At 70.4% G+C, this 115,343-nt stretch carries 101 protein-coding genes and 1 pseudogene; 57 read left to right on the top strand and 45 right to left on the bottom strand.

The window, feature by feature from the left end; genetic code table 11:
- Positions 1-127: 127 nt before the first annotated feature.
- From ACZ573_RS23965 to ACZ573_RS23950, 4 genes are all read right to left on the bottom strand, one after another.
- Positions 128-1,174 carry a YeiH family protein gene (locus tag ACZ573_RS23965; protein ID WP_471307303.1) on the bottom strand — a complete coding sequence of 349 codons (1,047 nt, stop codon included), beginning with the start codon at positions 1,172-1,174 and terminating at the stop codon, positions 128-130.
- Positions 1,174-1,722 (bottom strand): cysteine dioxygenase family protein, encoded by a 549-nt coding sequence (locus tag ACZ573_RS23960; protein ID WP_471307299.1) that lies wholly within the window; start codon positions 1,720-1,722, stop codon positions 1,174-1,176. Before ACZ573_RS23960 ends, ACZ573_RS23965 begins: the two co-directional genes overlap by 1 nt.
- Before the next feature lie 79 nt (positions 1,723-1,801).
- Complete coding sequence (locus tag ACZ573_RS23955; RefSeq protein ID WP_471307298.1) at positions 1,802-2,707, bottom strand: LysR family transcriptional regulator; 906 nt, start codon at positions 2,705-2,707, stop codon at positions 1,802-1,804.
- A 100-nt stretch (positions 2,708-2,807) separates the two neighbouring features.
- Complete coding sequence (locus ACZ573_RS23950; protein ID WP_471307295.1) at positions 2,808-4,301, bottom strand: S1C family serine protease; 1,494 nt, start codon at positions 4,299-4,301, stop codon at positions 2,808-2,810.
- Between the two features lie 241 nt (positions 4,302-4,542).
- On the opposite strand from ACZ573_RS23950, the gene ACZ573_RS23945 reads away from it, so the two are divergent.
- From ACZ573_RS23945 to ACZ573_RS23935, 3 genes and pseudogenes are all read left to right on the top strand, one after another.
- The gene (locus ACZ573_RS23945; protein WP_471307490.1) at positions 4,543-5,331 is read left to right on the top strand and encodes a glycerophosphodiester phosphodiesterase; all 789 of its coding nucleotides are present in this window, start codon (positions 4,543-4,545) and stop codon (positions 5,329-5,331) included.
- Positions 5,332-5,390: 59 nt separating this feature from the next.
- Positions 5,391-6,028, top strand: a pseudogene (locus tag ACZ573_RS23940) (ATP-binding protein).
- A 185-nt stretch (positions 6,029-6,213) separates the two neighbouring features.
- Complete coding sequence (locus ACZ573_RS23935) at positions 6,214-7,188, top strand: DUF5926 family protein (protein WP_189737791.1); 975 nt, start codon at positions 6,214-6,216, stop codon at positions 7,186-7,188.
- A gap of 180 nt (positions 7,189-7,368) precedes the next feature.
- Here the strand turns inward: ACZ573_RS23935 and ACZ573_RS23930 are convergent, their stop codons facing one another.
- Together ACZ573_RS23930 and ACZ573_RS23925 are read right to left on the bottom strand one after the other, a co-directional pair.
- Positions 7,369-7,941: a hypothetical protein gene (locus ACZ573_RS23930; RefSeq protein ID WP_471307293.1), complete on the bottom strand. Its 573-nt coding sequence runs from the start codon at positions 7,939-7,941 to the stop codon at positions 7,369-7,371.
- 109 nt (positions 7,942-8,050) lie between these two features.
- Positions 8,051-8,827, bottom strand: coding sequence for a bifunctional DNA primase/polymerase (locus tag ACZ573_RS23925; RefSeq protein WP_471307291.1), 777 nt, complete (start codon positions 8,825-8,827; stop codon positions 8,051-8,053).
- Positions 8,828-9,224: 397 nt separating this feature from the next.
- Here ACZ573_RS23925 and ACZ573_RS23920 point away from each other — a divergent pair, with 397 nt between their 5' ends.
- Together ACZ573_RS23920 and ACZ573_RS23915 are read left to right on the top strand one after the other, a co-directional pair.
- Positions 9,225-10,781, top strand: coding sequence for a PP2C family protein-serine/threonine phosphatase (locus tag ACZ573_RS23920; RefSeq protein WP_471307290.1), 1,557 nt, complete (start codon positions 9,225-9,227; stop codon positions 10,779-10,781).
- Between the two features lie 119 nt (positions 10,782-10,900).
- Positions 10,901-12,376 carry an aminopeptidase P family protein gene (locus ACZ573_RS23915; protein WP_471307289.1) on the top strand — a complete coding sequence of 492 codons (1,476 nt, stop codon included), beginning with the start codon at positions 10,901-10,903 and terminating at the stop codon, positions 12,374-12,376.
- A 112-nt stretch (positions 12,377-12,488) separates the two neighbouring features.
- On the opposite strand, the gene ACZ573_RS23910 is transcribed toward ACZ573_RS23915, so the two are convergent.
- Entirely contained in the window at positions 12,489-12,932 is a 444-nt protein-coding gene (locus tag ACZ573_RS23910; protein ID WP_471307286.1) for an ATP-binding protein, read from the bottom strand.
- 210 nt (positions 12,933-13,142) lie between these two features.
- Here ACZ573_RS23910 and ACZ573_RS23905 point away from each other — a divergent pair, with 210 nt between their 5' ends.
- The 9 genes from ACZ573_RS23905 (at position 13,143) to ACZ573_RS23865 (ending at position 22,963) form a co-directional block, all read left to right on the top strand.
- Positions 13,143-13,976: a hypothetical protein gene (locus ACZ573_RS23905; RefSeq protein ID WP_471307285.1), complete on the top strand. Its 834-nt coding sequence runs from the start codon at positions 13,143-13,145 to the stop codon at positions 13,974-13,976.
- Positions 13,977-14,084: 108 nt separating this feature from the next.
- Positions 14,085-14,810 carry a YcnI family copper-binding membrane protein gene (locus tag ACZ573_RS23900; protein WP_471307283.1) on the top strand — a complete coding sequence of 242 codons (726 nt, stop codon included), beginning with the start codon at positions 14,085-14,087 and terminating at the stop codon, positions 14,808-14,810.
- 69 nt (positions 14,811-14,879) lie between these two features.
- Positions 14,880-15,536 carry an SCO family protein gene (locus ACZ573_RS23895; protein ID WP_471307281.1) on the top strand — a complete coding sequence of 219 codons (657 nt, stop codon included), beginning with the start codon at positions 14,880-14,882 and terminating at the stop codon, positions 15,534-15,536.
- Complete coding sequence (locus tag ACZ573_RS23890) at positions 15,533-15,994, top strand: copper chaperone PCu(A)C (RefSeq protein ID WP_471307279.1); 462 nt, start codon at positions 15,533-15,535, stop codon at positions 15,992-15,994. The genes ACZ573_RS23895 and ACZ573_RS23890 overlap by 4 nt, the downstream gene beginning before the upstream one ends.
- Positions 15,995-16,016: 22 nt before the next feature.
- Positions 16,017-18,089 (top strand): copper resistance CopC/CopD family protein, encoded by a 2,073-nt coding sequence (locus ACZ573_RS23885; protein WP_471307277.1) that lies wholly within the window; start codon positions 16,017-16,019, stop codon positions 18,087-18,089.
- On the top strand, positions 18,014-19,372 hold the full coding sequence (gene efeB, locus ACZ573_RS23880) for an iron uptake transporter deferrochelatase/peroxidase subunit (RefSeq protein ID WP_471307275.1): 1,359 nt from the start codon (positions 18,014-18,016) through the stop codon (positions 19,370-19,372). Before ACZ573_RS23885 ends, efeB begins: the two co-directional genes overlap by 76 nt.
- A 42-nt stretch (positions 19,373-19,414) precedes the next feature.
- Complete coding sequence (pheA, locus tag ACZ573_RS23875; RefSeq protein WP_030713748.1) at positions 19,415-20,350, top strand: prephenate dehydratase; 936 nt, start codon at positions 19,415-19,417, stop codon at positions 20,348-20,350.
- Positions 20,351-20,876: 526 nt separating this feature from the next.
- A complete protein-coding gene (gene serS, locus ACZ573_RS23870) occupies positions 20,877-22,154 on the top strand; it encodes a serine--tRNA ligase (protein WP_471307272.1) in 1,278 nt (425 codons plus the stop codon).
- A complete protein-coding gene (locus tag ACZ573_RS23865; protein ID WP_471307270.1) occupies positions 22,151-22,963 on the top strand; it encodes an HAD family hydrolase in 813 nt (270 codons plus the stop codon). Before serS ends, ACZ573_RS23865 begins: the two co-directional genes overlap by 4 nt.
- A 138-nt stretch (positions 22,964-23,101) precedes the next feature.
- Here ACZ573_RS23865 and ACZ573_RS23860 read toward each other — a convergent pair whose 3' ends face one another.
- Complete coding sequence (locus tag ACZ573_RS23860) at positions 23,102-23,644, bottom strand: hypothetical protein (RefSeq protein WP_471307268.1); 543 nt, start codon at positions 23,642-23,644, stop codon at positions 23,102-23,104.
- Positions 23,645-23,808: 164 nt separating this feature from the next.
- On the opposite strand from ACZ573_RS23860, the gene ACZ573_RS23855 reads away from it, so the two are divergent.
- Together ACZ573_RS23855 and ACZ573_RS23850 are read left to right on the top strand one after the other, a co-directional pair.
- Positions 23,809-24,804 carry a sensor histidine kinase gene (locus ACZ573_RS23855; RefSeq protein ID WP_471307267.1) on the top strand — a complete coding sequence of 332 codons (996 nt, stop codon included), beginning with the start codon at positions 23,809-23,811 and terminating at the stop codon, positions 24,802-24,804.
- A 10-nt stretch (positions 24,805-24,814) separates the two neighbouring features.
- Positions 24,815-25,471: a response regulator gene (locus ACZ573_RS23850; RefSeq protein WP_471307265.1), complete on the top strand. Its 657-nt coding sequence runs from the start codon at positions 24,815-24,817 to the stop codon at positions 25,469-25,471.
- Positions 25,472-25,522: 51 nt separating this feature from the next.
- On the opposite strand, the gene ACZ573_RS23845 is transcribed toward ACZ573_RS23850, so the two are convergent.
- From ACZ573_RS23845 to ACZ573_RS23825, 5 genes are all read right to left on the bottom strand, one after another.
- Positions 25,523-26,158 (bottom strand): rhomboid-like protein, encoded by a 636-nt coding sequence (locus tag ACZ573_RS23845; RefSeq protein WP_471307263.1) that lies wholly within the window; start codon positions 26,156-26,158, stop codon positions 25,523-25,525.
- Positions 26,159-26,240: 82 nt separating this feature from the next.
- The gene (locus ACZ573_RS23840) at positions 26,241-26,960 is read right to left on the bottom strand and encodes an ABC transporter permease (RefSeq protein WP_301369137.1); all 720 of its coding nucleotides are present in this window, start codon (positions 26,958-26,960) and stop codon (positions 26,241-26,243) included.
- Positions 26,961-26,975: 15 nt separating this feature from the next.
- A complete protein-coding gene (locus tag ACZ573_RS23835) occupies positions 26,976-27,887 on the bottom strand; it encodes an ABC transporter ATP-binding protein (protein WP_471307261.1) in 912 nt (303 codons plus the stop codon).
- Positions 27,884-28,771, bottom strand: coding sequence for an ABC transporter permease (locus tag ACZ573_RS23830; protein ID WP_471307259.1), 888 nt, complete (start codon positions 28,769-28,771; stop codon positions 27,884-27,886). The genes ACZ573_RS23835 and ACZ573_RS23830 overlap by 4 nt, the downstream gene beginning before the upstream one ends.
- On the bottom strand, positions 28,761-29,750 hold the full coding sequence (locus ACZ573_RS23825; RefSeq protein ID WP_471307257.1) for an ABC transporter ATP-binding protein: 990 nt from the start codon (positions 29,748-29,750) through the stop codon (positions 28,761-28,763). Before ACZ573_RS23825 ends, ACZ573_RS23830 begins: the two co-directional genes overlap by 11 nt.
- Before the next feature lie 217 nt (positions 29,751-29,967).
- Here ACZ573_RS23825 and ACZ573_RS23820 point away from each other — a divergent pair, with 217 nt between their 5' ends.
- From ACZ573_RS23820 to ACZ573_RS23805, 4 genes are read left to right on the top strand one after another with little or no spacing between them, the layout of a single operon-like run.
- Positions 29,968-30,837 carry a M24 family metallopeptidase gene (locus ACZ573_RS23820; protein WP_471307254.1) on the top strand — a complete coding sequence of 290 codons (870 nt, stop codon included), beginning with the start codon at positions 29,968-29,970 and terminating at the stop codon, positions 30,835-30,837.
- A 5-nt stretch (positions 30,838-30,842) separates the two neighbouring features.
- Entirely contained in the window at positions 30,843-32,624 is a 1,782-nt protein-coding gene (locus ACZ573_RS23815; protein WP_471307488.1) for an SDR family oxidoreductase, read from the top strand.
- Positions 32,621-33,541, top strand: coding sequence for a metal-dependent hydrolase (locus ACZ573_RS23810; protein ID WP_471307253.1), 921 nt, complete (start codon positions 32,621-32,623; stop codon positions 33,539-33,541). The genes ACZ573_RS23815 and ACZ573_RS23810 overlap by 4 nt, the downstream gene beginning before the upstream one ends.
- A gap of 10 nt (positions 33,542-33,551) precedes the next feature.
- Complete coding sequence (locus ACZ573_RS23805) at positions 33,552-34,466, top strand: MerR family transcriptional regulator (RefSeq protein ID WP_468119529.1); 915 nt, start codon at positions 33,552-33,554, stop codon at positions 34,464-34,466.
- Between the two features lie 238 nt (positions 34,467-34,704).
- On the opposite strand, the gene ACZ573_RS23800 is transcribed toward ACZ573_RS23805, so the two are convergent.
- Positions 34,705-35,484 (bottom strand): aquaporin, encoded by a 780-nt coding sequence (locus ACZ573_RS23800; protein WP_471307250.1) that lies wholly within the window; start codon positions 35,482-35,484, stop codon positions 34,705-34,707.
- A gap of 143 nt (positions 35,485-35,627) precedes the next feature.
- On the opposite strand from ACZ573_RS23800, the gene ACZ573_RS23795 reads away from it, so the two are divergent.
- From ACZ573_RS23795 to ACZ573_RS23785, 3 genes are all read left to right on the top strand, one after another.
- Complete coding sequence (locus ACZ573_RS23795) at positions 35,628-36,167, top strand: RNA 2'-phosphotransferase (RefSeq protein WP_471307249.1); 540 nt, start codon at positions 35,628-35,630, stop codon at positions 36,165-36,167.
- 155 nt (positions 36,168-36,322) lie between these two features.
- Positions 36,323-38,212 (top strand): HSP90 family protein, encoded by a 1,890-nt coding sequence (locus ACZ573_RS23790; protein ID WP_471307248.1) that lies wholly within the window; start codon positions 36,323-36,325, stop codon positions 38,210-38,212.
- Complete coding sequence (locus ACZ573_RS23785) at positions 38,209-41,250, top strand: tetratricopeptide repeat protein (protein WP_471307246.1); 3,042 nt, start codon at positions 38,209-38,211, stop codon at positions 41,248-41,250. Before ACZ573_RS23790 ends, ACZ573_RS23785 begins: the two co-directional genes overlap by 4 nt.
- A 57-nt stretch (positions 41,251-41,307) precedes the next feature.
- On the opposite strand, the gene ACZ573_RS23780 is transcribed toward ACZ573_RS23785, so the two are convergent.
- Positions 41,308-42,213 carry an LLM class flavin-dependent oxidoreductase gene (locus ACZ573_RS23780; protein WP_471307244.1) on the bottom strand — a complete coding sequence of 302 codons (906 nt, stop codon included), beginning with the start codon at positions 42,211-42,213 and terminating at the stop codon, positions 41,308-41,310.
- A 106-nt stretch (positions 42,214-42,319) separates the two neighbouring features.
- On the opposite strand from ACZ573_RS23780, the gene ACZ573_RS23775 reads away from it, so the two are divergent.
- The gene (locus tag ACZ573_RS23775) at positions 42,320-43,210 is read left to right on the top strand and encodes a Cof-type HAD-IIB family hydrolase (RefSeq protein WP_471307241.1); all 891 of its coding nucleotides are present in this window, start codon (positions 42,320-42,322) and stop codon (positions 43,208-43,210) included.
- Here the strand turns inward: ACZ573_RS23775 and ACZ573_RS23770 are convergent.
- From ACZ573_RS23770 to ACZ573_RS23755, 4 genes are all read right to left on the bottom strand, one after another.
- Positions 43,207-45,015 carry a GAF domain-containing sensor histidine kinase gene (locus ACZ573_RS23770; protein WP_471307239.1) on the bottom strand — a complete coding sequence of 603 codons (1,809 nt, stop codon included), beginning with the start codon at positions 45,013-45,015 and terminating at the stop codon, positions 43,207-43,209. The two genes, ACZ573_RS23775 and ACZ573_RS23770, sit on opposite strands and share 4 nt — an antisense overlap.
- A gap of 21 nt (positions 45,016-45,036) precedes the next feature.
- Positions 45,037-48,693 (bottom strand): thiol reductant ABC exporter subunit CydD, encoded by a 3,657-nt coding sequence (gene cydD, locus ACZ573_RS23765; RefSeq protein WP_471307238.1) that lies wholly within the window; start codon positions 48,691-48,693, stop codon positions 45,037-45,039.
- A gap of 116 nt (positions 48,694-48,809) precedes the next feature.
- Positions 48,810-49,811 (bottom strand): cytochrome d ubiquinol oxidase subunit II, encoded by a 1,002-nt coding sequence (cydB, locus tag ACZ573_RS23760; RefSeq protein ID WP_471307236.1) that lies wholly within the window; start codon positions 49,809-49,811, stop codon positions 48,810-48,812.
- 18 nt (positions 49,812-49,829) lie between these two features.
- Positions 49,830-51,335: a cytochrome ubiquinol oxidase subunit I gene (locus ACZ573_RS23755; protein ID WP_373044213.1), complete on the bottom strand. Its 1,506-nt coding sequence runs from the start codon at positions 51,333-51,335 to the stop codon at positions 49,830-49,832.
- A 191-nt stretch (positions 51,336-51,526) separates the two neighbouring features.
- On the opposite strand from ACZ573_RS23755, the gene ACZ573_RS23750 reads away from it, so the two are divergent.
- The gene (locus tag ACZ573_RS23750; RefSeq protein WP_030010169.1) at positions 51,527-51,895 is read left to right on the top strand and encodes a cyclophilin-like fold protein; all 369 of its coding nucleotides are present in this window, start codon (positions 51,527-51,529) and stop codon (positions 51,893-51,895) included.
- Between the two features lie 52 nt (positions 51,896-51,947).
- Here the strand turns inward: ACZ573_RS23750 and hisC are convergent, their stop codons facing one another.
- Positions 51,948-53,027, bottom strand: coding sequence for a histidinol-phosphate transaminase (hisC, locus tag ACZ573_RS23745; protein ID WP_471307234.1), 1,080 nt, complete (start codon positions 53,025-53,027; stop codon positions 51,948-51,950).
- Between the two features lie 361 nt (positions 53,028-53,388).
- On the opposite strand from hisC, the gene ACZ573_RS23740 reads away from it, so the two are divergent.
- The 3 genes from ACZ573_RS23740 to ACZ573_RS23730 all read left to right on the top strand — a co-directional run bounded on the left by ACZ573_RS23740 (position 53,389) and on the right by ACZ573_RS23730 (position 57,015).
- Positions 53,389-54,504, top strand: coding sequence for a LacI family DNA-binding transcriptional regulator (locus ACZ573_RS23740; RefSeq protein WP_403635573.1), 1,116 nt, complete (start codon positions 53,389-53,391; stop codon positions 54,502-54,504).
- Positions 54,505-54,752: 248 nt separating this feature from the next.
- Positions 54,753-56,048, top strand: coding sequence for a metallophosphoesterase (locus ACZ573_RS23735; RefSeq protein WP_471307486.1), 1,296 nt, complete (start codon positions 54,753-54,755; stop codon positions 56,046-56,048).
- 148 nt (positions 56,049-56,196) lie between these two features.
- Positions 56,197-57,015 (top strand): hypothetical protein, encoded by an 819-nt coding sequence (locus tag ACZ573_RS23730; RefSeq protein WP_471307231.1) that lies wholly within the window; start codon positions 56,197-56,199, stop codon positions 57,013-57,015.
- Between the two features lie 133 nt (positions 57,016-57,148).
- On the opposite strand, the gene thiC is transcribed toward ACZ573_RS23730, so the two are convergent.
- On the bottom strand, positions 57,149-58,936 hold the full coding sequence (gene thiC, locus ACZ573_RS23725; RefSeq protein WP_471307229.1) for a phosphomethylpyrimidine synthase ThiC: 1,788 nt from the start codon (positions 58,934-58,936) through the stop codon (positions 57,149-57,151).
- A 179-nt stretch (positions 58,937-59,115) separates the two neighbouring features.
- Between thiC and ACZ573_RS23720 the strand changes: the two genes are divergently transcribed.
- Positions 59,116-60,603 carry a YibE/F family protein gene (locus ACZ573_RS23720; protein WP_471307227.1) on the top strand — a complete coding sequence of 496 codons (1,488 nt, stop codon included), beginning with the start codon at positions 59,116-59,118 and terminating at the stop codon, positions 60,601-60,603.
- 142 nt (positions 60,604-60,745) lie between these two features.
- On the opposite strand, the gene ACZ573_RS23715 is transcribed toward ACZ573_RS23720, so the two are convergent.
- The 4 genes from ACZ573_RS23715 to ACZ573_RS23700 all read right to left on the bottom strand — a co-directional run bounded on the left by ACZ573_RS23715 (position 60,746) and on the right by ACZ573_RS23700 (position 63,036).
- A complete protein-coding gene (locus ACZ573_RS23715; RefSeq protein ID WP_030008369.1) occupies positions 60,746-61,195 on the bottom strand; it encodes an SsgA family sporulation/cell division regulator in 450 nt (149 codons plus the stop codon).
- 97 nt (positions 61,196-61,292) lie between these two features.
- On the bottom strand, positions 61,293-62,039 hold the full coding sequence (locus ACZ573_RS23710; RefSeq protein ID WP_471307225.1) for an IclR family transcriptional regulator: 747 nt from the start codon (positions 62,037-62,039) through the stop codon (positions 61,293-61,295).
- 296 nt (positions 62,040-62,335) lie between these two features.
- On the bottom strand, positions 62,336-62,563 hold the full coding sequence (locus ACZ573_RS23705) for a DUF5326 family protein (protein WP_471307223.1): 228 nt from the start codon (positions 62,561-62,563) through the stop codon (positions 62,336-62,338).
- Positions 62,564-62,718: 155 nt separating this feature from the next.
- On the bottom strand, positions 62,719-63,036 hold the full coding sequence (locus ACZ573_RS23700) for a cupin domain-containing protein (RefSeq protein ID WP_471307220.1): 318 nt from the start codon (positions 63,034-63,036) through the stop codon (positions 62,719-62,721).
- 89 nt (positions 63,037-63,125) lie between these two features.
- On the opposite strand from ACZ573_RS23700, the gene ACZ573_RS23695 reads away from it, so the two are divergent.
- From ACZ573_RS23695 to ACZ573_RS23675, 5 genes are all read left to right on the top strand, one after another.
- Positions 63,126-63,506 (top strand): phage holin family protein, encoded by a 381-nt coding sequence (locus ACZ573_RS23695; protein WP_301369091.1) that lies wholly within the window; start codon positions 63,126-63,128, stop codon positions 63,504-63,506.
- 11 nt (positions 63,507-63,517) lie between these two features.
- Complete coding sequence (locus ACZ573_RS23690; protein ID WP_471307218.1) at positions 63,518-64,009, top strand: low molecular weight protein-tyrosine-phosphatase; 492 nt, start codon at positions 63,518-63,520, stop codon at positions 64,007-64,009.
- Entirely contained in the window at positions 64,006-65,193 is a 1,188-nt protein-coding gene (locus ACZ573_RS23685) for a cystathionine gamma-lyase (protein WP_471307216.1), read from the top strand. The genes ACZ573_RS23690 and ACZ573_RS23685 overlap by 4 nt, the downstream gene beginning before the upstream one ends.
- A 187-nt stretch (positions 65,194-65,380) precedes the next feature.
- On the top strand, positions 65,381-66,286 hold the full coding sequence (locus ACZ573_RS23680) for a LysR family transcriptional regulator (RefSeq protein ID WP_471307214.1): 906 nt from the start codon (positions 65,381-65,383) through the stop codon (positions 66,284-66,286).
- Between the two features lie 61 nt (positions 66,287-66,347).
- Positions 66,348-66,827, top strand: a complete 480-nt coding sequence (locus ACZ573_RS23675) for an NUDIX domain-containing protein (protein WP_030008377.1) — start codon at positions 66,348-66,350, stop codon at positions 66,825-66,827.
- A 33-nt stretch (positions 66,828-66,860) separates the two neighbouring features.
- On the opposite strand, the gene ACZ573_RS23670 is transcribed toward ACZ573_RS23675, so the two are convergent.
- On the bottom strand, positions 66,861-68,069 hold the full coding sequence (locus tag ACZ573_RS23670) for a globin domain-containing protein (protein ID WP_471307212.1): 1,209 nt from the start codon (positions 68,067-68,069) through the stop codon (positions 66,861-66,863).
- A 121-nt stretch (positions 68,070-68,190) separates the two neighbouring features.
- The gene (locus tag ACZ573_RS23665; RefSeq protein ID WP_471307210.1) at positions 68,191-68,841 is read right to left on the bottom strand and encodes an HAD family hydrolase; all 651 of its coding nucleotides are present in this window, start codon (positions 68,839-68,841) and stop codon (positions 68,191-68,193) included.
- A 156-nt stretch (positions 68,842-68,997) separates the two neighbouring features.
- Between ACZ573_RS23665 and ACZ573_RS23660 the strand changes: the two genes are divergently transcribed.
- Genes ACZ573_RS23660 through ACZ573_RS23650 form a run of 3 tightly spaced genes read left to right on the top strand, consistent with a single transcriptional unit; the run spans position 68,998 to position 71,594 of the window.
- Positions 68,998-69,891 (top strand): GNAT family N-acetyltransferase, encoded by an 894-nt coding sequence (locus tag ACZ573_RS23660; RefSeq protein WP_471307208.1) that lies wholly within the window; start codon positions 68,998-69,000, stop codon positions 69,889-69,891.
- Positions 69,892-69,905: 14 nt separating this feature from the next.
- The gene (locus tag ACZ573_RS23655; RefSeq protein WP_471307207.1) at positions 69,906-70,367 is read left to right on the top strand and encodes a GNAT family N-acetyltransferase; all 462 of its coding nucleotides are present in this window, start codon (positions 69,906-69,908) and stop codon (positions 70,365-70,367) included.
- A gap of 57 nt (positions 70,368-70,424) precedes the next feature.
- A complete protein-coding gene (locus ACZ573_RS23650) occupies positions 70,425-71,594 on the top strand; it encodes a winged helix DNA-binding domain-containing protein (RefSeq protein ID WP_471307205.1) in 1,170 nt (389 codons plus the stop codon).
- 20 nt (positions 71,595-71,614) lie between these two features.
- On the opposite strand, the gene ACZ573_RS23645 is transcribed toward ACZ573_RS23650, so the two are convergent.
- The gene (locus ACZ573_RS23645) at positions 71,615-73,000 is read right to left on the bottom strand and encodes a serine hydrolase domain-containing protein (RefSeq protein WP_471307203.1); all 1,386 of its coding nucleotides are present in this window, start codon (positions 72,998-73,000) and stop codon (positions 71,615-71,617) included.
- 9 nt (positions 73,001-73,009) lie between these two features.
- The gene (gene dnaB / locus ACZ573_RS23640) at positions 73,010-74,476 is read right to left on the bottom strand and encodes a replicative DNA helicase (RefSeq protein WP_471307484.1); all 1,467 of its coding nucleotides are present in this window, start codon (positions 74,474-74,476) and stop codon (positions 73,010-73,012) included.
- Positions 74,477-74,928: 452 nt separating this feature from the next.
- On the opposite strand from dnaB, the gene ACZ573_RS23635 reads away from it, so the two are divergent.
- Entirely contained in the window at positions 74,929-76,269 is a 1,341-nt protein-coding gene (locus ACZ573_RS23635; RefSeq protein WP_471307201.1) for an MATE family efflux transporter, read from the top strand.
- Positions 76,270-76,400: 131 nt separating this feature from the next.
- On the opposite strand, the gene rplI is transcribed toward ACZ573_RS23635, so the two are convergent.
- The 4 genes from rplI to rpsF form a co-directional block, all read right to left on the bottom strand.
- Complete coding sequence (gene rplI / locus ACZ573_RS23630; RefSeq protein ID WP_030008386.1) at positions 76,401-76,847, bottom strand: 50S ribosomal protein L9; 447 nt, start codon at positions 76,845-76,847, stop codon at positions 76,401-76,403.
- An 18-nt stretch (positions 76,848-76,865) separates the two neighbouring features.
- Complete coding sequence (gene rpsR / locus ACZ573_RS23625; protein WP_005315025.1) at positions 76,866-77,102, bottom strand: 30S ribosomal protein S18; 237 nt, start codon at positions 77,100-77,102, stop codon at positions 76,866-76,868.
- A 43-nt stretch (positions 77,103-77,145) separates the two neighbouring features.
- On the bottom strand, positions 77,146-77,742 hold the full coding sequence (locus tag ACZ573_RS23620) for a single-stranded DNA-binding protein (RefSeq protein ID WP_052870565.1): 597 nt from the start codon (positions 77,740-77,742) through the stop codon (positions 77,146-77,148).
- 72 nt (positions 77,743-77,814) lie between these two features.
- Positions 77,815-78,105, bottom strand: a complete 291-nt coding sequence (gene rpsF / locus ACZ573_RS23615) for a 30S ribosomal protein S6 (protein ID WP_004950685.1) — start codon at positions 78,103-78,105, stop codon at positions 77,815-77,817.
- A gap of 251 nt (positions 78,106-78,356) precedes the next feature.
- On the opposite strand from rpsF, the gene ACZ573_RS23610 reads away from it, so the two are divergent.
- From ACZ573_RS23610 to ACZ573_RS23600, 3 genes are all read left to right on the top strand, one after another.
- Positions 78,357-78,659 carry a hypothetical protein gene (locus ACZ573_RS23610; RefSeq protein ID WP_301369015.1) on the top strand — a complete coding sequence of 101 codons (303 nt, stop codon included), beginning with the start codon at positions 78,357-78,359 and terminating at the stop codon, positions 78,657-78,659.
- A gap of 142 nt (positions 78,660-78,801) precedes the next feature.
- Positions 78,802-79,920 (top strand): lipid II:glycine glycyltransferase FemX, encoded by a 1,119-nt coding sequence (locus tag ACZ573_RS23605; RefSeq protein WP_030383942.1) that lies wholly within the window; start codon positions 78,802-78,804, stop codon positions 79,918-79,920.
- Between the two features lie 76 nt (positions 79,921-79,996).
- Entirely contained in the window at positions 79,997-81,028 is a 1,032-nt protein-coding gene (locus tag ACZ573_RS23600) for an alanine racemase (protein ID WP_150258236.1), read from the top strand.
- A 10-nt stretch (positions 81,029-81,038) separates the two neighbouring features.
- Here ACZ573_RS23600 and ACZ573_RS23595 read toward each other — a convergent pair whose 3' ends face one another.
- Both ACZ573_RS23595 and ACZ573_RS23590 read right to left on the bottom strand, forming a co-directional pair.
- Complete coding sequence (locus ACZ573_RS23595; RefSeq protein ID WP_471307200.1) at positions 81,039-82,499, bottom strand: glycosyltransferase family 87 protein; 1,461 nt, start codon at positions 82,497-82,499, stop codon at positions 81,039-81,041.
- Positions 82,500-82,592: 93 nt separating this feature from the next.
- Positions 82,593-85,217: a transglycosylase domain-containing protein gene (locus tag ACZ573_RS23590; RefSeq protein ID WP_471307198.1), complete on the bottom strand. Its 2,625-nt coding sequence runs from the start codon at positions 85,215-85,217 to the stop codon at positions 82,593-82,595.
- 275 nt (positions 85,218-85,492) lie between these two features.
- Here ACZ573_RS23590 and ACZ573_RS23585 point away from each other — a divergent pair, with 275 nt between their 5' ends.
- The 3 genes from ACZ573_RS23585 (at position 85,493) to ACZ573_RS23575 (ending at position 88,600) form a co-directional block, all read left to right on the top strand.
- Positions 85,493-86,095 carry a PadR family transcriptional regulator gene (locus tag ACZ573_RS23585; protein WP_030008393.1) on the top strand — a complete coding sequence of 201 codons (603 nt, stop codon included), beginning with the start codon at positions 85,493-85,495 and terminating at the stop codon, positions 86,093-86,095.
- A 49-nt stretch (positions 86,096-86,144) separates the two neighbouring features.
- A complete protein-coding gene (locus tag ACZ573_RS23580) occupies positions 86,145-87,227 on the top strand; it encodes an inositol-3-phosphate synthase (RefSeq protein WP_189737960.1) in 1,083 nt (360 codons plus the stop codon).
- A 104-nt stretch (positions 87,228-87,331) separates the two neighbouring features.
- Positions 87,332-88,600, top strand: a complete 1,269-nt coding sequence (locus ACZ573_RS23575; RefSeq protein WP_471307196.1) for an MFS transporter — start codon at positions 87,332-87,334, stop codon at positions 88,598-88,600.
- A gap of 68 nt (positions 88,601-88,668) precedes the next feature.
- Here ACZ573_RS23575 and ACZ573_RS23570 read toward each other — a convergent pair whose 3' ends face one another.
- Entirely contained in the window at positions 88,669-90,135 is a 1,467-nt protein-coding gene (locus ACZ573_RS23570; protein WP_471307194.1) for a CCA tRNA nucleotidyltransferase, read from the bottom strand.
- A 186-nt stretch (positions 90,136-90,321) separates the two neighbouring features.
- Here ACZ573_RS23570 and ACZ573_RS23565 point away from each other — a divergent pair, with 186 nt between their 5' ends.
- The 7 genes from ACZ573_RS23565 (at position 90,322) to trxA (ending at position 99,840) form a co-directional block, all read left to right on the top strand.
- Positions 90,322-92,577, top strand: coding sequence for a DUF6049 family protein (locus tag ACZ573_RS23565; RefSeq protein WP_471307192.1), 2,256 nt, complete (start codon positions 90,322-90,324; stop codon positions 92,575-92,577).
- A 46-nt stretch (positions 92,578-92,623) separates the two neighbouring features.
- Complete coding sequence (murJ, locus tag ACZ573_RS23560) at positions 92,624-94,798, top strand: murein biosynthesis integral membrane protein MurJ (RefSeq protein WP_471307190.1); 2,175 nt, start codon at positions 92,624-92,626, stop codon at positions 94,796-94,798.
- Between the two features lie 117 nt (positions 94,799-94,915).
- Entirely contained in the window at positions 94,916-96,649 is a 1,734-nt protein-coding gene (locus tag ACZ573_RS23555) for a protein kinase family protein (protein ID WP_471307189.1), read from the top strand.
- A gap of 106 nt (positions 96,650-96,755) precedes the next feature.
- Positions 96,756-97,451 carry an RNA polymerase sigma factor SigM gene (gene sigM / locus ACZ573_RS23550; RefSeq protein ID WP_471307187.1) on the top strand — a complete coding sequence of 232 codons (696 nt, stop codon included), beginning with the start codon at positions 96,756-96,758 and terminating at the stop codon, positions 97,449-97,451.
- Entirely contained in the window at positions 97,448-98,353 is a 906-nt protein-coding gene (locus tag ACZ573_RS23545; RefSeq protein WP_471307185.1) for an anti-sigma factor family protein, read from the top strand. The genes sigM and ACZ573_RS23545 overlap by 4 nt, the downstream gene beginning before the upstream one ends.
- Before the next feature lie 128 nt (positions 98,354-98,481).
- Positions 98,482-99,441: a thioredoxin-disulfide reductase gene (trxB, locus tag ACZ573_RS23540; protein WP_471307184.1), complete on the top strand. Its 960-nt coding sequence runs from the start codon at positions 98,482-98,484 to the stop codon at positions 99,439-99,441.
- Positions 99,442-99,501: 60 nt separating this feature from the next.
- A complete protein-coding gene (gene trxA / locus ACZ573_RS23535) occupies positions 99,502-99,840 on the top strand; it encodes a thioredoxin (protein ID WP_301368988.1) in 339 nt (112 codons plus the stop codon).
- A gap of 67 nt (positions 99,841-99,907) precedes the next feature.
- On the opposite strand, the gene ACZ573_RS23530 is transcribed toward trxA, so the two are convergent.
- The 9 genes from ACZ573_RS23530 to rpmH form a co-directional block, all read right to left on the bottom strand.
- Entirely contained in the window at positions 99,908-100,525 is a 618-nt protein-coding gene (locus ACZ573_RS23530) for a GNAT family N-acetyltransferase (protein WP_150258246.1), read from the bottom strand.
- Positions 100,526-100,627: 102 nt separating this feature from the next.
- On the bottom strand, positions 100,628-101,728 hold the full coding sequence (locus tag ACZ573_RS23525) for a ParB/RepB/Spo0J family partition protein (protein WP_471307182.1): 1,101 nt from the start codon (positions 101,726-101,728) through the stop codon (positions 100,628-100,630).
- Positions 101,725-102,813: a ParA family protein gene (locus ACZ573_RS23520; protein ID WP_471307481.1), complete on the bottom strand. Its 1,089-nt coding sequence runs from the start codon at positions 102,811-102,813 to the stop codon at positions 101,725-101,727. Before ACZ573_RS23520 ends, ACZ573_RS23525 begins: the two co-directional genes overlap by 4 nt.
- Before the next feature lie 276 nt (positions 102,814-103,089).
- Positions 103,090-103,806 (bottom strand): 16S rRNA (guanine(527)-N(7))-methyltransferase RsmG, encoded by a 717-nt coding sequence (gene rsmG, locus ACZ573_RS23515; protein WP_030008407.1) that lies wholly within the window; start codon positions 103,804-103,806, stop codon positions 103,090-103,092.
- A 137-nt stretch (positions 103,807-103,943) separates the two neighbouring features.
- Positions 103,944-104,456 (bottom strand): Jag family protein, encoded by a 513-nt coding sequence (locus ACZ573_RS23510; protein ID WP_471307179.1) that lies wholly within the window; start codon positions 104,454-104,456, stop codon positions 103,944-103,946.
- Between the two features lie 15 nt (positions 104,457-104,471).
- A complete protein-coding gene (yidC, locus tag ACZ573_RS23505; RefSeq protein ID WP_468119610.1) occupies positions 104,472-105,575 on the bottom strand; it encodes a membrane protein insertase YidC in 1,104 nt (367 codons plus the stop codon).
- Between the two features lie 3 nt (positions 105,576-105,578).
- Positions 105,579-105,860, bottom strand: coding sequence for a membrane protein insertion efficiency factor YidD (gene yidD / locus ACZ573_RS23500; protein ID WP_076043740.1), 282 nt, complete (start codon positions 105,858-105,860; stop codon positions 105,579-105,581).
- Positions 105,857-106,231 carry a ribonuclease P protein component gene (gene rnpA / locus ACZ573_RS23495; protein WP_094744568.1) on the bottom strand — a complete coding sequence of 125 codons (375 nt, stop codon included), beginning with the start codon at positions 106,229-106,231 and terminating at the stop codon, positions 105,857-105,859. The genes yidD and rnpA overlap by 4 nt, the downstream gene beginning before the upstream one ends.
- A gap of 21 nt (positions 106,232-106,252) precedes the next feature.
- Complete coding sequence (rpmH, locus tag ACZ573_RS23490; protein ID WP_008741645.1) at positions 106,253-106,390, bottom strand: 50S ribosomal protein L34; 138 nt, start codon at positions 106,388-106,390, stop codon at positions 106,253-106,255.
- A 355-nt stretch (positions 106,391-106,745) separates the two neighbouring features.
- On the opposite strand from rpmH, the gene dnaA reads away from it, so the two are divergent.
- The 6 genes from dnaA to ACZ573_RS23460 all read left to right on the top strand — a co-directional run.
- The gene (gene dnaA, locus ACZ573_RS23485; RefSeq protein WP_471307175.1) at positions 106,746-108,524 is read left to right on the top strand and encodes a chromosomal replication initiator protein DnaA; all 1,779 of its coding nucleotides are present in this window, start codon (positions 106,746-106,748) and stop codon (positions 108,522-108,524) included.
- Positions 108,525-109,401: 877 nt separating this feature from the next.
- Complete coding sequence (gene dnaN / locus ACZ573_RS23480) at positions 109,402-110,532, top strand: DNA polymerase III subunit beta (RefSeq protein ID WP_030956769.1); 1,131 nt, start codon at positions 109,402-109,404, stop codon at positions 110,530-110,532.
- 254 nt (positions 110,533-110,786) lie between these two features.
- Positions 110,787-111,662: a phosphogluconate dehydrogenase (NAD(+)-dependent, decarboxylating) gene (gnd, locus tag ACZ573_RS23475; RefSeq protein ID WP_030755353.1), complete on the top strand. Its 876-nt coding sequence runs from the start codon at positions 110,787-110,789 to the stop codon at positions 111,660-111,662.
- Between the two features lie 65 nt (positions 111,663-111,727).
- Positions 111,728-112,864, top strand: a complete 1,137-nt coding sequence (gene recF, locus ACZ573_RS23470; protein ID WP_471307171.1) for a DNA replication/repair protein RecF — start codon at positions 111,728-111,730, stop codon at positions 112,862-112,864.
- Entirely contained in the window at positions 112,861-113,394 is a 534-nt protein-coding gene (locus ACZ573_RS23465; protein ID WP_301368962.1) for a DciA family protein, read from the top strand. Before recF ends, ACZ573_RS23465 begins: the two co-directional genes overlap by 4 nt.
- A gap of 414 nt (positions 113,395-113,808) precedes the next feature.
- On the top strand, positions 113,809-115,343 hold a 1,535-nt coding region (locus ACZ573_RS23460; protein ID WP_471307167.1), incomplete at its 3' end, for a DNA gyrase subunit B.

Below are 115,343 nucleotides of genomic sequence, written 5' to 3'. Positions count from 1 at the left end.
GCGGATTACCGGGCAGAGTGGCACGGGCGCGTCGCAATGTCAGCGGGCGGTCAGAACGTTCGGTCGGTTTCGGCCAGGAAATGGCCAACTCCCCGCCGTTGCACCGCCGTACGGCGGGGCAACGGCGTCATGCGGTGAGCATCACGCCCACGTACGAAACCCCCGCCACGACCACCCACGCCCCCAGCCCCAGTGCCGCGGCCCGCCCGCCGGTCCGGGCCAGCGTCGGCAGGTGCACCGCGCTCCCCAGGCCGAACAGGGCCGCCGCCAGCAGCGCCTCCTGCGCGCTGTGCGCCCACTCCAGCGCCACGTCGGGCAGCACCCCGGTGGCACGCAGCGCGGCCGCGGCCAGGAACCCGAGGACGAACAGCGGCACCGGCGCCGGCCGGCGGCCCGAGGCGGTGCGCACCCCGCGGCGCCGGGCTCGTACCGAGAAGGCCACGGCCGCCACCAGCGGGGCGAGCAGCGCCACGCGCATCAGCTTGACGAGGACCGCCTCGCCCAGGGCGGCGGGGCCCGCGGTCTGCGCGGTCGCCACGACCTGGCCGACGTCGTGTACCCCCGCGCCGACCCACCGCCCGAAGGCGGGGTCGGAGAGCCCCAACGGCCCCTGAAGGAGCGGGAGTATCCCTATGGCGAGGGTCCCGCAGAGGGTGACCAGTGCCACGGAGGCGGCCACGTCCTCCTCGTCACTGCCGGACACCTCGCTCACCGCTCCGATCGCCGAGGCACCGCAGATCGAGTACCCGGTGGCGATCAGCAGCGGCTGGTCGCCCGGTAGTCCCAGCCGGCGGCCCAGCCAGAGGGTGCCGAGGAAGGTGGCCCCGACCACGCCGACCACCATGGCCACGGTGGCCCAGCCCAGCCGGAGCACCTGGTCCAGCCCCAGGCCGAGGCCCAGCAGGACAATGCCCATCCGCATGAGCCGGCGGCCGGCCAGGGAGAGTCCCGGGCGCGCGGCCGCGCGTACGAACGTGCGCAGGCGCGGCAGGTGCGCCACCGCGATGCCCAGCACCACCGATGCGGTCAGCATCGGCACGGCGGGCGCGAGGCGGTGGATGCACCAGGCCGTCAGCGCGCCGCCCGCAGCCATCGCCAACCCGGGCCACGGAGTGGGTGTTTCACGTGAAGCATGCCGGACCGCCGTGCCCTGAGGGCGGTGGAGGAGGGCCATCAGTCGACGGGAAGCGTGTAGACGCGACGGATGCTGGTGCCCAGCCGGGAGACGTCGGCGCCGTACACGTGCACCGATATCGCCTTGTTCGTGCAGGAGTTGCGCACCTTGTGGATGTCGCCGGGCGGGGCGAACCCGCAGACCTCGCCCTGGGCGTTGACCACGTCCTCGGTGGCCACCAGCCGGGCGGGGCCCGCGCCCGGCGCGAGCCGGAAGCGGCGTTCGCTCTCCTCACCCTGGTGCACCCCGGCCACGCACCAGGACACGTGGTCGTGGATGCAGGTCTCCTGCCCGGGCAGCCACACCAGTGCCACCACGGAGAAGCTGCCGTCGGACTCGGCGTGCAGGATGTGCTGGCGGTACCGCTCCGGGTCACCTTCGCGCTGCGCCGGGGTCAGCAGGTCGGGCGCGCCCAGGTGCGGGGCGAGCCGTTCGCCCACCAGGTACGCGGTCAGGTCGGGAGCCAGCCCCCGCTCCACGACCGTACGGATCTCACTGACGAGGGCGGCCATCCTCGTGGTGGTACGGGCCGGCGTGGTGGTGGTCATATCGGCAGCGTGCTGCCGACTTTCCATCACGTCCAACGACAGTTATGACCTGAAATCCCAAGCAGTGCTTATGGGTTGGTCAGCAGCCGACCCGGTTCGCCGCCACCTGTTTCAGCGCGTCGAGCACCACTGCCGTCGCCGGGATCCGCAGGTGATCGCGGTAGACGTACGCGGCGATGTGCCGGCGCGCGGCGGGCTGGAGGGCCCGCCCGCAGACCCGGCTCAGCGAGAGGGAGGGCAGCACCAGCGCGGGCATCATCGCCACACCCAGTCCCTGTGCGACCAGGCTCTGCACGACCAGGTTGTCGTCGGTGGCGAAGCGGATGTCGGGCACGAAGCCCAGCTCCGCGCACTCGTGCAGCAGGTTCGCCCGGCAGCGCGGGCAGCCCGCGATCCACCGTTCCTCGGCGAGGTCGGCCAGGTGCACGGCGCGGCGGCGGGCCAGCGGATGCCCGGTCGGGAGCAGCACCGTCAGCTGGTCCTCCAGCAGCCTGACCTCGGCGACCTCCTCCGGGATCTCCTCGTGCAGGCCGGGATAGGTGAAGGCCAGGGTGATGTCGCACTCCCCGCGCTCCAGCCGGCGCAGCGAATCGGGCGGCTCGCCCTCCAGCAGTTCCACCTGTATGCCTGGATGGTCCTTGGCCAGGCCGCTCAGGGCCTCGGGGACGAGGGTGACATTGGCGCTGGGGAAGCCGCAGAGCCTGACCCGGCCGGTACGCAGCCGGGCGTACGCCCTCAGCTGGGCCTCGGCGGCGGAGAGGTTGCCGAGGATGGTCTCGGCGTGCCGGGACAGGGACTCCCCGGCCTCGGTGAGCTGCATCTTGCGGCCCACGCGGGTGAACAGCGGGGTGCCGACGGCGCGTTCGAGCGCCTTCATCTGCTGGGTGATGGCGGGCTGGGTGTACCCCAGCACGCGGGCGGCGGCCGAGTACGACCCGGAGGCGACCACCGCGTGAAAGGTCCGTATGTGCCGAGAATCGAACACCAGCGAAGCATAAGCGGACGTTGGAGGGGCCGTAGGCGGAATCCCGCCTACGGCCCCTCCTCATCGGGCCGCCGCCGCGACCGGTGGTACTCGGGTGCTGCTACTTGTCCCCGACCCGCGAGCCGAGCGTGATGTCGACCGTGGTCGGCTTGCCGCCGCGCAGGTAGGTCAGCTTCACGGTGTCGCCGGGCTTGTACGTCCAGATCATGCTGATCAGGGTCGGGCCGCTGTCGACCGGCTTGCCGCCGAACTCGGTGATGACGTCGCCGGGCTTGAGGCCCGCCTTGCCGGCCGGACCGTTCGGGTCGACCAGTTCGTTGGCGGCCCCGCCCTGCTCGGAGATCTTGGCGCCCTCGGACTTGGCCTGGAGGTCGACCGAAACCGAGATCACCGGGTAGACCGGCTTGCCCGTCTTGATCAGCGATTCTGCGACGTTCTTCGCCTGGTTGATCGGGATGGCGAAGCCGAGGCCGATGGAGCCGGCCTGGCCGCCGCCGAAGCCGCCGTTGCCCGCCGACTGGATCGCGGAGTTGATGCCGATGACCGCGCCGCGTCCGTCGAGCAGCGGACCGCCCGAGTTGCCGGGGTTGATCGAGGCGTCCGTCTGGAGGGCGCTCATGTACGAGTTCTTGCTGCCGCTGCCGTCGCCGGAGGCGACCGGGCGGTTCTTGGCGCTCACGATGCCGGTGGTGACCGTGTTGGACAGGCCGAAGGGGGCGCCGATCGCGATGGTCGAGTCGCCGACCGCGACCTTGTCGGAGTCGCCGAGGGGCAGCGGCTTGAGGCCGGCGGGCTGGCTCTTCAGCTTGAGGACGGCGACGTCGTAGCCCTGGGCACGGCCCACGACCTCGGCGTCGTACCGCTTGCCGTCGGAGAACGTCGCGAAGAGCTTGCCGCCGTTCGCGGCGGAGGCCACGACGTGGTTGTTGGTGAGGATGTGGCCCTGCTGGTCGTAGACGAACCCGGTGCCGGTGCCGCCCTCGCCGTCGCCGGCCGAGGCCTCGATGGTGACCACGCTGGGCAGGGCACCCGCAGCCAGACCGGCGATGGAGCCGGCCTCGCGCCTCAGGTCCTTGGGGGTGTTCGCGGCGCTGATCGTGGTGGAGCCGGTGCCGTCGTCGCTGCGCTGGGCGGCCCAGTAGCCGACGCCGCCGCCGATGCCGCCCGCGAGGAGGGCCGCCACGAGCACGCCCGCGATCAGGCCGCCCCTGCCCTTCGGCTTGGGCGCGGGGGCACCGTCGGTGGTCAGGGGAGCGCCCCAGGCGACGCCGCCGTGACCGCCCGCTCCGTACGCCGGCACCGTGGGCGGCGGGGGCGGCCAGCCCTCGGCTCCGTGCGCGGCCTGGGCGGGAGGCTGGCCGTAGGCGGGGGGCGTGTGCGCGGGAGCCTGGCCGTAGGCCGGGGGCGTCTGTGCGGGCGGGATCTGCTGGGTGGGCTCGGTGCCGGGCGCCGGGGTCGGCGGCAGCTGCTGGGTCACCGGCTCGCCGACGGCGGGCGCGGGGGCCGCATCCTGCGTCTCGGAGGCCGGAGCAGGGGGTACGGACGGGGCCGCGGGGGGTGTCGGGGCCGCGGTGCCCTCGTTCTCGGTGCTCACAGCGCTCTCTCCTCGTCACACACGGCTTCGGAAAATTCTCTGGCGATATCGGTCCGACTGAACGTTCGACGTGCCGCACAAGTTCCTGGGCAAAGCCTTTCCCATGACCCGTCAGAGCACTGTAAGCCGGACCTGTGCATCTCTCCCCATTCTTTATATCCGACATTTCGGATGCACTCTCGGGGCCCGACCCCTACGCCCGGGCACCTCTCGGTGGCACCATGACCCGGTGACCCACGCAATGCCTCGCACCATCCAGGTCGTCGCCCACCGCGGCGCCTCGGAGGATGCCCCCGAGCACACCCTGGCCGCCTACCGCAAGGCCATCGAGGACGGCGCCGACGGCCTCGAATGCGATGTCCGGCTGACCGCGGACGGCCATCTGGTCCTGGTCCACGACCGCCGGGTGAACCGCACCTCGAACGGCCGCGGCGCCGTCTCCGCCCTGGAGCTGGCCGATCTCGCCGCCCTCGACTTCGGCTCCTGGAAGGACCGCGAGGAGTCCCCCGACTGGGACGCGGACCCCGAGCGCACCTCCGTCCTCACCCTGGAGCGTCTGCTGGAGCTGGTCTCCGACGCCGGACGGCCGGTGCAGCTCGCGATCGAGACGAAGCACCCGACCCGCTGGGCCGGACAGGTGGAGGAGCGCCTCCTCGTCCTCCTCAAGCGCTTCGGCCTGGATGCCCCGCCCCCCGAGGGTCCGCACCCGGTGCGGGTCATGAGCTTCTCCGCGCGCTCCCTGCACCGGATCCGGGCGTCCGCGCCGACGATCCCGACCGTGTACCTGATGCAGTTCATCTCACCCCGGATGCGGGACGGTCGGCTGCCGGCCGGCGTGACGATCGCCGGCCCCGGGATGCGGATCGTGCGCAACCACCCCGGCTTCATCCACAAGCTCCAGGGCGCGGGCCACTCCGTACATGTATGGACAGTGAACGAACCGGAAGACGTTCAGCTCTGCGCTGATCTGGGCGTGGAGGCAATCATCACGAACAGACCCCGCCAAGTTCTGTCCCAACTCGGGCGCTGAAGTCCCTTTTTGCGCACCCGTCACCCCCAACTCTTTCGTTACAGGGTGTGCTCCGGCGCATCCGCTCCGCATTCGGTCCGCATGAATGCGTCAGAGGGGCCCGCTTCGGGCTCCTTCGGCGGTTTCCGGTCCAGGCCATTGGGGCATCCAGACCATGCGTGGGGCTAAGGAGGTTCCGGGGGTGGCGTTGGTGGTGGCACAAGAAGTGCCCACGTCGTCGTGCATGGACGTACGCCATGGTCCTGCGGGCGTGGGCGAGGCGCGACACCGGATGCGCGAGCAACTGCGTATCAGCGGGGTGCCCGAATCGGTCGTGGACGATGCCGTACTGATCCTTTCCGAACTGCTCAGCAATGCCTGTCGACATGGCAGGCCGCTCGGCGCTCGGGAAGTCGGGGACGGGGAGATACGCGCCGCATGGCGCGTCGACAGAGCGGGACGGTTGACGGTCGAGGTCACGGACGGAGGCGGGCCCACCCGCCCGGTTCCCGCCACGCCCTCGGTCACCGCACGGGGCGGCCGGGGGCTGAACATCATCAGCGCCCTGGCCCAGGACTGGGGTGTCCGGGACGGAGCGGCGGGTGAGGTCACCGTGTGGGTGATCGTTGCCTGTGGGCCCCGGCACGAGGATTTCGCTACGCGCGTTGCGCCCCCGGCGATCGACTTCGGTACGGCATTCGACGACCTCGATCCCTGAACCCGGGATCCCGACCGCACGACAGCACGACAGCAGCACAGCAGTACCGGTCATCCGCACAGGCGGCCGTCCGGGAGCGCACGCCGACCGTGCTCCCGGCCGCACCCAACCGGTTCCGGCGGTACGAACGGCTAGGCTCGCGCCCAGACACGACGCCGTACCGCCGCAACCGGGAGACACGCACGATGGCCAAGAAGCGCCCCGCAGCCAAGACTGCAAAGCCGCAGCTCAACAACGGTGAGATCCCCGTCGTGGGCGCCCGCGAGCCCTGTCCCTGCGGATCCGGCCGCCGCTACAAGGCCTGCCACGGCGCAGCCGCCGCGCACGCCGTCACCGAGCACGTGCGGCGTCCCTTCGAGGGACTGCCGGGCGAGTGCGACTGGGTCGCGCTGCGCGAACTGGTGCCCGCCGCCACCGTCCCGCTGTCCCTCAAGGGCGGCCTGCCCGAGGGCGTTCCCTCCGTCACGCTGGTGACCGTTCTGCCCATGGCGTGGCCGGCCCTGCGCCGTGAGGACGGGTCCGTCCTCCTCGGCCTGCAGAACGACTCGTCCTCCGGGGACCTCGGCCGCGACATGGCCGACACCCTGGAACGCGCACTCGTAGCAGAGCCCGGTACGCCGGTCGCCGCCCGCCGGGTTCCCGCAGAGGGTCCCCGACTTCAGGATCTCCTGGACACCGACGGCGGTTTCGAGCCGGTTGTGCACACCGGGTTCGAATTCTGGATTCCGGAATCCGAGAGCGCCCAGAACGCCTCGCCGGAGATCGCCGCCTCGCTGGAGCGCGCCAACGCGGCCGCCATTCCCACCGTCAAGCTGACCGGGGTGGACGCCGCCTACTGGTGCGAGACGCCGGACAAGAACCACCTGCGCTGGGTCATGCCGCACCCCGAGGAGAAGCTGCTCGACGCCCTCGCGCGGCTGCACGCGGCCGGCACGTCCTCGCTCGGCGAGGGCACGAAGCTCGTCGGCTCCTTCCGCGCCCACGGTCTGATGGTCCCCGTCTGGGACCTGCCCACCGGGGTCACGGCCGACGACGTCGAAAAGCCCGCGGCGGAGTTCGCGGAGCGGCTGGCAGGGGCTCTGGCCACGGACGCCCCGCTGACCACGGAGGAGCGCCGGGCACGCGGCGGACTCACCAACCGCCAGGTGACGCTCAGCTGACGCAGCGCCCGCGTGGAGACGGTGACCGGAGTCACAACTCCCGCTAATCGTCTGCAAATCGGTGTCTGAATATCGGAGATCGAATTTGCGAACAGGCGATCTCTTGTTACCGTTCTTGTAGCCCGGTCGCTGGTGCATCCCCCGTCGCCAGCGACCGGGCCCTTGATTTTCAGGGTGCGATCAACCGTCACCCGGTGCCGGTGAGTTGCTCCCGGACCTCAAGAGCAGTTCCCCTTCATCATCCGGAACTGCAAACTCCGCTACGGCCGAGTAACTCTCCGGATCGCCCGCAGAGGCCTCCCTCGGCGTCTCGCACAGGCCCGGCTCGTCGCCCGCGCCCACCGCGCACCGGATCTGGACCGTGCGCCCGGCCGGACCCATCAGCGTCAGCACGGCGTCCAGCGCGCGACCACTTGTGTTCCGGTAGTAACTCCGGCCCCACGTCTGGCCTTCACCGACCAGCACGCAGGTCTGTGCCTCCACGCCGTGCGGCGAGGACAGTTCGGGGCCGCAGCGGGAATCCGTACGGGGCTGCTCGGCCGGGCCGGGCTGCTGCGGGCCGGCCGTCGGCGCCGAGCGCGCGGGCCCCGCGGGGGATGTGCGGGAGGAGTCCGAAAGCCCGAGCGCCGAGAGCAGGCCGCCGCCCTTTCCGTCGTCCTGGCCGGCAAAGTCCGGTCCGGCGATCGCCCCGGCGAGCGGGAGCGACAAGATGATCAGCACACCGGCGCCGATACCGATCAGGCGGAGATTCATTCGCCGAAGATAGCGAGGAGGGAATGGGCCACGGAGATCCCCGCGCCCAATTCCCTTGGAAACTCGTCCCGCCGACACCCGTACGAGTGATCCCCGCAGGCCCGGCAGGTCAGTACGCGAGCCTGCTGCCGCCGCCGGACGCACCGCTGCTGGCCTCGACCAGCGCGTCCACGACCGCCTCGATCTCGGGCAGCCAGAGGTTTCCCGTCTGCGCCTGCACAGACCGTGCCCGCGCAGACCGCGCCTGCGCAGACCGTGCCCGCGGCTGCTGCGCCACCGACTGCGCCCGCGGCTCCCGTTCCCAGCGCACCTGGCCACCGCTGGACGCGGCGGAAGGGGGCAGCAACAGGTAGCCGCCCTCCCCGTGGAACCGCAGGGAGGAGGGCACGTGGTCCTTCGCGTAGAGGAGTTCGCCGAGCCGCTCCAGCGAGTAGGGCGCCACCAGCAACGCCCAGCGGGTGGGCGTCGCCACGACCGGGCCGAGCCGCATGCCTTGCGCGTCCAGTCGTACGAGAGCACGCGCGGCCGCACCGGCCGGCAGGCTCACCGCGCACGGGGCGGTCCCGCCGGTGGCCATCAGAACCGGGGCGGAGGGCCGGTTGGTCCACCACCAGGCCACCATCCGGGGGTCTGTGGTGGCGGCGAGCAGTCCGGGGTCGAAGGGATGGGCGCCGGGGACGGCGCAGTCGGGGTCGGGGCAGGCACATCGCTTGCCGTCGGTGCCGGACCGGCCGACGCCGGGCAGGACGGGCCACTGCCAGGTGGTGGCGCAGACGAGCGCCGCGTCGAGGAGAGCGGACGTGCTGCCGCTCTGTCCCGGGTCGGGGCGCAGGGATTGAAAGCGATCGCGGAGCCGCTGGAGACGCCTTCCGAGGATCTCGCGCATGTGCGCTCGTTCCTTTCCGTTGAACGCCGAGGGCCACATCACACCATGTAACCGGTGTCTCACCACACGTACAGGTTTCGCGTCACTGTCCGCCAGAAGCAGGTTCACACGGTTCGTGCAGTTTTCTTACAGGTCCATCAAACGTCCCGCGAGGGTGGAGCGCGACCCGCGCCGGCCACCGAGACCGGCGGCCGCCGCTAAGGACGACGGCCCGCGCCGGGTGGTTCCCGGTGGCACCAACTGGCCGCGCACATCACCGAGTACGTACCCGAGGCCCCTGCGGAGCCCGCTCAGTCGATCGCAAAAACCGACTGCTTCCAGCTTTTTCAGGCCAAGTTCTAGCCTTGGCTCGACAGTGAGTTGCCGTCCCACGGACACCAGGATTCCCACCTGGGCAATGCTGGACATGCATCCACGTGTGCGTGTAGATGTGGATTCCTTGATGGCGGCGCAGCACGATCTGGGGGTTTGCGATGCTATTTGGCGAATCGCACCAGGTGGAAAGGCGGACGCCATGAGCGCCCCGCATCTGCCGAAAGTGGCTGGAATCGATCCAGCAGCAACCGCGTCGCCGCACACTGCGGCGCCCGCGCCCGTCCGGACCACCCCCGCACCGGCCCCGCCGCCCGGCGGCCCGGGCAGTGTCATCCAGGACCGGCTGGCGGGCATGGTCTCGGACCTCACCACCCTGCACGAACTCACCGAGCGCCTCGCCCGCGCCAGTGACCTCGACACCTCGCTGCGCGAATTCCTGCGCGCCGGAGCCGCGCTCGTCGGCGCCCGCCGCGGTCTGATCGTCCTGGAGCCTTCCGACGGACTCGGCCCGACCAGCACGATCGGTCTCGGGCTCGGCCACGCGGAGCTCGGCCACATCGAGACCGTGCCGCGCAGCGCCACCTCTTACGGGCGGATCCTCGACGGCCTGCCCGATGCCCAGGGAGGCTCCGAGTTCCTCCCCGAACCAGGTGCGCCCCCCGGAACCGGGGGTTTCGCCGCCCCCGTCGATCCTCGCCACCGTGAGGTCGCCGCCCGTCTCGGCTACGCCGCCAGCTACTCGCTCCCCCTCACCGCCGAGGCCACCGGCCGACTCGGCGCGGCCGTCTGGCTCTACGACGAGCAGGCCGAGCCGAGCGACCGCCAGCGCGACCTCGCCGGGCTGTACGTGCGGCACGCCGCCGAGCACCTGGCCCGGATGCTGGAGGTGGAACGCTCCCGCACACAGCTGGCCACCGTCTCCGAGGAACTGCTGCCGAGCCGGCTCCCCCGGATCCCCGGGGTCCAGCTCGCGGCCCGCCACCACGCGGGGCCGCTCGGCGGGGGCGACTGGTACGACGCCCTGCCACTGCCCGAGGGAGCCCTGGGACTGGCCGTCGGCTCGGTCACCGGATCCGGGCCGAGCGCCGTCGCCGCGATGGGGCGGCTGCGCGCATCGCTGCGCGCCTACGCCGTCATGGAGGGCGAGGACCCCGTGGCGGTCCTGTCCGACCTGGAGCTGCTGCTGCGCCTCACCGAGCCCGCCCGCGCCGCCACCGCGCTCTTCGCCTACTGCGAACCCGCCGGGGGGCCGAATTCCGGGGGCCAGGGCAGCAAGATCATTCTGGCTGGTGCCGGGCACACCCCGCCGCTGCTGATCGGCGAGCACCGCACCGAGTACGTGGAGACCTCGCTCTCCGCGCCCCTGGGCATGCTGTCCTGCTGGGAGGCGCCGAGCGTGGAGATCGAACCCGCACCCGGAGAAACGGTGCTTCTCTACACCGACGGGCTGCTGCACCACACGGGCGACCCGATGGACCGGGCCTACGCCCGGCTGCACGCCGCGGCCGCGGGGGTCCCCCGCAGCGTCCGCGAGGACCCGGCGGCCCTGTGCGAGCACATCCTGCGGACCGTACTGCCCGGCGGGGAGCCGACCGACGCCCCCGAGGACATCGTGCTGCTCGCGGCCCGGTTCGAATGAGCCCGGAGCATGTTCCGAATCGTGACGGACGGCACGATTCGGAACGTGTTCTCTCCGCACACGCATACGATGGATGCGGTCCACACCCAGGTCCGTACCGTCGTAGCTGAGGAGAAGACGTGGCTGACGAGCTCACCCCGGAGACCCCGGAAGAAGAGCAGCCCAAGAAGACGCACAAGCAGCGCAAGAACGGTCTGTACCCGGGCGTCAGCGACGAACTCGCGGAGAACATGCGCAGCGGCTGGGCCGACACCGAGCTGCACGGGCTGGAGCCCATCGCCCAGGCCGCCCACACCCTCGCCCGCCGCGACGCGCTGTCCCGGCGCTTCCCGGGCGAGCGCCTCGTCATCCCGGCCGGCCGCCTGAAGACCCGCTCGAACGACACCGAGTACCCCTTCAGGGCCTCGACCGAGTACGCGTACCTCACCGGCGACCAGACCGAGAACGGCGTCCTGGTCCTGGAGCCCACCGGTCCGACCGGTCACACCGCGACCGTGTACCTGCTGCCGCGCTCCGACCGGGAGAACGGCGAGTTCTGGCTGTCCGGCCAGGGCGAGCTGTGGGTCGGCCGCCGACACTCCCTCACCGAGGCCGAGCAGCTCCTGGGCATCCCCGCGCAGGACGTCCGCAAGCTCGCCGAGGCCCTCACCGAGGCCGAGGGACCGGTCCGCGCCGTGCGCGGCCACGACTCGGTGATCGAGTCCGCCCTCACCGACAAGGTGACCAAGGAGCGCGACGAGGAACTGCGCGTCTACCTCTCCGAGGCCCGCGCCGTGAAGGACGCGTTCGAGATCGGCGAGCTGCAGAAGGCCGTCGACTCCACCGTCCGCGGCTTCGAGGACGTCGTGAAGGTGCTGGACAAGGCCGAGGCCACGTCCGAGCGCTACATCGAGGGCACCTTCTTCCTGCGCGCCCGGGTCGAGGGCAACGACGTCGGCTACGGCTCCATCTGCGCCGCCGGCCCGCACGCCTGCACCCTGCACTGGGTCCGCAACGACGGCGACGTCCGCTCCGGTGACCTGCTGCTGCTCGACGCCGGTGTGGAGACCCACTCCCTCTACACCGCCGATGTCACGCGGACGCTGCCGATCAACGGCACGTACACCGACATCCAGCGCAAGATCTACGACGCGGTCTACGAGTCCCAGGAAGCCGGCATCGCCGCGGTGAAGCCGGGTGCGAAGTTCCGCGACTTCCACGACGCCTCCCAGCACGTGCTGGCCGAGAAGCTCGTCGAGTGGGGCCTGCTGGAAGGCCCGGTCGAGCGGGTCCTGGAGCTGGGCCTGCAGCGCCGCTGGACCCTGCACGGCACCGGCCACATGCTCGGCATGGACGTCCACGACTGCGCGGCCGCGCGCACCGAGGCGTACGTCGACGGCACGCTGGAGCCGGGCATGTGCCTGACCGTGGAGCCGGGTCTCTACTTCCAGGCCGACGACCTGACCGTGCCCGAGGAGTACCGCGGCATCGGCGTCCGGATCGAGGACGACATCCTCGTCACCGAGGACGGCAACCGGAACCTGTCCGCCGGGCTGCCCCGCACCTCGACCGAGGTCGAGGCCTGGATGGCACGGATGGCACGCCTGAAGGGCTGACGCCTGCGCCTTGCGCATCGGTGGGCGGGATTCCTGTACGGGGTCCCGCCCACCGGCGTTCCCGGGACACCTACGACGCCCACGCCTGTGCCGGCTGCGGGGCCGACGGGGCCTACGACACCTCCAGCAGGGCGTCGTCGCGCCACTTCAGCATCTTGTCGAAGCTCACCACCGCGCCGCGGCCCGGCCGGTTGCGGAAGCGGACGTGGTCGGCGAGTTCGGCGATCAGGTGCAGGCCCCGGCCGTGTTCGGCCAGGGAGGGTCTGCGGCGAGCCACCGTCGCGGGCGGGAACCCCGGACCGGAATCGGTCACCTCGATACGGCAGCAGTCCCCGTCCAGATAGGCCGTGACGTGGTACGCCTCGGTATCGTCCGGGATTTCGCCACCCCCGCCGTGCTCCACCGCGTTCGCGCACGCCTCGGTCAGCGCCACCGAGAGATCGAAGGAGATGTCCGGGTCCACCCCCGCGGTCTCCATCGTCCCCAGCAGCAGTCGCCTGGCGAGCGGCACGCTCGCGGCTTCGCGCCTCAAGTGGAGAGACCACCAGATGCTCATACGGTTACGTATTGCCGCCCGCGAGGGGGCATAAGCGCCCTGCGGCCGTCCGGGACCTCAATACACCCGTCCGGCCGATGCGGCTCTCCCCGGGAGGGGTGTATGCGGCTGTCCGCGGCGGGCCCGGACGGTCCTCGCACAGAGGACTCATACGGACCTTCCGGACCTGCCGTATGAAGGGCATGAGCGCAGTGCGATGATGGCCCGGCCATGTCTGACCCCCACGCGACGCACGCCGGAGCCGGCTTCCGGCTGATCCGGGCCGCGGTGTTCACCGCGGTCTGTGTCGTGCTGTCCGCGACCGGTCACGCCCTGGCGTCCTGCGCCACCGTGCCCTGGTGGTCACTCTGTCTCGGCTTCCTCGCCGTCTTCGCGGTCGCCGCCCCGCTCGCGGGCCGCCGGCGGTCGCTGCCCGGCATCGCCGCCGGGCTCGCCGCCGGACAACTCGGCCTGCACGCGATGTTCGGCTTCGGCCAGCACAGCACCGCGGCCGCGCAGGCACCGGCCGGATCCGCCGACGCCTCGCTCGCCGAGCTCGCCGCGCGGCTGGTGTGCGGGGGCAACTCCGTACCGCTCAGCCCGGCCGACGCCCGGCAGATCCTGGAGGCCGCAGGCCTGGACCCGGCCGCCCTGGCGGGGCAGGCGGCACAGGCCGGGCAGGTCGTGGCGCAGGGGCACGGCGCGCACGTGCACGTGGCCCAGGCCGTCACCGACGCACCCGCGACCGGCCTGTTCAGCCCGGCCATGCTGGCCGGCCACCTGCTGGCGGCACTCGCCGCGGGCTGGCTGCTCGGCCGCGGCGACGCCGCGCTCTTCCGGCTGGTCGAGCTGTCCCGCCGCTCCGCCGAAGCCGCCCCGATGCGCCCGCTGCGCGCCGCACTGGCCTTCGTACGCGCCCTCGGGGCCTGGCTCACGGGCTCGGCCACCCGTACCCCGCAGGCCCTGCGGACCGGGTCCGACCCCGCCCTGTGCACGGGGCGGGAAGCACTCCAGCACACGGTGATCCGGCGCGGTCCACCCGTGGCACTCGCCCTCGCAGCCTGACGCGGCACCCTCCTTCCCGGACACAGACCGGGACACCGGTGCCGCGAACTCCGCGCGCGCCCGTGCGCGGAGCCACCGCCACCACTGCTTCCGTGGAGTGTTCCTGCCATGAAGACCTCTCGCGTCTCCATCGCCGCCGCCATCGCCGCCGGTTCCGTCCTCGTCCTCTCTGGCCCCGCCTTCGCGCACGTCGGCGTGCAGCCCGCGGGCGAGGCGGCCAAGGGCGGCTACGCGACGATCAACTTCAAGGTCCCCAACGAGCGGGACAACGCGTCGACCACCCAGCTGGAGGTCAACTTCCCGGTCGACCAGCCGCTCAGCTCCGTGATGCCGCAGGACGTACCCGGCTGGACCGTGACGGTCGAGAAGAGCAAGCTCGACAAGCCGCTCACCGTGCACGGCAAGCAGATCAACGAGGCCGTCACCAAGGTGACCTGGTCCGGCGGCAAGATCGAGCCCGGGAAGTTCCAGCAGTTCCCGCTCTCCGTGGGCAAGCTGCCCGAGAGCGCCGACCAGATGGTCTTCAAGTCCATCCAGACGTACGACAACGGCGAGGTCGTCCGCTGGATCGAGGAGGCCAAGGAAGGCGCCGCGGAGCCGCAGAACCCCGCGCCCGTCCTGAAGCTGACCGCCCCCAAGGGCGACGACCACCACGACAGCGGTGCGAAGGCCGACGAGCCGAAGAACGCCGACAAGGACGCCGAGCACGGCCACGACAAGGCCGCCGCCGATCACGGCTCCGACACCACCGCGCGCGCCCTCGGCATCGCCGGCATCGTCGTCGGACTCGGCGGTGTCGCCTTCGGCATCGCCTCGCGCCGCCGCTCCGCCTGACCTGCCGCGCCCATGGGCGCCGCCGTTCCGAAACGTCCGTAGCATCCCCGATCCCAGGGACATTTCTTCATGCGCACCACACGTGTGACGGTCGCCGCGCTGCTCGCGGCGGCCGCACTCACCCTCACCGCCTGCGGCGGTGAGCCCGCCAAGACCACCGGCGGAGTCACCCAGATCTCCGGCGGTCAGAGCATCACCAAGGCCGCGACCCTCCTGGACCGCCCCTTCACCAAGCCGGAGCTCGTCCTCACGGACACCACCGGCAACCCCTGGAACCTGCGTGAGCAGACCAAGGGCAAGCCGACCCTCATCTACTTCGGCTACACCAACTGCCCTGATGTGTGCCCGCTGACGATGAGCAACATCGCCGTCGCCAAGAAGGCACTCCCCAAGGCCGACCAGGACAACCTCCGGGTCGTGTTCGTCACCACCGACCCCGAGAGGGACACTCCCGAGTCCCTCGGCGCGTGGCTCAAGTCGCAGGACCCGTCCTTCATCGGACTCACCGGGAACTTCGCGGCCATCCAGGCCGCCGCCCGCACGCTCGGCATCGGCATCGAGGCCGCCACGACGGGGCCCGACGGCAAGCCCGTCTCCATGCACGGCGCCCAGGTCATCGCGTTCTCGCCCAAGACCGACGAGGGGTACGTCCTCTACGGCGAGAGCACCACCGTCGACGACTACACCAAGGACCTGCCGAAGATCATCAAGGGGGAGAACCCGTGAACGCCCGCACCACCCGCACTCTCGCCTCCGCCCTCTCCCTGACGGCAGTACTCGCCATATCCGGCTGCTCCGGCGAGGCCGAGCCGAAGATGGCCGTCAGCGGCGCCTTCATGCCCCAGCCCGTGAACGACAAGATGGCCGGCGCGTTCATGGTCATCAAGAACGGCTCCGAGACCGCCGACAAGCTCACCGGCGTCACCTCCTCGCTCTCCGACGATCTCCAGATCCACGAGACCAAGGACCAGAAGATGCAGCAGGTCCAGTCGATGGACGTGCCGGCGAACGGCGAGCTCCGGCTGGAGCGCGGCGGCAACCACATCATGTTCATGGGGCTCAAGAGCACTCCCAAGGTCGGCGACAAGGTCACCGTCGAGCTCCGCTTCGAGAAGGCCTCTCCGGTCAAGGTCGAGCTGGACGTGAAGGACCGGACGTACAACCCGTCCGGCAACGCCCACTGACGGACCGAGGAGCTGACACGCCATGACGGCCACCGCCCCCGCCCCATCCACGGCCCGCGCCCTTGCCACGGCAGTCCTGCCGCGGCTCGCGCTGGTCCTCGCAGCTCTGCTGGCAACCCTGTTCACCGCGGCCTCACCGGCCACGGCGCACGCCGCACTCACCGCGAGCGACCCCAAGGACGGGGCGGTGGTCGCCACGGCGCCCGCCCAGGTCACGCTCTCCTTCTCGGAGCAGGTCGCCATGGGCGACGACTCCATCCGCGTGCTCGACCCCCAGGGCAAACGCGTGGACACCGGTGAACTCCGTGACATGTGCAGCGGGAACACCGTCCGCTACGGCACCGCGCTGCACACCGGGCTGCCGGACGGCACCTACACCGTCGCCTGGCAGGCCGTCTCGGCCGACAGCCACCCGATCTCCGGCGCCTTCACCTTCTCCATCGGCGCGCCCTCGGCCACCGATGTCACCCTGCCCACCGCGCGGGCGGGCGGCGGGCCCGTCGGGATCGCGTACGGGATCGCCCGCTACGCCGCCTACGCCGGGTTCACCGTCCTCGTGGGCGGCGCCGCCTTCATCCTGTTGTGCTGGCGCAGGGGCGCCGCCGAACGGCCGCTCCAGAAGCTCGTCGTGCGCGCCTGGGTCACCCTGACCGCCGCCACCCTCGCCATGCTGGTGCTGCGGACCCCGTACACGGGGTCCGGCAACTTCTCCGACGTCTTCGATCTCGACGGGCTCCGGGCCGTCCTGCAGACCAAGACCGGGGCCTCGCTCGTCTCCAGGCTGCTCCTGCTGGGCGCGGCCGCCCTCTTCGTCGCGGTCCTCTTCGGCGTGTACGCCCGCCGAGTGGCGGCCCTCGGACCCGATGAGGCCGACCGGGCCGAGGGGGAGAGCGACGGGTCCGGCCGGGCCGACGGGTCAGATGAGCCCGAGGACGCCGAGAAGCCGGACGACACCAGCGATCTCACCTTCGGGCTGGCCATCGGCGGCGCCGTCGTGTCCGGCGGTATCGCCGCCACCTGGGCCCTTTCGGAGCACGCCTCCACCGGAATCCAGCCCGGTATCGCCATGCCGGCCGACATCCTGCACCTGATGGCCGTCGCCACATGGCTCGGTGGTCTCGCCGCGCTGCTCGTCGCCCTCCACAAGGTCCCCGGGATCGAGCGCGCGGCCGTCCGCCGCTTCTCCCGGGTCGCCTTCGTCAGCGTCCTGGTGCTCGCCGTCACCGGCGTCTACCAGTCCTGGCGCCAGCTCGGCAGCTGGTCCGCCCTCACCGGCACCGACTACGGGCAGCTGCTGCTCCTGAAGATAGGCCTGGTCGCCGTCCTCCTCGGCATCGCCTTCGTGTCCCGCAAGTGGACGTCGCGGCTCGCCGATGCCCCGGCGGACGCCGCCGACGGCACGCCCGCCGTCGTCGCCGCCGGGCGGACCTCGGACGATGTTTCACGTGAAACGGCCCCCGGCGCGGGCTCGGAAGGCTCCGGTGTTTCACGTGAAACAGAGCCCGTGCCCGTGCCCGCGGACCCGGAGCGCGCCGCCCAGCTCGCCCGGCAGCGAGCCGCACGCGAGAGCGCGCTGGAGAAGCGGGTGCGGGACGCGGACCCGGACCGCGCCGGCCTGCGCCGCTCCGTCCTCGCCGAGGCCGCCATCGCCGTGATCCTGCTCGCCGTCACCACCGTGCTCACCAGCACCGAGCCCGGGCGGACCGTGGAGCGGGAGACGGGCCGCGGCTCCACCGCCACCGCCGTCCCCGACCGGGCCGTCAAGATCAGCCTGCCCTTCGACACCGGCGGTCCGAACGGCAAGGGCTCCGTCCGGCTCGAACTCGACCCCGGACGGGTCGGCGCGAACACCCTGCACCTCTGGTCCGACTCCGCCGACGGCACCCCCTTGGACCTTCCCGAGATCAAGGTCGCCTTCACCCTTCCCGCCAAGGACATCGGCCCCCTGCCGCTCGTCCCCGAGCAGGCGGCCCCCGGACACTGGACCGCGTCCGGTGTCCAGCTGCCGCTCACCGGTGAATGGCGTATCGACGTGACCGTCCGTACCTCCGACATCGACCAGACCACCGTCCAGAAGACCGTGAAGATCGGCTGACCAGCGTGACCGAGAGCAACCCCGACATCGAGATCTCCCGGCGCAGGCTGCTGGGTACCGTCGGCGCCGCAGGCGCTGTCGGAATCGCCCTCGGAGCGACCGGCGGCGCCCTGGCGCACTCCGCGCTGGAGGACTCCGGGAGCGGCTCCGCCCCCGGTGCGGCCGGCAGTCCGGCCTCCCTGGGCGCCACCCAGGTGGCCTTCCACGGAGACCACCAGGCCGGAATCACCACCCCGCTGCAGGCCAAGGGACACCTGGTCGCCTTCGACCTCACCGCCGGGGCGGGCCGTACGGAGGCTGCCGCGCTGCTGCGGCGCTGGTCCGACACCGCCCGGCGGCTGATGGCGGGCGAGCCGGCCTCGGCCTCCGACAGCGGGATCGCCCTGGACGCCGGTCCGTCCTCCCTCACCGTCACCTTCGGCTTCGGCCACTCCTTCTTCGAGCGCACCGGCCTCACCGCCCGCCGTCCCGCCGCCCTCGACCCGCTGCCGGACTTCTCCTCGGACCGGCTGGACGCCCAGCGCAGCAACGGCGACCTGTGGGTCCAGATCGGCGCCGACGACGGCCTCGTCGCCTTCCATGCCCTGCGTGCCCTGCAGAAGGACGCCGGAGAGGCCGCCCGAGTCCGCTGGCAGATGAACGGCTTCAACCGGTCTCCCGGCGCCACCCGCACCCCCATGACCGCCCGCAACCTGATGGGCCAGGTCGACGGCACCGGCAACCCGAAGCCCTCGGAGCCCGACTTCGACAAGCGGATCTTCGTTCCGGGCGCGGGCCCCGGCCCGGCCGAGCACGCCTGGATGGCCGGAGGCTCGTACGCCGTCGTCCGGCGCATCCGCATGCTCCTCGACGACTGGGACAAGCAGTCCCTCACCCAGCAGGAGCAGGTCATCGGCCGCACGAAGGCCACCGGCGCCCCCCTGACCGGCGGCAGCGAGACCACCGAGATGGCGCTCGACAAGCTCGGCGCCGACGGGAAGCCCGTCATCCCGTCCAACGCCCACGCACGGATCTCCGCCCCCGAGCAGAACGGCGGGGCCGCCATGCTGCGGCGGCCCTTCTCCTTCCACGACGGGATCGGCCCAGACGGCGCTCCCGACGCGGGGCTCCTCTTCGTCTGCTGGCAGGCCGATCCGCTGCGCGGATTCGTACCCGTACAGCGCAAGCTCGACCGCGGCGACGCGCTGTCGGTGTTCATCCGGCACGAGTCCAGCGGGCTGTACGCGGTTCCGCCCGGCCCCCGCAGCGGCGAGTACGTGGGGCAGCGGCTGCTCGAAGGATGAACAGCAACCCGGCGGGCGGCGGCCCGGCATTAGGCTGATCGCATGTCAGCCACCCGCTTCACGTATCTCGGTCCCGAGGGCACCTTCACCGAGGCCGCCCTGCGCACCCTGCCGGAAGCCGCGACCCGGGAACTCGTCCCGATGGTGTCGGTCCCGGCCGCCCTGGACGCCGTGCGCAACGGTGAGGCGGCCGCCGCCCTCGTCCCGATCGAGAACTCGGTGGAGGGCGGGGTCACCGCCACCCTCGACGAGCTGGCCTCGGGCGAACCGCTGATGATCTACCGCGAGGTGCTGCTGCCCATCACCTTCGCGCTGCTCGTGCGGCCCGGGACCGCCCTGTCGGACGTCAAGACCGTCACCGGACACCCGGTCGCCCAGCCGCAGGTGCGCAACTGGCTGCGGGCGAACCTGCCCGACGCGGTGTGGGAGTCGGCCGCCTCGAACGCCGACGGCGCCCGGCTGGTCCAGGAGGGCCGCTTCGACGCCGCCTTCGCGGGCGAGTTCGCCGCCGCCACCTACGGGCTCGTGCCGCTGGTGACCGAGATCCACGACGCGGAGAACGCCGAGACCCGGTTCGTACTGGTGGGACGCCCGGCCCGGCCGGCCGCACCGACCGGTGCGGACAAGACTTCCGTCGTGCTGTGGCTCGGCGACGACCACCCCGGTGCGCTGCTGGAGCTCCTTCAGGAGTTCGCGGTCCGCGGGGTGAACCTGATGCTGATCCAGTCCCGTCCGACCGGGCAGGGCATCGGCAACTACTGCTTCGCCGTCGACGCCGAGGGCCACATCTCCGACCGGCGGGTCAGCGAGGCGCTCATGGGCCTCAAGCGGACCTGTCCCCAGGTCCGCTTCCTCGGGTCCTATCCGCGGGCCGGCGTCGCTCAGAGTGATGTCCGGGCTCCTCGGCCCGGAACCTCCGACGGTGACTTCACGGCCGCCTCCGACTGGCTGGGGCGTTGCCTCGACGGGCGGGCGTAGGCCGCCGTCCACTGTCCACAGAGTTATCCACAGGCGGAGATGGGGACCTGGGGACAAGTCGACAGAACGGCGCGACAAGGTCGACAAATCGCCCGGGTGGCTCAGGTTTCGCTCTGGGGAGCGGGAGGTGAACGGTGTCACCCCCGTATCGCCGATCAACTCTTTGGGGCGAGTCATTCCCACCCGAATGAGTGTGTGAGGGTGGTTTGAGCCCTGATTCGTCCCGGCCATCCACCGATCAGGAATGATCTATTCCTGTGTCCACAGAGACGGCACACAGCCTGTGGATAAGATCCGGGTCCCAGCAATTCCTGTGGACAAGAAGCCCCTCCAGGCCAGCTCAGGGCCCGCCCGACCGCCGGCATTCTGTCCCTTTTCAGGGAATGGGACCGCTTTTATTGACGCTCCCAGAAGGGTCACTTCCGGTCAGCCGTCAAGACTTATCCATTCGTTGCAATTAGGACATAGCGACACGCAGCGTGATATCGGTGTGATCCCAGGAAGCCCAGCCCGGTAGCCTGGAGGGGTGATTGACCTCCGGCTGCTCCGTGAAGACCCTGACCGTGTCCGCGCCTCGCAGCGCGCCCGTGGAGAGGACGTCGAACTCGTCGACGCGCTGCTCTCCGCCGACGAGCGCCGCAGGTCCTCCGGCATGCGCTTCGACGAACTGCGCAATGAGCAGAAGACCCTCGGCAAGCTCATCCCCAAGGCCTCTCCCGAGGAGCGGGCCGAGCTGCTGAAGAAGGCCGAACAGCTCAAGCAGGACGTCAAGTCCGCCGAGGCCGAGCAGAACGAGGCCGACGAAGCCGCCAAGCAGCTTCTCCTCCAGCTCGGCAACATCGTCCACGAGGACGTGCCGGTCGGCGGTGAAGAGGACTTCACGGTCCTGGAGACGCACGGCACCATCCGGGACTTCGCCACCGAGGGCTTCGAACCCAAGGACCACCTGGAGCTCGGCGAGCTGCTGGGCGCCATCGACGTCGAGCGCGGAGCCAAGGTCTCCGGCTCGCGCTTCTACTACCTGACCGGTGTGGGCGCCCTGCTGGAGCTGGCGCTGGTCAACGCGGCCATCGCCCAGGCCACCGAGGCCGGCTTCATCCCGATGCTGACCCCGGCGCTGGTCCGCCCCCGCGCCATGGAGGGCACCGGCTTCCTCGGCCAGGCCGCCGAGAACGTGTACCACCTGGAGAAGGACGACTTCTACCTGGTCGGCACCTCCGAGGTCCCCCTCGCCGCGTACCACATGGACGAGATCATCGACGCCGAGAAGCTGCCGCTGCGGTACGCCGGCTTCTCCCCGTGCTTCCGCCGCGAGGCCGGTACGTACGGCAAGGACACCCGCGGCATCTTCCGCGTCCACCAGTTCGACAAGGTCGAGATGTTCTCGTACGTCGCGCCGGAGGAGGCCGAGGCCGAGCACCAGCGGCTCCTGGAATGGGAGAAGCAGTGGCTGACCAGCCTGGAGCTGCCGTTCCAGGTGATCGACGTCGCCACCGGTGACCTGGGCGCCTCCGCCTCGCGCAAGTTCGACTGCGAGGCGTGGATTCCCACCCAGGGCAAGTACCGCGAGCTGACCTCCGCCTCGAACTGCGACAGCTTCCAGGCCCGCCGCCTGTCGATCCGCTACCGCGACGGCAAGAAGACCCAGCCGCTGTCCACGCTGAACGGCACCCTGTGCGCCGTACCGCGCACGATCGTCGCCATCCTCGAGAACCACCAGCAGGCCGATGGTTCGGTACGCGTGCCCCCGGTGCTCCGTCCCTACCTCGGCGGCCGCGAGGTCCTGGAGCCGATCACCAAGTGAGCCCGGCCCCGTTCCCGTACAAGCTCGTCGCGACCGATCTCGACGGCACGCTGCTGCGTGGCGACGACACCGTCTCGGAACGCACCCGTGAAGCGCTCGTCGCGGCCACCGCGGCGGGCGCGGCGCACATCATCGTCACCGGTCGGGCCGTGCCCTGGACCCGGCACGTACTGGACGATCTCGGCTACAAGGGGATCGCCGTCTGCGGGCAGGGCGCACAGGTCTACGACGCGGGTGCGCACCGGCTGCTGACGTCGGTGACTCTGGACCGGCAGCTGGCCGGTCTGGCGCTGTCGAAGCTGGAGGCCGAGATCGGTCCGCTGGCCCTCGCGGCCAGCCGGGACGGGGTGGACGGCGAGGTCCTGTTCGGGCCCGGGTACCAGGTGCAGGAGGGCCTTCCGGCCATCTACCTGGACGACACCAAGGCGCTCTGGACGGCTCCGCTGAACAAGCTCTACATCCAGCACCCCGAGCTGGACGACGACGCCCTCGTCAAGGTGGCCCGGGAGACCGTGGGCAGCCTGGTCGACATCGTCATGGCGGGTCCCGGCATAGTCGAGATCCTGCCGCTGGGGCTGACCAAGGCCACGGGCCTGTCGCTGGCCGCGCGCCGGCTGGGGGTGAAGGCGGCGCAGACGATCGCCTTCGGTGACATGCCCAACGACATCCCGATGTTCGGCTGGGCCGCGCACGGGGTGGCGATGGCCAATGCCCATGCCGAGCTCAAGGCCGTGGCCGACGAGGTGACGACCTCCAACGAGGAGGACGGCATCGCGGTGGTGCTGGAGCGTCTGCTGGGCGCCGGGTAGAGCGCACGACGTAGGAGAAGGTCCGGGACAGCCCGCGCCGCGAGGCGCGCTCGAAGTGGCTGTCCCGGACCTTTTGTTGCTCCCCGCACGACTCACTCTGCACCCGGCGCAGGTCCCTTACCAGCGAATTTCCGCGCATCAGCCGTGGAACCGGCGGCGGCGCCAGTAGGCGACGGTGAGGATGCCCAGCAGCGGGCCCCAGAGCAGCAGCGGCGCGTAGGACAGGTCGAAGATCCGCAGGGCGAGGCCGGTGGGGGCATCGGGATTCGCGGCGTTGGTCTCGCTCCAGGTCCAGGCGCCCAGGACCGTGATGCCGGTGAGCGCGATCACGCCCAGCGTCGCGGGAACCACCGCCACCAGGGGGTGGATCCGGCGTCCGCCCAGCACGGGGATCCAGCCGGGCACCTCCTCGCCCCAGCGCTGGACCAGACCGAGGCTCAGCAGGCCCAGGCACTCCTGCAGGACGCAGACGAAGATGAGGACCAGGGACGCGGGCCCCGGGTAGTACGAGTGGTGCAGATCGCTGCCCGGGCCCCAGCCCATGGGAATGCCGACCGCGATCGCGAGCCGCCACACGCAGCTGGGAAGCACGGTCAGCGAGGTGAGCCTGGCGAGCCGGCGGAGCCGCGGGGAGACTCCGGGTACGGTCTGCGAGGCGCGAGCGGCGGTGTTGGAGGTCATCTGCCAAGTCCTTTTCAGGGGCTACTGGTTGGTGACTCGAGCCTGGTCGGACGAGGCCTTCGGAACCATCCGCCGATCAGCAGGCCGGCGGGTCCCATGACGTCGGCGCTGCTCTGCCGATCGGCAGATGGCAGGTCTCCGGGGTGCGCTCGTAAGGTCGGGTCATGACCGTCAACCTCCGTGCCGCGTATGCCCCGTTACTGGCCCTTGCCGGCGTCGTCGGTCTCCTCGCGGTGTTCCTGGGTGCGCCCCCGGCGTGGTTGCTGATCTGGGTGGGTCTGCTGCTGCCGCTGCTGGCCCTGGTGGCCCGCTGGTCCCCGGTGCGTTCGGGGGCCGTCGCGGCCTCGCTGGGGGTGACGGCCGTCGCGGTGTGGCCGGTACCGCTGATGTGGGGGACGGCTTCGTGGCTGGAGGCCTGCGGGGCGGCGGCGTTCTGGGCGGTGCCCGCGCTCGGGGCCCTGGCGGCCGGGGGATATCTGCGCCGTCAGGCGAGCCGGATGCGCCAGGCCGTCCGTGACGGCCGGCGTGACCAGCAGCTGGAACTGGCCCGGGATCTGCACGACTTCGTGGCGCACGACGTGAGCGCCATCGTGGTGCAGGCCCAGGCGGCCAGGTTCGTGGCGGACAAGGACCCCGAGCAAGCGGTCCGCGCGCTGGAGCGGATCGAGGCGGCGGGGCTCGGGGCTCTCGCCTCGATGGACCGCACGGTGCACGCGCTGCGGGAGGCGGCCGGTGCGCGGTCCGCCTCGGTCCCCGGGACCGCGGAACTGCCGGAGCTGGTGGAGCGGTTCGAGGGCGGGGTACTGCAGGCCGATCCGGCGGTGGTGAGGGAGTTGTCACGGGAGGCGGACACCACGGCCTACCGGGTGGCCGTGGAGGCCTTGACGAACGTACGCCGGCACGCGCCCGGGGCGGCGGTCGTGCGGGTACGCCTGCACCGGACCGCAGGAGGGGTCGAGCTGAGCGTGGCCAACTCCGCGCCGCCCCGTGGCGCGGGCGGCCTGAGGGGGCTGGGGCTGCGGCGGCGGGGCGGAACCGGGCTGGCCGGTCTGCGCGGCAGGGTGGAGGCGGCGGGCGGGACGCTGCAGGCCGGCGCGAGCGCCGACGGCGGATGGCGGGTTTGTGCCGTCTTCCCGGCGCAGGAGCGCACCCTCGGGTGATCATGGCGGCGTGACCACACGCATCCTGATAGCCGACGACCAAGAGGACATTCGCAGCGGTTTCCGGCTGATCCTCGATTCACAGCCGGACATGACCGTGGTGGGGGAGGCTGCGGACGGGGAGAGCGCGGTGGCGCTGGCCCGGGAGCTGCGGCCCGATGTGGTGCTGGCGGACATCCGGATGCCGCGGCTCGACGGGCTGGAGGTGACCCGACTGCTGGCGCCGCAGACGCGGGTGGTGGTGGTGACCACCTTCGACCTGGACGAGTACGTGCACACCGCGCTGCGCAACGGCGCCTGCGGCTTTCTGCTGAAGCGGTCCGGGCCTGCGCTGCTCATCGAGGGGGTGCGGGCGGCGATGGCGGGGGACACGCTGATCAGTCCTCAGATCACGGTGCGGCTGCTGAGTCGGCTGACGCAGGCGGGGCAGGTCGCCCGTCCGGTGGCACATCCGCTGACGGCGCGGGAGGTGGAGATCGTGCGCCTGGTGGCGCGGGGGCTCACCAACGCCGAGATCGGCGCGGAATTGTTCATCAGCGCGGGGACGGCCAAGACCCACATCGCGAACGTCCAGGCCAAGCTGGGGGCCCGCAACCGGGTGGGAATCGCCGCCTGGGCCTGGGAGCACGGTGTCGCCCCAGCGGAGCCGGAGACTGAGGCCGGCTAGTGCTGTGGCACACCCTGGATCCTCGTCATGTTTCACGTGAAACGACGCTGTTCATGTTTCACGTGAAACGACGTTGCGGGTGAGCGGCCAGGCGAGCAGGCCGACGGAGAGTGCGATGGCGTGGCCGAGGTCCGTGAAGGTGCCGCCGGTGACCAGGGGCATCCCGAAGAAGGCGACCGCTCCGGCCAGGTAGAACCATCTCCAGGGACCGGGGAGCCGGTAGGTGAGGACACCGACGGACGCCGCGAGCCCGTAGCTGACGCCGATGTCGACGACGTGGGTCATGCTGTGCGGGGCCCGGTGGTCCTGGATGGCCGTCAGGAGGATCTTCTGGCTGATCAAGGTGGCGACGACGTGGGCGGTCGCGACGATCAGGAGCCAGCGCAGGGTGCCGAGCCAGCGTTCGACGGGGGCGTGGAACAGCTCGAAGAGCACGGCGTAGAGGGCGAGAGAGGCCGGGTTCGCGATCCAGAAGGCACTGCTGACGAGTGCCCGGACGGGGTATTTGACGAGCTGGTTGATGTTGCTGCTGTTGCGGTGGAGCAGGACCTTGTCGACCTGGTCGGGGGCGATCGCGACGATGATGCTGGTGACCGCGATGATCAGCAGCCACATGTGCGTTCCGGGCGAGGAGCGTATCCAGGACCGCAGTGGCCTGGACGGCTCCGGCTCGGTGTGCGCGACCATGCACCGATGATGCCGCGCGAACCTGTGCCCCGCCCGGCCGGTGGGCCGGGCGGGGCACAGGTTCGCGTGTGGTGCGGCGGACTTACTCCTCGCCCGCCAGGGTGAGGCGGCGAAGCTTCTGGCCCGCGTAGACGGTGGCGCCGACGGTGACCGCGCAGAGCAGGATCACGGCGGTGGGAAGGCCGACGGTGGCGTCGACGTACCCGTTCCCGGCGACCTTCTCGGCGACGGACAGGGCCCACTGCTGGACGCTGAGGGTCTTGGCTCCGGAGACCAGGCTGCCGAAGAGCGACTCCCAGATCAGGGCGTAGACCAGGCCGAAGACGACGGCGTGCCGGCTGACGGTGCCGAGCAGCAGGAACAGCGCGCTGTAGGCGATCGAGGCCACGAGGGCGGCGATCGTGTACGCGACGGCGATCTGCTGGCCGTTGCCGTTGAGGATGAATCCGGCGATCAGGGTGGGGATCGCCGAGAAGACCATCGTGACGGCGATCGCCACGGTCAGCTTGGTCATGATGATCGTCGGACGCTTCACCGGCTTGGCGAGCAGGTAGACGATGGAGCCGTCGTCGATCTCGGGTCCGATGGCTCCGGTGCCGGCGATGACACCGATCAGCGGAACCATGGTGGCGAGGGCGAAGCCGCCGAGGAGGTCGGCCGCCACCTTGTCGTCCACGCCGACGAAGGCGCGGACGACGAGGGCGATGACGATCAGCAGGGCGGGCAGCGCGAAGAGGATCAGCGCGCGGCGCCGGCCGAGCAGGGCCCGGTAGGTGAGCCGGGCGACGGTGGGTTCGTACATGAGTGCCAGCTCCTTTCAGGCCGCGACGAGGTAGGAGAAGACCGACTCGAGGGACTCGTCGGAGGGCGAGACCGTCAGCAGCCGGATGCCGTGTGCCCGGGCCACGCGGGGCAGCAGCTCGGTGAAGCGGCCGAAGTCGACGGCCTGGATGCGCAGCGCGCCTTCCTTGAGGTCGACCTCGATGCCCGCGGTGGAGGGGTCGGCGATCAGGGCCGCGGCGAGGGCCCGGTCGTCGGAGGAGCGGATGAGGTAGCGGTGCGGGCGGTCCGTCATCAGGCGGCGGATCTTGCGGAAGTCGCCGGAGGCGGCGTGCCGGCCGGCCACGACCACCTCGATGTGCGAGGCGAGCTGCTCGACCTCCTCCAGGATGTGGGAGGAGAACAGGACGGTGCGTCCTTCGTCGCCCATGCGCCGCAGCAGGTCCATGAGCTGCATGCGCTGGCGCGGGTCCATGCCGTTGAACGGCTCGTCGAGGAGCAGTACGGACGGGTCGTGGACGAGGGCCGAGGCCATCTTCACGCGCTGGCGCATGCCCTTGGAGTACGTGGAGATCTTGCGGTCCTGGGCGTACTCCATCTCGACGGTGGCGAGCGCCCGCCGGGCGGCCGCGTCGTCGAGGCCGTGGAGTTCGGCGTTGGCGACGACGAACTCCCGGCCCGTGAGGAAGTCGTACATGGCCTCGCGCTCGGGCACGACGCCGATCTGCTTGTAGACCTGCTCGTTCTGCCAGATCGGTGCGCCGTCGAGGGTGACGGTGCCCGTGGAGGGAGCGAGGAAGCCGCCCATCATGTTGATGAGGGTGGACTTTCCGGCGCCGTTGGGACCGAGCAGCCCGGTGACGCCGGGGCCGATGCTCATGGTCACGTCGTTGACGGCGACGACGTTCCCGAACCAGCGGGAGGTGTGGTCGATGTCGATGGTGGTCACAGCCCGGCCTTCCGGTAGCGGGCCATCAGGGCGGCGTAGGAGCCGACGATGAGGCCGAGGGCGACGAGCAGGTAGACGACGCCGGTGCCGGCCGAGGGGCCCTCGCCGCCGGGGAAGGCGGAGGTAGCGTTCAGGAACGCGGTCTGCACGCCGTCGATGAGGGTGATCGGGGAGAACAGGCCCATCCACTCGATGGCTCCCGTGTTCCCGGTGCTGTAGGCGATCCCCTGGACCGCGGTCACCGCGCCGAACGGGATCAGGAGGACCGCGATGATCGCGGCGACGCCGAACCCGCGGCGCGGGGTGAGCGCCGCCATGACCAGGCCGAGGCCCGCGAAGAGCAGCGACAGCAGCAGAACCGACACGAGTCCCTGCCCGAATCCTTCTGTCTGGTGGCCGAAGTCGAACTTCGCCAGGAGCGAGCCGATCCACATGATCAGCAGCGGGGTCGCGGTGAGGATGAACAGGGCCGAGGCCATGGCGGCGTACTTGGCCACGACGTAGTCGACGCGCTCGATGGGCCGCGAGAAGTAGAGCGGCACCGTCTTGAAGCGCAGGTCCCGCGAGACCGACTGCGGCGCCTGAGACGCGAGGAAGAGGCCGATGATCACCTGCGTGGTCAGGGCGTACGTCGTGTACTTGATCGGCAGGTCGGTGGAGCCGGGTACCGCGATGGCGACCGCGACGATGATCAGCGCGGGTACGCACATCACCGCGAAGAGGATCATCGGGAGGACCTTGGACTTGGCGGAGCGGCCGAGTCCGAAGGCGCCGCGCAAGGACTGCGAGAACAGCGACTTGCGGGCGTAGGCGCGGCCGAGCCGGGGTCCGTCGTAGGACCGGTAGCCGATGTTGTGGATCTGGGTCGAGGTGTCAGGCGCCATCGGAACCGGCTCCCTTCTGCTGGACGGTGGAAGAGGGCTGGTCGTTGTCGCGGAAGACCTCCGCGATGTGGTGACGGCGCTGCTCCATGCGGACCAGGCCGATGCCCAGGTCGGCGACGGTGTCGCGGACGGTGTCGTACGTCTGCTCGCCGGTGGCCTCGACGAGGAGGATGTGGCCGGCTCCGGGCAGGCCCTGCTCCTCTCCGACGTGCAGGGTGACGCCTACCTCGGTGAGCGCCTTGCGCAGGGCGGCGGTGCCGTCCGGGTGGGTGTCGGAGTCGGTGACCTCTACCGCGAGGGTCGTGGTGATCTGGGTGAAGTCGCTGGTGGAACTGGAGCGCAGCAGCTTGCCGCCGTCGACGACGACCACGTGGTCGCAGGTCCGCTCCAGCTCGCCGAGGAGGTGGGAGGTGACCAGGACGGAGATGCCGAAGTCGGTGTAGATCCGGCGGATCAGGCCGAGCATCTCGTCGCGGCCGACCGGGTCCAGGCCGTTGGTCGGCTCGTCGAGGAGGACCAGCTGGGGGTCGTGGACGAGGGCCTGGGCGAGCTTGACGCGCTGCTTCATGCCGGTGGAGTAGCCGCCGATGGGGCGGTAGCGCTCCTCGTACAGTCCGACGTGGCGCAGGGTGTCGGCGGTGCGCTCGCGGGCCGCGGTCGGCGGCAGCCCGGACATGCGCGCCATGTGGACGACGAACTCGGTGGCCGAGACGTCGGGTGGCAGGCAGTCGTGCTCGGGCATGTAGCCGACGCGTTCACGGATGGCGCTGCCATGCGTGTGGACGTCGAGGCCGAGCACGGCGGCGCTGCCCTCGGTGGCGGGGGACAGTCCCAGCAGGATCTTGATCAGCGTGGACTTGCCGGCTCCATTGGCACCAACGAGGCCGGTCACACCAGGCCCGATGTCCAGGGAGAGCCGGTCGAGGGCGGTCACTCGGGGGTACCGCTTGCTCAGGCTTTCGGTCGCGATGACAGTCACGGGTTCGACGTTAGTGGCGCCGCTCCCGCGAAACGTCAGACCTGGAGCTGGATCCCGTCTCAGCCTTCAGGCGTACATGCCCGTACTGGAGGCTGATGTGGACCCGACAACTTTGTCCACAGGTCCGTGCACGACCCTTGACGTGATCTCCGGTCATTGTCACATTCATCAGTGTCAACTTACGTGCGCGTACGGCTACACGGATGGACGGGCTGACATGGCTGGGGACACCAAGCAACGCACCGCGCGACCCTCCAGACGACCATCCGCCGATCTGAGCGGCTTCAGAGAGGTGCAGCGCCTCTCCTACGAGTGCGCCGAGGCCGTCGCGGCCCAGCTGCGGCCCGGGGTGACCGAGCGCGAGGCCGCGCGGATGCAGCGCGAGTGGCTGCGGGAGCGCGGGGTACGGGACTGGTTCCACCTGCCCTTCGCCTGGTTCGGGGACCGCACCGCCTTCGCGGACTTCAGGATCCCGCTGCAGTTCTTCCCGACCAATCGGAAGCTGGAGCCGGGGATGCCGTTCATCCTCGACATGGCGCCGGTCTACAAGGGGTACTCGGCGGACATCGGCTATTCGGGCAGCCTCGGGCTCAACCCGGTGCAGGACCGGCTCATGTCCGATCTCCAGGCGCACCGCGTGCTGATCCTGGAACAGGTGCGCGAGCGCCGCTCCCTGCGCGAGATCTACGAGAACGTCGAACGGCTGATGACCCGGCAGGGGTACGCCAACCGGCACCGCGCCTATCCCTTCGGCGTGATCGCACACAAGATCGACCGGGTCAAGGAGCGGCGCTGGTCACCGACCGCATTCGGCTTCGGCACCCAGTCCCTCAAGGGACTGGCCAGTGATGTCCTGCACGGCCACCGTGAGGGCTGGTCCCCGCTGTGGAGCCCGTACCACTTCTCCGACCATCCGCCGCAGCCCGGCCTGTGGGCGGTGGAACCACACCTCGGATTCCGGGGTACCGGCGCGAAGTTCGAGGAGATCCTGGTCGTCACCGACTCCGGGGACCCCGAGGAGAGCGCGTTCTGGCTGGATGACGATCTGCCGCACGTGCGGCGCTGGGCCGAGGAGAAGGCAGCATGAGCGACATGGCGGGAGCGGAAGCGGTGGGTCTGGCGGGTGCGCGCGAGCGCCGGGTGAGCACCGGTGGGGTCGAGCTGTGCGTCGTCGAGCTCGGTGAGACGGGCCGGCCGACGGTGCTGCTGGTGCACGGCTACCCGGACAGCAAGGAGGTCTGGTCCGAGGTCGCCGAGCGGCTCGCGACCCGCTTCCACGTGGTGCTCTACGACGTACGCGGCCACGGGCGCTCCACCGCGCCGCAGCCGCTGCGCGGGGGCTTCACCCTGGAGAAGCTGACCGACGACTTCCTGGCGGTGGCGGACGCGGTCAGCCCGGACCGGCCCGTGCACCTGGTCGGCCACGACTGGGGCTCCGTACAGGGCTGGGAGTTCGCCACGGTCGCCCGCACCGAGGGCAGGATCGCCTCCTTCACCTCGATGTCGGGGCCGTCCCTCGACCACTTCGGGCACTGGATCAAGAAGCGGATGACGCGGCCCACCCCGCGGGCGGCGGCGCAGCTCCTCGGCCAGGGCGCCAAGTCCTGGTACGTCTACATGCTGCACACCCCCGTGCTGCCGGAGCTCGCCTGGCGCGGGCCGCTCGGCAAGCGGTGGCCCGCGATGCTCCAGCGCATCGAGAAGGTGCCGCCCGGCTCCTATCCGACGGCCTCACTGCCTTCGGACGCGGCGCACGGAGCCTGGCTCTACCGCGACAACGTGCGGCCGCGACTGCGCCGGCCGCGCGCCGACGCGTACGCCCACGCACCCGTGCAGTTGATCACCCCGACCGGGGACGCCTTCCTGTCCGAGCGGCTCTACGACGGTCTGGAGCGGTGGGCCCCCGACCTGCTGCGGCGGACCCTGCCCGCCAAGCACTGGGTGCCCCGGACCCGGCCCGACCAGCTGGCCGCCTGGATCACCGAGTTCGTCACCGACCGGGAAGAGCCGGCGACGCGGGCACCGGAACGGAAGGCTCCGGGCAGGTACGCCGACCGCTTCGCAGGCCAGCTGGTCCTGGTGACCGGCGCGGCCAGCGGCATCGGCCGGGCGACCGCCTTCGCCTTCGCCGAGGCCGGGGCCCGGGTGGTCGTCGTCGACCGCGATGCGGAAGGCGCGGCGCGCACGGCCGACATGGCACGGCTCGTCGGCGCCGCCGAGGCCTGGGCCGAGTGCGTGGACGTCAGCGACGAGCAGGCGATGGAGAAGCTCGCGGCGAAGGTCGCCGCCGAGTACGGAATCGTCGACGTCCTGGTCAACAACGCCGGGATCGGGCTGTCCGGCGCCTTCCTCGACACCACCGCCGAGGACTGGAAGAAGGTCCTGGACGTCAACCTGTGGGGCGTCATACACGGCTGCCGGATCTTCGGGAAGCAGATGGCCGAGCGCGGCCAGGGCGGCCACATCGTCAACACCGCCTCCGCCGCCGCATACCTGCCGTCGAGGACCCTGCCCGCCTACAGCACCTCGAAGGCCGCGGTACTGATGTTGTCGGAGTGCCTGCGCGCGGAACTGGCCTCGAAGTCGATCGGCGTCTCCGCGATCTGCCCGGGCATCGTCAACACCAACATCACCGCCACCTCGCGCTTCGCCGGGGTGGACGAGGCCGAGGAGAAGCGCCGCCAGGAGCGCTCCTCGCGGCTGTACGGGCTGCGCAACTTCCCGCCGGAGAAGGTCGCCGACGCGATCCTGCGGGCGGTGGTGCGCAACGAGGCCGTCGTGCCCGTGACGCCGGAGTCCAAGGGCGCCCTGTGGATGTCCCGTTTCGCCCCGCGTGCCCTGCGGCGCATCGCGAGGCTGGAGCCAAAGCTGTGAGCGGGGCTGCGGACCGGATCGGCCGGCACCCGATCGGTCCGCGCCGGGTGGCCTTCGAATGGAAGACCACCCCCCTGCACTGGATACCGGACGAGCCCACCGCCACCCACGTCATCAACGTGCTGCACCTGCTGCTGCCCGCCGGGGAGCGGTGGTTCGTCAGGGTCCTCAAGGAGGGCCTGCCCCTGGTCACCGACCCCGAGCTGCGCAGTGACGTCAAGGGGTTCATGGGCCAGGAGGCCACGCACAGCGTGCAGCACTCGTACGTTCTGGACCACCTCGCCGAGCAGCGGCTGCCGACGGAGGCGTACACGCGGCACGTGGACTTCCTCTTCGAGAAACTGCTCGGGGAGACCCCGCCGTTCGGGGTGCCGGTCACAGCGCGGGAGTGGCTGCGCTTCCGGCTGGCCGTGGTCGCCGCGATCGAGCAGTTCACGGCGGTCCTCGGGGACTGGGTGCTGCGGGCCGACGGGCTGGACCGGGCCGGGGCGGACGAGATCATGCTGGACCTGCTGCGCTGGCACGGGGCGGAGGAGGTGGAGCACCGCTCCGTCGCCTTCGACATGTACCAGCACTGCGGGGGATCCGGTCTGCCCCGCTACGCGCGCCGCGTCGAGGGGATGGTCGTGGTCGCGCCCGTGCTGGCGTGGCTGTGGGTGTGGGGGGCCTCGTACCTCATACGCAACGACCCGGAGCTGGGCGGCCGGCTGCGCTACTCGCTCGGTGCGCACAACCGCGCGGTGGCCAAGGGCCTGCTGCCTCCGTGGAGAGAGCTCGCCATGGCCATACCCCGCTACTTCCGGCGGTCGTACCATCCCTCGCAGGAGGGCTCGCTGCGCAGGGCGGTCGAGTACCTTGCGGCTTCACCTGCCGCCCGGGCCGCGGCGGGCGCGGTCGGCCGAGCCGCGATGTCGTAGGGAGCCGGGATTGTCCGATCAGGCGGTAGCCGAGTACCGGATCGAGGATCTGGCACATCACAGCGGGGCGACGGTGCGCACGATCCGGGCGTACCAGGACCGTGGCCTGCTGCCGAAACCGGAGCGGCGGGGCCGTTCCAATGTCTACCGGGACACGCATCTGGCGCGGCTGCGCCAGATCGCCGACCTGCTGGATCGCGGCTACACCCTGGCCTCCATCAAGGAACTGCTGGAAGCCTGGGACGCGGGGCGCGGTCTGGGCGGCGTACTCGGGCTGGTCGCCGAAGTGCACGGGCCGTGGACCGACGAGGAGGCGGCCCGGATCAGCCGGGACGAGTTGAACGAGCGGTTCGGCGGCCGCCCGGACGACGACGCCGTGGACGAGGCGTGCGAGCTCGGAGTGCTGGAGCGGATCCCGGGGCGCCCGGACCAGTTCCTGGTGCCCTCCCCGCAGGAGCTGGCCGTGGCCGCCGAGCTGTACGCGGCCGGGGTGCCGCTGCCGGCGATCACCGGACACCTGCGGGAACTGCGGGGACAGGTGGAGCACATCGCCTCGCGGTTCCTGGAGTTCACCACCGAGCACGTCTTCGCGCGCTACCTCGGGCAGGTGCCGCCCACGGACGCGGACGCGGCGGAGGCGGCGACGATGGTGCGGCGGCTGCGGCCGCTGGCCCAGCAGACCGTGGACGCGGAGCTGGCGCGGGCGATGCGGCTCTTCGCGACCCGGCACCTCCAGCGGCACCTGGGGTCGGCGGGCGCACCCGGGCCGACGGGGCCCTCGCCGGTGGCGCTGCCGGCCGGAACGGTACGGGCGGTGCAGGATCTGGTCGGTGCCGACCATGTGGCGGAGTTCGTCCGGGCCGCGACGGAGCGGGAGCTCCAGGCCCGGACGATGAACGATCTGGCGCGCCGCGGCGAGCGGTGACGCCCGGGCGGGCGGTCACGGCGGAGGGCCCGGTCACGCCCGGTCGGCCCGGTCGGTCAGGTCGGCCCGGTCGGTCAGGTCGGTCAGGTCGGTCAGGTCGGTCAGGTCGGTCAGGTCGGTCCCGTACGGTCCGGTCCGGTCCACAGGTTCCACAGGGCGGATCACGCGTTTGCCGTCAAAACCCGCCCAAACGGCTGTGGACAAGTCCCCTTTTCCTGTGGGCAACTGAGCCGCCGTCTCACCCGACGGTCTCGTACGCCGCCTTGGCGGGGCTCGCTCCGTCCACCGGCTCCGGCTTCGCACCCCGTCCGAACCGGGGCCGGGACCTGGTCCGGGTCCCGGTCCCGTAGAGGAGGGCGGCCAGGGCCAGGCCGAGGATCCCGCCGACCAGCTGGGCGCCGACGAATCCGGGCAGCGACTCGGGGGCTATGCCGGTGAAGGAGTCACTGAAGCTGCGCCCGAGGGTGCCCGCCGGATTGGCGAAGGAACCGGAGGAGGTGAACCAGATCGCGGCCGCGATGTACGCGGCGACCGCCGCCGGGAGGAGCCTGGAGCGCCCGATCCGGCCGAGGCCCTGGATCAGGAGGACGAGACCGGCGGTGGCGACCACCTCACCGATGAGCAGGTGACCGCCGTCGCGCACCTGGGTGGCGAAGGTGCCCGGGGTCCGGCCGAACATGACTTCCGCGATGAGGGCGCCGCCGATGGCTCCGGAGCTCTGGGCCACGGCGTAGACGAGCGCCTCGCGGCCGCCCAGTCCCTCGCCGCCGGTCCGGCGGGACCACCAGGAGGTGAGGGTGACCACCGGGTTGAGGTGGGCGCCGGAGAGCGGTCCGAAGATCATGATGATCAGCCCGAGGCCGATGGCCGAGGCGAACGAGTTGGCGATGAGGGCGACACCGGTGTCGCGGCTGAGCTCGGCGGCCTTGAGGCCGGAGCCGATCACGACCACGAGCAGGCCGGCGGTACCGACCAGCTCAGCAGCGGCGCGGCGTGACAGTGAGGGTTGGGCTGTCATGGTTTCTCCCTCTGAACAGAAGTGACAGCGGAAAATATATTCCGCATCTTGGAAGAGCGATAGAGGGTGTCCACCACCTGTCACCACGGGCCGCCACCGGAAAATCCGTGCCGCGAGGCCGCCTGACCGGGCACGCTGGAGCCATGGATGAAAGACGCACCGTGAAGGTGTCGAAGTACGTCTCGAAACACCTGCGACACCAGCCGGAACGGATCGGACTGGTGCTCGATCCCCACGGCTGGGTGGAGATCGACGACCTGCTGCGCGCGGCCGCCGCGCACGGCTTCCACTTCAGCCGGGCCGAGCTCGACCACGTCGTCGCCGCCAACGACAAGCAGCGGTTCGCCGTGGAGGGCACCCGGATCCGGGCCAGCCAGGGGCACACCGTCGCCGTGGATCTGGATCTGCCGGAGGCCGAACCGCCCGCGTACCTCTACCACGGCACCGTCGCCGCCGCCGTGGAGCCGATCCGCGCCGAGGGCCTGCGCCCGATGGCCCGCCACCATGTGCACCTGTCCCCCGACCGGGAGACCGCCACCCGGGTCGGCGCGCGCCGCGGCCGGCCCGTCGTGCTCAGCGTGGACGCCGGGGCGATGCGAGCCGCCGGACACGTCTTCCGGATCAGCGCCAACGGGGTGTGGCTGGTGGACGCCGTACCGCCGCAGTTCCTGCGCTTCCAGTAGTTCCGCGCCGGCCGTCAGGGCCGGGCATCCAGGGCTCCGGAATTCACGCAGAGATTGTCCGACCATCCCCCTAATCTGTGAACCACTCCGGGATCTGTGAGGGGGGGACCTCGCGATCACCGAACCATCCCTGTATGCACGCGAGGTGACGCCCTATGACGTCCACGTCCACATCCCCGTCCACGCCCCCGTCGACGCCCCACAGCTTCCAGGTCGATCTGCGCGGCCTGGTGGACCTCCTCTCCCACCACCTCTACTCCAGCCCGCGCGTCTACGTCCGCGAGCTCCTGCAGAACGCGGTGGACGCGATCACCGCGCGCCACGCCCTCGACCCGGCGGCGGAGGCCCGCATCCGGCTCTCGGCGTCCGGCGGCCGCGTGACCATCGAGGACAGCGGCATCGGCCTGACCGCCGCCGAGGCCCACTCCCTCCTCGCCACCATCGGCCGCAGCTCCAAGCGCGGTGGCGCAGGCGCCGATCTCAACGAGCAGGGCCTGGAGGCGACCCGCCAGGAGTTCCTCGGCCAGTTCGGCATCGGCCTACTCGCGTGCTTCGTCGTGGCCCGTCAGATCCGCGTCGTCACCCGCTCCGCCCGCGACTCCCAGGCCGCGCCCGTCGAATGGCTGGCCACGGACGACGGCTCGTACACCGTGCGCGAACTGCCCCATGAGGCACGGCCGGAGCCCGGCACCACCGTCGTCCTGGAGGCCCGCCCGGGCGCCACCGAATGGGCCGTCCCGGCCAAGGTCGAGGAGCTGGCCTGCGACTACGGCTCCCTGCTGCCGTACGACATCACCTTCGACGACGGCGAGGGCGGCGAGCCGCGTCCCGTCACCGACCGGCCCGCCGTGTGGGACCGCCCCTTTCCCACCCCGGCCGCCCGTCGCGTCGCGCTCGCCGGGCACTGTGCGCAGCTCTTCGGGTTCACCCCGCTCGACAGCATCGACCTCGACCTGCCGGTCGCCGGCGTACGCGGAGTGGCATACGTCCTTCCCGAACCGACCAGCCCCGCCCACCGGGCCGGACACCGCGTCCACCTCAAGGGCATGCTGCTGACCGACCGGGCCGACAACCTGCTGCCCGACTGGGCGTTCTTCGTCCGCGCCGTCCTCGACACGGACACCCTGCGCCCCACCGCCTCCCGCGAGAACCTGTACGACGACGAGACCCTCGCCGCCGTACGGGACGCCCTCGGCGGCCGGGTCCGCGGCTGGCTCGCCGAGCTCGCGGCGAGCGATCCGGACCGCCTGGCCGCTTTCCTGCAGGTCCACCACCTCGGCGTGAAGTCCATGGCCCGGCACGACTCCGAGCTGCTCGGGCTGATGCTGCCGTGGCTGCCGTTCGAGACCAGCGACGGCTCGATGAGCCTCCAGGAGTTCGCGGCCGCCCACACGGACATCCACTTCACCCGCACCGTCGAGGAGTTCCGGCAGATCGCACCGATCGCCGCGGCCCACGGGCTCGGCGTCATCAACGCCGGATACACCTACGACGCGGACCTGCTGGCCCTGCTGCCCGCCGTACGGCCGGAGCTCAAGGTCACCGAACTCGACGCCGGGGCCGTCACCGAGCGGCTGGACCCGGTGCCGGCCGCAGCCGAACTGGCGCTCGCCCCCTTCCTGGCCACCGCGCGCACCCGGCTGGAAGCCCAGGGCTGCGACGTGGTGCTGCGCGCCTTCCAGCCCGTCGCCGTGCCCGCGCTGTACCTCGACGACCGGCAGGCCCGCCAGGAGCGCGACCGCACCGCCGCGCTGGAGAGCGCCGACTCCCTGTGGAGCGGCATCCTCGGCGCGCTGCGCGGCTCCGCACCGCGCGCCCGGCTGGTCCTCAACCACAACAACCCGCTGATCCGCCGGATCGCCGCGCTGCCCGACGAGGCCCTGACCGGTACCGCCGTCGAATCGCTCTACGGGCAGGCCCTGCTGATGTCCCAGCGGCCGCTGCGCCCCGCCGACTCCACCCTGCTCAACCGGGCCTTCCTCGGACTCCTGGAATGGGCGACCCACTCCACCGATTCCCGCGACGCCCAGGAGGACCAGAAGTGACGACGCTGACGCGCGAGGAGATCGTGCGGGGTCTGGCGGAGAACCGCGAGACGCCGAACGGCGCCGTGCGCAACGCGCACGCCGAGGCCCTGGCCGGCGCGGCAGAGACGAGCGGTGACCGGGCCCTGTTCCGCGAGGCCCTGGACAACCTGATCAACGCCTACCTCTACAGCTCCGAGTCGTCCAGGATGCTGGTCCCCTTCGCCCGGCTGCTCCAGGAATACGACAAAGACCCGGGCGCCTTCTCGCACTGGGACACGCATTCGCTGTTCTGGCAGTTCAAGTGGGTGGCCACGGCCATCTCCGACTCTCCCGGGATCCCGCTGGAGTCGGCCACCGGCTGGCTGGACGAGATGGAACGCCGCTACCGGATCGCCGGTTACAGCGAGCGGCCCGTTCGCGAGGCCGAGCTGTGGCTCGCCGACGCGACCGGCGAGGACGAGCGCGCCGAGCGGGCCTTCCGGCGCTGGCTGGCCGCCGAGCGCGACGACATGAGCGACTGCCGGGCCTGCGAACTCAACGGCCAGGGCCAGTACGCCGTCCTGCACGGCAACGACGCCGAGGCGCTGGAGCTGTGGAAGCCGGTTCTCGAGGGTGATCTGACCTGCGCCGAGGAGCCCCACCGGCTGCTCGCCACCTCGCTGCTGCCGCTGCTGCGGCTCGGCCGGGCCGACGAGGCGCGCTCCCACCACCTGCGCGGCTACCGCATGGCCCGCGGCAACGAGAGCCTCCTGCCCTCGGTCGGCAAGCACATCGAGTTCTGCGCGCTCACCGGCAACGAACCGCGCGGCCTGGAGATCCTGGCCGAACACGCCGCCCATGTGGCTCCGCTCGCCAACCTCGACGACCGGCTGGCCTTCCACGGCGCCATCCTCGTGCTGCTGCGCCGCCTGCGGGAGCTGGGGCACGGGCGGACCCCGGCCGTGCCCTACGAAGGAAGCCCGCGAACCGTCGACGAGCTGTACGAGGTGCTGTATGCGGGCTGCCTGGACATCGCCCGGCAGTTCGACGCGCGCAACGGCACGACCCGGGTCTCGGACCGGTTCCTCGCACAGGTCGGTCGCGAGCCGCTGCTGGCCGAGCTGCCGCTGGGCGTGCGCAGTGCGGCGCTGCCGCAGACCGCCTCGGCCCCCGCTCCCGCTGCCCACGGGCCCGGGCCGGCCCTGACGGCCGCCGCCTTCACCGAGCTCGTGGAGCGGGCCCGCCGTGCCCGGGACCTGGGTCATCCGGGCACGGACGCGCTGTGGGCCGAGGTGGCGGTACGGCTGGACGCGCTGCCGGAGGCCGATCCGCTGGTCCGCGCCGACCTCGCGGACCAGCAGGCCCTGGCAGCAGGACGGAGTGGGGCCAAGGAGGCGCCGGAGCTGCTGAGCGCGGTCCGGGACGGCTACCGGGCGCTCGGCGTCGCCGAGCGCGCGGCGCTCGCGGAACTGCGGCTGGCCGGTGTGGCAGCGCAGTCCGGAGCCGCGCCGGCGGAGGTCCGGGCACTGCTGCGCGTCGCCCTGCGGTCCGCCGAGGCACTGGACGCCGCCGAGCCGCTGCGGGCCCGGCGCATCGCCCTCGTGGAACTGTCGGCGATCCGGATGGAGTCGTACCTGCGCTCGGTGGAGACGCCCGACGGTGACGACCACCACGACCACCACGGGGAGCTGGCCGCCGAGCTGGCCGACTTCGTCGCCGCCCATGAGGGCACTTTCGCGGACCTGGTGTCGGAGGCCGAGGAGATGCTGGGCCGCGTGGCCCTGACGCAGGGCGACCCGGAACGGGCCGTGCCGCTGCTCGCGGCGTCCGCCGCGCGGGCTGCCCTGGCGGGCCGGCCGTGGCGGGCCGTGGACCCGCTGGTGCTGCGGGCCGGGGTGCTGATGACGCTGGAGCGGCCCGAGGAGGCGGAGGCCGCAGCGCGCTCCGCGCTGGAACACGCCACCGAGGTGACCGACGCCGAGACACAGGGCGTCGTACGGCTGACCCTCGCGGACATCCTGCTGCAGCGGGGCGAAGCGGCCGCGGAGAGCGCGGAGCACGCGCTGGCCGCGGCCCACTGGTTCGACCAGGCCGGACTCACGGCCGACGGCGGTGCGCAGGCCCGGCTGCTGCTGGCCCGGGCCTATGCGCGGGACGGCCGGAGCGCCGAGGCGGCGGAGGTCCTGCAGTCGGCGCTGGCGGACCTGCTGGAGCACGGCGACCAGCAGGCGGTGTCCGTACGGGAATTCCTGGGTGATCTGCTGCGCCGGCTGAACGAGCCCCGGCCGGCGGCGGAGCAGTACCTGCTGGCTGCGGAGGTCACCAAGGGCTGGGAGGATCCGCGTCCGCAGGCGGGCCTCGCACATCCGGCCGCGGACACCCTGAGCGACGCGGGACTGGCCGTGGAGGCGGCCGCCGCGTACGAGCGGGCCCTGGAGCTGCACCGGCTGACCGGCGGGGTCCCGGTCGCCGAGGCGCGGATCCTGCGCTCCCTGGCCTGGCTGGGGCTGCGTGAGGAGGTCACCGCCACGGCGGTGTCGGAGGCCCGGAAGCGGATGGAGGAGGCGGCCGAGGTGCTGGAGGCGGCCCTGGCGGCGGATCCCGCCGCCCCTGAGCTGCGGTCCGAACTCGCCCAGACCTGGCACCAGCTGGCGCAGGTGCTCGACCGGCACGTCAACACGAACGAGCAGTCCTACGAGGACGCCGACGAGGACGAGAAGGACACCGGGGACGCCGGGGACGCCGGGGAGCAGGATCTCGCCGGCCCGGAGGCGGAGCCGGCGGCCGCGGCCCGGCTGAGCCCCGCAGAGGTCGACGGGCTGCGCCTGGAGGAGATCGAGCTGTGGGACCGGGCCGCCCGCATCTACGCCGAGCTCGGCCCCGGCCATCTGCGGGACCGGTTCCAGTGCGTGAACAACGCGGCCTGGACCGAGCAGGAGCGGGGCGACGCGGCCGCGGGCGCCGCACGCGTGACCGCGCTGATCGACGAGGCCCGGGCGCTGCCCGGTAACGACGTGCCGGACTGGCTCCTGCCGTCCGCGGAGCGCCTGCTCACGCAGCTGAACGGCACGGAGTAACGCTCGCCGTCCCGGTTGTCGTCGCCGTTCGTGCGAGCGGCGACGACGACCGGTGGGTCAGCTGTCGAGCTGGGCCAGGGCCTCGGTGGCGATCTTCTCGAACACGGCCTCGTCGGCGGCGAACTCGGAGTCCGGGATCGGGGCGTGGATCACCAGCTCGGTGAATCCCAGATCGCGGTGCCGGCCGGCGAAGTCGACGAACGCGTCCACGGACTGCAGCACGGTGTTGGCCTCGGGCGTGAAGCCGGTCAGGAGGATCTTCTCCACGGGCTCCAGGTCCCGCCCGATCTCCAGGAAGGCCGCGCCGAGCCGTTCGAGCTGCCCGCGCAGGGCCTCCCGCGACTGCTCGGGCGTGCCCTCCTCGAAGAGCTTCGGGTCGCCCGTGGTCACCCAGGCCTGGCCGTGCCGGGCGGCGAGCCGCATGCCGCGCGGTCCGTTCGCGGCGACCGCGAACGGCAGCCGGGGCCGCTGCACACAGCCGGGGATGTTGCGGGCCTCCTCGGCGGAGTAGAAGGTCCCCTCGTGGCTCACCGAGCCCTCGGTCAGCAACCGGTCCAGCAGCGGCACGAACTCGGCGAAGCGGTCGGCGCGCTCACGCGGGGACCAGGCCTCCTGGCCCAGCGCGGTCGCGTCGAAGCCGTTGCCGCCCGCACCGACGCCGAGGGTGATGCGCCCGCCGGAGATGTCGTCCAGGCTCATGAGGTCCTTGGCGAGGGTCACCGGGTGACGGAAGTTCGGGGAGGTGACCAGCGTGCCCAGGCGCAGCCGCTCGGTGGCGGTTGCCGCCGCGGTCAGGGTGGGCACCGCACCGAACCACGGGCCGTCGCGGAACGTCCGCCAGGACAGGTGGTCGTAGGTGTAGGCGGTGTGGAACCCGAGCTGCTCGGCCCGAAGCCACTGATCGCGTCCTCCCTCGTGCCATCGACGTACCGGAAGGATCACCGTGCTCAGACGCAGACTCATGGTTCGAGCCTACGGCGAGCCGATGTTTCACGTGAAACGGCGGCGTTTCACGTGAAACATCGCCCGAGGTGACAGCCTCCCGCCCGTGGTCAGGACCTCCTCGGCCATGGGCGAAGATGGAGCCGTGACCTCGGCTCCCCAGTGCCCGGACGGGCCAACCCCCACGCCCCGGCTGATCGCCACCGACCTCGACGGCACCCTGCTGCGCGACGACAAGTCCGTCTCGCCGCGCACGGTCGCCGCGCTCGCCGCGGCCGAGGAGGCCGGGATCGAGGTCTTCTTCGTCACCGGCCGCCCGGCCCGCTGGATGGATGTGGTCAGCGACCATGTACACGGCCACGGCCTGGCGATCTGCGCCAATGGCGCGGCGGTGGTCGACCTGCATGCCGGACGAGAGTTCGTGCAGGTCCGAGCCCTTCCGCGGGTGGCCGCGCTGGCTGTCGTCGATGCCCTGCGGGCCGCGGCACCCGGCACTTCCTTCGCGGTCGAGCTGACCACCGGCATCAACTACGAGCCGACGTACCCGCCCTTCTTCAAGGACCCGGGTGCCCGGGTCGCCACCGCCGAGAAGCTGCTGCACGAGGACACGGACGAGAGCTCCGCGCCCGTGCTCAAGCTGCTGGCGCACCACGGCGAGCTGGCCCCGGACGAGTTCCTGGCGCTGGCTCGGTCCGCCGCCGGCGAGTACGCGTCGATCACCCGGTCCAGTCCCACCGCGCTGCTGGAGGTCAGCGGCCCGGGCGTGTCCAAGGCGAGCACCCTGGCGCTGTGCTGCGACGAGCGGGGCATCTCCCCCGCCGAGGTCGTCGCCTTCGGGGACATGCCGAACGACGTGGAGATGCTCACCTGGGCGGGCACCTCGTACGCCATGGGCAACGCCCACCCCGATGTGATCGCGGCCGCGTCGGGCCGTACGGTCGCCAACAACGAGGACGGGGTCGCCCTCGTCATCGAGCGCATCCTGGCCGAACGGACCGCGCAGCAGCAGAGGGCTTAGACGACGGGCTGGAGCGGGGCCTCCCACACCACGGTGGTCCCGCCGCCGTCCTCGCCGATGCCCGGACCGTACGAGCTCGCGCCGCCCAGCGACTCGGCCCGTCGGCGCAGGTTCCGCAGCCCGCTACGGCGGCCGCCCTCCGGGATGCCCACCCCGTCGTCGGCGACCTCCAGCCGGACACCGGGGCGGCCGTCGGCCAGCGTGATGGTGGAGTCGATGACCACGTCGATCCGGGTCGCCTCGGCATGACGGAAGGCGTTCGACAGGGCCTCGCGCAGGGCGGCGATCAGGTTCTTGCCCACCAGCTCACCGACAACCGTGTCGACCGGGCCGAGGAAACGGTGGGCGGGCTTGAAGCCCAGGGGCACCGCAGCCATGTTGATCTCCCGCAGCACCCGGGTACGCAACCCGGACGGAGCCTCCGCCGGACCCTGTTGGAGGGCGAAGATCGCGGTGCGGATCTCCTGGATCGTCACGTCCAGTTCGTCCACGGCCTTGCCCACGCCGTCGCGCACCTCGGGGACGACGGTCCGGCGCTGGGCGCCTTCCAGCATCAGCCCGGTGGCGAAGAGCCGCTGGATGACAAGGTCGTGCAGGTCGCGGGCGATCCGGTCACGGTCCTCGAACACCGCCAGCCGCTCGCGGTCGCGCTGTGCCTCGGCCATCATCAGGGCGAGCGCCGCCTGTGAGGCGAACTGGCTGGCAAGAGTCCGCTCGGCCTCGGTGAAAGGACGCCCGCCGCGGGCCCGGGGGGTCACCAGCGCGCCCAGCACCCGCCCGCCGCTCTGCAGCGGCAGCAGCATGCACGGGCCGTACTGGCTGGTGAGCTTGCTGGTCATGCGGGGGTCGGCCGCGGCGTCGTCCACGAAGACCGGCTCACCCGCCAGCAGCCTGTCCACCACCGGGCTCTCGGCCGGGATCACCACGCCGAGCGAGGTGGCCGGGTTCTCGGAGGAGACGGCGACGATCTCCATACCGCCCTCCTCGGCCGGCAGCATGACGATCCCGGCGGCGGAGTCGGCCAGCCGGCGGGCCTGTTCGGCGACCACCGCGAGCGCGTCGTCCGCGTCCCCGCCGGACAGGAGAGCGGTGGTGACGGCCACCGAGCCGTCGATCCAGCGCTCGCGCTGGGTGGCGGCCTCGTACAGCCGGGCGTTGCCGATGGCGATGCCCGCCTCGGTGGCCAGGACCCGGACCATGTGGAGGTCGTAGTCGCTGAACTCGCCGCCGCCGTTCTTCTCGGCGAGGTAGAGATTGCCGAAGATCTCCCCCTGCACCCGGATCGGTACTCCGAGGAAGGACTTCATGGGCGGGTGGTGCGGCGGGAACCCCGCCGCACGCGGGTCCTTCGTCAGATCGGCGAGCCGCACCGTGTCGGAGTGCGAGATCAGCGCTCCGAGCAGACCCCGTTTCCCGTCGGGGCGGTGTCCGATCTTCCGGGCCTGCGCGGAGCCGATCCCGTGGGTGACGAAGTCCGAGAGCCCGCGGCCCTCCGTGTCGACGACGCCGATCGCCGCGTAGCGGGCGTCCGCGAGCTCGGCCGCGGTCTCGCAGATGCGGTCCAGCGTGGTGTGCAGCTCGAGCCCGGTCCCGACCGACCTCATGGCCTCCAGCAGTTGCGGTACGCGGGCCGTGAGCTCGGTGGACAGCCCGTGCAGACTCCTGGTGGCCTGGGTGGCGGCCACCAGCGGGTCCGGAGCTCCCGCAGCTGCTGGCGTTCCCTCCGCTCCCGGCGCTCCCGGCAACGGATTCGGCAAGGGACCCGGTGAGGGATCCGGCGGTTCCTGCGACTGCTGCGCTGACATGATCCTGAGCGTAGTTAGTCCCTATTGGCGGGGAAAGTTGGCCAAAGTTCCGTCCGCTGCCCTTTCGCGCTCCAGCAGCCGCCGCAGCGGTCCGTCGACGTCGGCCAGCTCCGTGTACGGGCCGCGCTGCACGACCTCGCCGCGGTCCAGTACGAGCACCTCGTCGACCGCCTCCAGGCCGGCCAGGCGGTGCGTGATCAGCACGGTGGTCCGGCCCTCGGTCACGGCCAGCAGATCCGCCGTCAGGGCGTCCGCCGTGGCCAGGTCCAGATGCTCGGCCGGCTCGTCCAGGACCAGTACGGGGAAGTCCGCGAGCATCGCCCCGGCCAGAGCCAGCCGCTGGCGCTGACCACCCGAGATCCGCTCGCCGTGCTCGCCGACCAGCGTGTCCAGTCCGTCCGGAAGACCGTCGGCCCACTCCAGCAACCGGGCCGCGGCCAATGCCTGCCGCAGCTGCTCCTCGCTCGCCCCGGTCCGGGCCAGACGCAGATTCTCCCGGACCGAGCTGTCGAAGATGTGCGCGTCCTGGGCACACAGGCCCACGAGAGCCCGTACGTCGTCGCCGTGGAGCGTGCGCGCGTCACTCCCGCCCAGGCTGTACGTGCCTTCGGCCGGGTCCAGGAACCGGAGGAGGACCTGGGCCAGGGTGGTCTTGCCCGACCCCGAGGGACCGACGACGGCGATGCGGCGGCCGGCCTCCAGGGTCAGGTCCACGTCCCGCAGCGCGGCACGCTCCTGGCCGGGGTGGCGGGCGGTGAGCCCCGTCAGCCGCAGCGGGAACGGCGAAGCGGGGGCCGCGGCGGGCTGCTCCGGCTCGGCGACCGGGACCGGCGCGTCGATGACCTCGTAGACCCGCTCGGCGCTGCGGCGTACCCGCTGGCGGTACTGGACGGCGAGCGGAAGTCCGTTCACGGCCTCGAAGGCGGCCAGCGGCGTCAGGACCGCGACGGCCATGGCCACCCCGGACAGCCGGCCGTCGTGGACGGCGTTCGCGGCAACGGCTGCGGCGGCCACGACGGTGAGTCCGCAGACCAGGGCCGACAGGCCGCCGCCCAGCCCGGCCGCGGCCGAGCCCCGTGCGGCGATGCCCGTCAGCAGGCCGTCGCTCTCGCGCGTCCGGCCCTTGCGGTCCTCCAGCGCACCGGCCACGGTCAGCTCCGCGGTCCCGGTGAGCAGATCGGCCACCCGAGTGGCGAGTTCGCCCCGGGCGGGCGCGAGCCTGCGCTCCGCCCGGCGGGCGCAGGCGCCGCTGACCAGCGGTACCGCGACGCCGGCGGCGAGCAGTCCGACGGCGAGTACGGCTCCGGCCTCGGGCAGCAGCCATGCGGTGAAGGCGACCGAGCCCGTTCCGACGAGCACCGCCGTACCGACCGGCAGCAGCCAGCGCAGCCAGTAGTCCTGCAGTGCGTCGGCGTCGGCCACCAGCCGGGCCAGCAGGTCCCCACGCCGGTGTTCGCGCAGCCCGGCGGGCGCGATGCGCTCCAGTCGGCGGTAGACGGAGACCCGCAGGTCGGCGAGCATCCGCAGCACGGCGTCGTGCGAGACGAGCCGCTCGGCGTACCGGAAGACGGCGCGGCCCATTCCGAAGGCCCGGGTGGCCGTGACGGCCACCATCAGGTAGAGCACGGGCGGCTGTTCCGAGGCCCGCGAGATCAGCCAGCCCGACACCGCCATCAGGCCGACGCTGCATCCGACGGCCAGCGCCCCGAGCAACAGCCCGAGCCTGAACCGTCCTTGCCACGCTCTGGCGACCGCCCGCACCCGGCGCAGCGGATCCCCGGCCCCGCCCGAACCGGCCCCGCCCGAACCGGCCCCGTCCGAACCGGCAGCGGCAGAACCGGCCTGGCTCGAACCGACCGGGCCCGAGCCGCTGCCGGTCCCCGCCCGCTCGCGCGCCGCACCGAGGATCCACTCCCCGGAATCCGGGACGTGTTCGCCGCGGTCACCGGCCGCATCGGAGGACAGCAGCCCGGCGCCGGCGGGGAAAGCGGCGCGGCGGGGGAGTGCCCCATCGGCGACAGCCCCTTCGGGGCCGTCACCCGCCGCCATGGCCACCACCCGGTCGGCGACGGCGAGCAGCGCCGGCCGGTGCACGACCAGCAGCACGGTCCGCCCCGCGGAGAGCCGCCGGACCGCGTCCACGATCCCCGCCTCGGTCTCGCCGTCCAGCGCCGCCGTCGGCTCGTCCAGCAGCAGCACGGGCCGGTCCGCCAGGAACGCGCGGGCCAGGGCCAGGCGCTGCCGCTGACCGGCGGACAGGCCCACACCGCCCTCGCCCAGCACGGTCTCCGCCCCGCGCGGCAGCGCGGTCACGAACTCCCAGGCCCCGGCGTCCTTCAGCGCCTGGGCCACATCGGCGTCGGAGGCCCCCGCGCGAGCCAGCCGCACGTTCTCGTCGATCGTTCCCGCGAACAGGTGCGGCCGCTGCGGCACCCAGGCGATCTGCTGCCGCCACTGCGCGGGCGACAGCTCGGCCAGGTCCACGCCGGCGACCCGGACCCGCCCGGCGGTCGGCGTCACGAATCCCAGCAGCACCTGGAGCAGCGTGGACTTCCCCGCTCCGCTCGGACCGGTGAGGGCCACGCACTCCCCCGGCCCGACCGTGAGCGAAACCGGCCGGGGCGAGTCCTCGCCACGGCCCTCGTAGCGGACGGCGATCCCCTCGATCTCGATCCGCAGGGGAGCACCGCCCGGCAGCTCGGCCTTCCCGGCCGTACCGGTGGTGGGGGTCTCCAGAACCTCGAAGATCTCCTCGGCGGCCGCCAGTCCTTCGGCGGCCGCGTGGTACTGCGCCCCCACCTGCCGCAGCGGCAGGTACGCCTCGGGCGCCAGGATCAGGATGACCAGCCCGGTGTAGAGGTCCAGTTCGCCGTGGACCAGCCGCATGCCGATGGTCACGGCCACCAGGGCCACCGACAGGGTCGCCAGCAGTTCCAGTGCGAAGGAGGAAAGGAAGGCGATGCGCAGGGTCCGCATCGTCGCGCGCCGGTAGTCGTCGGTGATCTTGCGGATCGACTCGGCCTGCGCCTTGGCCCGGCCGAAGACCTTCAGGGTGGGAAGCCCGGCCACCACGTCGAGGAAGTGCCCGGAGAGCCGGGACAACAGCCGCCACTGGCGGTCCATCCGGGACTGGGTGGCCATGCCGATGAGGATCATGAACACAGGGATCAAGGGCAGCGTCACCACGATGATGGCCGCCGACACCCAGTCCTCGGTGACGATGCGGGCCAGCACGGCCACCGGCACGACCACCGCGAGCCCCAGCTGGGGCAGGTAGCGGGAGAAGTAGTCGTCGAGCGCGTCCACGCCCCGGGTGGCCAGTGACACCAGCGATCCGGTCCGCTGCCCGGCCAGCCAACCGGGCCCGAGCTCCGCGGCCCGGTCCAGCAGCCTGCCCCGCAGCTCCGACTTGACCGCCGCACCCGCACGGTGCGCGGCGAGCTCCGTGAGCCAGGTGATCAGACCGCGTCCGAGCGCCACCGCAGCGAGCAGCAGCAGTGGCGTCCGGAGTGCCTGGCCGTCGAGCCCCCGCTCGAACGCTCCGACCACGATCTCGGCGATCAGCATCGCCTGACCGACGACCAGCCCCGCCCCGGCAAGACCCAGAGCCACCACCGCCCCCAGGAAGAGGCGGGTGGAACGGGCGTACCGGAGCAGGCGCGGGTCGATCGGTTTCACGTGAAACATCCCCTCGGGGAGGTCGTCAGCCGGACGGGCGGGTCATACGTCGCGGGGGACTCGGTACGGGACTGCAGAGCTCGGTACGGGGCTCGGTACAGAGCCCCGTACCGGGCTCAGTGCACGTCGACGATGTGCTGCGTCCCGATCCGCTTGCGGAACACCCAGTACGTCCAGCCCTGGTAGAGCAGGACGAGCGGGGTGGCCACGGCCGCACACCAGGTCATGATCTTCAAGGTGTACGCACTGGACGAGGAGTTGGTGACCGTGAGGTTCCAGGCCTCGTTCAGCGAGGACGGCATGACGTTCGGGAACAGCGTGAGGAAGAGCATCGCGACGGCCGCCGCGATGGTGACCCCGGACAGTGCGAACGACCAGCCCTCGCGGCCGGCCAGGTTGAAGCCGAGGGCCCCGACCAGCGCCAGCACCGCGACGATCATCGCGATTAGGCTCGCACCGTCGCCGCGCGAGACCTGGGTCCAGATCAGGAAGACCAGGGCCAGCACGGCGGTGACCACGCCCAGCCGGGTCGCCAGCTTCCGCGAGCGGTCCCGGATCTCGCCGACGGTCTTGAGCGAGGTGAAGACCGTGCCGTGGAAGGTGAACAGGGTGAGGGTGACCAGGCCGCCGAGGACCGAGTAGACGTTCAGCAGGTCCAGGAAGCCGCCGACGTACTCCTTGTTCTCGTCGATCTTGACGCCGCGCACGATGTTGGCGAAGGCGACGCCCCACAGGAACGCGGGGATCAGCGAGGTCCAGAAGATCGCGTGTTCCCAGTTGGTCTGCCACCGGTCCTCGGGGCGCTTGTGCCGGTACTCGAAGGCGACGCCACGGATGATGAGGCAGATCAGGATGAGCAGCAGCGGCAGGTAGAAACCCGAGAAGAGGGTGGCGTACCAGTCGGGGTACGCGGCGAAGGTGGCACCGCCCGCGGTGAGCAGCCAGACCTCGTTCCCGTCCCACACGGGCCCGATCGTGTTGATCAGGACCCTCTTCTCCGTACGGTCACGGGCGAGCAGCTTGGTCAGTACGCCGACTCCGAAGTCGAAGCCCTCCAGGAAGAAGTAGCCGGTCCACAGGACGGCGATGAGTATGAACCAGACATCGTGGAGTTGCATGGTGTGCGCTCCTCGGCCTCAGTACGAGAAGGCCATCGGCCGGTCGGGGTTCTTGTCGTCCCCACCGATCTTGGTGGGTGGGTTGAGGTCTGCCTCGGTGAGTTCCGGGGGGCCGGCCTTGACGTACTTGACGAGGAGCTTGACCTCGATCACGGCCAGCACCGCGTACAGGAGCGTGAACCCGATCATCGAGGTGAGCACCTCGCCCTGGGACACGTTCGGCGAGACCGCGTCCCTGGTGCGCAGGACTCCGTAGACGACCCAGGGCTGGCGGCCCATCTCGGTGAAGATCCAGCCCCAGGAGTTGGCGATGAGCGGGAAGCCCATCGTCCAGAGCGCGACGATCCAGTACAGGTTGGCGAACTTCGGGCTCAGTGGCTTCTTGAAGAGCACCAGGTGGGGGACCTCGTCCTCCCCGGTCCGCAGCTCCGCCGGCAGCATGAACCGCTTGCGGGTCAGCCACAGGCCGAGCACACCGATGCCGAGGGAGGCCATGCCGAAACCGATCATCCAGCGGAAGCCCCAGTAGGCCACCGGGATGTTGGGCCGGTAGTCGCCGGGGCCGTACTTCTCCTGCTCGGCCTTGTTGACGTCGTTGATGCCCGGGACGAAGGAAGTGAAGTCGTCGTTGGCCAGGAAGGACAGCAGGCCGGGGATCTCTATCGCCACCTTGTTGTGGCCCTTGTCGACGTCTCCGTAGGCGAAGACGGAGAAGGGCGCGGGCGCCTCGCCGTCCCAGAGCGCTTCCGCGGCGGCCATCTTCATGGGCTGCTGCTTGTACATCACCTTGCCGAGCAGGTCACCGCTGATCGCCGTGCCCATACCGGCGATGATCATGACGATCAGGCCGAGGCGCAGCGAGCTCCGCATCACCGGGACGTGCTTCTTGCGCGCCAGGTGGAAGGCGGATATTCCGGCCATGAAAGCGCCGCCGACCAGGAAGGCGGCCGTGATGGTGTGGAAGAACTGGGTGAGCGCGGTGTTCTGGGTCAGCACGAGCCAGAAGTCGGTGAGCTCGGCCCGGCCCCGCTCCTCGTTGATGCGGTACCCGACCGGGTGCTGCATCCAGGAATTCGCCGCCAGGATGAAATAGGCGGACAGGACGGTGCCCATGGACACCATCCAGATGCACGCCAAGTGGATCTTCTTCGGCAGCTTGTCCCAGCCGAAGATCCACAGACCGATGAAGGTCGACTCGAAGAAGAAGGCGATCAGCGCCTCGAAGGCCAGGGGGGCCCCGAAGATGTCGCCGACGAATCGCGAGTAGTCGGACCAGTTCATGCCGAACTGGAACTCCTGGACGATGCCGGTGACGACACCCATCGCAATATTGATCAAGAAGAGCTTTCCCCAGAACTTCGTGGCTCTGAGGTACTTCTCCTTCTCGGTGCGCACCCACGCCGTCTGCAAGCCCGCCGTAAGGGCGGCGAGCGAGATCGTCAGGGGTACGAAGAGGAAGTGGTAGACGGTCGTAATGCCGAACTGCCATCGCGCCAATGTCTCCGGCGCCAAAGCTAGGTCCACGTCGTCTTCTCCTTGTCGTCGCCGTGGTCACAGCCGCAGTCTGCCTGGCGGGTTCCCTCCATACCGGGAGGAAGCAGGACACGCTTGTGAACGCGTTCACATTCACAAGCATTATGTCGCATCACTCCCGGCCACCTTCGAGCGGGGTACCCCTCTAGCCAATCGATTCAACAGATTGTTGAATGCGGCTCATGCAGATACGAATCTCCTGGCCCGCGGGCCAGCTCACCGCAACCCTCGACGAGACCCCGACCAGCAAGGCGCTGGCCGAGGCCCTTCCGATTTCCGCCTCCGCCAACACCTGGGGCGAGGAGGTCTACTTCGACACCGGGGTCTCCGTCGCCCTGGAGGACGACGCCCAGCAGGTCGTCGCCCCCGGCACGGTCGCGTTCTGGACCGAGGGCGACGCCCTCGCGCTGCCCTACGGCCCCACGCCCATCTCACGTGGAGGCGAGAGCCGCCTCGCGAGCCCGTGCAACGTGCTCGGCTCCTTCGACGGCGACCCCCGCCTGCTGTCCACCGTCCGCGACGGCGATCCCGTCCGCGTGGAACTCGCCTGAGCCACCACGGGACGGCCCTTTCGGCCCCCTGCCTCCCGGAGCTCCGTACCGCCTAGAGCTCCTTGAAGAACGCCTCGGCCGTGTGCAGGAAGAGGTCGTTCGCCTCGGTCTCACCGATCGTGACCCGCAGGCCCTCGCCCGCGAAGGGCCGGACCACCACACCGGCCTTCTCGCAGACCTCCGCGAACTCGGCGGTCCGCTCCCCCAGCCGCATCCACACGAAGTTCGCCTGCGTGTCCGGCACGGTCCAGCCCTGGGCGACCAGCGTCTGGTGCACCCGCGTGCGCTCGCTCACCAGCGCCCCGACACGGCCCATCAGCTCGTCCTCGGCACGCAGCGAGGCCACCGCCGCGTCCTGCGCGAGCTGGCTCACACCGAAGGGCACGGCCGTCTTGCGCAGCGCAGCCGCCACCGGCTCGTGCGCCACCGCGAAGCCGACCCGCAGACCGGCCAGCCCGTACGCCTTGGAGAACGTACGCAGCACGGCGACGTTCGGGCGGTCGCGGTAGAGCTCGATGCCGTCCGGTACGTCCACGTCGCGCACGAACTCGCGGTACGCCTCGTCCAGGACCACCAGGATGTCCGAGGGCACCTGGTCCAGGAAGCGCTCCAGCTCGGCGCGGCGCACGGCCGTACCGGTGGGGTTGTTCGGGTTGCAGACGAAGATCAGCCGGGTCCGGTCGGTGATCGCCGCGGCCATCGCGTCCAGGTCGTGCACGTCGCCGTCGGTCAGCGGGACCCGCACCGAGGTCGCGCCCGAGATCTGCGTGATGATCGGGTAGGCCTCGAAGGAGCGCCAGGCGTAGATCACCTCGTCGCCCGGGCCGGCGGTCGACTGGATCAGCGACTGGGCCACACCGACCGAGCCGGTGCCCGTGGCGATGTGCTCGACCGGCACGCCGAAGCGCTCGGCGAGCTCGTTCACGAGGCCGGTGCAGGCCATGTCGGGGTACCGGTTGAAGTTCCCGGCCGCGGCGACCGCGGTCTCCAGCACGCCCGACAGCGGCGGGTACGGGTTCTCGTTCGAGGACAGCTTGTACGCGACAGGCCCTCCCGCGGCAGCCGGCTTGCCGGGCTTGTATGTCGGAATGCCGTCCAGCTCGGCGCGCAGCTTCGGGCTCTTCTCGCTCACCGCAGGTCCTCCTCGACCGTCCCGTACGACGTCGCCGTCGACTCAATACTGCTCACCTTATGAGGATTCCGCCGTTCCGAGAATGGGGGCGCCAGGAATGCGGGGGAGCGCACGCATATATGCGTGCGCCGGTGGCCTGCGCCGTGGCGCGCGTCCCTCGTGCAGGTGAGTTGAGAACGGCCCGAGATCACATCGTTTTGGCATGCTCGGACCCGACGACAAGCTCCACACTCGCCCTCAGCGATCAAACACCTTCATTTCCAAGGTCATTGGGGGTGGCGAACCATGCAGAAACGTGCCTGTCAACGCCTGCATATGCACCCAGACCACCCTCCCCGCCGAGCCCTACTATCGGCTCGCCATGACAGCAGCAGGGAAGCATCAGGTGAGCCGGACCGAGACCACCCGGCGGGCCGCCGGCCGACAGGGCCGGGCCGGCATCAGGGACGTGGCCGCAGCGGCGGGCGTCTCCATCACGACCGTCTCCGACGCGCTCAATGGCAAGGGACGGCTGCCCGACGCCACCCGCCGCCACGTTCGCGAAGTGGCCGACCGGCTGGGCTACCGCCCGTCGGCCGCTGCCCGCACCCTCCGTACCGGCAAGTCCGGCCTCATCGGCCTGACCGTGACGACGTACGGGGATGAACCTTTCACCTTCACCGAATTCGCCTACTTCGCCGAGATGGCCAGGGCCGCCACCTCCGCCGCGCTCGCCCGCGGCTACGCCCTGGTCATCCTCCCCGCCACCTCCCGCCACGACGTGTGGTCCAACGTCGCCCTCGACGGCACCGTCGTCATCGACCCCTCCGACCACGATCCCGTCGTCACCGAACTGGTCCGCCAAGGTCTGCCCGTGGTCTCCGACGGCCGCCCGGCAGGCTCCCTCCCCGTCACCGCCTGGGTCGACAACGATCACGAGGCCGCCGTACTCGGCCTGCTCGACCACCTCGCCGCCGCCGGCGCCCGCCGGATCGGACTGCTGACCGGGACCACCACCGACACCTACACCCGGCTCTCCACCACCGCCTACCTCAGCTGGTGCGAGCGCGTCGGCCAGGACCCCGTCTACGAGTCCTACCCCGCCCACGACCCGTGCGCGGGCGCCGTCGCCGCCGACCGGCTCCTCGCCCGCCCCGACCGGCCCGACGCGGTCTACGGGCTCTTCGACCCCAACGGCACCGATCTGCTCGCCGCCGCCCGCCGCTACGGCCTGCGCGTCCCCGAGGACCTGCTGCTCGTGTGCTGCAGCGAGTCCACCGTCTACGCCAACACCGAGCCGCCCATCACCACCCTGTCCCTCAAACCCCGCCGCATCGGCACCGCCGTCGTGCAGCTCCTCATCGACGCGATCGAGGGAGCGAACACCGGACGCCCCGTCGAGCAGGTCGTCCCGACCGAGCTCATCATCCGTACCTCGTCACAGCGCAGGCAGCCCCGCACGACCGTCAGCCCGCCCCGTTCGCCGGCCCAGGACTGACCGACAGACCGTCCGGTCGGCCTGCCTAAGGACCGACCCAGGACCATCCGAGCACCGACCAAGGACCGGCCGAGGATTTCAGCAACGCCGATATCGGGAGAAAACGGTAGGAACGATCGGCTCCGTAAAGGATTCACCACCCCTGGTGCGTCACAGAGCGCGAGCCGCATTCCTATGATGGGCGCACGACATCACGGACCCTCCTCCCTGGAGGTCAGGAGGGTCCGCAGGTGTACGGCAGCGCGACGGTGGTGGAGGGGTCGATGACTCAGGGGGCCGGTCAGGGACCCGCGATGCGGACGGACACGCTGCGGGACTTCCGGGTTCCCGTCACCGAACCCGCCCTGTACGCCGTATCCACGTCCACCGGGCTGCCCGGTGAGCCTCCGGTGTACGGCGAGTACCCGGCGTACTACGAGGACGGCGCGCCGAACGTGCCCCCGCAGCCGGGCTACGCGCCGCAGGCGCCCGCGCACCAGCCGGCCGCACCGCAGCCGCCCGCGCAGCCGCCCGCGCAGCAGCCTGCGTACCCCGACACGCGCCTCCACGCACACCCCGACGCCGAACCGGCCCACGCGGCGGCCCAGGGCCCCGACGAGGACGACCTGGAGGGCTACACCCCGACCTACCGGGACCTGCCCGTCATCGGCCGCGGCGCGCTCGGCGGCCCCGGCGACACCGTCCAGGTCCAGTACGTGCCCCAGGACCACGCCGCGGGCCCCGGCCCGCTCTACGTCGTCGGCGACGTCCACGGCTACCTCGACGAGCTCGTCACCGAACTCCAAGCCCAGGGCCTGATCGACGCGGAGCGCCGCTGGTCCGCCGGCAACGCCCGGCTCTGGTTCCTCGGCGACTTCACCGACCGCGGCCCCGACGGCATCGGCGTCATCGACCTCGTGATGCGGCTGTCCGCCGAGGCCGCCGCCGCCGGCGGCTACTGCAAGGCCCTGATGGGCAATCACGAACTCCTGCTCATCGGCGCCAAGCGGTTCGGTGACACCCCGGTCGTCTCCGGCGCCGGCACCGCCACCTTCCAGGCCGCCTGGCTCCTCAACGGCGGCCAGCGCACCGACATGGAGCGCCTGCAGGACGTCCACCTGCAGTGGATGTCCCGCCTGGACGCGGCCGTCCTGGAGGAGGGCCACCTGCTGCTGCACTCCGACACCACGGCCTACCTCGACTACGGCGACTCCATCGAGGACGTCAACGACACCATCCACGAGCTCCTCAACCGCGGTGACGCCGACATCACCTGGGACCTCTTCCGCAAGTTCACCAAGCGGTTCGCCTTCCGCGACGAGGGAACCGGCCCGGCGGCCGTACGCGAACTCCTCGACACCTACGGCGGCAGCCGCGTCGTCCACGGACACAGCCCCATCCCGTACCTGCTCGGCGAAGTGGGCACCGAGGACGGCGACGAGTCGCGCGGCCCCGAGGCGGTGGACGGCCCGCACGTGTACGCGGAGGGTCTCGCCATCGCGATGGACGGCGGGGTGACGATGGCGGGCAAACTGCTTGTCGTACAACTCCCCCTGAGCGACTGAGAGCTTACGGAGAGGGGTATTTCCGGAAAGCCCCTGTCACGGCGTGGCGTGGGCGCTCTACCATCGCTCTATCCGTAGCAGGCTCTCCTCCGTTTGTGCCGGCGCCCGGGTCTACGCGGGCATACCGGCTTCTACGGAGCATCGGGGGATGCACATGACCAGCGCTCCGCACCTGCTGACCGAAGACCGACCGGAGTTCGATCGGCTCGTCGACGAGGCGCTGCGCGCCGCGCACGAGCGGCCCGAACTCGCCACCCTCGGCGAACGGCTGAATGCCGAACAGCTGCGCACCATGGCCCAGGGGGCCAGCGCCCTGCTGGCGGCCGCGGCCGCCGCCGAGTACGGCCACTACGTGAAGGTCCGCGAGGAACGACGCGACGAGGTACTGAACGCGCCCGGCACGGCGGGGGAAGAGGACGGAGTCCAGGGCGGCGATAGCGGCGCGGGCATCAGCGCCGTCGTCGCGGTCCTCGCGCCGGTCCTGGCGGGCACCGCCATGCTGATCTTCCTGCTCGTGGGCTACATCCTGAAGATGATCGAGCCCGAACCGGCCTTCGCCGAAACCATGCTGACGGCGGGTTGGCTCTTCGGCGGGCTCACCGCGGCCGCCCTGTTCTTCGCCGTGATCGGACTGCTGGTGACGGCCGTCCGCAACAGCGCGACCGAGGTGGCGGCGGACGAGACGGAGGCGATACCCGACGAGGTCGCACGGGCCCGCGAGGCCTGGCGGCACGCCCTGCTGGAGCGCGGCATCATGCCCTTCCTCCGGGACGCGCTGGCCGACCCGAGCGCAGGCCCCGGCTTTCCCACCCCCCGCACACCCGCGGCCGGCCGCATCCCCAACCTGGGGTACAGCCGTCCGGACTTCACCAGCCCGGGATCCCCGTCGGAGAGCCCCCGGCCCGGCTACACGCCTCCGGACTTCACGAGCCCGGACTTCGGCGGCCCGGAACGCGCACCGGAGTGACCACCGGCGCGGGGCCGGGACAGGGCCTGGACCGAGCCGGTCCCGGGCACGCACGACGGGACGGGCCCGCGGCTCCCCCCATGGGTCGCGGGTCCGTCCCGTGCCGTACTTGTGCTTCCTGCGCTTCCCGCGCTCAGTCGGCCAGCGGCAGGTAAACGCGGTTGCCCGAGGCCGCGAACTCGGCGGACTTCTCCGCCATGCCCGCCCGGATCTCCTCCGCCTTCAGGTCGCCGCCGTGCTCACGGCGGATGTCCTGCGAGATCTTCATCGAGCAGAACTTCGGACCGCACATGGAGCAGAAGTGCGCGGTCTTGGCCGGCTCCGCCGGCAGGGTCTCGTCGTGGAACTCGCGGGCCGTGTCCGGGTCGAGGGCCAGGTTGAACTGGTCCTCCCAGCGGAACTCGAACCGCGCGTCGGACAGGGCGTCGTCCCACTCCTGCGCGCCCGGGTGCCCCTTGGCCAGGTCCGCGGCGTGCGCCGCGATCTTGTACGTGATGACGCCGGTCTTGACGTCGTCGCGGTTGGGCAGGCCCAGGTGCTCCTTGGGCGTGACGTAGCAGAGCATCGCGGTGCCCCACCAGGCGATCATCGCGGCGCCGATGCCCGAGGTGATGTGGTCGTACGCGGGCGCGACGTCCGTGGTCAGCGGGCCGAGCGTGTAGAACGGCGCCTCCTCGCAGATCTCCTGCTGAAGGTCGATGTTCTCCTTGATCTTGTGCATCGGGACGTGGCCCGGGCCCTCGATCATCGTCTGGACGTTGTGCCGCTTGGCGATCGTGTTCAGCTCACCCAGCGTCTTCAGCTCGGCGAACTGGGCCGCGTCGTTGGCGTCCGCGATCGAGCCGGGGCGCAGGCCGTCACCGAGGGAGTACGTGACGTCGTACGCCGCGAGGATCTCGCAGAGCTCCTCGAAGTTCGTGTAGAGGAAGTTCTCCTTGTGGTGCGCCAGGCACCAGGCGGCCATGATCGAGCCACCGCGCGAGACGATGCCGGTCTTGCGGCGGGCTGTCAGCGGCACGTAGGGCAGCAGCACGCCGGCGTGGACCGTCATGTAGTCGACGCCCTGCTCGGCCTGCTCGATGACCGTGTCCTTGTAGATCTCCCAGGTCAGGTCCTCGGCGCGGCCGTCGACCTTCTCCAGCGCCTGGTAGAGCGGGACGGTGCCGATCGGGACGGGGGAGTTGCGCAGCACCCACTCGCGGGTGGTGTGGATGTTGCGACCGGTGGAGAGGTCCATGACCGTGTCGGCGCCCCACTTCGTCGCCCAGGTCATCTTGTCGACCTCCTCCTCGATGGAGGAGGTGACCGCGGAGTTGCCGATGTTGGCGTTGACCTTCACCAGGAACCGCTTACCGATGATCATCGGCTCGATCTCGGGGTGGTTCACGTTCGCCGGAAGTACGGCGCGACCTGCGGCGATCTCCTCGCGGACGACCTCCGGGGAGACGTTCTCGCGGATCGCGACGTACTCCATCTCCGGGGTGATCTCGCCACGGCGGGCGTACGCGAGCTGCGTGACGGCGGCGCCGCCCCGGCCGCGGCGGGGCTGGCGGGGCCGGCCCGGGAAGACCGCGTCGAGGTTCTTGAGGCCGCCGCGCGGCGAGGTGTGCTTGATGCCGTCGTCCTCGGGGCGCACGGGGCGGCCCGCGTACTCCTCGGTGTCCCCGCGGCTGATGATCCAGTTCTCGCGGAGCGGCGCGAGGCCGCGGCGGACGTCGGTCTCGATCTGCGGGTCGGTGTACGGACCGGACGTGTCGTAGAGCGTCACGTCCTTGCCGTTGGTGAGGTGGACCTGGCGGACCGGCACCCGGAGGTCGGGGCGGGAGCCCGCCAGGTATCCCTTGTGCCAGCCGGGCTGGCGCTCGGTCTGGCCGTCGGCGTCCTGGCTGACGGCAGGCGTGCGTGCGTCATGAATGGTCATGAGACCTGATCTCCCTACGCCGGCATTACCCGGTAACAGGTTCGGCGGTCGACGCAGCCTCTTCCCGTACGCATCCGTGATGCTCGTACGGTGATCAGCGTCCTCTCAGCCCGGTGCTCCGAGCTCCCGCGTTGTGCAAAGGTGCCCCCACGCTAGCGTCATCAATGGCGTGCTGAACAGTGGGCCCCCTCATCTCTTGCGATGATCTGCTGGTGACGCCCTCGCCGCAGCCCCCCATCGAGCACACAGAGCCCCATGGCCACAACGGCCACGCGCATGAGAGCCCCGGACCGTCCGACGGGCATTCCGACGGCCACTCCGACAGGCCGTCCGACGGCCGCTCCGGCGGTGGCTCGGACGGCCACCTCCCGGGGCAGTCCCACGGCCACGGCCATGGCCATGGCCCGGCGGCTCCCGTCTCGAAGCACCTGCGCAAGGTCATCGCCGCCGTACTGATCCCCTTCGCCGTGGCCGTCTTCGTGGGCATGGTGGTGCTCTGGCCGGGCGGCGCCCCGGGCCACGAGCGCACGGGGGTGGGATTCGACCGGCAGACCCAGCAGGGCGTGGTCACCTCGCTCGACCAGGTCGACTGCAAATCCGTGAACGCCGCCCAGGTGCCGACGACCGCGGCTCCCTCCACTCCCGAGGGCCGCCAGGCGCAGGCCGAGCAGACCGGCGAGTGCAAGAAGGCCACCGTCGAGGTCACCAGCGGCCCGGACAAGGGCCGCACCTTCGTGGAGGTCGTCCAGCCGGGCGCGCCACGGCAGTTGGAGGACGGCCAGGAGGTGGTGGTGGCGTACGCGCCGGACGCCCCCCGCGACCTCCAGTACTCGGTGATCGACGTGAACCGCAAGCTCCCGATGGCACTGCTGGCCGGCATCTTCGCGGTCGCGGTCGTCGTCGTCGGGCGGATGCGAGGGCTGTTCGCGCTGGTCGCCCTGGTGGTCAGCTTCGGCGTGCTGACCCTCTTCATCCTCCCGGCCATCCTGCAAGGTTCGAACCCGCTGGTCGTCGCGGTGGTCGGGGCGAGCGCCATCATGCTGATCGCGCTCTACATGTGCCACGGGCTGACCGCCCGTACCTCGGTGGCCGTCCTCGGCACGCTCGTCTCGCTGTTGCTGATCGGGCTGCTCGGCTCGGGGTTCATCGACTGGGCGTTCCTCAGCGGCAACACCGACGACAACACAGGGCTGATCCACGGGCTGTACCCGGACATCGACATGAGCGGTTTGCTGCTCGCAGGCGTGATCATCGGATCGCTGGGCGTGCTCGACGACGTGACGGTCACCCAGACGTCGGCGGTGTGGGAACTCCACCACGCGGACCCCTCGATGGGGCCGCGCTCCCTCTATCGGGCGGCCATCAGGATCGGCCGCGACCACATCGCGTCGGTGGTCAACACTCTGGTGCTGGCCTACGCGGGTGCCGCGCTGCCGCTTCTCCTGCTGTTCTCGATCGCGAACAGCAGTATGGGTTCGGTGGCCAACAGCGAGCTGGTGGCCGAGGAGATCGTACGGACCCTCGTGGGCTCGATCGGCCTGGTGGCCTCGGTCCCCGTGACAACGGCGCTGGCCGCGCTGGTGGTTTCTGCCGACCGGCCGGGATCTCCGACCGGTGTCCCGGCCACGGGGCCGGTCCGCGGCCGGGGCCGGCGGCGCAAGCGCTGAGCAGCCGGTGGTCCGGCCGGCCGATCGGCCTGGCCGTCAGCGGGTCGGCCCGCCGGCCCGTCGTCCGGTCGTCCGATCCGGTCGTCCGGTAGTCCGGTCCGATCAGCCGGTCGTCCGGTCGTCCGGTCAGCCCGTCAGCCCGTCAGCCGGCGTTCTGTTCGTTCTGCTGCGATTCGGCGAGGATCTTGCCGAGCGCCTCGTCGAGGTTTTCCTCGAAGTCGCCCAGATTGCGCTCCTGTCCGAGCGGAACGATCCGGTCGGTGCGGTCGAGGAACGCGACGAGCGGCGCCGCGCTGGCCCGGAACAGGGCCCGGTCACCGCCGACCTGAAGGCGGATGTGGACGTCGGACAGGTCCTCCGGGTGGGTCGGGGCGATGTGCACATCGCCGTCACCGCATGGCTTGTTGATGCCGTCGAGGAGGAGCTCCCGGCCGAACGCCCAGGTCACGGGCGCGTCTCCGGGAAGGTGGAAGGTCAGGCGGACTGCGTAGGGGTCGCGTGCGTCGTACCGGAGTTCCACCGGAATCCGGAACGAGAGCTCCTCGGAAACGAGGAAGCTCATCATGACCTCTGCCTGTACCGACTCGCGCATGGACTACCCCGCTGTAGTTGAAGTGGCCAGGAATGATCCCCCAGGACCCACTTGACAAGAGTGGTGGAAGCGGTAGCAGATCACAAGGAGTGAGTTTTCAGATACTGATAGAGAACGAGAGGGTGCTCAACAGCGCGCCTACTTCACTCCGTAGCCGATTGACTACATAGAGCAATCGCTCTTCTTGATGGAGGGGTAGAGAAATGGCCATCGTCGCGACCGTATCGCCGGCCGCAATGGGGATGGCGGCGCAGATCGTGCCAAGGGCATATTCCTGGCGTTCGATCACCGGCTGCATTCGCCCGAGCGCCCCGATCCGGTTTTCCAGGGCCCGTAGATCGCGGACGGTATAGGGGGTGATGGCCTCGACCGGATGACGGTCGTAGTACTCCCTGCGCGTCTTCTCGTCGAGTTGCCCGAGCAGGCACTGCCCGATGGCGTGCGCATGGGCGGTCTCACGGAAGTCGGCCCATTCCTCACAGGCCGGGTTGGCCGGAGTGTCCGAGACACCCACGACCTCGATCTCACCCTCGCGGTAGACCGCGAAGTAGACAGGGGCCCCGACCGCGTCGCGGAAGTGCGCGAGCGAGTCGAGGATCATGCTGCGACGTTTCTGCTGGAGTCCCCCACGGGCGAGCCGCTCCGCGGCCTCGCCCAGTACGAACACTCCGCGCACTCTGCGCAGGTAGCCCTCGTGGGTCAGTGTGCGCAGCAGGTGGTACGCGGTGGGAAGCGGGAGCCCGGCCTCGCGCGCCAGCTGTTTCGCCGGGGCTCCCCCGCTATGGGACCCCGCCGCTTCGAGCAGCCTCAGCGCGCGCTGCACCGAACCGATCAGAGTCGGCACACCGGCGTTGCGAACCGGAGACAAAGCTCACCCCCAGGCGTGGCGGCGGGCCTTTGGGGAGACCCGCCCTGCGGGGGCCGCCCCCGCGCGTGCCGTCGCTCCTGGGGGTCGTACTCGGCAGCTCGTTTTGCTTCGCCGCAGGTCAGGGCGGCAGGTCGGAGCGGTGGTACCGGCTTTCGGTGCCCAGGGAACGGCATAGATTGCCACTCTATCCACCGATTCCGGGGATGTGAGCCGTTCAGTGGGTCATGTTCCCTCGCCTGGCTCAATCCCGGATCCGCCCGGACAGCTCCTGCCTACCACTCGCCGGCGGAGGACTTCGAGCCGCCGCCGCTGAACTTCTTCACGACGAAGATCAGGCCGCCGACGAGGCCGACGAAGAGGAGCAGCTTGAAGACGAACCCGATCAGCGCGCCCAGGATGCTGGTGATCACACCGCCGAAGACGAAGAGGGCCAGCAGCGGAACCGCGACCCACTTAACCCACCAGGGCATGCCTGCGAATATCTCTCGGATGCCGTCCATGTCCTCGACCTCTTCTTCGTCCGTGACTTCGTCCGCTGCTTCCTGCTCTCGATGCTAGGAGTCCCGGGCCCCGTACAGGGGCCCGCGAGCCCTCGGAGTCCCCTGATCCGCCCCTTAGGGGGATCAGAGCCGCGACCCTCATCCGGGCGGGCCGCTCAGCCCTCCGGCGGGGAGAACACCACCATCACCTTCAGGTCCTCGGTGATGTGGTGAAACTTGTGCGCCGCACCCGCCGGGACGTAGACGACGCTGCCGCGCGCCACGGTCGTCGTCTCCTCCCCGACCGTGATCGAGGCCCGGCCGCTGACGACGAAGTACACCTCGTCCTGCCGGTGCGGCAGCTGCGGATCGGTCTGTCCGGCGTCGAGCGCGTACAGCCCGACCGACATGTTCCGCTCGCGCAGGAACTGCAGATAAGCGCCGTCGTTCGCGGCCCGCTCCGCTTCGAGGTCGTCAAGCCGGAAGGCTTTCATCGTCGTTGTGCCCCTTGTACTCGATCGTTCCCTTGCATCCGCTGATCTGCGGATGTCCCACCGGGATCTTCTCTGCCACGATCAGACACATGACGAATTTCGTAGTCAAGACGCTCGCCAACGCGGCGGCCCTGGCCGTCGCCATCTGGCTGCTTTCCGGCATCACCCTCGACGACGGCAGCAGCACGGGCCGACGGGCGCTCACCCTGATCCTGGTCGCGCTGGTCTTCGGCCTGGTCAACCTGCTCGTCAAGCCGTTGGTGAAGCTGCTCTCGCTGCCGCTGTTCATCCTCACCCTCGGCCTGTTCACCCTTGTCGTGAATGCCCTGATGCTGCTGCTGACCTCGTGGCTGGCCACGCAGCTCGATCTCAGCTTCCATGTCGACGGCTTCTGGACCGCGCTCCTCGGCGGCCTGATCATCTCCATCGTCTCCTGGGCCATGAACATGGTCCTGCCCGACAAGAACTGAACAGGCCTGCCATGTACCGCGTCTGCTTCGTCTGCACGGGCAACATATGCCGCTCCCCCATCGCCGAGTCGGTCTTCCGTGCCCATGTGGCGGGCGACGGCCTCTCCACGCTGGTCGAGGTGGACAGCGCCGGCACCGGCGGCTGGCACGAGGGGGACGGCGCCGATCCGCGCACCGTCGCCGTCCTGGAGGCGGCCGGTTACGAGCAGGACCACCGGGCCCGCCGATTCCGCGCCTCCTGGTTCGCCCGCCTCGACCTCGTCATCGCGCTCGACGCGGGGCATCTGCGGGACCTCCGGGCCCTCGCGCCCACTCCGCAGGACGCCGCCAAGGTGCGGCTGCTGCGGTCCTACGATCCGGCGGCCTCGGCCGCGGAGACCGACGTACCGGATCCCTACTACGGGCCGCTCGACGGGTTCGAGGAGTGCCTGGAGCTGGTCGAGGCCGCGAGCCCCGGCCTGCTGGACGCCGTACGCGCCGCCGTGAAGGAGCACACCGCGTGACCGAATACGCCCCGCAGGAGACGCAGCAGACGCAGCAGACGCAGGAGCCCGGATCTGCCGCGCTCGGCGACGGCACCCGGGCCGTGCGGGCCGGACTGCCCGAGGTCGTCAAGAACGAACCGCCCCTGCCCGGACCGGTCTTCGCCGCCCACTTCCACCTCCCGGGCGACGTCGAAGGCCCGTACGCCTACGGCCGCGACACCAACCCCACCTGGACGCTGCTGGAACGGGCGATCGGGGAGCTGGAGGCCCCTGGCGAGGACGTGCATACGATCGTCTTCGCCTCCGGGATGGCGGCGGTCTCCGCCGTCCTCCTCTCCCAGGCACACACCGGCGACACCGTGGTCCTGCCCGACGACGGCTACCAGGCCCTGCCCCTGCTGCGCGAGCAGCTGGAGGCGTACGGGATCCACGTGCGCACCGCTCCGACCGGCGACGACGCCCAGCTCGCGGTCCTCGACGGGGCCCGGCTGCTGTGGATCGAGACCCCTTCCAACCCCGGGCTCGACGTGTGCGACGTACGCCGCCTCGTGGACGCGGCGCACGCAGGCCGGACCCTGGTCGCCGTCGACAACACCCTGGCCACGCCACTCGGGCAGCGGCCCCTGGAGCTGGGGGCGGACTTCTCGGTGGCGAGCGGCACCAAGGGCCTCACCGGCCACGGCGACGTCCTGCTCGGATACGTCGTCTGCCGTGATCCGGAGCTCGCCGCCCGCGTACGGCGCTGGCGCAAGATCGTCGGTGCGATCCCGGGTCCCATGGAGGCCTGGCTCGCCCACCGCTCCCTGGCCACGATCCAGCTGCGCGCGCAGCGCCAGTGGGCCAACGCACTGGCCGTCGCCGAGGCGCTGACGCACCGGACGGACGTGAGCGGACTGCGCTACCCGGGGCTTGCCACGGACCCCTCCCACAAGACGGCCGCCCGGCAGATGCGGGGCTTCGGGTCGGTGGTCTCCTTCACCCTGCCCGACCGCGCGCACGCGGAGCGGTTCATGGCCGCCCTGCGCCTGGTCGAGGACGCCACGAGTTTCGGCGGGGTGCGGTCCACCGCCGAGCGGCGCGGACGCTGGGGCGGCGACGCAGTGCCGGAGGGCTTCATCCGCTTCTCCGCCGGCGCCGAGGACACCGAGGACCTGGTCGCGGACGTGCTTCGAGCCCTCGACCACGCGGTTGCCACGCCCTGAACCGGGGACGGCCGTCGCCGGGCGAAGCGGTCCGAGCCTCCCCCCTGGTGGCTCGGACCGCCCCGGGTTCCGCGCGCGAAGAACCACGCGACAAGGCTAGTTGACTCTGCGTCAGAGTCCAATCACGGTAACGACAGGGAGCTATCTGCATATTTATAGTTGAAGGCCCCCACCGAGAGGTGCAGCGATGGACCTGACCCTGCTGCGCACCTTCGTCGCCGTCCACCGGGCCGGCTCGTTCACGCGCGCGGCCGCCCTGCTCGGACTGTCCCAGCCCGCCGTGACCTCCCAGATCCGCACCCTGGAGCGCCAGTTGGGGCGGCCGCTCTTCCACCGCCGGGCCCGTGGCGTCACCCCCACCGCCGTCGGCGACGAGCTGGCACACAAGGCCGCACCGCACCTCGACGCCCTGCTGCGGATCACCGAGGCCGAAGGGGAGGCCGCCGGCGCGTTACGCACCCTCCACGTCGCCGGACCTCCCGAGTTCCTGTGCCTGCGCGTGCTCCCCGCCCTCGCCCTCCTGGTCGGCCAGGGCCATACCCTGCGCGCCACCCCGCAGACCGATGCCGAGGCGACCCTCGACGGGCTCGCCGCCGGCCACCACGACCTCGTCGTCACCACCGCCCACCCCCGGGGCGGGCTTTTCCGGGCCACCGCCCTGTGCGACGAGGAGCACGTCCTGGTCGCCGCGCCCTACTGGGCCGCCCTCGTCGACATGGACCGGCTGCGCGAGGAGGGTTCCGCCGCGCTGGACGGCATCCCGCTGGTCGAGGTCCACGAGAGCCTGCCGCTCGTCACCCGCTACTGGGCCGCCGTCTTCGACACCCTGCCCGATGCCAGGTCCCTGGCCGCCACGGTGGTGGTGCCTGACCTGCGAGCCGTACTGGAATGCGTCCGGGCCGGCGCCGGGCTCGCCGTACTGCCCCGCTACCTGTGCCAGGACGCCCTCGACAGCGGTCGGATCGTGGCGCTGGCGGAGCCTGCGGTGCCACCGCTGCGCACCTGGTTCCTGGTCGTGCGGACCGGGAGCCTGGCCCTCGCCCACCTCGCCCGGGCGCACGGCCGGCTGCTGGATGCCGCAGTCCACTGGTGAGTCCGCCCTTTTCCGGCCTGTGGCGCGTTTCAGAAGCGGAGTGGCGGGCCACTCTTCTCCCATGACCGAACGTCCCGTGGTCAAACGCACCGCCCGCGCGATCCTGCTCGACGGTGACGACCTGATCCTCATCAAACGCACCAGGCCCGGCGTCGATCCGTACTGGCTCACCCCCGGCGGGGGAGTGGAGCCCTCGGACTCCACCGTCGTCGACGCCCTCCACCGGGAGGTCCACGAAGAACTCGGCGCGAAGATCACCGATGTGGTGCCCTGCTTCGTCGACACCGTCGAGCACATCGCCGACAGGGGGGTGACCGGCGTGAAGGTGCAGCACTTCTTCGTCTGCCGCCTCGAATCGATGGATCCGAACCTGCGGCACGGCCCCGAGGTCGACGAGCCCGAGGGCGAGTACGAGATCGTCCGCGTGCCCTTCAGCCGGGTGGGCATCGCCGCCGTCCATCTCGTCCCGCTGTCCCTGCGGCACTATCTCGACGGCAACATCGAGGGTGTCCGCGCCATGCACGCTCCCGACCTGGGCTGAAGCCGGGCTGAGACCGGCGGGCTGCCTCCGGTCTCAGCCGGCGACGCCGGCCAGCTCCTCCACTGCGTCGTGCCGGATCCGCTCGCAGGGGATGCCGATCCGCAGGAGCTCGTCCACGCCGTTGCGGATCATCGCGGGCGGGCCGGAGATGAACGCGTCGTACGAGCTCCACGGCCCGTGTTCACCCACCGCGTGCGGCAGCTGTCCGGCCAGCCCGTCGCCGACCACCGGGCGCACCGACAGCCACGGGTGCGAGCGCTGGAGCCCCAGCAGCGTGTCCTTGTCGTAGAGGTCGCTGTTGCTGCGGGCTCCGAAGAACACCTCCACCGGCCGCCGCTCGCCGTGTTCGGCCACGTCCTCGATCAGCGCCTTGATCGGAGCGATCCCGGTGCCTCCGCCCAGGCACAGCATGCCGTTGTCCGTGGTGTGGTCCACCACCATCGACCCGGCCGGCGGTCCCAGGCGCAGTACGTCTCCCGGGCGAGCGTGGCGCACCAGCGCGTTGGAGACCCAGCCCGCGGGGACCGCCTTGACATGGAAGGACAGCAGTCCGTCGGCGCGCGGTGCCGACGCGAAGGAGTAGTGCCGCCACACCCGAGGCCACCACGGGGTCTCCAGGCTCGCGTACTGGCCGGCGAGGAAGGCGTAGGGCTGGTCGGGGCGGACCGTCAGTACCGCGATGTCCGGGGTGCGCAGATCGTGGGAGACCACCTCGGCGTGCCACCACGCGGGGGCCTTCACCTCCTCCTCCGCCGCCGCGTCGATCATGATCTGGGAGATCGCGGTGTACGTCCGCACCCAGGCGGCCTGTGTCTCGGGCCCCCAGCTGTGGTGCGCGTACCGGGCCAGTGCCCCGACAAGGGCTTCGCCGACCGCCGGGTAATGGCCGGCCATCGTGCCGTACTTGCGATGTCCGGCGCCCAGTCGGCGCAGGTAGGGGACGAGGACGGCGGGATTGTCGATGTGCTCGGCGGCGGTCAGCAGTGCCTTCAGCAGCCGGTCCCGCTGCGCGTCCATGGCGGCGGGGAACATGCCGCGTACTTCCGGGTGCCCGGTGAACACCAGAGCGTAGAAGTACGAGGTCACCTTGTCGGCGACGGGGGCGATCTCCGCGAGGGTCCGGCGGATGAGTACGGCATCCGGTGAGGGCTCGATCGCACCGCCCTCGCCGGATATCCGGGCCGATTCGCGTCTGGCCGATCTGGTGGGCGGAGCGTCCATGCGGTGCCTCGCTTCGAGCATCTCGGTCGGTCTGCACACGCCACGGCCTGTGAATCCGTGGTTCCGGGTTTCACAGCGTGCCAGCCGACTCAGAGGCCTGCGGGAAAACGCGGAAAATCCGCGTTTCGAACCCACTTTCCTCCTAAGATGCGTCAACTCCCGGGCGCGTCAGCCCAACGAGCTGGTATGCGTCCCGCAGATCCCGGCCCTCGTAGACATGGGTCGCACGCTCGGCGAGATAGGGCCTCGCATTCACCGCCACCGAGACCGGCACCGCCTCGAAGAGCATCGCGTCGGTCACCGAATCCCCGTAGGCGACGCAGTCGGCCCGGCTCACACCGAACTGAGCGCAGAGCCGGTCCGCCACCCTGACCTTGCCCTCGGGCGTCAGGATCCCGGATTCCTCCACCGGACGGGTGAACGGCACCTCGGGGAAGACCGAGCCGTGCGCGGCATGCGCACCCCACTCCAGCAGCAGCTCCACGAAGAACGAGGGTGACAGGGAGATCACCGCGCAGTAGTCCCCGCGGTCCCTGATCTCCTGCCACACGTCCCGGATCCCGGTGAGCCAGGGAGCCCCGTCGAACGCCGCCCGGACATGCGCGGGTGTCAGATCGGCCCAGAGGGCGTGGGCGGCCACGGAGAACTGGTGCGGCCCCATCTCCTGCGCACCGAAGGCCCGTTCCAGCTCGGCGATCTCGGCGCTCAGCCCGAGCTGGCGGGAAATCTCGACCGGCGCCGCCGAGCCGTACATCAGCGTCCCGTCGAGGTCGAAGAGGTGCAGGTGGGTCATGGCCCACGAGATTAGCCGGTCCGTTTCACGTGAAACACCGTGTTTCACGTGAAACATCGTCCGGCGGCCCCGCGCCGGGGCACCTGGTGTTTCACGTGAAACATCCGACCCCAAACCCTCTGGACGGCTCCCAGTCCATGATCCAGTCTGGGCCAGGTGACACCACCACACATCACCGATCTACCGATCCGCGCGCTGACCGTGGACGATCTCCACCGCTGCGCCGACCTGTCCGAAGATCGCGGATGGCTCCGCGAGGACCACAAGTGGCGTCTGCTCCTCGCCGCCGGAAACGGCTACGGCGTCGACGCCCCGGATGGCCGGGGACTCGCGGCCGCCTGCGTCGTCACGCGCTACGGCGACACCCATGCCGGACCGGAGCTCGCCGCCATCGGGATGGTTCTCGTGGCCGACCGCTTCGCCCGCCAGGGCCTGGGCCGCCGACTGATGACCCACGTCTGCGACGACGTACTCAAGGGCGTCCCCCTCACCCTGCACGCCACTCCCTACGGGCGCCCCCTCTACGAGGAGCTGGGCTTCGAGGCCACCGGCCGCACCGAGATGCTGACGGGCACCTTCCGCCACGAGGGCACCCCCGGCGCATACGGCACCTCCCGGGTCCGGCCGGCGACCGCCGAGGACCTTCCCCGCATCCTGCGCCTGGACGCCGAGGTCTTCGGCACCGACCGCACGCACATGATCACCCGGCTGCCCGCCTTCGCCGACCGGCTGGTCGTCGCCGAGGACCACTCCCGAGCCGGCGCACTCACCGGCTACGCCGCGGCGTGGCCCAACATGAACACCCAGGTCATCGGCCCCCTGATCGCTCATGACACCGCGACGGCCCAGTCGCTGGTGACGGCGCTCGCGCTCGGCACCGACCGGGCTCTGCGCACCGATGTCGACGTGCGGCACGAGGAATTCCTCGCCTGGCTGAGGGACCGGGGCCTGGCCTCCGTGGCCTTCAATGCCGTCATGACCCGGGACATCCCCGGCCTGCCCGGCGACTGGACCCGCCGGTGGGCACCGCTCACCGTGGCCGCGGGCTGAGAGGAGAACGCATCATGACCGACACCCCCGAGCTGACGATCCGGCCGGCCACCGAGGCCGATGTGCCCGCCATCGTCGCCATGCTGGCCGACGACCCGCTCGGCGCCACCCGGGAGTCCCCGGACGACCTCGCCCCCTACCTCGCAGCCCTGAAGCGGCTCACCGACGACCCGAACCAGCACCTGGTCGTCGCCGTCCGTGCCGACCGTGTGGTGGGCACCCTCCAGCTCACGATCGTCCCGGGACTCTCCCGTAAGGGAGCCACCCGTTCGATTATCGAGGGCGTCCGCGTACATGCCGACGAACGCGGCGGCGGCCTGGGCACCCGGTTCATCGAATGGGCCGTCGAGAAGTCCCGTGCCGAGAACTGCGCGCTGGTGCAGTTGACTTCGGACGTGTCCCGGACCGATGCCCACCGCTTCTACGAACGGCTCGGCTTCACCGCCTCGCACGTCGGGTTCAAGCTCCAGCTCTGACCGGACGTTCCGGCAAGCCGGGCCGCCGTGTCGGCGGCCCGGCCTACGATCGGGAGGATGAGCCTCCCTCTCGTCACCACGGCCGAGCGACGCCACCGGCTCGGCCGACGCCACCGTCTGGCTCCCTCGGCCCGCGCCGCGACCGTCGCGGAGACGGCTGACTCCGTCGTCGCCCTGCACGCCACCGACGCCGCGACCGTCTTCCTCTCGGCCCGGGCCCGGCTCGCCGAAGGCGGCCCGGACGCGATCGAGCGGGCGCTCTACGAGGACGTAAGCCTCGTGCGCCTGCTCAGCATGCGCAACACGCTCTTCGCGGTCTCCGCCGAACTCGCCCCGCACGTCGACGCCTCCACCGCCCGCGCGATCGCCGCGAAGGAGCGCCGCACCCTCCTCAAGCACCTCGACGAGGACGGACGGGGACTCGACGCCGCCTGGCTCGCCGGCGCGGAGGCCGCCGCGCTCGACGCCCTCGACGCCCACGGCCCCTGCACCGGCAGCCAGCTGTCCGCGGCCGTACCCGCACTGCGCCAGAAGATCACCATCAGCCGCGGGAAGAAGTACGAAGCCGAGCAGGGGGTAGCCACCCGGGTCATCCGGCTGCTCGCCGCCGACGGCCGGATCCGCCGTGACCGGCCGCGCGGCTCATGGACCTCCAGCCAGTACCGATGGGTCCACACCGAGCCCTGGCCCGCGCTGCCCGCCGCCGAGGCCCGCGCCGAGATCGCCCGCCGATGGCTGCACGCGTACGGTCCCGCCACCGAGGCCGACCTGAAGTGGTGGACCGGCTGGACGCTCACGGACGTCCGCAAGGCCCTCGCCGCAGTGGGCCCCGACCAGGTCCGTCTCGAAGACGGCACCACCGCCCTGGTCAGCCCCGGGGACACCGGGCCCGAACCGGCGCCGGAGCCCTGGGCGGCGCTGCTGCCCGGCCTCGACCCCACCGGCATGGGCTGGGCCGACCGCGGTTTCCACCTCGACCCCGCCCACAGGAGCGCCCTGTTCGACTACGCCGGCAACATCGGCCCCACTGTGTGGTGGAACGGCCAGATCGTCGGCGGCTGGGGGCAGCGCTCCGACGGTGAGATCGTCTGGCGACTGCTGGGCAGCCCCGGCCGGCCCGCCGAGCGGGCGATCACCGCCGAGGCCGCGCGGCTCGCCGCCTGGGTGGGAGAGGCCCGGATCACCCCGCGTTTCCGTACTCCGCTGGAGCGTGAACTCGTCGCCTGATCCGGCCCGGGCCGGGGCTGTCAGCCGATGCCCCGCCAGCCCCGCGGGTCCACCCCGCCGGGCACCGGGGAGTCGGCGTCGTAGGGCTCCCGGGTGAACACGAAGGACGCCAGGTCGAGATGGCTCACCGAGCCGTCCGCACGGCGCACCGCCCGCAGCGTCTCACCGGCGTAGTAGCCGAAGAGTCCGGTCCAGCTGCCATCCGGCTCCGCCCGGAAGCGGGACGTGCGCCCGCTCCCGCCCACCGGCCCCAGCTCCAGCAGCCCGTCCGCGGTCAGGCGCACCACCTGGGCCGAAGTCCCCCAGTACCAGGGGCCGCACAGTTCGAGCGGCACGTGGTCCGACTCCAGGAACGGCCGCCACGGTTGCGGGAAGCGCGGTTCGGCGTCCGCCACGATCCCCACGAGATCCGCGGCCACCGTCGAGGCCGGAAGTCCCGAGGTGCAGTTCGCCAGCACCACCGCCGCCACGTCGTCCGCCTCGCTCAGCCACAGCCCCGCGACGAAGCCGGGCAGCGAACCGCTGTGGCCCGCGAGCTTGCGCCCGCCGACGGCCGCCAGCTGCATGCCGAGCCCGTAGCCCAGCTCCGCGAGGCCGGGCTCCGGGGGCGAGGCCGCGCTGCGCATCTCCCGTACGGACCCGGCGCACAGGACGCGCTCGTCACCGCGCAGCAGGAAGTCGGCGAACCGGGCCAGGTCCCGGGTCGTGGACCACAGCCGGCCGGCCGCGGCCATCAGCCCCAGGTCCTCCAGCGGTTCGGGCATCATCACGTCCGCCCAGGGATGCACCGCCCAGCCACCCGCGTGCGGGGCCTTCGGCTGTCCGCCCGTGCGCTCCAGCCCCAGCGGCTCCAGTACCTCGGCCCGCAGCGCCTCTTCCCAGGGCATTCCGCGCACCGCCTCCACCAGCGAACCCAGCAGGGTGTAACCCGGGTTGGAGTAGTGGTGCCTGGTTCCCGGTGCCAGCTTGAAGGGTTCCTCCCCCAGCACGTCGCCGAGCTCGGGGCGCTGTTCGCCGGGGGTGCGCTCCCACCACTCGCCGGGCGTCTCCGCAGCCAAACCGCCGGTGTGGGACAGCAGTTGGGCGATGGTCACCTGACCGGCGCCGGTCCCCGGCAGGTGCTTCTCCAGCGGATCGGCGAGCGAGATCAGGCCCTCGTCCCGCAGCCGCATCACGAGAACGGCCGTGAACGTCTTGGTGATCGAACCGATCCGGTACTGCACGTCACCATCCGGACCGTGCCCCTCTACCGAGGTCCGGGAGCCTTCCCAGACCACCTCCCCGCCCCGCAGGACGGCCGCCACCACGGACGGCGCCCGCCCTTCGCTCTGCGCGACGGCGATCCGGTGCCTCAGCGCGCGCCGGGTGGCAGGGAGAAGTTCCAGGTCCTCAGCAAGCTCATCCATGATCGGATGCTACGTGTTGGCCATGTCCACGAAGCGGGAGTAGTGGCCCTGGAAGGCCACCGTGATCGTGGCCGTGGGGCCGTTACGGTGCTTCGCCACGATCAGGTCCGCCTCACCCGCACGGGGGGACTCCTTCTCGTACGCGTCCTCGCGGTGCAGCAGGATCACCATGTCCGCGTCCTGCTCGATGGAACCCGACTCACGCAGGTCGGAGACCATCGGCTTCTTGTCGGTGCGCTGTTCCGGACCTCGGTTCAGCTGGGAGAGCGCGATCACGGGGACCTCCAGCTCCTTCGCCAGCAGCTTGAGGTTTCGGGACATGTCCGAGACCTCCTGCTGGCGGCTCTCGGGACGGCGCGAGCCGCCCGACTGCATCAGCTGGAGGTAGTCGATGACCACGAGCGAGAGGTCGTTGCGCTGCTTGAGCCGGCGGCACTTGGCCCGGATCTCCATCATCGACAGGTTGGGGGAGTCGTCGATGTAGAGCGGAGCGGCGGAGACGTCCGGCATCCGGCGGGCGAGCCGGGTCCAGTCGTCGTCCGTCATCGTGCCCGAGCGCATGTGGTGGAGCGCGACCCTGGCCTCCGCCGAGAGCAGGCGCATGGCGATCTCGTTGCGCCCCATTTCGAGGGAGAAGATCACGCTCGGCAGGTTGCTCTTGATGGAGCAGGCCCGGGCGAAGTCCAGGGCGAGCGTGGACTTACCCATGGCGGGGCGGGCCGCGATGACGATCATCTGGCCCGGGTGCAGGCCGTTGGTCAGCGAGTCCAGATCCGTGAAGCCGGTGGGAACGCCCGACATCTGGCCGCTGCGGGAGCCGATCGCCTCGATCTCGTCGAGGGCGCCTTCCATGATGTCGCCGAGCGGCAGGTAGTCCTCGGAGGTCCGCTGCTCGGTGACGGCGTAGATCTCGGCCTGGGCGCTGTTGACGATCTCGTCGACGTCGCCGTCGGCCGCGTAGCCCATCTGCGTGATCTTCGTACCGGCGGCGACCAGGCGGCGCAGGACGGCCCGCTCGTGGACGATCTCCGCGTAGTACTCGGCGTTCGCCGCGGTCGGCACGGACTGGACCAGGGTGTGCAGGTACGAGGCCCCGCCCACCTTGCTGATCTCGCCACGCCGGGTCAGCTCGGCGCCGACGGTGATGGGGTCGGCCGGCTCGCCCTTGGCGTACAGGTCGAGGATGGCCTGGTAGATCGTCTCGTGCGAGGGCCGGTAGAAGTCGTGGCCCTTGAGGACCTCGACGACGTCCGCGATGGCGTCCTTGGAGAGCAGCATGCCGCCGAGCACCGACTGCTCGGCGTCGAGGTCCTGGGGAGGGACGCGCTCGAAGCCGCCGCCACCGCCGGAGTCCCAGGAGCCGCCCTCGCGGCCCCGGTCGTGCTGTTCGTCCCCGCGGCCGCGGCCTTCGCTGTTACGGCGCGGACGGGCGGGCAGACGGTCACCTGGACCGCTGTCGGCCCAGAGGTCGTCCATGGGCTCGGGCATGCTCACCGGGCCGCCTCCTCCCGTCCGCAACGCGGACCTCGCCGTGTCACTCTTTCTACGACACGGCTCTGACATTTGGGGCACCCGAATCCGCTGTCGGCAGGTCGGGCAACGAACCACGGTAGGCCCGGGAGCGGCGTCAGCCAATCTTGTTATCCACAGGCTGTGTGGATGACATGTGGATGACCGCGCCAATGCTGTGGGTAACTCGCCGGAAGCTGTGTACGGACCGGGGGACGACGCTGTGGACAAAATCACCCGGGGCACCCACTTACCCCATCTGACCTGGGCTTTCCTATTCCAGGGGCGGCGGTGGAGAAAATTCTTGGACACTGTCTCAAGATCGCCCCCAACGAGGTGCGGGGAACGCTCAGGTCAGCGCGTCAGTAAGGATCCAAAGGCCCTTGCATCCATTACCTGTGGAAGATTAGATTGAGCGCATGACACAGGCTCTCGCAGCACCCAAGGCAGGGCCGGGACGGCACGACCGAGAGATCTTCGCACTCGCTCTCCCTGCCTTCGGCGCACTCGTCGCCGAGCCCCTCTTCGTGATGGCCGACAGCGCCATCGTGGGGCACCTCGGAACCCCCCAGCTGGCCGGCCTCGGCATCGCCGCCGCGGTGCTCACCACCGCCGTGAGCGTCTTCGTCTTCCTCGCCTACGCCACCACCGCGGCCGTCTCCCGCCGTGTCGGCGCAGGAGACCTCCAGGCAGCCATCCGGCAGGGCGTCGACGGCATCTGGCTCGCCCTCCTGCTGGGCGCGGCCGTCGTCGCCGTGGTGCTTCCCGCGACACCTTCACTGGTCTCGCTCTTCGGGGCCTCCGACACCGTCGCCCCGTACGCGATCACCTATCTGAGGATCTCCGCCCTCGGCATCCCGGCCATGCTCATGGTCCTGGCCGCCACCGGGGTCATCCGCGGCCTCCAGGACACCCGCACGCCGCTCTACGTCGCCATCGGCGGCTTCGCCCTCAACGCGGGCCTGAACGTCGCCCTGGTCTACGGTGCGGGGCTCGGCATCGCGGGCTCCGCCTGGGGCACGGTCATCGCGCAGTGCGCCATGGCCGCCGCCTACCTCGTCGTGGTCGTGCGCGGAGGCCGGCGCCACGGTGCCTCGCTGCGCCCCGACCTCGCGGGCATCCGGGCCTGCGCCCAGGCGGGTGCTCCGCTGCTGGTCCGCACCCTGTCGCTGCGCGCGATCCTGATGATCGCCACCGCGGTGGCCGCCCGGCTCGGTGACGCCGACATCGCCGCCCACCAGATCCTGCTCTCCCTGTGGAGCCTGCTCGCCTTCGCCCTGGACGCCCTAGCGATCGCCGGGCAGGCGATCATCGGCCGCTACCTGGGCGCGGGCGACACCGACGGGGCCAGGGCCGTCTGCCGCCGCATGGTGCAGTGGGGGATCGCCTCGGGCGTCGTACTCGGCCTCCTGGTCGTCCTGGCCCGCCCGGTGTTCATCCCGCTGTTCACCAGCGACCCGGCCGTCGAGGCGGCCCTGCTGCCGGCCCTGCTGGTCGTGGCCCTCTCCCAGCCCGTCTCCGGCATCGTCTTCGTGCTCGACGGGGTGCTGATGGGCGCCGGCGACGGCCGCTACCTGGCGCGGGCCATGCTCCTGACGCTGGCCGTCTTCGCCCCGGCCGCACTGCTCGTGCCGGTCCTCGGCGGCGGGCTCACAGCGCTCTGGTGGGCCATGACGCTGATGATGGTGGTCCGGATGATCACTCTCCGGCTGCGTGCCGGCTCGGGCCGGTGGCTGATCGCGGGAGCGACCCGCTCGTAGCGGGCGGCCGGACCTCAGCCGTGTTTCACGTGAAACACGGCGGAGCGGCGCCGCAGTGTTTCACGTGAAACACGGCCCGACAACGACGAAGGGCCGCACCCCGGTGGGGTGCGGCCCTTCGAGCGCAGCCCTTAGGCGGCGACGACCTCGATGCCCACGTTCGCGGCCACGTCGGCGTGCAGACGCACGGAGACCTGGTACGAACCGAGGGTCTTGATCGGGGAGCCGAGCTCCACGCGGCGCTTGTCGACCTTCGGGCCGCCCGAGGACTCGATCGCCGTGGCGATGTCGGCCGGGGTCACGGAACCGAAGAGACGACCGGCGTCACCCGCGCGGGTGGCCAGACGGACCTTCACACCCTCGAGCTTGGCCTTGACCTCGTTGGCCTGCTCGATGGTCGCGATCTCGTGGATCTTGCGGGCGCGGCGGATCTGCGCCACGTCCTTCTCGCCACCCTTGGTCCAGCGGATCGCGAAACCACGCGGAACCAGGTAGTTGCGAGCGTAACCGTCCTTGACGTCGACGACATCGCCGGCGGCACCGAGGCCAGAAACCTCGTGGGTCAGGATGATCTTCATTAGTCGGTCACCCTTTCCTTATCGCGCGGTGGACGTGTAGGGCAGCAGCGCCATCTCACGGCTGTTCTTGACGGCCGTGGCGACGTCACGCTGGTGCTGCGTGCAGTTGCCGGTAACGCGGCGGGCACGGATCTTGCCGCGGTCGGAAATGAACTTCCGCAGCATGTTCGTGTCCTTGTAGTCCACGTACGCGGTCTTGTCCTTGCAGAATGCGCAGACCTTCTTCTTAGGCTTGCGCACAGGCGGCTTCGCCATTGTGTCTCTCCTGTGTGATCAAGAAGTGGGGATGCGAGCTGCCCTAGAAGGGCGGCTCGTCCGAGTAGCCACCGCCGGAGCCGCCGGAGCTTCCGCCCCAACCGCCCCCGCCGCCGCCCTGCTGCTGGCCACCGGCCGGCGCGCTGGACGCCCACGGGTCGTCGGAGGGAGCTCCGCCGCCCTGCTGCGGCTGGCCACCGGGGGCTCCGCCCCAGTTACCACCGCCGCCGCCCTGCTGCTGACCGCCGCCGCCGTATCCACCCTGGCCACCGCGACCGGTGGTCTTGGCGACCTTGGCCGTGGCGTTCTTCAGGCTGGGGCCGACTTCTTCGACGTCCAGCTCGTAGACCGTGCGCTTGACACCCTCACGGTCCTCGTACGACCGCTGCCTCAGCCGGCCCTGCACGATGACGCGCATGCCTCGCTGGAGGGACTCGGCGACGTTCTCCGCCGCCTGCCGCCACACCGAGCAGGTCAGGAACAGGCTCTCGCCGTCCTTCCACTCATTGGTCTGGCGGTCGAAGGTGCGGGGGGTGGACGCGACACGGAACTTCGCGACCGCCGCACCCGAGGGGGTGAAGCGCAGCTCGGGGTCGTCGACGAGATTGCCGACGACCGTGATGACGGTCTCGCCTGCCATGGATGAACCTCTCGGCGGGGATTGCTGCTGGGCTGCTGTGCTACTCGATCCCGATTACCGCTGAACCGAAGTTCAGTGGGTCTCGGGGCGAAGGACCTTGGTCCGGAGAACCGACTCGTTCAGGTTCATCTGTCGGTCAAGCTCCTTGACGACCGCAGGCTCGGCCTGAAGGTCGATGACCGAGTAGATGCCCTCGGGCTTCTTCTTGATCTCGTAAGCGAGACGACGACGGCCCCAGGTGTCGACCTTCTCGACCTTTCCGTTGCCCTCACGGACGACGGAGAGGAAGTTCTCGATCAGCGGGGAGACAGCGCGCTCCTCGAGATCGGGGTCGAGGATGACCATCACTTCGTAGTGACGCATGTGGAACCCACCTCCTTTGGACTCAGCGGCCACGGTCGTTCCGTGGCAGGAGGGTCGTGATGCGTGAGCACGGCGTCCGCAGAGCAGACACCGCGCAGCTGTACAGACTACCTGCTCGCGTCCTTCCGGTTGAAATCCGCCGGGAGAGGGCCACAATCTGTATCCATCGGGTGTGCTCGGTGCTAGGCCCTCGGCCCCTCGCCGGAGGCAGCCCGCAGCACCGCCAGCTTCAGCCAGGAGGTGCCCTTCCGATGGCACAGGCAATGCGGCCCCCTCAGATCTCCCTGCTGTCCACCGACGGCAAGCCCCACCCGCTGCAGGACACCCTGATGGCGGTCACTCTGACCCTCGGCGCCGTGGCGTTCGTCACGGCCTTCTTCCACAACCTGCACTTCATCAGCTCGTGGGCCGGGCTGATCGGAATCCTGACCGGCGCGTACGGACAGTTCGTCTCCGTCACGACACGCGAGCGCTTCGCGCTGATCATCGGCCTTGGCGCGTCTGCCATCGGCTTCTACCTCGGCATGTTCCACGGCGGCCTCTTCGGGGGCTGACCGGGCCGAGCGGGACACCTCCGCGGCAGGGCGCCGGCCACGCACCGGCCCGGGCCCCCGGCCCGTCCCCCAGAAGGGTGGCGCCCCTGTCGCAGTAGGCTTCGCGCCATAGCCAGCGAAGCCGCCGGAGGAGACGCCCCGCATGAGCCTGTCCCTGAGGACCATCAGCCGAGAGCAGCATCTGGGTTACCTCCAGAGCCTGCCCTCGGCTAGCCACTGCCAGGTCCCGGCGTGGGCCGACGTGAAGAACGAGTGGCGTTCCGAGAACCTCGGATGGTTCAACGAGTCCGACGAACTCGTCGGAGCGGCCCTCGTGTTGTACCGGCAGCTGCCCAAGGTGAAGCGGTACCTCGCGTACCTGCCCGAGGGCCCGGTCATCAACTGGTATGCCCCGAATCTGGAGGAATGGCTCCAGCCGATGCTGGCCCACCTCAAGCAGCAGGGCGCCTTCACCGTGAAGATGGGCCCGCCCGTCGTCATCCGCCGCTGGAACTCGACCGCCATCAAGGCCGGTATCCAGGACCCGAACGTGAAGCGGCTTCGCGACGTGGAGGCCTCGGTCATCGAGCCCCGCGCCTTCGAGGTGTCGGACAAGCTGCGCCGCATGGGCTGGCAGCAGGCCGAGGACGGCGGCGCCGGCTTCGGCGACGTCCAGCCGCGCTACGTGTTCCAGGTGCCGCTGGCCAACCGCTCGCTGGACGACGTCCTCAAGGGCTTCAACCAGCTCTGGCGCCGCAACATCAAGAAGGCCGAGAAGGCCGGCGTCGAGGTCGTCCAGGGCGGCTACGACGACCTGCCGACCTGGCAGCACCTGTACGAGATCACGGCCGAGCGCGACAAGTTCCGCCCGCGTCCGCTCAGCTACTTCCAGCGCCAGTGGACGGCCCTCAACTCCGAGGACCCCAACCGGATGCGCCTCTACATCGCCACGCACGAGGGAGAGCCGCTGGCCGCCGCCACGATGCTCACCGTCGGCCAGCACGTCTGGTACTCGTACGGCGCCTCCGCCAACCACAAGCGCGAGGTCCGCCCCTCGAACGCGATGCAGTGGCGCATGCTGCGCGACTCGTACGCCCTCGGCGCAAGCGTCTACGACCTGCGCGGCATCTCTGACACGCTGGACGAGAACGACCACTTGTTCGGTCTGATCCAGTTCAAGGTCGGTACGGGCGGCGAGGCCGTGGAGTACGTCGGCGAGTGGGACTTCCCGCTCAACAAGGTGCTGCACAAGGCCCTCGACATCTACATGTCGCGCCGCTGACCGGCTCCACCCCGCCCCACACGCACACACAGCACCGCTGCACCACGCAGCTTCTCAGGAGAGGTTCCGGACGGGCATGGCGCTCACGCTCTACGTCGACACCGCGCGCTGGCGTGCGCACCAGAAGCAGATCCAGGACCAGTTCCCCGGTCTGATCCCGGTCTGCAAGGGCAACGGCTACGGCTTCGGCCATGAGCGGCTCTGCGAGGAGGCGACCCGCATGGGCGCCGACATCCTGGCCGTGGGAACGACGTACGAGGCCGCCAGCATCAAGGACTGGTTCGGCGGCGACCTGCTCGTCCTCACCCCGTTCCGGCGGGGCGAGGACCCGGTGCCGCTGCCCGACCGGGTCATCCGTTCGGTCGCTTCGCTGGACGGGGTGCGCGGTCTGGTGGGTGCCCGGGTGGTGATCGAGTGCATGAGCTCGATGCGCCGCCACGGCATCTCCGAGCAGGACCTCGGCCAGCTGCACGCCGCCATCGAGGACGTCCGGCTGGAGGGCTTCGCCCTGCACCTGCCCCTGGACCGCCCGGACGGCTCGGACGCCGTCGAGGAGGTCATCGGCTGGATGGACCGGCTGCGCGCGGCCCGGCTGCCGCTGCACACCATGTTCGTCAGCCACCTGCGGGCCACGGAGCTCGCGCGGCTGCAGCAGCAGTTCCCGCAGACCCGCTTCCGGGCCCGTATCGGCACCCGGCTGTGGCTGGGCGACCACGAGGCCACCGAGTACCGCGGCGCGGTCCTCGACGTCACGCGCGTGGCCAAGGGCGACCGGTTCGGCTACCGGCAGCAGAAGGCCGCCTCCGACGGCTGGCTGGTCGTGGTCGCCGGCGGTACCTCGCACGGGGTGGGCCTGGAGGCCCCCAAGGCGCTCCACGGTGTGATGCCGCGCGCCAAGGGCGTCGCCCGGGCCGGTCTGGCCACGGTCAACCGGAACCTTTCGCCCTTCGTGTGGGCGGGCAAGCAGCGCTGGTTCGCGGAGCCGCCGCACATGCAGGTGTCGATCCTGTTCGTGCCCTCGGACGCGACCGAGCCGAAGGTCGGCGACGAGCTGGTGGCGCACCTGCGCCACACCACCACGCAGTTCGACCGGGTGCTCGACGCCTGAGTCCGACCGGTCAGTCCTGGGAGCTCGCGCCCCAGGCGACCCGCTGTCCATCCGAGGGCGCCGCGTACTGCGGCGCCCTCGCCGCGTCCGACATCACGAACACGTCCTCGGCGCCGTCCAGGACGCCACCGGAGGGGTCGTCCGAGCCGTCCCGCCGTACGACGTCCCGCTCGGGCATCAGGATGTCCCGGACGATGACCGCGCACAGGTACAGGGTGGTCAGCAGGTGGGCGGCGATCGCCAGCTGGTAGCCCTCCACGGGCAGGCCCTGGTGCTTGTCGGCGCTGGCCGTGTAGGCGAGGTAGAACCAGATCCCCAGGAAGTAGACGACCTCGCCGGCCTGCCAGATCAGGAAGTCCCGCCAGCGCGGCCGGGCCAGTGCGGCGAGCGGGATGAGCCACAGCACGTACTGCGGCGAGTAGACCTTGTTGCACAGGATGAAGGCGGCGACGACGAGGAAGGCCAGCTGTGCGAAGCGGGGCCGGCGCGGGGCGGTCAGGGTGAGCAGTCCGACGGCCCCGCACAGCAGGAGCGTCAGCCCGGTCGCGTACGTGTTGGCGCCTTCCAGCGGGTTGCCCGAGCGCTGGGAGATCAGCAGCCAGACCGAGCCGTAGTCGATGGGCCGTTCCTGGCTGAACGTGTAGAACTTCTTCCAGCCGTCCCACGCGAAGAGCATGACCGGCAGGTTGACCACGAGCCAGGACCCGGCCGCGCCGAGGGCGGCGGCGCCGAAGGCGCGCCACTTCCCGGCCCGCCAGCAGAGGACGAACAGCGCCCCGAGCAGCAGTACGGGGTAGAGCTTGGCCGCGGTGGCCAGGCCGATGAGGACACCGAAGAGGACCGTCCGGCCGCGGGACCACATGAGCATCGCGGCGGCGGTCAGGGCGATGGCCAGCAGGTCCCAGTTGATCGTCGCCGTCAGGGCGAAGGCGGGCGCCAGGGCGAAGAGCAGGGCGTCCCAGGGGCGGCGGCGGTGGGTGCGGGCGACGCACACGGCGATGACGGCCGCGCAGGCCATCAGCATGCCCGCGTTGACCATCCAGTACATCTGTTCGCGGTGCTGCATGGAGCCGCTGCTGGGGGTGAGCCAGGAGGCGATCTCCATGAAGAGCCCGGTGAGCACCGGGTACTCCAGGTACTCCATGTCGCCGGGGAGCCGGTCGAAGTAGGGCGTCAGGTTGTCGGCGAAGCCGCGTAGCGCGTACAGGTGCGGGATGTCGGAGTAGCAGGCGTGGGTGTACTGCGAGCCCGCCCCCCGGAACCAGGCCCAGTCGTAGCAGGGCAGCTTCTGGACCATGCCGAGCGCGAACATGCCGATGGCGATCAGCGCCACGACCCGGACCGGCCCCAGCCAGTGCCCGCCGAGCCGGGCGTAGCGGCCGAGCGGGCCGCCGATGAGCTCACTGCCGGCTGCGGCGACCTCGTCCTGCTGCGTCGGCAGTACGGGGCTGTCCTCGTGCACCTTGGTCATGGGCTCATCCTGCCGTACCGGACCGGACATGCGGGAAGGCCGTCGCACACGGGGTGCGACGGCCTTCCTCGGCTCACTGAGCGGCGGTACGGGTCACTCGGAGACGGAGTCGTTGACCCCGCCGGTGATGCCGCCCGGGCGGCCCGGTCTGCCGCTCTGCGTCGGGGACGGTGATCCGCTGGAGCCGCCGATCACCCCGGTGCTGGTACCGGAGGTGTTTCCGGAGTTGGCGCCGGAGCTGGTGCCGGTGTTCGCGCCGCCGTTGGTGGTCCCGCGCGTGGTGTCCGGGTCGCAGTACAGCTTCCACGGCGGGCAGGACGGCCGGCCGCCCTTGGACGGGGAGGGAGACGGCGGCGGGGAGCTCGGCGGGAGCGTCGACGGGGAGGGGGACGCGGGGACGACGGCCGAGGGCGTGGGGGAGGGGGCGCCGGCGGAGTCGGCGGTCACGCCGATGTCCTCGGCTTCCGGGAACTGCTTGACCGGGAGCCCCTTGAGCGCTTCGCCCATGTACTCGGTCCAGATCTCGGCCGGGATGTCACCACCGTGGAGGGAGGGGATGTTGCCCACACCCTTCATGGAGATCAGTTTCTTGTCCGGCGAGTTGGGGTCGGTGCGGAAGAGGACCACCGAGGTGGACAGCTCCGGGGTGTAGCCGACGAACCACGCCGACTTGTTCTCGTCCGTGGTACCGGTCTTGCCCGCGGCGGGCCGGCCCAGCTTCTTGACCTTCTTGCCGGTGCCGTTCTCGACGACGTTCTGCAGCACCTTGGTGATGTTGTCGGCCACGGCGCTGTCCATGGCCCGCTGGTCCTTGGGGGCTTCGAAGCCCGACAGCTTCTCGCCGTTCTTCTCGACCTCGATCACGGAGAACGGCTCGCGGTGCGTGCCGGAGGCGGCGAAGGTCGCGTACGAGTCGGCCATGCGGATGGCGCTCGGGGTGGAGGTACCGAGGGCGAAGGAGGCGTCGTTGTTCGGGTTGACCGACTCCTCCAGGATGCCCGTGGACTTGGCCACGGCCCTGACCTTGTCGTGGCCGACGTCGAAGACGAGCTGGGCGAACGGGACGTTGATGGACTTCTCCATCGCCTCGTTGAGAGTCACGTAGCCGAAGTCGGTGGGGCTCTCGTTCTTCTGCTTGAACGGCAGGCCCGACGCGTCGCGCAAGGGCCTGCCCTCACGGTTGTTAATCACGGTGAGGTCGTTGGCCATGTACTTGCTGTCGGCCGAGATGCCCTTGCCCTTGGAGTTCTGGGTGCCGTACTCCATCGCCGCCGCCAGCACGTACGGCTTCCAGGTCGAGCCGACCGGGACACCGCTGGAGTTGGCGTTGTTGCTGAAGTACTTGTGGTCCCAGCCCGGGCCGCCGTACATGGCGACGAGCGCACCGGTCTTCACGTCCACCGAGGCCGCGCCGAACTGTACGAAGGTGTCCGTCTCGGGGCGGCCCTTCTCGTCGATGAACCCGTTGCGGGTGTCCTCGACCGCCTTGACCAGGGCGTCCACCTTCGGCTTCTGGAAGGTGGTCTTGATCCGGTAGCCGCCCAGGGCCATCTGCTCAGGGGTGATGCTCTTGGTCTTCATCACGTAGGCCTTGGCCGTGTCGACCAGGTAGCCGATCTGGCCGGTCATGCCACGGGCCTGCTCCGACTCGACGCGCGGGGGGAAGTCGGCGTCCGTGAACTTCGCCCGCGTGGCCTTGTCCATCCGGCCGACCTCGACCTCGCGGTCCAGCACCCAGCTCCAGCGCTCCCGGGCCCGCTTCTCGTTGAGCGCGGGGGTGGCCGCGGCGCCGATGCCGCCGTCCGGGTTGTAGAGGTTGGGGCCCTTCAGCACGGCGGCCAGGAAGGCGCACTCGGAGGGGTTCAGGTCCTGGCTGTCCTTGCCGAAGTAGGCGCGGGCCGCGGCCTGGATCCCGTAGGCGTCCCGGCCGTAGTAGGCGGTGTTCAGGTAGCCCGCGAGGACCGTGTCCTTCTCCTCCGAGACACCCAGCCTTATCGCGATGAAGAGCTCTGTGGCCTTCCGCTTGAGCGTCTGCTCGGAGTCCAGGTAGGTGTTCTTCACGTACTGCTGGGTGATGGTCGAGCCGCCCTGGGTGGAGCCGCCCGTGGCCATGTTCCACACGGCACGGCCGACACCCATCGGGTCCACGCCCTTGTCCGTCTCGAAGGACTCGTTCTCCGCCGCGATCACGGCGTCCCTCATCGACCGGGGGATGCTGGAGATGGGCACGATCTGCCGGTTCATCGAACCGCCCGTCGCCACCATCTGGCTGCCGTCGGCCCAGTAGAAGACGTTGTTCTGCGCCTGCGCCGCCTTGTTCGGGTCCGGCGTGCTCACCATGGCGATACCGATACCGGCACCGGCCGTGATGACCGCGAAGAAGCCCAGCGCCGTGCCGGCGACGAACTTCCAGGACGGCACGAAACGCTTCCAGCCGTCCCTGTCGGACCGCGGGTAGTTGATGAGCCGCTTGTCCGGCCGCCCGGTGCCGCGCGCGGCGGTGCCGGCTCCTCTCCCGCGGCCGTCGGCTCTCTGGCCGGCCCGGCGGGTCTCGGCACGGCTGCCCCGGGCGGGCTGCGGTGCGTACGGGCCGCTGTGTGACGCCGTGGGGACGTCACGTCCGGCCGCGCCCCCTCCGGGGCGCGGCTGGGCGGCGCGGCGGGCTGAGGCGCGCCCACCGCCCTCGGGCTGCGGCGGTTTGCGACGGTGCTCGCTCATCGAACGACTACTCCTCGGGCAGGCGAGTGGCCTGGAAGCGGCAGATTGTTTCCGGTCCCCCCCGGTGTCATGGCGCACAGACTACGCACGCTCAAAACGCGCCCAGTGCCGAAGTTCACCCCAAATCAGGCAACGTGCCTGGTGCGAATTGGTGATGTGACACCGGTCACCACGCCTCCCCTTGTCGATCAGAGCGGCCCGTTCTATCGTCTGGATGTATCGAGCCGATACATCAGCTCGGTATAAAGACTCAGGGGCGGAGGAGAGGCAGGCGGATGAGCAGACGCTCAGGCATCCTCGAGTTCGCCGTCCTCGGCCTGCTTCGCGAATCCCCCATGCACGGCTACGAGCTGCGCAAGCGGCTCAACACCTCGCTGGGGGTGTTCAGAGCCTTCAGCTACGGGACGCTCTACCCCTGCCTCAAGACGCTGGTCGCCAACGGCTGGTTGATCGAAGAGCCGGGGAACGCCCCGGAGGACGCTCTCGCCGCTTCACTCGCAGGGCGCCGAGCCAAGATCGTCTACCGGTTGACGGCCGCGGGTAAGGAGCACTTCGAGGAGCTGCTCTCCCACACGGGCCCCGACACCTGGGAGGACGAGTCCTTCGCCGCCCGCTTCGCCTTCTTCGGCCAGACCGAACGAGACGTCCGCATGCGGGTGCTGGAGGGCCGCCGCAGCCGGCTGGAGGAGCGTCTGGAGAAGATGCGCGCCTCGATCGCCCGGACGCGGGAGCGCCTCGACGACTACACGCTCGAGCTGCAGCGGCACGGCATGGAGTCCGTAGAGCGCGAAGTGCGCTGGCTGAACGAGCTCATCGAGAGTGAGCGGGCGGGACGGGATCGCAGACGATCCGGTCCGTCCGACGAAACTGAAAAATGAGGCCTGCATCTCGCAGACCTCGTCCGAGAACAAACAGGGAGCAACCGGAATGGGTTCGGTTCGCGTAGCCATCGTCGGCGTAGGCAACTGCGCCGCCTCGCTGGTGCAGGGCGTCGAGTACTACAAGGACGCCGACCCGGCGGCCAAGGTCCCCGGTCTGATGCACGTCCAGTTCGGCGACTACCACGTGCGTGACATCGAGTTCGTCGCCGCGTTCGACGTCGACGCGAAGAAGGTCGGCCTCGACCTTTCGGACGCCATCGGCGCCAGCGAGAACAACACCATCAAGATCTGCGACGTCCCGAACGCCGGTGTGACCGTTCAGCGCGGCCACACCTACGACGGCCTGGGCAAGTACTACCGCATGACGATCGAGGAGTCCGCCGAGGCTCCGGTCGACGTGGTCCAGGTCCTCAAGGACCGCGAGGTCGACGTCCTGATCTGCTACCTGCCGGTCGGTTCCGAGGACGCGGCGAAGTTCTACGCCCAGTGCGCCATCGACGCCAAGGTCGCCTTCGTCAACGCCCTCCCGGTCTTCATCGCCGGCACCAAGGAGTGGGCGGACAAGTTCACCGAGGCCGGTGTCCCGATCGTCGGCGACGACATCAAGTCGCAGGTCGGCGCCACCATCACGCACCGCGTGATGGCGAAGCTGTTCGAGGACCGCGGTGTCCGTCTTGAGCGCACCATGCAGCTCAACGTCGGCGGCAACATGGACTTCAAGAACATGCTGGAGCGCGACCGCCTCGAGTCGAAGAAGATCTCGAAGACGCAGGCCGTCACCTCGCAGATCCCCGACCGTGAGCTCGGCGAGAAGAACGTCCACATCGGCCCGTCCGACTACGTCGCGTGGCTCGACGACCGCAAGTGGGCCTACGTCCGCCTGGAGGGTCGCGCCTTCGGCGACGTCCCGCTGAACCTCGAGTACAAGCTCGAGGTGTGGGACTCCCCGAACTCGGCCGGTGTCATCATCGACGCCCTGCGCGCCGCGAAGATCGCCAAGGACCGCGGTATCGGTGGCCCGATCCTGTCGGCCTCCAGCTACTTCATGAAGTCCCCGCCGGTGCAGTACTTCGACGACGAGGCCCTGGCCAACGTCGAGAAGTTCATCAAGGGCGAGGTCGAGCGCTAACCGAACCCAAGGGTCTTCACGACACCTGGACTTCGGCAGTTCTTCCGCGGAGGGTCCCCGGGCAATGTGCCCGGGGACCCTCCGCGTATGTGACCCTTGCCCTCATGCCTGTCGTACGTGATCTGCGCGTACTCCTGCGCCTGAGGGATTTCCGCAACCTGCTCGCCGTCCGGCTGCTCTCCCAGGCCGCGGACGGCGTCTACCAGGTCGCACTCGCCACCTACGTCATCTTCTCCCCGGAGAAGCAGACCTCCCCGGCGGCCATCGCCTCCGCCATGGCGGTACTGCTGCTGCCCTATTCGGCGATCGGCCCCTTCGCCGGGGTACTGCTCGACCGCTGGCGCCGCCGCCAGGTCTTCCTCTACGGCAATCTCCTGCGGGCCTTCCTCGCCTGCGTCACCGGGATGCTGATCGTCGCGCAGGTGCCCGACTGGCTGTTCTACGCCTCGGCCCTGTCGGTGACCGCCGTCAACCGCTTCGTGCTGTCCGGGCTCGCCGCCTCGCTGCCCCACGTCGTCGGACCCGATCAGCTGGTCACCGCGAACGCTCTCTCCCCCACGGCCGGAACCCTCGCAGCGGTGGCCGGCGGAGGACTGGCCTTCCTCGTCCGGCTGCTGGCCTCCGACTCCAACGCCCTCGTCGTGCTCCTGGGCGCCGGGCTCTACCTGTGCGCAGCCCTCGTCTCGCTGCAACTGGACATCGGCCTCCTGGGGCCGGACCACCCCGCAGGCCGGGCCCATCCCTCGGTCGCCGAGGGGGTCGCCCTGACCGTGCGGGGGATGGCCGAGGGCCTGCGCCACCTCGCCTCCCGGCGCGAGGCGGCCCGGGCGCTCACCGCGATGACCCTGATGCGGTTCTGCTACGGGGCCCTGTTCGTGATGCTGCTGATGCTCTGCCGCTATTCCTGGTCGGACAACGAGTCCGACGGGCTGGCGCTGCTGGGAATCGCCGTCGGCGTCTCCGGGGCCGGATTCTTCGCCGCCGCCGTGGTGACCCCCTGGCTGGTGGGCCGGCTGGGCCCGCTCGGCTGGATCACAGCCTGCTCCGCGGGTGCCGCCGTCCTGGTACCGGCCCTCGGCCTGTTCTTCGCCCCGGAACCGATGCTGGCCGCCGCGTTCGTCCTCGGCCTCGCCACCCAGGGCGCCAAGATCGCCACCGACACCGAAGTGCAGTCCCGGGTGGACGACGACTACCGCGGCCGCGTCTTCTCCGTCTACGACGTGCTGTTCAACGTCGCGTTCGTCGGCGCGGCGGCCGTGGCCTCCCTGATGCTCCCCGCCGACGGGCGGTCCGTGCTCCTGATCCTCATCGTGTCCGCGCTCTACGCCGCGACCGCCGTGTTCCTGGGCCGCGGGGAGCGACGTTTCACGTGAAACATCACCTCTGACGAACGCCGGGGGTCGGTGTTTCACGTGAAACATCGACCCCCGGCGTTCGTGCGTCAGGCCTGCGCGGCCCACCACTCCTTCAGCGCGACGACGGCGGCGTCACGGCCCATCGGACCGTTCTCCAGCCGGAGCTCCAGCAGGAAGGCATAGGCCTTGCCGATCACCGGACCAGGGCCCACGTCGAGCACCTGCATGATCTCGTTGCCGTCCAGGTCGGGCCGGATCGCGTCCAGCTCCTCCTGCTCCTGCAGCTGCCCGATGCGCTCCTCCAGCCCGTCGTAGGTCCGGGACAGGGCATTGGCCTTGCGCTTGTTGCGGGTGGTGCAGTCGGACCGGGTCAGCTTGTGCAGACGGTCCAGCAGCGGGCCGGCATCGCGGACGTAGCGCCGGACCGCGGAGTCGGTCCACTCCCCGTCGCCGTAGCCGTGGAAGCGCAGGTGCAGCTCCACCAGCCGGGACACGTCCTTGATCATGTCGTTGGAGTACTTCAGAGCGGTGAGCCGCTTCTTGGTCATCTTCGCTCCCACCACCTCGTGGTGGTGGAAGGAGACCCGGCCGTCGCTCTCGAACCGGCGGGTGCGGGGCTTGCCGATGTCGTGCAGCAGGGCGGCGAGCCGCAGGACCAGGTCCGGGCCGTCCTCCTCCAGCGCGATCGCCTGCTCCAGGACGATCAGCGAGTGGTCGTAGACGTCCTTGTGCCGGTGGTGCTCATCACGCTCCAGCCGCAGGGCGGGCAGCTCGGGCAGCACCCGGTCGGCCAGCCCCGTGTCCACCAGCAGTCCCAGGCCCTTGCGCGGGTGGGCGGACAGGATGAGCTTGTTCAGCTCGCCCTGGACCCGCTCCGCGGAAACGATCTCGATCCGCTCGGACATCGCCTTCATGGCCGCGACGACCTCCGGCGCGACCTCGAAGTCCAGCTGCGCGGCGAACCGCGCCGCCCGCAGCATGCGCAGCGGGTCGTCGGAGAAGGATTCCTCCGGGGTTCCGGGCGTGCGCAGCACACCGGCGGCCAGGTCCTCCAGGCCGCCGTGCGGGTCGATGAACTCCTGCTCGGGCAGGGCCAGGGCCATGGCGTTGACCGTGAAGTCACGCCGGACCAGGTCGTCGTCGATCGAGTCGCCGTAGGAGACCTCGGGCTTGCGCGACGTACGGTCGTAGGCCTCCGAACGGTACGTCGTCACCTCGATCTGGAAATTCCGTGCGTCGTCCCCGACACGGGCGCTCTTCTGCGCCCCGACGGTGCCGAAGGCGATACCGACGTCCCACACGGAGTCCGCCCACGGCCGGACGATCTTCAGAACGTCCTCGGGGCGGGCATCGGTGGTGAAGTCGAGATCGTTGCCGAGACGCCCCAGCAGCGCGTCGCGGACGGACCCACCGACCAGGGCGAGGCGGAAGCCCGCCTCCTGGAAACGGCGGCCGAGCTCGTCGGCGACAGGAGCGACCCGCAGCAGTTCACTGACCGCGCGGCGCTGCACCTGACTCAGGGCACTGGGGTTGTCTTCGTTGGCGTTCGGCACAACAGAAAAGGGTACGTGCCCGTCCCCCCAGGGACCGCCCCGTTTTGCCGCCACCCCGGTACACGGTCGCCGGGGCCCTGAGCCGATCATGTGGAGCAAGGCGCGGCACTCGCACACAGCGGGCCTCGTTACCATGCGTGGACGCACAAAAGACGACCACTGACACTTCGAGGGACGGGCTAGCGCGTGGCCGAGGCGGCAGACAACCAGGGGGCGTCCCCCGCTCCTGCCCGGCGCCGGTGGCTGCGGCGGGCGATCGTCCTGCTCGCCGGGACGCCCGTACTGGCCGCGCTGATCTACTCTCCCGCGCCGCGGGCCGAGGCCGCGCAGGCGGCGTCCGTGGACGTCCAGCTGACCTCCATGGCCCCCACGGCACCGGTCAAGGGCGACACGCTCACCATCCGGGGCACCGTGCTCAACACTGGCGGCGAGACGATCACCGACGCACATGTCGGTCTGCGGGTCGGACCCGCGCTCGCGGACCGCACGTCCATCGACGAGGCGGCGGAGCGCACCGGCTTCCGGGCCGGCGCTGACCCGGGCGAGATCGACCCGGCCTACGCGGTGAAGATCGCCTCCCTGCCGTCCAAGATCAGCCAGGAATTCGCGCTCACCATCCCGGTGAACAAGCTGGAGCTCGACAAGGACGGCGTCTACCAGCTCGGCGTCTCCCTGTCCGGGGTGACCGAGAGCCGGCCGTCCGAGCAGGTCATGGGCATCAAGCGGACCTTCTTGCCCTGGCAGCCGGAGGCCGCCGCCAAGCGCTCCCAGCTCACCTACGCCTGGCCGCTGATCTCCACCACCCGCGTGACGGCGGAAACCGGCTCCGACGAGCTTCAGACCCCCGTCTTCCTCGACGACTCCCTCGCCGATGAGCTCAGGCCGGGCGGGCGCCTGGAGCAGATGGTCACCCTCGGCAAGGACCTGCCGATCACCTGGGTCATCGACCCCGACCTGCTCTACACGGTCGACGCGATGACCAAGGGCTACCGGGTCCGCAGCCCCGGCGGCAAGCCCGTCCAGGGCAAGAGCAAGGCCGTCGCCGAGCAGTGGCTGAGCTCCCTGGAGGCGGCCGTCCAGGGCAAGAAGGTCGTCGCCCTGCCGTTCGCCGACCCCGACCTCGCCTCCCTCGCCCACCACGGCAAGGACGTCTCGGGCACCCTGGGCCAGCTGCGCCCGGCCACCGACAAGGCGAAGCAGGCCGTCGAGACGGTCCTGCACGTCCCCGCGTCCACGGACTTCTCCTGGCCCGTGGACGGCGCCATCGATCCCTCGATCGTCAACGTCGCCACCTCGGCCGGCGCCCACAACGTCCTCACCCGCAGCGACAGCCTCGTGGAGAGCGGCGCCCTCGGCTACACGCCCTCGGCCGCCCGGCCCATCGGCGCCGGCACCACCGCCGTCGTGGCCGACGCCGACCTGTCCACCGCCTTCGAGGGCGACATGCTGAGCGCCGGGACCTCCACGCTCGCCGTGCAGCGGTTCCTCGCCCACAGCCTCGCCCTGAACCTGCAGAAGACCGACGAGCCGCGCAGCTTCGTCGTCGCCCCCCAGCGGATGCCCAGCGTCAGCCAGGTCCAGTCGATGGCCGAGGCCGTACGCGGCCTCCAGGCGGGCCGCTGGACCCAGCCCGCGGACCTCGAGGCCGCGGCCGCCGCCAAGCCCGATCCCGGAGCCACCACCCAGGTGCCGGGCGCCGGCCAGTACCCCGAGGCCCTGCGCAAGCAGGAGCTGCCGGTGTCCGCGTTCGAGAAGATCCGCACCACCCAGAACACCCTCGACCGGTTCAAGGTGATCCTCGCCGCGCCCGACCGCGTGGAGATCCCCTTCGGCAACACCACCAACCGGGAGATGTCCACCTCGTGGCGCGGGCGTCCCGAGGAGGCCCGCCTCTACCGGGACCAGGTGCAGGACTACCTGATCGGTCTGACCGAGAAGGTCAAGGTCGTCCCCAAGTCCGACGCCACCCTGTCCGGACACAGCGCCACCATCCCGGTCAGCGTCCAGAACAGCCTGGTCCAGGATGTCCACGACCTCGTTCTGCGGGTGAAGTCCGCCAACCCGACCCGCTTGATGTTCAGCCAGGACGAGCAGCAGGTCACCGTCCAGGGCGACCACACCCAGACGGTCAAGTTCACCGCCAACGCCACGGCGAGCGGCCCCGTCGAAGTCACGGCGCAGCTGTTCACCAAGGACGGCGTCCCCTACGGCAAGGAACGCAAGTTCACCGTCGAGGCCACCGAGATCACGCCCACCGTGATGCTCGTCATCGCCGGCGGTGTGCTCCTCCTGGTCCTGGCAGGCATCAAGATGTACGCCAGCCGCAAGCGCGTCGCAGCACGCGCGGCCGCCGAGGAGAGCACGCAGCCGAGTGACGAGTCCCCGGACACCGGAGCGCAAAGCACCGAGGGGTCCGGCACGAGTGAGACAGTGGACCGTTGATTGACGCCGTGGCCGGTCGGCCTGGGGACGATGAGGTGGGGTTTCGATGAACGCGCCGTACGACGGTGACCGCGCGCAGGGCACTGGTGGGCCTGCGCCCTCCCAGGGCACTGCCCCGGGCACCCCGGTGCCCGGGCAGGTTCCCGCGCCTGCGCCCGCGCCGGAGCGTGACCCGTATGTCCAGGGTGCCTACGACCACGACCCGTACCGGTCCCAGGACCTGTCGGCCCAGGATCCCGTCGCCGAGGTGCTCTACGACCGGGCCTCGCACCCGCCGCCGCCGCCCGGCACCTACCAGGAGCCCGGCCCGCTCTACGCCGCGCCGACCGCGCCCTCGTACTCCCCCGACCCGCGCGTCTGGGCCCAGACCCCGCCGCCCGAGCCGGACGGCCCCTCGCGCCACCTGCCGTACGGCGACCACGCGACCACCACCCAGTTCGTCGGCGTGGACTCCCTCGTCACGGGTGCCTCGGACGAGCAGCCCGAACCCGACGCCTTCGCGCACCTGTACCGGGACCAGGAGGCGGCGCCCCGCACGGCCGCCGAGGAAACGCCCGTCGCCGCACCGGCGCCGAGCAAGCCCGCCGGACGGGCAGCGACCCTGCTGAAGTCCAGCGCGCTGATGGCCGCGGGCACCATCGTCTCCCGCATCACCGGCTTCCTGAAGACCCTGGCGATCGCGGGTGCCATCGGCGTCGGCACCTTCAACGACACCTACCAGATCGCCAACACCCTGCCCACGATGATCTACGTGCTGGTCGGCGGCGGCGCCCTGAACGCCGTCTTCATCCCGCAGCTCGTCCGGGCCATGAAGAACGACAGCGACGGCGGGCAGGCGTACGCCAACCGGCTGCTCACCCTCGTCGTGGTGCTGCTGGCCGCCGTCACCACCATCTGCGTCCTGGCCGCACCGGTGTTCATCACGATGATGTCGCCGAAGATCGCCTCCGACCCCCAGCAGATGGACGTAGCGGTCGCCTTCGCCCGCTACTGCCTGCCCACCATGTTCTTCATGGGCGTCCACGTGGTCCTGGGTCAGATCCTCAACGCCCGCGGCCGCTTCGGCGCGATGATGTGGACCCCGGTCCTCAACAACATCGTGGTCATCGCCACCTTCGGCGCCTTCATCTGGGCCTTCGGCGGCTTCACCACCTCCGGCGTCAACGCCACCACCGTCACCCCCGAGGGCGTGCGCCTGCTGGGCCTGGGCACCCTGCTCGGCCTCGCCGTCCAGGCCCTCGCGATGCTGCCGTACCTGCGCGACGCGGGCTTCAAGCCGCGCCTGCGCTTCGACTGGCGGGGCCACGGCCTCGGTAAGGCCGCCCGCCTGGCCAAGTGGACGTTCTTCTTCGTCCTCGCCAACCAGGTCGGCCTCGTGGTCGTCACCCAGCTCGCCACCTGGGCCGGGTCCGTCGCCGAGAAGCAGGGCCACCCCGGTACCGGCATCACCGCCTACAACTACGCGCTGCTGCTGTGGCAGATGCCGCAGGCGATCATCACCGTCTCGGTCATGACGGCCGTCCTGCCCCGCATCTCCCGCTCCGCGCACGACGGGGACGCCGCCGCGGTCCGCGACGACATCTCCTACGGGCTGCGCACGTCGGCCGTAGCGATCGTGCCCTGCGCCTTCGCGTTCCTCGCCCTCGGTGTCCCGATGGCCACCCTGCTCTACGCCGGCTCGGGCTCGGGCGCCCAGAACATCGGCTACATCCTGATGGCGTTCGGCCTCGGGCTGATCCCGTACTCCATCCAGTACGTGGTCCTGCGCGGCTTCTACGCCTACGAGGACACCCGCACGCCCTTCTACAACACCGTCATCGTGGCCGCCGTCAACGCGGCGGTCTCCGCGCTCTCGTTCTTCGTGCTCCCCGCCCGGTGGGCGGTGGTCGGCATGGCCGCCGCCTACGGCCTCGGCTACGCCGTCGGCGTCGGCGTCGCCTGGCGCCGCCTGCGCACGCGGCTCGGCGGCGACCTCGACGGGGCGCACGTCATGCGCACCTACGCCCGTCTCACCGGCGCCTGCGTCCCGGCCGCCGCCGTGGCCGGCGCGGCCGCTTTCGGGGTCACCCAGTGGCTGGGCAGCGGAGTCACCGGCTCCGCCACGGCCCTCCTCGCCGGCGGCATCGCCCTGGCCGCGGTGTTCCTCATCGCCGCCAAGCGGATGCGAATCGAAGAGCTCAACGCGATGGTCGGAATGGTCCGCGGACGTTTGGGGCGCTGATGCGCACAACCGTCGCCCCCTTTCGTGTGTCGTGCTTAGCGTCGGACTGTGGGCACAATTGGCATGGCTTCGCAGACTGGCCTACAGCGCGCAACGGATGGGGAGGCGGGAACGACGGTGGCGGAACGTAGCACGGCTGCCGTCGACGTGGCCGACAACAGCGGCAATGAGCCGCTGACCGCTCAGGCGGCACAGGCCACGTCCGACGGGGTGGACACCCAGAACGGACGAGCCGCGGACGGACCCATGCCCGACAAGGACGGCGAACGCAGCAACGCGGCCCCTGCGGCCGCACCCGAACTGCACAGCGGACACAAGCTCGCCAGACGGTATCGGCTGGAAGAGTGCGTCACCCGTGTGGACGGATTCAGCAGTTGGCGCGCGATGGACGAGAAACTGCGCCGGGCCGTGGGTGTGCATCTGATGCCCGCCGACCACGCGCGCGCTCGCTCCGTCCTGGCCGCCGCCCGGTCCTCCGCCCTGCTCGGCGACCCGCGGTTCGTGCAGGTCCTGGACGCCGTGGAGGAGAACGACCTCGTCTACGTGGTCCACGAGTGGCTGCCCGACGCCACCGAGCTCACCGCCCTCCTCGCCGCCGGCCCCCTGGAAGCCCACGAGGCCTACCAGCTCGTCAGCCAGGTCTCCCAAGCGATGGCCGCCGCGCACCGTGAGGGTCTCGCCCATCTGCGGCTGACGCCCAGCGCGATACTGCGCACCTCCACGGGCCAGTACCGCATCCGCGGCCTCGCCGTGAACGCCGCCCTGCGCGGCATCACCAGCGAGACCCCGCAGCGGGCCGACACCGAGGCCATCGGCGCGCTCCTGTACGCCGCCCTCACCCAGCGCTGGCCGTACGAGAGCGACGCGTACGGCCTCACCGGCCTGCCCAAGGGCGTCGGTCTGATCGCCCCCGACCAGGTACGCGCCGGTGTCCACCGGGGCCTGGGCGAACTCGCCATGCGCGCGCTCGCCAACGACGGGGCCACCGCCTCCCGTCAGGAACCCGCCTGCACCACCCCGGACGAGCTGGCCAAGGCCGTGGCCGCGATGCCCCGCATCCGGCCGCCGGAGCCCGCCTTCACCGCCCCGCCCGAGTACCAGCACACCACCTACCAGCAGGGGAACTACGGCCGTCCCACGCCTCCTGGCGTGAACGCCGCGCAGAACCGGCCCGTCGCGCCTCCGCCGCCCCCGCTGCAGAGCCGTACCGGCCGGGCGCTGAAATGGGGCGTCGCCGCCCTGCTCATCGCCGCCCTCGGCTTGGGCAGCTGGCAGCTGGCCGACACCCTTCTGGATAAAAACAGCCAGAAGGGCAACAGCGGCACCAGCAACAACCCCAAGACCGGTACCGACGACAACCCGAAGCAGCCCGAACCCGGTAAGCAGCTGCAGATCACGAACGCGTCCGAGTTCTCCCCGCACGACGAGGCGACCAAGCCGAAGGACGCCGGGAAGACCGTGGACGGCAACCCGGACACCGCCTGGGTCACCCTCCAGTACCTGGGCTACCCCAGGTTCGGAAATCTGGACGAACGCAAGGACGGCAGCGGCATCATCGTCGACCTCGGCAGTCTCCAGAACGTGTCCGGACTCGACGTCGCTCTGCACGCGGCCGGCCAGGAGGTCGAGGTCCGCGCTGCGCCGCAGGGGGCCTCCCATCCCACTTCGCTGTCGGACTTCAACCAGCCGATCAGCAAGCTCGAGCGCGCCGGCAAGAAGCTCCAGGTCACGCTCCAGGATCCGGTGCTCACCCGGTACGTGCTGGTCCACATCACCGAACTGCCCGCCGACGGTGAGGGCGGCTACCGGGGCGGTATCAGCGAGATCAAGGTGCTCGGCCCGTCGTCCTGACCACACCCGCCCGGCCCTGCGCGGCCGCTCGGTGGCCGGGCCGCGTGATTCTTTACGCGCCCCGGCCGACGCCCCTAGGCTCCACCGGGGGAGGAAGCAGGGTGTGATGCGAGAAGGAACCACGGAGGGCAGCAGCGACCAGGAACTCCTGGCGCTGCACACCGCGGGGGATCCCGACGCCTTCGGTGAGCTCGTGCGGCGCCACCGCGACCGGCTGTGGGCCGTGGCGTTGCGGACCCTCGGCGATCGGGAGGAGGCCGCCGACGCCGTACAGGACGCCCTGGTCTCGGCCTACCGGGCCGCCCACACCTTCCGCGGGGACTCCGCCGTCACCACCTGGCTCCACCGCATCACCGTCAACGCCTGTCTGGACCGCGCCCGCAAGGCCGCCTCACGCCGGACCGCGCCGCTCGACGACACGGACCGCCTGGAGCGCCTCCTGGAGCCCCATGAGTCCGCGGAGGCCCCTGCGGAGCGCCAGGACCTCCATCGCCAGCTCCTGGCCGCTCTGAGCACCCTCCCGGCCGATCAGCGCGCCGCGCTGGTCCTCGTCGACATGCAGGGGTACCCCGTCGCCGAGGCCGCCCGGATCCTCGACGTCCCCACCGGCACCGTGAAGAGCCGGTGCGCACGCGGCCGGGCAAAACTCGTGCCGCTCCTCACTCATCTGCGCACGAATGCCGGGGATAACACCGTCACCGAGCGGGGAAGGAACCGGACGCCGGGCCCACCCGTCCCACCAGCGGCAGAACCCAGGCATCCAGACCCAGACACTGTGAAGGGCGGAGGTGGACGACCGTGACCCCGCCCACTGGCAGGTCCGGCACGACCGGCACGATCCGGCACCCGGACGTCTCGGAGATCTCCGATCTGACCGAAGGTCTTCTCTCCCCGTCCCGTACCGCCGAGATCCGCCGCCATCTCGGCGACTGTGCCCTGTGCGCCGATGTCCGCGCCTCCCTGGAGGAGATCCGCTCCCTCCTCGGCACCCTTCCGGGCCCGGCCCGGATGCCCGCCGACATCGCCGGCCGGATCGACGCGGCCCTGGCCGCAGAGGCTCTTCTCGACGCCACCCAGCCGCGGGTCCAGGCCGCACCGGCCGACCGGCCCCGTATGCCGGACCGCGATGTTTCACGTGGAACGTCGCCCGCCGGTCACCCGACCGGCCCAACCGGCCCCGGGCGCCGCCGGGCGCGCCGCCGGATCGCCGTCCTCGCCGGTCTGGCCGGGGCAGCCGCCTGCGCCCTGGGTATCTTCCTGTTCGTCGACTTCTCGGGCGCCCCCACCCACGGAACCGCCGCGTCCGACTCCGCGGCACGTCCTTCCGCCGCCGCTGCCGCGGGCGAGGACAACTACACCGCTCAGGGACTCCAGGACAGCGTCCGGCAGCTCATCGCGGGGGGCCAGGGCGCCAAGAACGTTCCCGAGGAGCAGAACAACACCCTCGGGCTGGAGAACACCACCCCTGGTGACAAGCGGGCAGCGCCTTCCATCCCGGCCTGTGTCCAGCAGGCCACCGGCCGGCCCGACACCCCGCTCGCCACCGAACGCGGCAGCTACCAGGGCACCCCCGTCTACCTCCTCGTCCTGCCGCACCCCGCCGACTCGGCCCGCGTGGATGCCTACCTCGTCGACACGGCGTGCGAGCGGACCGGTTCGGCAGACCCCGGAAAGGTCCTTCTGAAGAGCACCTATCCGCGGTAGCCGAGGCGTTCGGGGCCGTTGTGGAGCGGGTGGGGAATGCATGCGCCGTAGGATCCGTTGGGTGGGGTGAGAGTCCGCACCGGCCCCCGGTAGGCAGTACGCAGTCCGCAGAGACGAGGAAGAAACCCGTGAGCGACGTTCGAAACGTGATCATCATCGGCTCCGGGCCGGCCGGTTACACCGCCGCCCTGTACACCGCACGCGCTTCGCTCAAGCCGCTGGTCTTCGAAGGTGCCGTCACCGCTGGTGGCGCCCTGATGAACACCACCGAGGTGGAGAACTTCCCGGGCTTCCAGGACGGCATCATGGGCCCCGACCTCATGGACAACATGCGTGCTCAGGCCGAGCGCTTCGGCGCCGAGCTGATCTCGGACGACGTCGTGGCCGTGGACTTCAGCGGCGAGATCAAGACCGTGACCGACACCGCCGGCACCGTGCACCGCGCCAAGGCCGTCATCGTCACCACCGGTTCCCAGCACCGCAAGCTCGGCCTGCCCAACGAGGACGCCCTCTCCGGCCGCGGTGTCTCCTGGTGCGCCACCTGCGACGGGTTCTTCTTCAAGGACCACGACATCGCCGTCGTCGGCGGCGGCGACACCGCGATCGAGGAAGCCACCTTCCTCTCGCGCTTCGCCAAGTCCGTCACGATCGTCCACCGCCGTGACAGCCTGCGCGCCTCGAAGGCCATGCAGGACCGCGCCTTCGCCGACCCGAAGATCAAGTTCGCCTGGGACAGCGAGGTCGCCCAGATCCACGGTGACCAGAAGCTCTCCGGCCTCACCCTGCGCAACACCAAGACCGGTGAGACCTCCGAGCTGCCCGTGACCGGCCTCTTCATCGCCGTCGGCCACGACCCGCGCACCGAGCTCTTCAAGGGCCAGCTCGACCTCGACGAGGAGGGCTACCTCAAGGTCGAGGCTCCCTCCACCCGGACCAGCGCCACCGGCGTGTTCGGTGCCGGCGACGTCGTGGACCACACCTACCGTCAGGCCATCACCGCCGCGGGCACCGGCTGCTCCGCCGCACTCGACGCCGAGCGCTTCCTCGCCGCGCTCGCGGACGCCGAGAAGGTCCACGCAGCGGTCTGACCGTCCTGACACCCGCACCTCCCCATCCCACACCCCGCAGGAAAGAAGAAGGAGGCCGCTGTGGCCGGCACCCTCAAGAACGTGACCGACGCTGACTTCGACGAGCAGGTCCTCAGGAGCGACAAGCCCGTACTGGTGGACTTCTGGGCCGCCTGGTGCGGACCGTGCCGCCAGATCGCGCCGTCCCTCGAGGCGATCGCCGCCGAGCACCCCGAGATCGAGATCGTCAAGCTCAACATCGACGAGAACCCGGCCACGGCCGCCAAGTACGGCGTCATGTCCATCCCGACGCTGAACGTCTACCAGGGCGGCGAGGTCGCCAAGACCATCGTCGGCGCGAAGCCGAAGGCTGCCATCCTGCGCGACCTCTCCGAGTTCGTCGAGGTCAAGACCGCCTGACGCGGTCGATGTTTCACGTGAAACGGGGCCGCCCCTTCCTGGGGCGGCCCCGTTCCGCGTCTCGCGCTCACAGCGGCCGCAGCGCCGGCTCCTTGCGCGCCGCGCCCAGCAGCCGGTCCAGCGCCAGCTCCACGTCTTCCTTCCAGGACAGCGTGGACCGCAGCTCCAGCCGCAACCGCGGATGCACGGGATGCGGCCGTACCGTCTTGAAGCCCACCGCCAGGAGATGGTCCGCCGGCAGCAGACACGCCGGGCCCTCCCAGTGCGCGTCCCCGAACGCCTCGATCGCCCGGAACCCCCGCCTCAGCAGGTCCTTGGCCACCGTCTGGACCATGACCCGCCCCAGGCCCTGCCCCTGGTACCCCGGCATGATCCACGCGGTGATCAGCTGCACGGCATCGGGCGAGACCGGGCTGGTCGGAAAGGCAGTGGCCCGCGGCACGTACGCCGGCGGAGCGTAGAGGACGAAGCCCACCGGAATCTCGTCCACATAGACCACTCGGCCGCAGGATCCCCACTCCAACAGGACGGCGGAGATCCACGCCTCCTTCTCCTGCGCCGGAGTACCCGCCTTCACCGCGGCCTCACCACTGACCGGGTCCAGCTCCCAGAACACACAGGACCGGCAACGACGAGGCAGGTCCTGGAGGTTGTCCAGCGTGAGCGGTACCAGCCGACGACCCATGACGGCATCGTATCCACTGGTCGATCGTTCTTCGACAGCAAAGCGAAGGGGCGGATCGCGTCGGTGTGCACCGTCGCGATCCGCCCCTCGTCGGCCCGGAGATCACTCCCCGGCAAGACCCTGATCCAGCACCCGGCCCTCGCCCGGCGCCAGCGTCCCCAGAATCCGCTCCAGATCCTCCATCGAGGCGAACTCGACGGTGATCTTGCCCTTCTTCTGGCCCAGATCCACCTTCACCCGCGTCTCGAACCGGTCCGACAGCCGAGTCGCCAGCTCGCTGAGCGCCGGAGCCACCCGGGCACCCGCACGCGGACCCTTCGGCTTCACCGCACTCGACGGCTCCGAAGCCATCAGCGTCACGATTTCCTCGACCGCACGCACCGACAGACCCTCGGCCACGATCCGGTGAGCCAGCTTGTCCTGCTCCTCGGAGTCCTCCACCGAGAGCAGCGCACGCGCGTGCCCGGCCGACAGCACACCCGCGGCCACCCGGCGCTGCACCGGAGGGGAGAGCTTGAGCAGCCGCAGCGTGTTCGACACCTGGGGACGCGAACGCCCGATCCGGTCGGCCAGCTGGTCATGGGTGCAGTTGAAGTCCTTGAGCAGCTGGTCGTAGGCCGCGGCCTCTTCCAGCGGGTTCAGCTGAGCCCGGTGCAGGTTCTCCAGCAGCGCGTCCAGCAGCAGCTTCTCGTCGTCCGTCGCCCGGATGATCGCCGGGATGGCCTCCAGGCCAGCCTCGCGGCAGGCACGCCAGCGCCGCTCACCCATGATCAGCTCATAGCGGCCGGGGGCCGACTGCCGCACGACCACCGGCTGGAGCAGGCCCACCTCCTGGATGGAGGTCACCAGCTCGGCGAGCGCGTCCTCGTCGAACACCTCGCGCGGCTGGCGCGGGTTCGGCGTGATCGCGTCCATCGGGAGCTCGGCGAACGTCGCCCCCGCCACCACATTGCTCTCGGGTTCGGGCTGGAGCTGGGGCTCCGGGTCTGCCACCGGGACGACCGCGAGCGATGTTTCACGTGAAACATCGGCCTGTACGAGCGTAGCGAGCTTCGCCGCCGCGACCCCCCGCTCCGAAGCCAGCGTCGGCACCGCCGACGGGGACGTCGACCCGGCACCGATCACCGGCGGCGTCTTCTCCTGCGGAGCTGCGGGAATCAGCGCACCGAGCCCCCGTCCCAGACCCCTACGTCGCTCACTCACTGGATCCCCTCCGCCACACTCTGCGTGCTGTTCGTGCCCGGGCCCAGATGGGCGTGCCGAGCGTCGTACTGAATGCCGACCCCCCGATACGCGATCTCTCGCGCTGCCTCCAGGTAGGAGAGGGAACCACTGGAACCCGGGTCGTACGTGAGCACCGTCTGCCCATAGCTCGGCGCCTCGGAAATGCGCACCGACCGGGGGATGCTCGTCCGCAGCACCTCCTTGCCGAAGTGGCTGCGCACCTCCTCCGCCACCTGCGAGGCCAGCCGTGTCCTGCCGTCGTACATCGTCAGCAGGATGGTGGACACATGGAGCGTCGGGTTGAGGTGAGCACGCACCAGATCGACATTCCGAAGCAGCTGACCCAGGCCTTCCAGTGCGTAGTACTCGCACTGGATCGGGATCAGCACCTCCGCGCCGGCCACCAGTGCGTTCACCGTCAGCAGGCCGAGCGAGGGAGGGCAGTCGATCAGGATGTAGTCGAGAGGCTGGTCGTACGCCTGGATCGCCCGCTGGAGGCGGCTCTCCCGCGCCACGAGCGACACCAGCTCGATCTCCGCACCCGCCAGGTCGATCGTGGCCGGGGCGCAGAAGAGCCCCTCCACGTCCACCACCGGCTGGACGACCTCCAGCAGCGGCCGGCTGTCCACGAGCACGTCGTAGATGGACGGCACGTCGGCGTGGTGGTCGATCCCCAGCGCTGTGGACGCGTTGCCCTGCGGGTCGAGGTCGACCACCAGGACCCGTGCACCGTGCAGCGCGAGTGAGGCCGCCAGGTTCACGGTCGTCGTGGTCTTGCCCACGCCGCCCTTCTGGTTGGCGACCACGATGACCCGGGTCTGATTCGGCCGGGGCAGCCTCTCACCGGCGCGCCCCAGCGCCGCGACCGCCTGCTGGGCAGCTCGGCCGATGGGGGTGTCGTTGTCTACAAGAGGCGGAGGCAATGTTTCACGTGAAACATCCTCACCCGCCGGTTCAGAGCGGGGCCCGGGGACCGGATCGGCCATGGGCCCCGCGAGGTTGGCGTCGGACCGCACGGTGTCACTCTCCTCGACATCAGGCTCGCGATGAACAGAGCCTCCCATGTCACCCGGGTCGCGAACCAGCGGGGCCCGTACTCCTGTGGATGAATCCACCGATGTGGACAACTCTGTCCCCCTTGCGTCCTTGCGCTGGCGGGGGGACGCAGCCGCACGACCGCGGCTGATGATTCCGTGCAGCAGAGAGCGACGTTTCACGTGAAACACGATGCCCGGAGGGAGTCTTCCGGCCGCTACGACACTCCGAAATCCATACCTATAGGGCCCAACACGGATGAAATCTCCCGTGCGGGCCCCGGCCATCGGCGAATCAGCGGAGAATCACCGGCGTCGGCGGGTGCGTCCCACCCGGGCCGCCTTAGCCCGCTTGGCCGCGAACCTCACCCCTCCAGGGCTCTCTCCGACCTCGACCCGCACCACCGTCGACAGCGGGTCCACCAGACCCTCGCCCACGTGCAGCACCGAGGTCTTCACCACACCCAGCTTCGCCAGCGCCGTCTTCGCCGACACCAGTTCCTCATCCGCGGTGTCGCCCTTCAGCGCGAGCATCTCGCCGTACGGCCGCAGCAGGGGCACACCCCAGCCGGCCAGCCGGTCCAGCGGAGCCACCGCCCGCGCCGTCACCACGTGCACCGGCTGCAGCTTGCCCAGGACCTCCTCGGCCCGCCCCCGCACCACCGTGACGTGGTCCAGGCCCAGCAGCTCCACGGCCTCCTGGAGGAAGGTCGTACGCCGCAGCAGCGGTTCGAGCAGCGTGATCTTGAGATCCCGTCGCACCAGGGCGAGCGGGATTCCGGGCAGACCCGCGCCCGAGCCCACGTCGCACACGGTGACGCCCTGGGGCACCACCTCCGACAGCACAGCGCAGTTCAGCAGGTGCCGCTCCCACAGCCGCGGCACCTCACGCGGCCCGATCAGGCCCCGCTTGACTCCTGCGTCCGCCAGCAGCTCCGCGTACCGCACAGCTTCCGGGAAAAACTCACCGAACACCGCGCGCGCCTCTTCAGGCGCCGGGGGAAGCTCAGCTGCCTCCGTCACGGGGACCGTCCTTCCGTACCGCATGGTTCTGAAAAAACCACGTCTTCAAGATGAGGCGTCGTTCACCTGTCAGGCCAGGCTGACAAACATCGGCCCCGCCTGCGACACAGACGGGGCCGAACAACTCGCGCCGACGATCAGGCCGGGAGCACAACGACGAAGCGCTGCGGCTCCTCGCCCTCGGACTCGCTGCGCAGACCCGCGGCCGCAACGGCGTCGTGGACGACCTTGCGCTCGAACGGGGTCATCGGATCCAGCTTCAGCGGCTCGCCGGACGCCTTCACGTCCGCCGCGGCCTGGGCGCCCAGCGCCGCCAGCTCCTCGCGCTTCTTCGCGCGGAACCCGGCGATGTCCAGCATCAGCCGGCTGCGGTCCCCGGTCTCCCGGTGCACGGCGAGACGGGTCAGCTCCTGCAGAGCCTCCAGAACCTCACCGTCGCGGCCCACGAGCTTCTGCAGATCACGGCTGGCCGAGTCACTGACGATCGACACCGCGGCCCGGTCAGCCTCGACGTCCATGTCGATGTCGCCGTCCAGGTCGGCGATGTCCAGCAGACCCTCGAGGTAGTCGGCCGCGATCTCACCCTCCTGCTCGAGGCGGGTCAGGGTGTCGCCACTCTCAGCGGCGGCGGTGGTGGTGCCTTCCGTCACGGGAGGGACTCCTTCTTACTTCTTGGGAGCGGGCTTGCTGGGGGTCTGACGCTGCGACTTCGACTGGCGCTTCGGCTGCTGCCGCTTCGCGGCACCGCCGCTCGCCGCATCCGAGTCTGCCGTGGCCTCGACACTCTTGATCACGGAGCCGTCGGGCTGCGCGGCCATGCCCTGCTTGGTGAGGGCGGCGATGAACTTGCGCTCGTTGTCGTTGCGGTCCGGGCCCTTGGCGACGATCGCCGCGACGACCCGCTTCCGGCCCCGGCCCTTGAGCTCACCGTGCGTGCTGATCTGCTTCAGCAGGCGGGTCAGGTACTGGTCCTGCGCCTTGCTGCCCGGCGTCGGGTTCTGGTTGATCACGTACATCTGCTGGCCCATGGTCCACACGTTCGTGGTCAGCCAGTAGACGAGAACACCGACGGGGAAGTTGATGCCCATGACCGCGAAGATCACCGGGAAGATGTACATCAGCATCTTCTGCTGCTGCATGAACGGCGTCTTGACCGAGAGGTCGACGTTCTTCTGCATCAGCTGACGCTGGGTGTAGAACTGCGACAGCGACATCATGATGATCATGACGGCGGTCACGATCCGGACGTCCGTCAGGGTCGCGCCGAGGGCGGCGACCTTCTCCGGGCTGTCCATGAACTTCGCGGCGATCGGCGCACCGAAGATCTTGGCCGCACGGGCGCTGTCGACCAGCTGCTGGTCCATCGCACCGACCGGCTTGCCATCGGCGATGTTCGACAGCGTGTGGTACAGCGCGAAGAAGAACGGGGACTGCGCCAGGATGGGCAGGCACGAGGAGAGCGGGTTGGTACCCGTCTCCTTGTACAGCTTCATCATCTCTTCGGACTGACGCTGCTTGTCGTTCTTGTAGCGCTCCTGGATCGCCTTCATCTTCGGCTGGAGCGCCTGCATACCGCGCGTCGCCTTGATCTGCTTCACGAAGAGCGGGATCAGGCAGATACGGATCAAGATCACTAGGGACACGATGGACAGGCCCCAGGCCAACCCACTCGACTCACCGAAGATCGCCCCGTACAGCGAGTGGAACTGAACGATGATCCACGAGACGGGGTAAGTGATAAAGCTGAACAGACTGGCAATCGTGTCCACTAATCAGGCTCCTTGAGCATTGCGAGATCTACGCAACGCACTGCGCAGCTGCTCGTGCCAACGCGGGCGTTTACGGGGTGGGACGTGGTCCACGCCACCCGGGGACCACGGATTGCACCGCAGGATCCGCCAGGCGGTCAGGGCCGTCCCCTTCACCGCACCATGCCGGTCGATGGCCGTGTACCCGTAGTGCGAACACGACGGGTAGTAACGGCACACCGGCCCGAGCAGCGGACTGATCGTCCACTGGTACAGCTTGATCAAAGCGAGCAGCGGGTACTTCATCGAGCCACGCCTCCCAGGAGCCGCACCAGAGCGGCATCCAGGTCCCGGGCCAGCTCGTCGGGGCCGGCATCACCCGCTCCGGGCAACGCGCGTACCACCACCAGGCTACCGGCGGGCAGCTGAGACAGCCGCTCCCGGACCAGATGGCGCAGACGGCGCTTGACCCGGTTACGTATCACGGCGTTGCCGACAGCCTTGCTGACGACGAAACCCGCACGCGTCGAGGGATCGATCTCCCCCGACTCGTGCGGGTCCGTTGCACCGCTTGTACGTAGATGGACGACGAGGAGCGGGCGACCAGCCCGACGACCTCGGCGTACCGCGCTCGCGAAGTCCTCGCGCCGCCTCAGCCGATTTTCGGGAGACAGCACGACGTCACGACCTGCGTGTTGTTACGCGGAAAGGGCGGCGCGGCCCTTGCCACGACGGTTCGCGAGGATCGCGCGACCGGCACGGGTACGCATCCGCAGGCGGAAGCCGTGGGTCTTGGCACGACGGCGGTTGTTCGGCTGGAAGGTGCGCTTGCTCACTCGGGGGCTCCAGAGAATGAATCGTTGTGGCGGGACATCGCCTGGCTGTCACCGTGCGCCCACGAGGAAACTCGCGTGTTCGCCCGAGTGGCACCGCTAAATGATCACTATCAGTGACCTTCGCCCATCGGTAGGCAGGCGGCAGCAGCCATCGACAACTCGACCTCGTTACGGTACGCGCGGCTACGCCATCCGGTCAAACCGAGCCGACGTGGCCCCACACTGTGCACAGGCTGTGGACAACGACTTGAACCGTACCCGCTGGCCTGACTACCGTTGTCCGACCCCGGTTTTTTTGTCCCGACCGTCCCAAAGAACCACACATTCGTGGGACCCCTGTGAGAGAGCGTGCTCTGTGGCTGACGTACCTGCCGATCTTGCCGCAGTGTGGCCAAGGGTGCTCGAAAAGCTCCTCGGGGAGGGACAGCCGGGGATCGAGCCCAAGGACAAGCAGTGGGTCGAGCGGTGCCAGCCCCTGGCACTCGTCGCCGACACCGCGCTGCTGGCCGTCCCCAACGAATGGGGCAAGCGCGTCCTCGAAGGCCGCCTCGCCCCGCTGATCAGTGACGCCCTCAGCCGTGAGTGCGGCCGCCCCATCCGGATCGCCATCACCGTGGACGACTCCGCCGGCGAGCCCGCGCCCCCCGCCCCGCCCGTCCAGCAGCAGGGCGGGTACGAGCCGTACGGCGGCCAGCGCCCCGGCGGCGGCCCCGGCGACGACCAGCTGCCCACCGCCCGCCCGGCCTACCCGGACTACCAGCAGCAGCGCCCCGAGCCCGGCGCCTGGCCCCGCGGCGGCCAGCAGGACGACTACGGCTGGCAGCAGCCGCGCCTCGGCGGTTTCCCCGAACGCGACCCGTACGCCTCCCCGCAGCCGGGCTACCTCCAGCAGCCCGAGCCCTCCGGCTACGACCAGGGCTCCTACGAGCAGCAGAAGTACGAGCAGTCCCCGTACGAGTCCCAGCAGCAGCACCAGTCCCATCAATACGAGCAGCCGCCGTACGAGCCCCAGCAGTACGAGCAGCCGGCGCCGCGCCAGGCCCCCGGCCGGCCCGCGGCGCCGTCCCCGTCCGGCGGCTCCACCTCGGGCCCGCTGGAGCCGACCGCGCGGCTGAACCCCAAGTACCTCTTCGACACCTTCGTCATCGGCGCCTCCAACCGCTTCGCGCACGCCGCCGCGGTGGCCGTCGCCGAGGCACCCGCGAAGGCTTACAACCCCCTCTTCGTCTACGGGGAGTCGGGCCTCGGCAAGACGCACCTGCTGCACGCCATCGGGCACTACGCGCGGAGCCTCTACCCCGGCACCCGGGTGCGGTACGTGAGCTCCGAGGAGTTCACCAACGAGTTCATCAACTCCATCCGCGACGGCAAGGGCGACGCGTTCCGCAAGCGCTACCGCGAGATGGACATCCTGCTCGTCGACGACATCCAGTTCCTCGCGAGCAAGGAGTCGACGCAGGAGGAGTTCTTCCACACCTTCAACACGCTCCACAACGCCAACAAGCAGATCGTGCTCTCCTCCGACCGGCCGCCCAAGCAGCTGGTCACCCTGGAGGACCGGCTCCGCAACCGCTTCGAGTGGGGCCTGATCACCGACGTCCAGCCGCCGGAGCTGGAGACCCGTATCGCGATCCTGCGCAAGAAGGCCGTCCAGGAGCAGCTCAACGCCCCGCCGGAGGTACTGGAGTTCATCGCCTCCCGCATCTCGCGCAACATCCGCGAGCTGGAGGGGGCGCTGATCCGGGTCACGGCCTTCGCGAGCCTCAACAGGCAGCCGGTCGACCTGGGCCTCACCGAGGACGTCCTGAAGAACCTGATCCCGGGCGGCGAGGACAGCGCGCCGGAGATCACGGCCTCCGACATCATGGCGGCCACCGCCGACTACTTCGGCCTGACCGTGGATGACCTGTGCGGCTCCTCGCGCAGCCGGGTCCTGGTCACCGCCCGGCAGATCGCCATGTACCTGTGCCGGGAGCTCACCGACCTCTCACTGCCCAAGATCGGGGCGCAGTTCGGCGGCCGCGACCACACGACCGTCATGCACGCGGACCGCAAGATCCGCGCTCTGATGGCCGAGCGCCGCTCCATCTACAACCAGGTCACCGAGCTCACCAACCGCATCAAGAACGCCTGAGCGCGGCCCCCCGACACCCGGTTCGGGGCCCCTTCAGGGCCCCCTTCAAACGCATCCAGAGGGCGCTCCCGGTCCGCAACGGGGGCGCCCTTCTTCGTTCGCGCGCCCCTGACCTGTTCGAATACGCCCCCGCTGGAGCAACTCATCCACAGATTGGGAGACTTTCTTCCGTCCACACCCTGGGGACGGGTCGCGTCACCCACAATCTGTCCACAGGCATGCGGGGTGAGGCTCCATCAGGGCTGGTCAGCCCCCTGTGGAATTGTGCACAACCGTCATCCACAGACTGTGGACAAACATTTCGTCCACAGCCCTGTCCACGGCGTTGTCCACCGTCGGCCCACAGGTTTCCACGCCCTGTGCACAGGATGCGCGGCCTTCTCCACACCCTTGTCCACTGTTCGGCAACGCACCACCCCCTCTCACCGCCCGGAGTGAAAGCGGTCACACGGATGTAGACGTTTGGGTTGTGGAGTACCGGGGGAAAGCTGGGGACACACCTGTGGAGTAATCGGGGTCCCCTGGGGACAGCCTGTGCAGAACTTTTCGTTCTCCACAGAGACACGGGGTTGTCCACCGGTGCCGCCCACAGGGTCGGTGGATAAAAAACCGGGGTTGACCTGCGAGAACGGGCTTATCCACCGTTTCCACAGGCCCTACTACTACCCCCATAGAGAGTTAGGCCGGTTTCGGTTTTCAAGCGGGTCCTGTGCACAACTCGTCGATCGCCCGCCCCGACGCCTCGCTCCCGACTTGACCGCCGGCCGCACCGAGTGTCGGCGCCGTACGTCAGACTGGTCCCCGGCATCGGTCGAGGCATCGACGAGCCGACGACGAAGGCCGGCAGACGAGCGAGCAACAGCAGGAGGCGGTTCCGGTGAAGATCCGGGTGGAGCGCGACGTACTCGCGGAGGCGGTGGCTTGGGCCGCCCGTAGCCTCCCGGCCCGGCCGCCGGTGCCCGTTCTCGCGGGCCTGCTGCTCAAGGCCGAGGAGGGCACCCTGAGCCTCTCCGGCTTCGACTACGAGGTCTCGGCCCGCGTCTCCGTCGAGGCAGACGTCGAGGAGGACGGCACCGTCCTGGTCTCCGGCCGGCTGCTCGCCGACATCTGCCGCGCCCTTCCCAACCGCCCGGTGGAGATTTCCACAGACGGTGTACGGGCGACCGTGGTCTGCGGCTCCTCCCGATTCACACTCCACACCCTGCCTGTGGAGGAATACCCGGCACTGCCGCAGATGCCGACCGCGACCGGCACCGTGGCCGGCGAGGTCTTCGCCTCCGCCGCCAAGCAGGTGGCCACCGCCGCCGGCCGTGACGACACGCTGCCGGTACTGACCGGTGTCCGCATCGAGATCGAGGGCGACCGCGTCACCCTGGCCTCCACCGACCGCTACCGCTTCGCGGTCCGCGAGTTCCTGTGGAAGCCGGAGAACCCGGACGCCTCGGCCGTGGCCCTGGTGCCCGCCAAGACGCTCCAGGAGATCGCCAACTCGCTGACCAGCGGTGACACCGTCACCCTGGCGCTGTCCGGCTCCGGCGCGGGCGAGGGCCTGATCGGTTTCGAGGGCGCCGGCCGCCGCACCACCACCCGGCTGCTCGAAGGCGACCTGCCCAAGTACCGGACGCTCTTCCCGACGGAGTTCAACTCGATCGCCGTGATCGAGACCGCGCCCTTCGTCGAGGCCGTCAAGCGCGTGGCCCTGGTGGCCGAGCGCAACACCCCGGTCCGCCTCAGCTTCGAGAAGGGCGTGCTGATCCTGGAGGCCGGTTCCTCCGACGACGCACAGGCTGTGGAAAGGGTCGACGCCCAGCTGGACGGCGACGACATCTCGATCGCCTTCAACCCGACCTTCCTGCTGGACGGCCTGAGCGCGATCGCCTCCCCGGTGGCCCAGCTCAGCTTCACCACGTCGACCAAGCCCGCGCTGCTCAGCGGCCGCCCGGCGATCGACGCGGAGGCCGACGAGGCCTACAAGTACCTGATCATGCCGGTGCGCCTGTCCGGCTGACGCCCGACCTGTGGATGCCGGGCCCGGTCTCGCACGCGGCGGGACCGGGCCCGGCATCGTCCACAGGCTGGGGAGGGCGCCGGGATGACCGGGAATCCCGGGAACCCCGACCGGCCGCCATGGAGCGCCCGCAAGGCCCGCCGCCACGGCCCGGCGTAGGCTCGGATCCGGTGGGCGACCCCCCTGCGCGTCCGGCTAGGACACGGCCGGGGAAGCCCCGGCAAAGACGGCCACAACGCTTAAGGAACCACCTGATGGAGCTTGGTCTCGTCGGTCTCGGCAAGATGGGCGGCAACATGCGCGAGCGCATCCGCCGCGCAGGCCACACCGTCATCGGATACGACCGCAACCCGGACCTCGCGGATGTCCACAGCCTGCAGGAGCTTGTGGACAGCCTGCAGGCCCCCCGCGTCGTGTGGGTCATGGTCCCGGCCGGTGCGGCCACCCAGTCCACGGTCGACGAGCTCGCCGAGCTGCTGTCGCCCGGTGACATCGTCGTCGACGGCGGGAACTCCCGCTGGACCGACGACGAGAAGCACGCCGAGGAGCTGAAGGCCAAGGGCATCGGCTTCGTCGACTGCGGTGTCTCCGGTGGCGTGTGGGGCCTGGAGAACGGCTACGCGCTCATGTACGGCGGCGCCGCCGAGGACGTGGCCCGTGTGCAGCCGGTCTTCGACGCCCTCAAGCCCGAGGGTGATTTCGGCGCCGTGCACGCCGGCAAGGTCGGCGCGGGCCACTTCGCGAAGATGGTCCACAACGGCATCGAGTACGCCATGATGCAGGCCTACGCCGAGGGCTGGGAGCTCCTGGAGAAGGTGGACTCGGTCACCGACGTCCGCGAGGTCTTCCGCTCCTGGCAGGAGGGCACCGTCATCCGCTCCTGGCTGCTGGACCTGGCCGTGAACGCCCTCGACGAGGACGAGCACCTCGAGCAGCTGCGCGGCTTCGCCCAGGACTCCGGCGAGGGACGCTGGACGGTGGAGGCGGCGATCGACAACGCCGTGCCGCTGCCCGCGATCACCGCGTCGCTCTTCGCGCGCTTCGCCTCGCGGCAGGACGACTCCCCGCAGATGAAGATGATCGCCGCGCTGCGCAACCAGTTCGGCGGCCACGCGGTCGAGAAGAAGTAGCACTCCGCAGTACAGCAGCACAGCACCACAGCGAGCAGTTGGAAGCCGGGGGAGGTCGGCGCCGTATGCACGTTTCGCATCTCTCATTGGCCGACTTCCGCTCGTACGCCCGGGCCGAGGTTCCCCTCGACCCGGGCGTCACCGCTTTCGTGGGCCCCAACGGCCAGGGGAAGACCAACCTCGTCGAGGCGATCGGCTACCTGGCCACCCTCGGCAGCCACCGGGTCTCCTCGGACGCCCCGCTCGTACGCATGGGCGCGGACCGGGCGATCATCCGCGCGGCCGTCGCCCAGGGCGAGCGCCAGCAGCTGGTGGAGCTGGAGCTCAATCCCGGCCGGGCGAACCGGGCCCGGATCAACCGTTCCTCGCAGGTCAGGCCGCGGGACGTGCTGGGGATCATACGGACGGTGCTGTTCGCGCCGGAGGACCTCGCCCTGGTCAAGGGCGACCCGGGCGAGCGGCGGAGGTTCCTTGACGAGCTGGTCACCGCGCGCTCGCCGCGGATGGCCGCCGTCCGCTCCGACTACGAGCGGGTGCTCAAGCAGCGCAACACCCTGCTGAAGTCGGCAGCGATGGCCCGCCGGCACGGCGGCCGCTCCCTGGACCTCTCCACCCTCGACGTGTGGGACCAGCATCTCGCGCGCGTGGGCGCCGAGCTGCTCGCGCAGCGGCTGGATCTGATCGCGACCCTGCTGCCGCTGGCGGACAAGGCCTACGAGCAGCTCGCGCCCGGCGGCGGCCCGCTGGGGCTGGCGTACAAGTCCTCGGCCGGCGAGCCGGTGGACAGCGGCGCGGCGCGCAGCCGCGAGGCCCTCTACGAGGTGCTGCTGGCCGCGCTGGCAGAGGTGCGCAAGCAGGAGATCGAGCGCGGCGTGACCCTGGTGGGCCCGCACCGCGACGACATGGTGCTGCGGCTCGGCGAGCTGCCCGCGAAGGGGTACGCGAGCCACGGGGAGTCGTGGTCGTACGCGCTGGCGCTGCGGCTGGCCTCCTACGAGCTGCTGCGCTCGGAGGGCAGCGAGCCGGTGCTGATCCTGGACGACGTGTTCGCCGAGCTGGACACGCGGCGCCGGGAGCGGCTGGCGGAGCTGGTGGCCCCGGGCGAGCAGGTCCTGGTGACGGCGGCGGTCGACGACGACGTCCCGGGGGTGCTGGTGGGAACGCGGTTCGGGGTGTCCGGCGGTGAGGTGACCCGGCTGTGAACGAGCATGCCAAGGACCCTCAGGAGGGGCGCAGGACCCCGGAGGCCTCCGGGGTGGACCTCGCGCGCCAGGCCCTCGCGGCGGCGCGGGAGCAGGCGCGGGCCCGGGGCAACGCGGCCGTCGGGAAGAAGCGCCAGCAGCCGGGGCTGCGCTCGGGAGCCCGCGCGGACGGCCGGGACCCGATGCCGCTCATGGCGGCGCTGGACCGGCTGCGCACCGAACGCGGCTGGGAGATGCCGATGGCGGTGGCGGGCGTGATGGAGCGCTGGCCGGAGATCGTCGGCCCGGAGATCGCGGCCCACTGTGAACCGGAACGCTACGAGGACCGTGAACTTGTCGTGCGGTGCGATTCCTCGGCGTGGGCGGCGCAGCTGAAGCTGCTGGCCCCGCAGCTGGTCGCGCGGCTGAACGCGGATCTGGGGCAGGGCACCGTACGCCTGATCAAGGTGCAGGGGCCCGGCGGGCGGCCGAAGGGCTACGGGCCGTGGCGGGCGCCGGGCAGCAAGGGTCCGGGGGACACCTACGGGTGACGGGTCCCCTGCGGGCCGCCTGCCGGGTGGACGCAGCCCGCTCCGGGGACCCGGGGCGCCGCCCCGAACCCCGCGCCTCAAACGCCGGCGGGGCTGGTGTGTCCGCAGGGGTCGGCGGGGCTGGAGATCGGCAGATTCGGGTGGTGTCCCTCACGGTAGTCGGAGGTTGACAGCCCGAAGGGCTGGATGCCCGCGTGAGCCTCTTTGAGCCCCTTCCCGGATGTGGGGAGTCGGAGAGAGGAGGTTCAGGGCGGCACATGCGGACTCAGGTACCGGCAAACCCCCATTCATGTCGGTGGTACCGGTAGACTGAAGCAAATCCCGCCCGCTTGCGGGATCCCGCTGACAAACGCTGACAACGCAGATCGACGCAGCCGCTCCTGCTTGCATGCCTGCTGGCCCGGAGTTCGGCCTGTGCTGTGCCAGAAAGGGCGCTTCGTGGCCGATTCCGGCAACCCCAACGACAAGAACGAGTCCACCGCCGACGGCGAGGCCGCCGAGGCAGGTGGGTCTTCGTATACCGGCAGCAACATTCAGGTCCTGGAGGGCCTGGACGCGGTCCGCAAGCGGCCCGGCATGTACATCGGCTCGACCGGCGAGCGCGGTCTGCACCACCTCGTCTACGAGGTCGTGGACAACTCGGTCGACGAGGCCCTGGCCGGGCACGCGGACACCATCGACGTGACGATCCTGGCCGACGGGGGGGTCAAGGTCGTCGACAACGGCCGAGGCATCCCGGTCGACATCGTGCCGTCCGAGGGCAAGCCGGCCGTCGAGGTCGTCCTGACCGTCCTGCACGCCGGAGGCAAGTTCGGCGGCGGCGGTTACGCCGTCTCCGGCGGTCTGCACGGCGTCGGCGTCTCCGTCGTCAACGCGCTGTCCACGCGCGTCGCGGTCGAGGTGCGGCGTGACGGCTACCGCTGGACGCAGGACTACAAGCTCGGTGCCCCGACCGCCGCCCTGGCGAAGAACGAGGAGACCGCCGAGACCGGCACCACGGTCACCTTCTGGGCCGACGGCGACATCTTCGAGACGACCGAGTACTCCTTCGAGACGCTCTCGCGCCGCTTCCAGGAGATGGCCTTCCTCAACAAGGGCCTGACCCTGTCGCTGACCGACGAGCGCGATTCGGCCAAGGCCACCGCGGGCGCCGACGACCCGGACGCGGACGCGGCCGAGCCCCAGGCGCGCACGGTGAAGTACTACTACGAGGGCGGCATCGTCGACTTCGTGAAGTACCTCAACTCGCGCAAGGGTGAGCTCATCCACCCGACCGTCATCGACGTCGAGGCCGAGGACAAGGAGCGCATGCTCTCGGTCGAGATCGCGATGCAGTGGAACTCGCAGTACACGGAGGGGGTCTACTCCTTCGCGAACACGATCCACACGCACGAGGGCGGTACGCACGAGGAAGGCTTCCGTGCGGCCCTGACGGGTCTGGTGAACCGTTACGCGCGGGACAAGAAGCTGCTGCGGGAGAAGGACGACAACCTCGCGGGTGAGGACATCCGTGAGGGTCTGACGGCGATCATCTCGGTCAAGCTGGGTGAGCCCCAGTTCGAGGGGCAGACGAAGACGAAGCTGGGCAACACGGAGGCCAAGACCTTCGTGCAGAAGGTCGTCCACGAGCACCTCAACGACTGGTTCGACCGCAATCCGGTCGAGGCGGCGGACATCATCCGCAAGTCGATCCAGGCGGCCACGGCGCGTGTCGCGGCCCGCAAGGCCCGCGACCTGACCCGTCGCAAGGGTCTGCTGGAGTCGGCCTCGCTGCCGGGCAAGCTGTCCGACTGCCAGTCGAACGATCCGACCAAGTGCGAGATCTTCATCGTCGAGGGTGACTCGGCCGGCGGCTCGGCGAAGTCCGGCCGCAACCCGATGTACCAGGCCATCCTGCCGATCCGCGGCAAGATCCTGAACGTCGAGAAGGCCCGGATCGACAAGATCCT

The sequence above is a fragment of the Streptomyces sp. NPDC040545 genome, from assembly GCF_055595065.1.
The sequence above is the reverse complement of the archived record's forward strand: the minus strand, read 5'-3'. Positions and strand labels throughout refer to the sequence as shown.

Coding starts and splice junctions, on each gene's coding strand:
- ACZ573_RS23700 (WP_471307220.1), bottom strand. CDS start 63,036: ATGAAAGCCTTCCGGCTTGACGACCTCGAAGCGGAGCGGGCCGCGAAC.
- yidD (WP_076043740.1), bottom strand. CDS start 105,860: ATGAAGTACCCGCTGCTCGCTTTGATCAAGCTGTACCAGTGGACGATC.
- ACZ573_RS23575 (WP_471307196.1), top strand. CDS start 87,332: ATGCCTGTCGTACGTGATCTGCGCGTACTCCTGCGCCTGAGGGATTTC.
- ACZ573_RS23705 (WP_471307223.1), bottom strand. CDS start 62,563: ATGGACGGCATCCGAGAGATATTCGCAGGCATGCCCTGGTGGGTTAAG.
- ACZ573_RS23620 (WP_052870565.1), bottom strand. CDS start 77,742: ATGGCAGGCGAGACCGTCATCACGGTCGTCGGCAATCTCGTCGACGAC.
- ACZ573_RS23860 (WP_471307268.1), bottom strand. CDS start 23,644: ATGACCTCCAACACCGCCGCTCGCGCCTCGCAGACCGTACCCGGAGTC.
- ACZ573_RS23855 (WP_471307267.1), top strand. CDS start 23,809: ATGACCGTCAACCTCCGTGCCGCGTATGCCCCGTTACTGGCCCTTGCC.
- ACZ573_RS23645 (WP_471307203.1), bottom strand. CDS start 73,000: ATGGATGAGCTTGCTGAGGACCTGGAACTTCTCCCTGCCACCCGGCGC.
- ACZ573_RS23935 (WP_189737791.1), top strand. CDS start 6,214: ATGGCCAAGAAGCGCCCCGCAGCCAAGACTGCAAAGCCGCAGCTCAAC.
- ACZ573_RS23595 (WP_471307200.1), bottom strand. CDS start 82,499: ATGACCAAGGTGCACGAGGACAGCCCCGTACTGCCGACGCAGCAGGAC.
- ACZ573_RS23815 (WP_471307488.1), top strand. CDS start 30,843: ATGGCGGGAGCGGAAGCGGTGGGTCTGGCGGGTGCGCGCGAGCGCCGG.
- ACZ573_RS23925 (WP_471307291.1), bottom strand. CDS start 8,827: ATGCGCGAGATCCTCGGAAGGCGTCTCCAGCGGCTCCGCGATCGCTTT.
- ACZ573_RS23680 (WP_471307214.1), top strand. CDS start 65,381: ATGGACCTGACCCTGCTGCGCACCTTCGTCGCCGTCCACCGGGCCGGC.
- rplI (WP_030008386.1), bottom strand. CDS start 76,847: ATGAAGATCATCCTGACCCACGAGGTTTCTGGCCTCGGTGCCGCCGGC.
- cydB (WP_471307236.1), bottom strand. CDS start 49,811: ATGCAACTCCACGATGTCTGGTTCATACTCATCGCCGTCCTGTGGACC.
- ACZ573_RS23795 (WP_471307249.1), top strand. CDS start 35,628: ATGGATGAAAGACGCACCGTGAAGGTGTCGAAGTACGTCTCGAAACAC.
- murJ (WP_471307190.1), top strand. CDS start 92,624: ATGAACGCGCCGTACGACGGTGACCGCGCGCAGGGCACTGGTGGGCCT.
- ACZ573_RS23520 (WP_471307481.1), bottom strand. CDS start 102,813: ATGGGAGGCTCTGTTCATCGCGAGCCTGATGTCGAGGAGAGTGACACC.
- ACZ573_RS23945 (WP_471307490.1), top strand. CDS start 4,543: ATGCCTCGCACCATCCAGGTCGTCGCCCACCGCGGCGCCTCGGAGGAT.
- ACZ573_RS23530 (WP_150258246.1), bottom strand. CDS start 100,525: ATGGGTCGTCGGCTGGTACCGCTCACGCTGGACAACCTCCAGGACCTG.
- ACZ573_RS23655 (WP_471307207.1), top strand. CDS start 69,906: ATGACCGACACCCCCGAGCTGACGATCCGGCCGGCCACCGAGGCCGAT.
- ACZ573_RS23820 (WP_471307254.1), top strand. CDS start 29,968: ATGGCTGGGGACACCAAGCAACGCACCGCGCGACCCTCCAGACGACCA.
- ACZ573_RS23605 (WP_030383942.1), top strand. CDS start 78,802: ATGAGCCTGTCCCTGAGGACCATCAGCCGAGAGCAGCATCTGGGTTAC.
- ACZ573_RS23750 (WP_030010169.1), top strand. CDS start 51,527: ATGCAGATACGAATCTCCTGGCCCGCGGGCCAGCTCACCGCAACCCTC.
- ACZ573_RS23695 (WP_301369091.1), top strand. CDS start 63,126: ATGACGAATTTCGTAGTCAAGACGCTCGCCAACGCGGCGGCCCTGGCC.
- ACZ573_RS23960 (WP_471307299.1), bottom strand. CDS start 1,722: ATGACCACCACCACGCCGGCCCGTACCACCACGAGGATGGCCGCCCTC.
- ACZ573_RS23740 (WP_403635573.1), top strand. CDS start 53,389: ATGACAGCAGCAGGGAAGCATCAGGTGAGCCGGACCGAGACCACCCGG.
- ACZ573_RS23585 (WP_030008393.1), top strand. CDS start 85,493: ATGAGCAGACGCTCAGGCATCCTCGAGTTCGCCGTCCTCGGCCTGCTT.
- ACZ573_RS23775 (WP_471307241.1), top strand. CDS start 42,320: ATGGGCGAAGATGGAGCCGTGACCTCGGCTCCCCAGTGCCCGGACGGG.
- rpsF (WP_004950685.1), bottom strand. CDS start 78,105: ATGCGTCACTACGAAGTGATGGTCATCCTCGACCCCGATCTCGAGGAG.
- ACZ573_RS23600 (WP_150258236.1), top strand. CDS start 79,997: ATGGCGCTCACGCTCTACGTCGACACCGCGCGCTGGCGTGCGCACCAG.
- pheA (WP_030713748.1), top strand. CDS start 19,415: ATGTCAGCCACCCGCTTCACGTATCTCGGTCCCGAGGGCACCTTCACC.
- ACZ573_RS23780 (WP_471307244.1), bottom strand. CDS start 42,213: ATGAGTCTGCGTCTGAGCACGGTGATCCTTCCGGTACGTCGATGGCAC.
- gnd (WP_030755353.1), top strand. CDS start 110,787: ATGGAGCTTGGTCTCGTCGGTCTCGGCAAGATGGGCGGCAACATGCGC.
- ACZ573_RS23665 (WP_471307210.1), bottom strand. CDS start 68,841: ATGACCCACCTGCACCTCTTCGACCTCGACGGGACGCTGATGTACGGC.
- ACZ573_RS23610 (WP_301369015.1), top strand. CDS start 78,357: ATGGCACAGGCAATGCGGCCCCCTCAGATCTCCCTGCTGTCCACCGAC.
- ACZ573_RS23715 (WP_030008369.1), bottom strand. CDS start 61,195: ATGCGCGAGTCGGTACAGGCAGAGGTCATGATGAGCTTCCTCGTTTCC.
- ACZ573_RS23845 (WP_471307263.1), bottom strand. CDS start 26,158: ATGGTCGCGCACACCGAGCCGGAGCCGTCCAGGCCACTGCGGTCCTGG.
- ACZ573_RS23690 (WP_471307218.1), top strand. CDS start 63,518: ATGTACCGCGTCTGCTTCGTCTGCACGGGCAACATATGCCGCTCCCCC.
- ACZ573_RS23800 (WP_471307250.1), bottom strand. CDS start 35,484: ATGACAGCCCAACCCTCACTGTCACGCCGCGCCGCTGCTGAGCTGGTC.
- ACZ573_RS23770 (WP_471307239.1), bottom strand. CDS start 45,015: ATGTCAGCGCAGCAGTCGCAGGAACCGCCGGATCCCTCACCGGGTCCC.
- ACZ573_RS23635 (WP_471307201.1), top strand. CDS start 74,929: ATGACACAGGCTCTCGCAGCACCCAAGGCAGGGCCGGGACGGCACGAC.
- ACZ573_RS23670 (WP_471307212.1), bottom strand. CDS start 68,069: ATGCTCGAAGCGAGGCACCGCATGGACGCTCCGCCCACCAGATCGGCC.
- ACZ573_RS23590 (WP_471307198.1), bottom strand. CDS start 85,217: ATGAGCGAGCACCGTCGCAAACCGCCGCAGCCCGAGGGCGGTGGGCGC.
- thiC (WP_471307229.1), bottom strand. CDS start 58,936: ATGACCATTCATGACGCACGCACGCCTGCCGTCAGCCAGGACGCCGAC.
- ACZ573_RS23675 (WP_030008377.1), top strand. CDS start 66,348: ATGACCGAACGTCCCGTGGTCAAACGCACCGCCCGCGCGATCCTGCTC.
- recF (WP_471307171.1), top strand. CDS start 111,728: ATGCACGTTTCGCATCTCTCATTGGCCGACTTCCGCTCGTACGCCCGG.
- ACZ573_RS23840 (WP_301369137.1), bottom strand. CDS start 26,960: ATGTACGAACCCACCGTCGCCCGGCTCACCTACCGGGCCCTGCTCGGC.
- ACZ573_RS23895 (WP_471307281.1), top strand. CDS start 14,880: ATGCGCACCACACGTGTGACGGTCGCCGCGCTGCTCGCGGCGGCCGCA.
- ACZ573_RS23900 (WP_471307283.1), top strand. CDS start 14,085: ATGAAGACCTCTCGCGTCTCCATCGCCGCCGCCATCGCCGCCGGTTCC.
- ACZ573_RS23580 (WP_189737960.1), top strand. CDS start 86,145: ATGGGTTCGGTTCGCGTAGCCATCGTCGGCGTAGGCAACTGCGCCGCC.
- ACZ573_RS23830 (WP_471307259.1), bottom strand. CDS start 28,771: ATGGCGCCTGACACCTCGACCCAGATCCACAACATCGGCTACCGGTCC.
- efeB (WP_471307275.1), top strand. CDS start 18,014: ATGGCGTATCGACGTGACCGTCCGTACCTCCGACATCGACCAGACCAC.
- ACZ573_RS23905 (WP_471307285.1), top strand. CDS start 13,143: ATGTCTGACCCCCACGCGACGCACGCCGGAGCCGGCTTCCGGCTGATC.
- sigM (WP_471307187.1), top strand. CDS start 96,756: ATGCGAGAAGGAACCACGGAGGGCAGCAGCGACCAGGAACTCCTGGCG.
- ACZ573_RS23790 (WP_471307248.1), top strand. CDS start 36,323: ATGACGTCCACGTCCACATCCCCGTCCACGCCCCCGTCGACGCCCCAC.
- ACZ573_RS23920 (WP_471307290.1), top strand. CDS start 9,225: ATGCTGGACATGCATCCACGTGTGCGTGTAGATGTGGATTCCTTGATG.
- ACZ573_RS23910 (WP_471307286.1), bottom strand. CDS start 12,932: ATGAGCATCTGGTGGTCTCTCCACTTGAGGCGCGAAGCCGCGAGCGTG.
- ACZ573_RS23885 (WP_471307277.1), top strand. CDS start 16,017: ATGACGGCCACCGCCCCCGCCCCATCCACGGCCCGCGCCCTTGCCACG.
- rpsR (WP_005315025.1), bottom strand. CDS start 77,102: ATGGCGAAGCCGCCTGTGCGCAAGCCTAAGAAGAAGGTCTGCGCATTC.
- dnaB (WP_471307484.1), bottom strand. CDS start 74,476: ATGGACGACCTCTGGGCCGACAGCGGTCCAGGTGACCGTCTGCCCGCC.
- ACZ573_RS23930 (WP_471307293.1), bottom strand. CDS start 7,941: ATGAATCTCCGCCTGATCGGTATCGGCGCCGGTGTGCTGATCATCTTG.
- ACZ573_RS23650 (WP_471307205.1), top strand. CDS start 70,425: ATGAGCCTCCCTCTCGTCACCACGGCCGAGCGACGCCACCGGCTCGGC.
- ACZ573_RS23730 (WP_471307231.1), top strand. CDS start 56,197: ATGCACATGACCAGCGCTCCGCACCTGCTGACCGAAGACCGACCGGAG.
- ACZ573_RS23965 (WP_471307303.1), bottom strand. CDS start 1,174: ATGGCCCTCCTCCACCGCCCTCAGGGCACGGCGGTCCGGCATGCTTCA.